The 115,343-nt window shown below is 55.2% G+C and carries 76 protein-coding genes; 23 read left to right on the forward strand and 53 right to left on the reverse strand.

Translation table 11 applies throughout. The annotated features are described in order from the left end of the window. Positions 1–500: 500 nt before the first annotated feature. Positions 501–1,868 (reverse strand): S41 family peptidase, encoded by a 1,368-nt coding sequence (locus ABDW36_RS14945; protein WP_343702720.1) that lies wholly within the window; start codon positions 1,866–1,868, stop codon positions 501–503. 49 nt (positions 1,869–1,917) lie between these two features. Between ABDW36_RS14945 and ABDW36_RS14950 the strand changes: the two genes are divergently transcribed. From ABDW36_RS14950 to ABDW36_RS14980, 7 genes are all read left to right on the forward strand, one after another. Then, entirely contained in the window at positions 1,918–2,088 is a 171-nt protein-coding gene (locus ABDW36_RS14950; RefSeq protein WP_343702721.1) for a hypothetical protein, read from the forward strand. Between the two features lie 33 nt (positions 2,089–2,121). Then, the gene (locus tag ABDW36_RS14955) at positions 2,122–2,370 is read left to right on the forward strand and encodes a hypothetical protein (protein ID WP_343702722.1); all 249 of its coding nucleotides are present in this window, start codon (positions 2,122–2,124) and stop codon (positions 2,368–2,370) included. A 36-nt stretch (positions 2,371–2,406) separates the two neighbouring features. Then, the gene (locus ABDW36_RS14960; protein WP_343702723.1) at positions 2,407–3,003 is read left to right on the forward strand and encodes an RNA polymerase sigma-70 factor; all 597 of its coding nucleotides are present in this window, start codon (positions 2,407–2,409) and stop codon (positions 3,001–3,003) included. A gap of 59 nt (positions 3,004–3,062) precedes the next feature. Continuing rightward, on the forward strand, positions 3,063–4,187 hold the full coding sequence (locus ABDW36_RS14965; RefSeq protein ID WP_343702724.1) for a FecR domain-containing protein: 1,125 nt from the start codon (positions 3,063–3,065) through the stop codon (positions 4,185–4,187). Between the two features lie 232 nt (positions 4,188–4,419). Beyond that, positions 4,420–7,737: a TonB-dependent receptor gene (locus ABDW36_RS14970; RefSeq protein ID WP_343702725.1), complete on the forward strand. Its 3,318-nt coding sequence runs from the start codon at positions 4,420–4,422 to the stop codon at positions 7,735–7,737. Between the two features lie 4 nt (positions 7,738–7,741). Beyond that, positions 7,742–9,199 (forward strand): RagB/SusD family nutrient uptake outer membrane protein, encoded by a 1,458-nt coding sequence (locus ABDW36_RS14975; RefSeq protein ID WP_343702726.1) that lies wholly within the window; start codon positions 7,742–7,744, stop codon positions 9,197–9,199. A gap of 24 nt (positions 9,200–9,223) precedes the next feature. Beyond that, positions 9,224–10,498, forward strand: a complete 1,275-nt coding sequence (locus ABDW36_RS14980) for a polysaccharide pyruvyl transferase family protein (RefSeq protein ID WP_343702727.1) — start codon at positions 9,224–9,226, stop codon at positions 10,496–10,498. Positions 10,499–10,567: 69 nt separating this feature from the next. Here the strand turns inward: ABDW36_RS14980 and ABDW36_RS14985 are convergent, their stop codons facing one another. Continuing rightward, entirely contained in the window at positions 10,568–11,818 is a 1,251-nt protein-coding gene (locus ABDW36_RS14985; protein ID WP_343702728.1) for a sigma-70 family RNA polymerase sigma factor, read from the reverse strand. Between the two features lie 2 nt (positions 11,819–11,820). After that, positions 11,821–12,159 (reverse strand): YciI family protein, encoded by a 339-nt coding sequence (locus ABDW36_RS14990; protein WP_343702729.1) that lies wholly within the window; start codon positions 12,157–12,159, stop codon positions 11,821–11,823. 164 nt (positions 12,160–12,323) lie between these two features. Between ABDW36_RS14990 and ABDW36_RS14995 the strand changes: the two genes are divergently transcribed. From ABDW36_RS14995 to ABDW36_RS15005, 3 genes are all read left to right on the forward strand, one after another. Continuing rightward, a complete protein-coding gene (locus tag ABDW36_RS14995; protein ID WP_343702730.1) occupies positions 12,324–13,076 on the forward strand; it encodes a sterol desaturase family protein in 753 nt (250 codons plus the stop codon). Between the two features lie 18 nt (positions 13,077–13,094). Then, on the forward strand, positions 13,095–14,534 hold the full coding sequence (locus ABDW36_RS15000; protein WP_343702731.1) for a hypothetical protein: 1,440 nt from the start codon (positions 13,095–13,097) through the stop codon (positions 14,532–14,534). 78 nt (positions 14,535–14,612) lie between these two features. Further along, positions 14,613–17,204, forward strand: coding sequence for a phosphoenolpyruvate carboxylase (locus tag ABDW36_RS15005; protein ID WP_343702732.1), 2,592 nt, complete (start codon positions 14,613–14,615; stop codon positions 17,202–17,204). An 80-nt stretch (positions 17,205–17,284) separates the two neighbouring features. On the opposite strand, the gene ABDW36_RS15010 is transcribed toward ABDW36_RS15005, so the two are convergent. The 3 genes from ABDW36_RS15010 to ABDW36_RS15020 all read right to left on the reverse strand — a co-directional run bounded on the left by ABDW36_RS15010 (position 17,285) and on the right by ABDW36_RS15020 (position 19,670). Next, positions 17,285–17,575 (reverse strand): hypothetical protein, encoded by a 291-nt coding sequence (locus tag ABDW36_RS15010; protein ID WP_343702733.1) that lies wholly within the window; start codon positions 17,573–17,575, stop codon positions 17,285–17,287. 610 nt (positions 17,576–18,185) lie between these two features. Beyond that, complete coding sequence (locus ABDW36_RS15015) at positions 18,186–18,581, reverse strand: hypothetical protein (protein ID WP_343702734.1); 396 nt, start codon at positions 18,579–18,581, stop codon at positions 18,186–18,188. Between the two features lie 66 nt (positions 18,582–18,647). Beyond that, the gene (locus ABDW36_RS15020) at positions 18,648–19,670 is read right to left on the reverse strand and encodes an LD-carboxypeptidase (RefSeq protein WP_343702735.1); all 1,023 of its coding nucleotides are present in this window, start codon (positions 19,668–19,670) and stop codon (positions 18,648–18,650) included. A gap of 192 nt (positions 19,671–19,862) precedes the next feature. Between ABDW36_RS15020 and ABDW36_RS15025 the strand changes: the two genes are divergently transcribed. Next, on the forward strand, positions 19,863–20,807 hold the full coding sequence (locus ABDW36_RS15025; RefSeq protein ID WP_343702736.1) for a DUF1080 domain-containing protein: 945 nt from the start codon (positions 19,863–19,865) through the stop codon (positions 20,805–20,807). Positions 20,808–20,857: 50 nt separating this feature from the next. On the opposite strand, the gene ABDW36_RS15030 is transcribed toward ABDW36_RS15025, so the two are convergent. The 6 genes from ABDW36_RS15030 to ABDW36_RS15055 form a co-directional block, all read right to left on the reverse strand. Beyond that, on the reverse strand, positions 20,858–21,268 hold the full coding sequence (locus tag ABDW36_RS15030; protein ID WP_343702737.1) for a VOC family protein: 411 nt from the start codon (positions 21,266–21,268) through the stop codon (positions 20,858–20,860). A gap of 80 nt (positions 21,269–21,348) precedes the next feature. Next, a complete protein-coding gene (locus tag ABDW36_RS15035) occupies positions 21,349–21,927 on the reverse strand; it encodes a PhnA domain-containing protein (RefSeq protein WP_343702738.1) in 579 nt (192 codons plus the stop codon). A 101-nt stretch (positions 21,928–22,028) separates the two neighbouring features. After that, positions 22,029–23,228, reverse strand: a complete 1,200-nt coding sequence (locus ABDW36_RS15040; RefSeq protein ID WP_343702739.1) for a thioredoxin fold domain-containing protein — start codon at positions 23,226–23,228, stop codon at positions 22,029–22,031. Between the two features lie 6 nt (positions 23,229–23,234). Continuing rightward, entirely contained in the window at positions 23,235–24,629 is a 1,395-nt protein-coding gene (locus tag ABDW36_RS15045) for a RagB/SusD family nutrient uptake outer membrane protein (protein ID WP_343702740.1), read from the reverse strand. A 19-nt stretch (positions 24,630–24,648) separates the two neighbouring features. Then, complete coding sequence (locus ABDW36_RS15050) at positions 24,649–28,182, reverse strand: SusC/RagA family TonB-linked outer membrane protein (protein ID WP_343702741.1); 3,534 nt, start codon at positions 28,180–28,182, stop codon at positions 24,649–24,651. 24 nt (positions 28,183–28,206) lie between these two features. Further along, positions 28,207–29,205: a FecR domain-containing protein gene (locus ABDW36_RS15055; RefSeq protein WP_343702742.1), complete on the reverse strand. Its 999-nt coding sequence runs from the start codon at positions 29,203–29,205 to the stop codon at positions 28,207–28,209. Between the two features lie 208 nt (positions 29,206–29,413). Here ABDW36_RS15055 and ABDW36_RS15060 point away from each other — a divergent pair, with 208 nt between their 5' ends. Genes ABDW36_RS15060 through ABDW36_RS15070 form a run of 3 tightly spaced genes read left to right on the forward strand, consistent with a single transcriptional unit; the run spans position 29,414 to position 31,990 of the window. Beyond that, complete coding sequence (locus tag ABDW36_RS15060) at positions 29,414–30,022, forward strand: sigma-70 family RNA polymerase sigma factor (protein ID WP_343702743.1); 609 nt, start codon at positions 29,414–29,416, stop codon at positions 30,020–30,022. Positions 30,023–30,078: 56 nt separating this feature from the next. Further along, positions 30,079–31,851, forward strand: a complete 1,773-nt coding sequence (locus ABDW36_RS15065) for an ABC transporter ATP-binding protein (RefSeq protein WP_343702744.1) — start codon at positions 30,079–30,081, stop codon at positions 31,849–31,851. After that, positions 31,784–31,990 carry a hypothetical protein gene (locus ABDW36_RS15070; protein ID WP_343702745.1) on the forward strand — a complete coding sequence of 69 codons (207 nt, stop codon included), beginning with the start codon at positions 31,784–31,786 and terminating at the stop codon, positions 31,988–31,990. Before ABDW36_RS15065 ends, ABDW36_RS15070 begins: the two co-directional genes overlap by 68 nt. A gap of 67 nt (positions 31,991–32,057) precedes the next feature. Here the strand turns inward: ABDW36_RS15070 and ABDW36_RS15075 are convergent, their stop codons facing one another. From ABDW36_RS15075 to ABDW36_RS15115, 9 genes are all read right to left on the reverse strand, one after another. Continuing rightward, complete coding sequence (locus ABDW36_RS15075; protein WP_343702746.1) at positions 32,058–33,062, reverse strand: DUF6528 family protein; 1,005 nt, start codon at positions 33,060–33,062, stop codon at positions 32,058–32,060. Positions 33,063–33,073: 11 nt separating this feature from the next. Then, positions 33,074–33,430 (reverse strand): nuclear transport factor 2 family protein, encoded by a 357-nt coding sequence (locus tag ABDW36_RS15080; RefSeq protein ID WP_343702747.1) that lies wholly within the window; start codon positions 33,428–33,430, stop codon positions 33,074–33,076. 75 nt (positions 33,431–33,505) lie between these two features. Then, on the reverse strand, positions 33,506–34,105 hold the full coding sequence (locus ABDW36_RS15085; RefSeq protein ID WP_343702748.1) for an AraC family transcriptional regulator: 600 nt from the start codon (positions 34,103–34,105) through the stop codon (positions 33,506–33,508). After that, the gene (locus ABDW36_RS15090) at positions 34,106–35,041 is read right to left on the reverse strand and encodes a glycoside hydrolase family 43 protein (protein WP_343702749.1); all 936 of its coding nucleotides are present in this window, start codon (positions 35,039–35,041) and stop codon (positions 34,106–34,108) included. A 357-nt stretch (positions 35,042–35,398) separates the two neighbouring features. Continuing rightward, entirely contained in the window at positions 35,399–36,532 is a 1,134-nt protein-coding gene (locus ABDW36_RS15095) for a cellulase family glycosylhydrolase (RefSeq protein WP_343702750.1), read from the reverse strand. Between the two features lie 136 nt (positions 36,533–36,668). After that, positions 36,669–37,904, reverse strand: a complete 1,236-nt coding sequence (locus tag ABDW36_RS15100; RefSeq protein WP_343702751.1) for a glycoside hydrolase family 88 protein — start codon at positions 37,902–37,904, stop codon at positions 36,669–36,671. Between the two features lie 2 nt (positions 37,905–37,906). Then, positions 37,907–38,827, reverse strand: coding sequence for a DUF5017 domain-containing protein (locus ABDW36_RS15105; RefSeq protein WP_343702752.1), 921 nt, complete (start codon positions 38,825–38,827; stop codon positions 37,907–37,909). Positions 38,828–38,850: 23 nt separating this feature from the next. Continuing rightward, positions 38,851–40,881 (reverse strand): RagB/SusD family nutrient uptake outer membrane protein, encoded by a 2,031-nt coding sequence (locus ABDW36_RS15110; protein ID WP_343702753.1) that lies wholly within the window; start codon positions 40,879–40,881, stop codon positions 38,851–38,853. 20 nt (positions 40,882–40,901) lie between these two features. Then, positions 40,902–44,090 carry a TonB-dependent receptor gene (locus tag ABDW36_RS15115; protein ID WP_343702754.1) on the reverse strand — a complete coding sequence of 1,063 codons (3,189 nt, stop codon included), beginning with the start codon at positions 44,088–44,090 and terminating at the stop codon, positions 40,902–40,904. Positions 44,091–44,321: 231 nt separating this feature from the next. Between ABDW36_RS15115 and ABDW36_RS15120 the strand changes: the two genes are divergently transcribed. Together ABDW36_RS15120 and ABDW36_RS15125 are read left to right on the forward strand one after the other, a co-directional pair. Further along, positions 44,322–48,386 (forward strand): two-component regulator propeller domain-containing protein, encoded by a 4,065-nt coding sequence (locus ABDW36_RS15120; protein WP_343702755.1) that lies wholly within the window; start codon positions 44,322–44,324, stop codon positions 48,384–48,386. Between the two features lie 115 nt (positions 48,387–48,501). After that, positions 48,502–51,402 (forward strand): polysaccharide lyase family 8 super-sandwich domain-containing protein, encoded by a 2,901-nt coding sequence (locus ABDW36_RS15125; RefSeq protein ID WP_343702756.1) that lies wholly within the window; start codon positions 48,502–48,504, stop codon positions 51,400–51,402. 78 nt (positions 51,403–51,480) lie between these two features. Here the strand turns inward: ABDW36_RS15125 and ABDW36_RS15130 are convergent, their stop codons facing one another. The 10 genes from ABDW36_RS15130 to ABDW36_RS15175 form a co-directional block, all read right to left on the reverse strand. Further along, positions 51,481–52,752: an acetyl-CoA hydrolase/transferase C-terminal domain-containing protein gene (locus ABDW36_RS15130; protein ID WP_343702757.1), complete on the reverse strand. Its 1,272-nt coding sequence runs from the start codon at positions 52,750–52,752 to the stop codon at positions 51,481–51,483. 159 nt (positions 52,753–52,911) lie between these two features. Further along, positions 52,912–55,188: an FAD-dependent oxidoreductase gene (locus ABDW36_RS15135; protein ID WP_343702758.1), complete on the reverse strand. Its 2,277-nt coding sequence runs from the start codon at positions 55,186–55,188 to the stop codon at positions 52,912–52,914. A 20-nt stretch (positions 55,189–55,208) separates the two neighbouring features. Beyond that, positions 55,209–58,049, reverse strand: coding sequence for a hypothetical protein (locus ABDW36_RS15140; RefSeq protein WP_343702759.1), 2,841 nt, complete (start codon positions 58,047–58,049; stop codon positions 55,209–55,211). 139 nt (positions 58,050–58,188) lie between these two features. Continuing rightward, on the reverse strand, positions 58,189–59,607 hold the full coding sequence (locus ABDW36_RS15145; protein WP_343702760.1) for an SGNH/GDSL hydrolase family protein: 1,419 nt from the start codon (positions 59,605–59,607) through the stop codon (positions 58,189–58,191). Then, a complete protein-coding gene (locus tag ABDW36_RS15150) occupies positions 59,604–62,999 on the reverse strand; it encodes a hypothetical protein (protein ID WP_343702761.1) in 3,396 nt (1,131 codons plus the stop codon). Before ABDW36_RS15150 ends, ABDW36_RS15145 begins: the two co-directional genes overlap by 4 nt. A 3-nt stretch (positions 63,000–63,002) precedes the next feature. Beyond that, positions 63,003–65,552 carry a glycerophosphoryl diester phosphodiesterase gene (locus ABDW36_RS15155; protein ID WP_343702762.1) on the reverse strand — a complete coding sequence of 850 codons (2,550 nt, stop codon included), beginning with the start codon at positions 65,550–65,552 and terminating at the stop codon, positions 63,003–63,005. 19 nt (positions 65,553–65,571) lie between these two features. After that, on the reverse strand, positions 65,572–67,263 hold the full coding sequence (locus ABDW36_RS15160; RefSeq protein WP_343702763.1) for a sodium:solute symporter family protein: 1,692 nt from the start codon (positions 67,261–67,263) through the stop codon (positions 65,572–65,574). Between the two features lie 10 nt (positions 67,264–67,273). Further along, a complete protein-coding gene (locus tag ABDW36_RS15165; RefSeq protein WP_343702764.1) occupies positions 67,274–68,164 on the reverse strand; it encodes a DUF5017 domain-containing protein in 891 nt (296 codons plus the stop codon). 2 nt (positions 68,165–68,166) lie between these two features. Beyond that, a complete protein-coding gene (locus tag ABDW36_RS15170) occupies positions 68,167–69,735 on the reverse strand; it encodes a RagB/SusD family nutrient uptake outer membrane protein (RefSeq protein ID WP_343702765.1) in 1,569 nt (522 codons plus the stop codon). 18 nt (positions 69,736–69,753) lie between these two features. After that, positions 69,754–72,918, reverse strand: a complete 3,165-nt coding sequence (locus ABDW36_RS15175) for a TonB-dependent receptor (protein ID WP_343702766.1) — start codon at positions 72,916–72,918, stop codon at positions 69,754–69,756. A 255-nt stretch (positions 72,919–73,173) separates the two neighbouring features. Between ABDW36_RS15175 and ABDW36_RS15180 the strand changes: the two genes are divergently transcribed. Next, positions 73,174–74,187 (forward strand): LacI family DNA-binding transcriptional regulator, encoded by a 1,014-nt coding sequence (locus ABDW36_RS15180; protein WP_343702767.1) that lies wholly within the window; start codon positions 73,174–73,176, stop codon positions 74,185–74,187. Here the strand turns inward: ABDW36_RS15180 and ABDW36_RS15185 are convergent, their stop codons facing one another. Next, positions 74,188–74,763, reverse strand: coding sequence for a Crp/Fnr family transcriptional regulator (locus ABDW36_RS15185; protein ID WP_343702768.1), 576 nt, complete (start codon positions 74,761–74,763; stop codon positions 74,188–74,190). Between the two features lie 344 nt (positions 74,764–75,107). On the opposite strand from ABDW36_RS15185, the gene ABDW36_RS15190 reads away from it, so the two are divergent. Next, positions 75,108–75,959, forward strand: coding sequence for an SDR family oxidoreductase (locus tag ABDW36_RS15190; RefSeq protein WP_343702769.1), 852 nt, complete (start codon positions 75,108–75,110; stop codon positions 75,957–75,959). 57 nt (positions 75,960–76,016) lie between these two features. On the opposite strand, the gene ABDW36_RS15195 is transcribed toward ABDW36_RS15190, so the two are convergent. The 10 genes from ABDW36_RS15195 to ABDW36_RS15240 all read right to left on the reverse strand — a co-directional run bounded on the left by ABDW36_RS15195 (position 76,017) and on the right by ABDW36_RS15240 (position 95,239). Next, the gene (locus tag ABDW36_RS15195; protein ID WP_343702770.1) at positions 76,017–76,508 is read right to left on the reverse strand and encodes an anthrone oxygenase family protein; all 492 of its coding nucleotides are present in this window, start codon (positions 76,506–76,508) and stop codon (positions 76,017–76,019) included. Positions 76,509–76,588: 80 nt separating this feature from the next. Beyond that, positions 76,589–77,401 carry a helix-turn-helix domain-containing protein gene (locus ABDW36_RS15200; protein WP_343702771.1) on the reverse strand — a complete coding sequence of 271 codons (813 nt, stop codon included), beginning with the start codon at positions 77,399–77,401 and terminating at the stop codon, positions 76,589–76,591. Between the two features lie 63 nt (positions 77,402–77,464). Beyond that, positions 77,465–79,339 (reverse strand): hypothetical protein, encoded by a 1,875-nt coding sequence (locus tag ABDW36_RS15205; protein WP_343702772.1) that lies wholly within the window; start codon positions 79,337–79,339, stop codon positions 77,465–77,467. Next, complete coding sequence (locus tag ABDW36_RS15210; protein WP_343702773.1) at positions 79,336–84,918, reverse strand: hypothetical protein; 5,583 nt, start codon at positions 84,916–84,918, stop codon at positions 79,336–79,338. The genes ABDW36_RS15205 and ABDW36_RS15210 overlap by 4 nt, the downstream gene beginning before the upstream one ends. Positions 84,919–84,940: 22 nt before the next feature. After that, positions 84,941–88,309, reverse strand: coding sequence for a hypothetical protein (locus ABDW36_RS15215; RefSeq protein ID WP_343702774.1), 3,369 nt, complete (start codon positions 88,307–88,309; stop codon positions 84,941–84,943). Continuing rightward, a complete protein-coding gene (locus tag ABDW36_RS15220) occupies positions 88,306–91,734 on the reverse strand; it encodes a DUF6603 domain-containing protein (protein ID WP_343702775.1) in 3,429 nt (1,142 codons plus the stop codon). Before ABDW36_RS15220 ends, ABDW36_RS15215 begins: the two co-directional genes overlap by 4 nt. A gap of 9 nt (positions 91,735–91,743) precedes the next feature. Continuing rightward, positions 91,744–92,919, reverse strand: a complete 1,176-nt coding sequence (locus ABDW36_RS15225) for a hypothetical protein (protein ID WP_343702776.1) — start codon at positions 92,917–92,919, stop codon at positions 91,744–91,746. A gap of 351 nt (positions 92,920–93,270) precedes the next feature. Beyond that, on the reverse strand, positions 93,271–93,696 hold the full coding sequence (locus ABDW36_RS15230; RefSeq protein ID WP_343702777.1) for an SRPBCC domain-containing protein: 426 nt from the start codon (positions 93,694–93,696) through the stop codon (positions 93,271–93,273). 73 nt (positions 93,697–93,769) lie between these two features. After that, positions 93,770–94,501 (reverse strand): GNAT family N-acetyltransferase, encoded by a 732-nt coding sequence (locus tag ABDW36_RS15235; protein ID WP_343702778.1) that lies wholly within the window; start codon positions 94,499–94,501, stop codon positions 93,770–93,772. A 108-nt stretch (positions 94,502–94,609) separates the two neighbouring features. Further along, a complete protein-coding gene (locus tag ABDW36_RS15240; RefSeq protein WP_343702779.1) occupies positions 94,610–95,239 on the reverse strand; it encodes a class I SAM-dependent methyltransferase in 630 nt (209 codons plus the stop codon). 125 nt (positions 95,240–95,364) lie between these two features. On the opposite strand from ABDW36_RS15240, the gene ABDW36_RS15245 reads away from it, so the two are divergent. After that, positions 95,365–95,958, forward strand: a complete 594-nt coding sequence (locus ABDW36_RS15245) for a GNAT family protein (RefSeq protein ID WP_343702780.1) — start codon at positions 95,365–95,367, stop codon at positions 95,956–95,958. On the opposite strand, the gene ABDW36_RS15250 is transcribed toward ABDW36_RS15245, so the two are convergent. The 8 genes from ABDW36_RS15250 to ABDW36_RS15285 all read right to left on the reverse strand — a co-directional run bounded on the left by ABDW36_RS15250 (position 95,959) and on the right by ABDW36_RS15285 (position 106,631). Then, on the reverse strand, positions 95,959–97,002 hold the full coding sequence (locus ABDW36_RS15250) for a TlpA disulfide reductase family protein (RefSeq protein WP_343702781.1): 1,044 nt from the start codon (positions 97,000–97,002) through the stop codon (positions 95,959–95,961). A 94-nt stretch (positions 97,003–97,096) separates the two neighbouring features. Next, a complete protein-coding gene (locus ABDW36_RS15255) occupies positions 97,097–97,504 on the reverse strand; it encodes a hypothetical protein (protein WP_343702782.1) in 408 nt (135 codons plus the stop codon). Between the two features lie 16 nt (positions 97,505–97,520). Then, positions 97,521–97,958 carry a helix-turn-helix transcriptional regulator gene (locus ABDW36_RS15260; protein WP_343702783.1) on the reverse strand — a complete coding sequence of 146 codons (438 nt, stop codon included), beginning with the start codon at positions 97,956–97,958 and terminating at the stop codon, positions 97,521–97,523. Positions 97,959–97,968: 10 nt separating this feature from the next. Continuing rightward, positions 97,969–98,454, reverse strand: coding sequence for a hypothetical protein (locus ABDW36_RS15265; RefSeq protein ID WP_343702784.1), 486 nt, complete (start codon positions 98,452–98,454; stop codon positions 97,969–97,971). Positions 98,455–98,980: 526 nt separating this feature from the next. Then, positions 98,981–100,969 carry a RagB/SusD family nutrient uptake outer membrane protein gene (locus tag ABDW36_RS15270; RefSeq protein ID WP_343702785.1) on the reverse strand — a complete coding sequence of 663 codons (1,989 nt, stop codon included), beginning with the start codon at positions 100,967–100,969 and terminating at the stop codon, positions 98,981–98,983. A 17-nt stretch (positions 100,970–100,986) separates the two neighbouring features. Continuing rightward, entirely contained in the window at positions 100,987–104,229 is a 3,243-nt protein-coding gene (locus ABDW36_RS15275) for a TonB-dependent receptor (RefSeq protein WP_343702786.1), read from the reverse strand. A gap of 264 nt (positions 104,230–104,493) precedes the next feature. Continuing rightward, positions 104,494–105,423 (reverse strand): dihydrodipicolinate synthase family protein, encoded by a 930-nt coding sequence (locus tag ABDW36_RS15280; protein WP_343702787.1) that lies wholly within the window; start codon positions 105,421–105,423, stop codon positions 104,494–104,496. Continuing rightward, positions 105,420–106,631 carry a sialidase family protein gene (locus tag ABDW36_RS15285; protein ID WP_343702788.1) on the reverse strand — a complete coding sequence of 404 codons (1,212 nt, stop codon included), beginning with the start codon at positions 106,629–106,631 and terminating at the stop codon, positions 105,420–105,422. Before ABDW36_RS15285 ends, ABDW36_RS15280 begins: the two co-directional genes overlap by 4 nt. A 117-nt stretch (positions 106,632–106,748) precedes the next feature. Here ABDW36_RS15285 and ABDW36_RS15290 point away from each other — a divergent pair, with 117 nt between their 5' ends. Together ABDW36_RS15290 and ABDW36_RS15295 are read left to right on the forward strand one after the other, a co-directional pair. Then, on the forward strand, positions 106,749–108,527 hold the full coding sequence (locus ABDW36_RS15290; protein ID WP_343702789.1) for a 7TM diverse intracellular signaling domain-containing protein: 1,779 nt from the start codon (positions 106,749–106,751) through the stop codon (positions 108,525–108,527). A 1-nt stretch (position 108,528) separates the two neighbouring features. After that, on the forward strand, positions 108,529–109,161 hold the full coding sequence (locus ABDW36_RS15295; protein ID WP_343702790.1) for a response regulator transcription factor: 633 nt from the start codon (positions 108,529–108,531) through the stop codon (positions 109,159–109,161). Position 109,162: 1 nt separating this feature from the next. On the opposite strand, the gene ABDW36_RS15300 is transcribed toward ABDW36_RS15295, so the two are convergent. From ABDW36_RS15300 to ABDW36_RS15310, 3 genes are all read right to left on the reverse strand, one after another. Continuing rightward, positions 109,163–110,338, reverse strand: coding sequence for an AGE family epimerase/isomerase (locus tag ABDW36_RS15300; protein WP_343702791.1), 1,176 nt, complete (start codon positions 110,336–110,338; stop codon positions 109,163–109,165). A 32-nt stretch (positions 110,339–110,370) separates the two neighbouring features. Next, positions 110,371–111,672 carry a DUF6242 domain-containing protein gene (locus ABDW36_RS15305; protein WP_343702792.1) on the reverse strand — a complete coding sequence of 434 codons (1,302 nt, stop codon included), beginning with the start codon at positions 111,670–111,672 and terminating at the stop codon, positions 110,371–110,373. Positions 111,673–111,794: 122 nt separating this feature from the next. Further along, positions 111,795–112,325, reverse strand: coding sequence for a hypothetical protein (locus tag ABDW36_RS15310; RefSeq protein ID WP_343702793.1), 531 nt, complete (start codon positions 112,323–112,325; stop codon positions 111,795–111,797). A gap of 206 nt (positions 112,326–112,531) precedes the next feature. Here ABDW36_RS15310 and ABDW36_RS15315 point away from each other — a divergent pair, with 206 nt between their 5' ends. Continuing rightward, positions 112,532–113,572, forward strand: coding sequence for an AAA family ATPase (locus ABDW36_RS15315; protein WP_343702794.1), 1,041 nt, complete (start codon positions 112,532–112,534; stop codon positions 113,570–113,572). 170 nt (positions 113,573–113,742) lie between these two features. Then, positions 113,743–115,329 carry an FMN-binding glutamate synthase family protein gene (locus ABDW36_RS15320; protein ID WP_343702795.1) on the forward strand — a complete coding sequence of 529 codons (1,587 nt, stop codon included), beginning with the start codon at positions 113,743–113,745 and terminating at the stop codon, positions 115,327–115,329. Positions 115,330–115,343 lie beyond the last annotated feature (14 nt).

Here is a 115,343-nt window from a genome sequence, read left to right on the forward strand (position 1 = left end):
CAAAAATTCACCCTGTAAGCCGGAATCAGGATTAGTTTTGAGCATTGTAAACCAATATCAGTATTTTCTAAACCAAGGTGTAAACCTATATCAGGACAAGACCCAGTATTTTCCAGGTAACGGCGTAAACCTATTTCAGGACAAGACCCAGGTATTCCAAGTACGTTTCAAGTACCTTTCAAGTACGTTCCAAGTACCTTTCAAGTACCCCCTTATATAGGGGTACTTCATACGTACTTCATACGTACTTGGAACCTGCCTCGTACCTGGTTGGTACCAACTGCCGCTACCTTACAAGGCAACTGTTACCCCGAGTCTGCCCCGTGGTTACTTCCAGTCTCCGGCATAGTAACCCCCAGTATACCCCCAGTATACTCCCAGGATGGTGCATAGGGAATGTATGTTTTAGCCATTTTCAGGGGTAAGGTACATTTGGGACAGTCCCGGTTCCGGCAGGCTGGTAAACACTGTCTATTCTGCCGTTTTCAGGACTGGATGGCTTATTGTATAAGGCGCAACAAATACGCCAATGCGGGGTCTTCTTCCAGCACGTCATCCTTTAACGAGTTGCGGATAACAACATCTGGCAGCACAGGGCCGTTTTTGGTTTTGCCGCAGCTGGCGCCGTGGCTGAACGAGGTGGTAGACTGTATTTTCAGCTGGCTGTTGGGCAAGTCAATCGTAAACGCTTCTCCGAAATCCTGCGTGTTCTCTCCCGTTGGTTCCCCAATGAGGGTGGCTATCTTATATTCCTTCACTACATCTGCCACCGCCATGGCGCTGGAGAAAGTGAACGGGCCGGTGATGAAGTATACCTTGCCTTCAAATACCCGTTCGTTGCGGAACCGGTTCTCTTCAGGGCGGCAACCATCGGCGCTTTCCCACACAGTACCATTGGGCCGCTGCATGTAGGCCGTAGTGGTATCTCCGTTTTTTCTCAGGTTGTCTTTATAAGCGTCGCTGATCTTCCAGCTTTTATTGCCCCATGAATATTTGTTTCGGGTGATATAGCTGAACAGCAGGTCTCCAAGATCTGTGTTGCCGCCGCTATTCTGGCGGAGGTCTATGGCCAGGTGGCGGATGCTGGCCTGTTTGAGCTGCGTAAAGCAGGAGTCCAGGAAGGCCCTGAACCCGTTGATGTCAACGCTCAGGCTGCGTACATCTATGTATCCCAGCTTGTTTTGTATGACCTCGCAGCGGTATGGCTGCACGATGTGCGGCAATGAAGCGGCGAGCGCATTTTTGAAAGTAACGCCGGTTTGAATGGTTGCCTTGCTTTGAATACCCTTAGCATCTTTACAGGTGAGCGCAAAAGGAGGCTGAACGCCCCGGAGGAAAAGGAAATAACTGAACAGTCTGCAGGCGGCGGCTTCGCTGAAAGAAGGGCGGCCGGCAAGGCGTTCTTTCACCTGTTTGAAAAGAGCGCTTACATCCACGCCGTTTATGTCCACTACTTCAACGCCGGCCGGCATGCCCAGCGCGGCTGCCAGTTGAAGCGGCGCATACATTTTGTTTTTCTTCTGCACCAGCTTGTACGGGAAGAACTGTTCTTTCCCGAACGCTTCCCTGAATACCGGCTGGCCCAGTTGTGGTGTGCTGTGCGCGTCTTTCAGCAGGGCGGTTACCTTGTAGAACAGGAAAACAAAATCCCGGATGCTGACCGAATCGCCTATCTCGTTTTTGATAGCCTGTAAACGGGTATTGTATTCGCCTTCCGGGATATACATGAAAGGATGGTAGTGAGACGATTTCATGATGCGGACATACGCATCTATATCTTCAACCGCCTGCCGGCGCGAAAGAGACGTTTGTGCCCATCCGTTGCTGCCTGCCAACAGGAAGGCAAAGAACCATGCTAACCTGACCATAAGATGAAATGACGCGAATATATCGCTATATTTATAAAAACGCGAAACGATGGGCCTCTTTGATTGCTTCAGGAAAAAGGCATCCCACACGCAGGCAACCCCTGAACACATCCTGCAGCAGGCGGATGCGCTGGTTAACCAGTTTGAAGACAATATTCCCTTCTTTTTTGAGGGATATGCGGAGGGCGTGGAGAACAGGCAATCAGCCATGATTGTGTAGGCTAACTTTGTACCTTTGTAAAAAACTCATGCCATGGACACACGTCAAACCCTCCCCCGCAACGGCAGTTTCTACACCATCATCCAAGACCTCTACGAGCAAAAACAGCCAGCCGGCGTATTGTATGAAGACAACGGCGTTACCCGCGCCAACGGCCTTGTTACATCCATGTATGAAAAAGAAGGCCGGCAGTGGATGGTGCTGAACGATTCGGTACACATCCCCATAGACAAGCTGTATGCCGTGAACGGTACTTTTTCTTCGGACTATTCCGAATGCTGAAAAGTTTTATATATTTTAGTACCTCCACGCAACGTTATGAAAATGGACCGCCACCACCACCCGGACTCATTGCCCGTACGCCTCGCCGAAGGCGATGAATCCGCGTTCCGCGAGTTCTTCCACCTGTACAGCCACCACATTTACAACGTTGCTTTTATCATGACCAAATCTGCCGGGCTGGCGGAAGACATGGTGCAGGAAGTGTTCCTCAGGATCTGGCTGGGCCGCGCCAACCTTGCCGGCGTGGAAAACCTGAAGGCCTACCTCTATACCAGCGCCCGCCATCATATCCTGAACGAGCTGCGCAAAAAATCCCACAACCTGCAGTTTACCGATGCTTTAATGGAATACTTCAGCGAGTCTGCGGACAACCCTGAGCAGGCCCTGCTGAAAAAGGAATCCCGCGGCTTTCTTCACCAGGCCATTGCCCATTTGCCCGACCGCCAGCGCCTTATCTACCAGCTGAGCAAGGAAAAAGGGCTGAAGCAGGAAGAGATAGCCGCCCGGCTCAACATCAGCCAGCATACCGTGCGCAACCACCTGGCCCAGGCGCTGGTGAACATCCGTCACTTCCTGGAACGCGCTACCACGGGCACTTTACTGCTTATCTGCCTCTTAGAGGCGGGCCTCTGAAAAAAATTTTACGGGAGACTAGTAATATTCTTGCCGGGATGTGTCTTTATACATAACACATGCCTACAAGATTCGACATATTGCTGCAAGGTTACCTGGCCGGTACGCTCACGCCGCCGGAGGTGGAAGAGTTCCTGCAACTGGTCAGAGACCGAGACCTTCGCCTCCCCGATGCGGTGCAGCACCTGCTGGAAACGGCTGATCACCCGCCGCTGCCGCCTGAAAAAGAAGCGGAGCTGGCCAGCGCCATTCTCCGGAGAGCGCGCCGCGCGGAACGCAACCGCCGCCCCGTATACTGGCTGGCAGCTGCTGTTACGCTGGCCATAGCGGGCGCCGGGTTATTGTATATACTGCGGCAGGAACGGCCTGTGACGCCAGTGCAGGCCGCAAGTATGAACGGCGCGGTGCAACCCGGTTACAACCAGGCCACGCTGGTGCTGGCAGACGGTACCACCGTGCCGCTAGACAGTGCGGGCAACCAGCAGATACGCAGGAACATCCGTCAAAGCAACGGCCAGTTGCATTATACGCCCGGCAGCCAGGCTTCGCAGATTAATACGCTCGTAACGCCCAAAGGCGGCCGCTTCGGCATCACCCTGCCAGACGGCAGCAAGGTATGGCTCAACTCCGCCTCCTCTCTCCGCTACCCCACCGCCTTCACCGGGCAGCAAAGAGTGGTGGAACTGAAAGGCCAGGGCTACTTTGAAATAGCGCACGCATCCTCCCAACCCTTTGTGGTAAAGGTGAACGACATGGAGGTGCAAGTGCTGGGCACCCGCTTTGACGTGATGGCTTATGAAGATGAAAAGGCCGTTAACACCACGCTGCTGAGCGGCGCCGTAAGGATAAAGAACGCAGCAGCGGTGCAAACGCTGCGGCCGGGGCAGCAGGCGGTATTGGAAGGCGGCGGCACGCACATTGCCGTGCAGCAGGCTGATACGGCCAAGGCCATTGCCTGGAAGAACGGCCTTTTCCTGTTTGACAACATGGACCTTGAAACGATATTGAGAGAAGTATCCCGCTGGTACAACGTAGAAGTAGTGTACGATGTAAAACCCAGCGCGGAGCTGTACGGCGGGGCCATCAGCCGCAGCATGAGCCTGGAGGCCGTACTGCACATGCTGGAAGGCAGCGGGTTCAACCACCTGAAGCTGGAAGGGAGGAAAATAACCGTATTACCATAATCATACAACAACACAGCCACGTAATTATTCAACCAAATAAAAACAGGTAAATAAAGCTTTTACGGGAATACGCAAAAAAACCGGAAGTGGTTGCAACACTCCCGGCTGTATCTGGTATTCCCGATAATCTGAGAAGGACTATTGTTAGACTACCAAACACCGCTAAAGTATGTATTTTAATGCGAATGAAAAAGCCCTGCGCCGGCGCAGGCTTTTAACCACGTTGTGCAAAATGATCAAGATCACTGCATTTATCCTCTTTGTAACATGCATGCATGTGAGTGCAACCGGTCTTTCACAGCAGGTAACGCTGTCGGTCAAAAACGTACCGCTGCAAAAACTGTTCAAGGAAATCACCGCGCGCACCGGCGTGTCTGTGATCTATGGCGAAACGGTGCTGCGCAACACAGCGCCGGTTACGCTGGCTGTCAGGAACGCCTCCCTGAAGCAGGTGCTGGACCTTTGCATAAAAGACCAGCCGCTCACCTACACCCTTGAAGGCAACAGCATCATCATCAAACGCCGGCCGGCCGGCAACCCGCCCGAAGCGCCGCCGGCGCAGGCGGCAGACTCGCTGATCACGGCCAGCGGCAGGGTTACAGATTCCAAAGGCGGGCCGGTACCGGGCGCTACCGTACTGGTGAAAGGTACCATGCACGGCACCAACACAGACGGTAACGGCCACTTCTCCCTCAAAGGCGTGCGGCCGGGTGCGGTGCTGCAGGTCAGCTCTCTCGGTTTTGAGCCGCAGGAGCTGGCGGCGCGCAGCGGCGGGGTGAATATTACGCTCAGGGAATCTGCCAGCAGCCTCAATGAAACGGTGGTAGTGGGGTACGGCACGGTGAAGAAAAGCGACCTCACCGGCGCAGTAGCCAAAGTGGGAGAAGCTGCTATCAAATCAACCCCTATCCCCTCTTTAGACAGGGCCATGCAGGGGCGCGCCGCGGGCGTGCAGGTAACCACCAACTCTGCGCGGCCGGGCGGGGCCGCCACCATCCGCATTCGCGGCTCCGGCTCGGTGAACGCCGGCAATGACCCTTTGTACGTGATAGACGGCTTCCCCGTATCCGGCGGGCTTAATTCTATTAACGCAGATGATGTAGAATCTATCGAAATATTGAAAGATGCTTCCGCTACGGCCATCTATGGCTCCAGGGGCTCTAACGGCGTGGTGATGGTCACCACCAAACAAGGCAGGCCGGGCAAAGCCGTGGTCAGCTACAACGGCTACTACGGTTCCCAATCCGCCCGCAGGACCATTCCGCTGCTGAACGCGCAGCAGTTTGCATTGTTCGTGAACGAAGCGCTGACCAACAACGGCGCGGCGCCTTACTTCAATGGCAGCACGCCGGAAAGGGCGCTGCCGGAAACTTTCGGTGAAGGCACCAACTGGCAGGATGTTGTTTTGCGCAACGCGCCCATCCAGAACCACCAGCTGGGCGTAAGCGGCGGCTCGGAGAAATCCCGCTACTCCATTTCAGCCGGGTATTATGACCAGCAGGGCATCATCAAAAACTCCGGCTTCAAACGGTATACCCTGCGCGCCAACTTGACTAACGACATCAGCTCCCGCGTGAAGACCGGCCTTTCCATGCAGGGCGCCTACACGCAAAGCAACAGCGCCAGAACGGACGTAGACGGTACGGAAGGCGGCGGTGTTACCAGCTCCGCCCTGAGCTATTCCCCTACCTTCCCCGTGTTCAATGAAGACGGCAGCTATTATAAGAACCAGGGCTCGCTGAACGGGTACGGCGTAGATAATCCGCTGGCCGTTGCCAACGAGATCATCAATAAGAATTCCGTGCTGCGCCTGCTGGCCAACACTTACCTGGACTACGAGATCATTGACGGGCTGCACTTCCGCACCAGCCTTGGCGCAGACCTGCAAGCCTCCAAAACCAACAACTACACCACGCGCAAAGCCCTGGCCGGCGCTTCCGTGGGCGGTTCCGCCGCTGTAGCCAACTCGCAGAGCATCAACTGGCTCAATGAGAACACACTTCACTACACCCGCCAGCTGGGCCACTATCATTCTCTCAATGCTTTGCTGGGTTACACCATCCAGGGCCTGAGCACAGAAAACGCCACGGCAAGGGCCAATACTTTTTCTGACGACTTTGCCCGGTACAACAACCTGGAAGCGGGCTCCACACTGGTAGCTCCCAGTTCGGACGCCAGCAACTGGAAACTCATTTCCTACATTGCCCGCGTCAACTACGGGTTTGACGACCGTTTCCTGCTCACCCTCACTGCCCGCCGTGACGGTTCCAGCCGCTTCGGCCCGAGGCGCAAGTTCGGCATCTTCCCCTCCGGCGCCCTGGCCTGGAAGCTGATGAACGAGAGCTTCATGCAGAAGCAGTCCATTTTCTCCGATGCCAAAGTGCGCGTCAGCTACGGCCTTTCCGGCAACCAGGAAATCGGGGATTATCAATACCTGGCCAACATCTCCATTTCCCAATACGTACTGGGCGGCACCTTACAGTCTTCCGCCCACACCGCCGGCATTGCCAACCCCGACCTGCGCTGGGAAAAGAACGCGCAGTTCGATGCGGGCATAGACCTGGCCTTCTTCAACAACCGCCTGCAGCTCACGGCGGACTACTACAACAAAAAAACCGCTGATCTGCTGTTTTCCGTCAGCGTGCCCACATCTTCCGGCTTCACCACCACGCTCAAGAACATTGGCAGCGTGCGCAACCGGGGCGTGGAGCTGGCGCTGGCCAGCGTGAACATAGACCGGCATGATTTCCGGTGGACCACCGATTTCAACATCACCTTCAACCGCAACAAAGTACTGCGGCTGGATGGCCGGGAAAGCTTTACCGCCGGCGCGGATGCCCGCCTTTTCAACACCAGCATCAATCCCATCCTGCTGCAGGTAGGCAGCTCCCTGGGCAATTTTTACGGGCTGGTGATGGACGGCATCTTCCAGAGCAAGGAAGAGATAGACGCCTCCGCCCAGAAAACCGCCAAACCCGGAGACATCCGGTACAAAGACCGCAACAATGACGGTGTGATCAATGACAACGACAGGGACATCATCGGCAATTCCAACCCTGACCTCTTCGGCGGTCTTAACAATACTTTCACCTACAAGGGCATAGAACTGAACGTGTTCATACAGGGCAACTATGGTAACGAGATACTGAACTATGGCAACTTTGACCTGCTGAACCTCACCGGCGGCAACAACCAGAGCGCCCGTGTGCTGGACCGCTGGACGCCGCAGCACCCCAGCAACAGCATGCCCCGCGCCAACGCGGCAGGCGGCTCCCGCGTGCTCAGCAGCTTCCAGGTGGAAGACGGGTCTTACCTGCGCTTCAAGAATATTTCATTAGGCTATAACCTGCCGCAAAGCTGGCTCAGCCGCCTGCAGGTCAACTCCCTGAAGGTGTACATTGCCGCGCAGAACCTGTTCACCATTACCCGGTACAATGGCTACGACCCGGAAGTGAACCGCTTCGGCAGCTCCTCTCTCAGCCAGGGGCTTGACTATGGTACCTATCCGGCTGCCAAAACCATCCTGGCAGGCATTAACCTGAAATTTTAATTGTATGAAGACGATCAAACAAACCATATATATTTTGATGGCGGGCATGCTGTTAACGGGCACCGCCTGCGAAAAGCAGCTGGACATTGCCTCTGTTACCAATCTCACCAACGCCACCTACTATAAAACAGCGGAAGACGCCAAGGCCGCGCTGGGCGCTTGTTACAAGAACATGGGCGTGCTGGACCCTTTTCCTGACCTGGTGACCACAGATGACGCCGTGCCTTTCCTGTCCGGCGCTGCAGACAGGGTGCTGCTATGGCGGTACAACCTCACCCCCTCCAACTCTTTCATCAACGTTTACAGCGGCGCCTATGCCGCCATCAACCGGTCTAACACGGTAATAGCCCGGCTGCCCGGCATTCCCATGAACGAAGACCTGAAGAACAGGTACGTAGCCGAGGCCAAGGTGCTGCGCGCCCTGCATTATTTCAACCTGGTACGCCTCTATGGCGGCGTACCCGTCACTATCACGGAAACGGCTACACTGGAAGGGCTTGACATGCCGCGCAATAGTGTTGACGAAGTATACGCGCAGATAGAAAAAGACCTCACGGAAGCGGAAAACGTGCTGCCCCCCAGCTACCCCCCTGCAGAAGCCGGCAGGGTAACTTCCGGGGCCGCCAAAGGCTTGCTGGCCAAGGTATACCTTACCCGCGCCGGTACAGACAAAAGCTCCCCCTTCTGGGCACAGGCAGCCGCCAAAGCCAAAGAAGTGATAGACCAGGGCGTGTATGACCTCCATGCCAGTTTTGCGGATGCCTTTGCCCTCACCGCCCGCGGCGGCAAGGAAAACATGCTGGAAGTACAATACCTCACAGACGTGTACGGCCACGGCATAGGGCGGGGCTACGGCCCCCGCGCGGCGCCTATTTTCCCCGGCGGCGGCTCCGCTATTGCACGGCCTACGGAAAGCCTCTACAATTCCTACGCGGCTAACGACAAGCGGAAACCCGTTACCTTCATGACGGCCTATACTTACAACGGTGTTACCACCAACCTTTCCATCACAGACCCTGATCCCAGCAAAGCCGTATCTTTCCAGAAGCTGTGGGACAGAACGGCCAAAACCAACGGCGGCGAAGGCACCAGCCGGCCGGTGCTGCGGTATGCGGACGTGTTGCTGATGTATGCCGAAGCCGCCAATGAAGCCAACGGCGCCCCTACCGTTGAAGCCTATACGGCGTTGAACAAGGTGCGCAAGCGCGCCGGGCTGGCAGATCTGAGCGGCCTGAGCTACCAGGCGTTCAAGGAGGCCGTTTGGCTGGAAAGAAGGCTGGAGCTGGCTTTCGAGAACCACCGCCGCTTTGACCTGGTACGCACCGGCAGGCTCATAGACGCAGTAAAGGCAGAGAACAGCTATAACCGGAATGCCGTGATACAACCCTTCCATGTACTGTTCCCCATCCCCCTGTCCGTGATGGACGCCAGTCCCACGCTGGAACAAAACCAAGGCTATTGATCCATTAAAAACCATAAAAACATCATGTATACACGCAGAAACTTTCTGACCCAAACGCCGGCCATGCTGGCATTGCTGGCGGGCCTGCCCTCACTGGCCAGCTCCTGCAACAGCAAAAAGAAAACCATCTTGCTCCGCTCCTCCTGGCAAACCGTCAACATCGGGGATATTGGCCATACGCCCGGCGTGCTCACGCTGCTGGAAAAACATATTCCCGATGCGGACGTCATACTCTGGCCTTCCAGTGTAGACAACGGCGTGAAGGAAATGCTGCAGCGGCGTTTTCCGAAAGTGAAAATTGTGCAGGGCAAGGAAGAAGTAGACGCCGCCATTGCACAGTCTGACTTCCTGCTGCATGGCTCCGGCCCTTCCCTGGTAGCGCGTAAAGACGTAGAGCGCTGGGCCGCTACCGGCAAGCCTTACGGCATTTACGGCATCACCTTCCCCGGCTATTACGGAGAGCCCTCTGCCGCCACTAAAGCCGCCTTCCCTACAGAAGTGGAGCTGCTCACCAAAGCGCAGTTCGCCTATTTCCGGGATTCCATTTCCCTGCAGTTTGCGAAAGACCATGGCGTGAAATGCCCCATTATGGGCTTTGCGCCGGACGGCGCCTTTGCCGTAGACCTGCAGAACGATGCGGCGGCGGAAGCTTTTATGAAAGAGCACGGGCTGGAAGCCGGTAAATTCCTCTGCGTAATACCCCGGCAACGTTTTACGCCTTACTGGGAAATACCCTCCAAAAAAAGACCCTTGGACGAGAAAAAAAATGCACGCAACCAGGAAATGCGGGAGCATGACAACGCCCCCATCCGCGAAGCCATTGTGGAGGTAGTACGGCAAACGCCCATGAAAATACTCATCTGCCCGGAAGATGAAACACAGGTAAAGCTGGGTAAAGAGATTTTGTACGATAAACTGCCGGAAGATGTGAAAACGAAAGTGGTTTGGCGGGACCGCTACTGGCTGACAGACGAAGCGGTCAGCACCTACCGCCGCTCCGCAGGCATGTTCGGGCTGGAAATGCATTCTCCCATTATGTGCATCGGCCACGGTATTCCGGCCATGGTGGGCCGCTTCCATGAACAAACCAGCAAAGGCGTGATGTGGCGGGATATTGGCCTGGGCGAGTGGTTGTTTGATATGGACAATGAAGCAGACGTTCAGAAAATACTGCCCGCCGCGCTGGCCATGGCCAAAGACCCTGCCGCAGCAAAACAGCTGGCCAAGAAAGGGCAGCAGTTTGTAGAAGAGAAACAACGGGAAACAATGGGCGTGCTGAAGAGCAAGCTGAATGCATAAGTGAGGCACTTATAAAAAAGGCCGGCCTGTTTTCATTGCAGGCCGGCCTTTGCATTTTAAAACACTTTTTTATGCAGTTCCCTTCTCCAGCCGTTCCACTTCTTTTTGCAATGTTCTTTTTTCCGCCATTGACTTTGTAAGCGCTATTGCTTTGTTGTAATGCATCACCGCTTTTTGCGCATCCCCATCCGCATACAGGTACCCCAGCAGGGAATGGTAGTAGCTGACATCTTCCAGCCCCAGTTTCTCCGCTTCCACAATGCCTGCCTTGTTGCCGTACACTTTGGCAAAAGCGAAAGTTCTGTTCAGGGCCGTTACCGCTGAATATTCCAGCAAGATGAGCTGGTTGTAGAGCTGCAGGATGTGCTCCCATTTGCTGTTACCGGCGGGCGTGGTATGCCAGTAAGCAATACCGGCCTCCAGGTGGTATTTGGAAACCGCTTCGCCGGAGCAGGCGTTCACCAGGTAATGGTTGCCCTGGTCAATCAGCTCCCGGCTCCACAAACTTTGGTCTTGCCGTTCAAACAGCACCACTTCCCCCTCTTCATCTTCCCTGGCTTCCAGCCGCGAGCTTTGATAGCACATGAGCGCCAGCAGGGCGTTGGCCTGCGTGGTATTGGTAAGCGGATTTTCTGTGAGCAGCAGCGCCAGCCGCATGGCTTCGGAACAAAGGTCTTTCCGCATCAGCCGGTTGGCGGATTTGGAGAAATACCCTTCGTTAAAAAGCAGGTACAATGTTCTTAGCACGGCATCCAGCCGCGCCTGTATGGTAGCTTCCTGCAAGGGGCCCAGCTGGAAATTATTGTCGCGCAGGCTGGTGCGGGCGCGCTGCAGCCGCTTCTTGATGGTTTCCCGGCTGGTCAGGAAAGCATCAGCGATCTCTTCCACGCTGAACCCGCAAAGCACCTGCAAGGCCAGGCATATCTGTGATTCCGTGGCGTTGGCCGGGTCACAAACGGCAAAGATCATGGCCAGCAGGCTGTCTGTGATGGTTTGGCCGGAGAAGTCGAAATCAGGCGTTTCCTCCTGCTCCTGCTGCTGTATGGCGCCCTTCACGCGGGTCTCAAATAATGAAGTGCGTTTGAGATAGTCTTTGGTTTTGTTTTTGGCCACCGTGTACAGCCAGGCGGCAGGGTTATCCGGCATGCCCTGTGCGCCCCATGCCTCCGTGGCTTTCAGGAAGGTTTCACTCACAATGTCTTCCGCAATGGCCATATGCCGGAGGCCAAAATGACGGCACAGTACGGCCGTCATCCTGGAATACTCCAGCCTGAATAAATGTGGTAAAAGCTCCTGGTATGAGGCAGGCTGCTGGTCCATCGTTATTTTTCTTCCGGTGTCAGAACGGCCCTTATTTCCACGCTGCCGCCCATTTTAAGGATGGGGTTGCCGCTGGCTATCTCCGTAGCTTCGTCTATGCTGGCAGCTTTCAGCACCATATAGCCGGTCACGAATTCCTTGATCTCGGTGAAAGGCCCGTCGCTCACCACGTTGCCGGCCTTTACCGTTCTGGCGTTGGCGGGAGACAAACGGTTACCCTTGTCTACCAGCTTGTTCTGGGCCGCTATACCGGCCAGCCAGTTCATTCTTTCCTGCATCTGCTCAGGCGAAGGAGGAGCGGGTTTTTCGCTCAGCCTGAAAATTAACATGAACTCTTTCATGACGTTTACATTTTTTTGGTCCGTTTATATGACGACCGGGTACGCGGAACGGGGACAAATCAACTGGAAAAAATTATCCGGCGTTAAAGATACGGATAACAGCGGTGGCAGGAAATATGGATGAAGGCCGAACAGCCAGCCTGTTTTTTTGTTAATTTGCTGGTATGCCCTGGTTCGAAAAATGGTTGTCCACCCTCACCCTGATATCTCTCCGGTATTTTCTGCTGGCCGGCATTGCCTTCCTGCTTTGTTATGTGATACTCCGCAGGCGCATCCTGGCTAAAAAGATACAGCAACGCTTCCCGAAGGGAAAAGACTATGCCCGGGAAATCCTTTACTCCTGCCTCACCATTATGATATTTACACTGGTGGCCATGCTGATATTGCGGCCGCCGGTGGTGGATCATACTTTTCACTACAGGGACATTTCCAGATACGGCATGGCCTGGTTCATCGCCGCCTTTCCCCTGATGTTCATTGTGCATGATGCATACTTTTACTGGACGCACCGCTTCATGCACTGGCGGCCCGTTTTCCCCTGGTTTCACAAGGTGCATCACCTTTCCGTCAACCCTTCGCCCTGGGCCGCCTTCGCCTTTCACCCGCTGGAGGCCCTGGTGGAAATAGGTATTCTTCCCCTGCTGGTATTCACCGTGCCCCTCACTACCACCCACCTGCTCACTTTCTTCGGCGTGCAGATGGCCTACAATGTATACGGCCACCTGGGCTGGGAGCTTTACCCCCGCTGGTTTGCACGGCACCCGTTCGGAAAATGGATCAATACATCGTTTAACCATAATCAGCATCACCGGTACTTCAAGGGCAACTACGGTTTGTATTTCCTTTGGTGGGACCGGTGGATGGGCACCATCCGCAAAGACTATGAAGACCAGTACGAGCGGCTGGCCGCCCGCTGACTATTGCTGTACAAGCCTATGAGGATTCTTTACCTATTGCTGCCGGTATGGCTGCTGGCCTGCCCCGCGCGCCTCCACGCACAAGACGCTAACTACTGGACTGCCGGCTACGGCCCGGCAGGATTTTTTATGCCCGGCGCCGTCATAGCGCAGAACCGTGACAGCGGGGTGCTGTTCTATAACCCGGCGCTGCTGGTGAACACCCATGGCTCCACCTCTTCCCTGAGCGGCACCATTTACCAGTGGCAGTCTATTTTCATGAAAGACGGCGTAGGCGCCGGCCTTCCGCTCCGCTCCAACGGCACCAGCATTGTACCCATGGTGGCCTCTCATGCCGTTCCTTACATTAAAAAGAAGCTGCCCTTCACGCTGGCCTACGCCATAGTGCATACACCTGTGATAGACTATAATGTTTCCCAGCAGAGAGACGTGGTGCAGGACGTGCTGGACAATTCCTACAGCCCCGGTGCGGAAACCTATATTGGCCAGTACAAGGCATCTAACCGGGTAGACCAGACCTCCCTGCAGCTGGCCGCCGGCATGCGGCTTACACCCGGGTTATCAGCCGGCGTTACGCTGGAGGGCATTGTTCACCGGCAGAACTTTACGGTAGATTTCATTTCCCGCGCCATGATGAACCCCGCCGGGCCAGACACCGTTTTTGCGCCCATCACCACGGTGTCTGAAAACTATACCGCCTCCTACCGGCAGATCGGTGTCCGTACGCGGCTGGGCCTGGCCTGGGAAATTTCCGCCAGCCACCATGCCGGCCTGCTGGTCACCACGCCGGTATGGAAAGTGACCGGCAGGGGCACGGTGGTCTCCAACCTGGAAGTAAACAACCTCATTGTAGCACAGGTGCCCATCCACCTGCTGGCCAGCGGGCGCCAGACACGCCTCAAAACCAACTGGAAAAACCCGCTCAGCATAGCCGCAGGGTATACCTACCTGCACAAAAAAGGGCAACTGTATGCCTGCATCGAATACTTTGCCCCGGTAAAGCCTTACCAGGTCATCAACCCGCGGCCGGCAGCCTTTATCAGGCCGGATACGGGCAGCAGCAACACTACTTACCTGCAGCTGAACGACGCCCGCAAGGGCATACTGAACGTGGGCATCGGCGCCAGCTACGAAGTGGCCCCGGCATTCATGGCCTTTCTATCGCTCCGCACAGACTTTTCTTATGACGATAATAACCTGACCGCGCTTACAGACGGCTACAATGCCAATGTGACCAACTGGGACCTCTACCATGTTCAGCTGGGCGTTAACATGCGGCGCAAGCAGTACTACCTGCGCACCGGGCTGCTGCTGTCTTACGGCCGCAACAAGGCCTATCCGCAAACCTTTAATTTCGACCACCCTGACGAGCGCAATTTCCTCATCGGCAATCCCCGGCCCATCACCGCCAGTACGGTGCAGGCGGGCCTGCTGGTATCATACATTCACAATTTTTAACATACGGCTTTATCGCCCAACTTTTCCCCTTTTTTATATTAATATTTATAATTTTGCCGGTGCTTAACGAATAATTCAATGTTGAAACAGTCCGGCAACCAGAAAGATATATACACCCGCGAAGTGATTACCCGCTTTGAGCTGTACAATAGCCTGTTTTTAACCCTCCCGTTCTACCAGGTGAAAGACACCGGCATATTGCTGCCGTTTTTTACAGCCCATTGCGAGAAAGGGGTAGCCAAACTGACGTCGCCCACCGAGATCATAGAGACCTTTTTCAAGGAGCGTGCCCCGGAAATTGACGAGCGCGAGCAGATCAACCGCCTTTTCCGCTTTATACAATATATAGAAAGGCAGGTGGTGCTGTTTGACGCCATTGAAGACTCTTCTTTCAGCAAACTGAGCCGTACGGACGGCAGCGGCACCCTGCAGGGCCTGGTACAGCAAATTGCGCAAGACGATGAGCTGCGCGAGAAGATCAGCGAAAAACTGCGCCACTTCTCCCTCCGGCTGGTGCTCACCGCCCACCCCACCCAGTTTTACCCGGGTACGGTGCTCACCATCATGACAGACCTCATTGAGGCCCTGAAGGTGAACGATATCAACACCATCAACTTATTATTGCAGCAGCTGGGCAAAACGCCCTTCTTCAATAAAACACGCCCCACGCCGGTAGATGAAGCCGTGAGCCTCATCTGGTTTGTGGAGCATGTGTTCTACAACGCGCTGGCAGACATTCAGACCCGCCTCGGAGAAGAATTTGATCTCAGCAACCTGCCCGATGGCATTTTTGAGCTGGGCTTCTGGCCCGGCGGCGACCGTGACGGCAACCCGAACGTAACCACGGAAAGCACCCGCACCGTGGCCGCCACGCTGCGCCAGACCATTTTCCGCTGCTATTACCGCGACTACCGGGCGCTGAAACGCCGCATCACCTTCCGCGGCATAGAAGAGCCCATGAACGTGCTGGGCCGCCTGATGTACGACAACGCCTTCAATCCCCAGCCCAACGCCACCAACCTGCAACAGGAAATGACAGACCTGCTGCAGCGCATCAAAGACACGCTCATCAAAGACCATGACAGCCTGTTCGTGAACCTGGTGGATGACCTGGCCCTGAAGATCAGGCTCTTCGGCTGCTACTTTGCAAGGCTAGACATCCGGCAGGACAGTCGCGTGCTGCGCAAGGTCTTCAACTACGGCCTTTCCCAGCCCGAGCTCAACAACGGCCTGCCCGCAGATAAATACAGCAGCCTTTCTGAAGAAGAAAAGCTCCGCCTCATCAGCTTCAACGAAGCAGACTTCCCCTGCCAGGAAACGCCGGAAGAAGGCATTGACCCGCTGATCAATGATACGCTCTGCACCATCCGCCTCATGCGCAGCATACAGCAGCAGAACGGCGAAAATGCCAGCCACCGCTTTATTATCAGCAACTGCCAGCAGGCGTCAGACATCCTGCAGCTGATGAACCTCTTCCTCTGGTGCGGCTGGACGAAGGAAGACCTCACGGTAGACTTCCTCCCCCTCTTTGAGACCATCAATGACCTGAAACAGGCCGCCGGGGTGATGGAAAAACTGTACACCCACCCCATCTATAAAGAGCACCTGAAAAGGCGCGGCAACCGCCAGATGATCATGCTCGGCTTTTCAGACAGCACCAAAGACGGCGGCTACCTGATGGCCAACTGGTCTATTTACCAGGCCAAAGTGGAACTGACCGCCATTACCCGCAAATACGACATTGACCTGACGTTCTTTGACGGCCGCGGCGGCCCCCCCTCCCGCGGAGGCGGCAAAACACACCGCTTCTATGCCGCCATGGGCGAAGAAATTGCCAACAATCATATACAGCTCACCATACAAGGCCAAACCGTCAGCTCCCTGTACGGCTCCGTAGAAACCGCCAAGTTCAACATAGAGCAGCTGGTGAACGCCGGCGTAGCCTCCGTGCTGCACCCCGACCAGCGTGACCTGCTGGACTACAAGGAAAAAGAGCTGATCACCACCATGGCCGAAGAAAGCTACCAGCGCTTCACCGCCCTGCGCGAGCACCCGCTGTTCACAGAATACCTGGTAGACCTCAGCCCCCTGCAGCTGCTTTCCAACATCAACATCAGCAGCCGCCCCACGAAGCGCAACGCCGGCTCCGCCCTCAGGCTGGAAGACCTGCGCGCCATCAGCTTCGTAACTGCCTGGAGCCAGCTGAAACAAAGCGTGCCCGCCTCCTACGGCGTAGGCAGCGCCCTGCACGCCGTGAAAAAAGCCGGCAAATGGGACTGCGCCACGGAATTGTACAAAACCTCCGGCTTCTTCAAAACCATGATAGACAACTGCATCATGTCTATGTCCAAATCAGACTTCCGCATTACCGCCCATCTGCAAAACGATGAGCGCTACGGTGAGTTCTGGACCATGCTGAAAGAAGAATTCGACCTCACCCGCACCATGCTGCTGGAACTGACCGGCAACCGCGAGCTGATGCAGGAATACCCTGTGGAGAAGAACTCCATTGCCCTGCGCGAGCGGATCATGCTGCCGCTGGTGGTGACGCAGCATTATGCGTTGCAGAAAGCTAAAACTACCAAGGATGCGGAGATGAAAGGGGCGTATGAGAAGCTGGTGATACGGACGGTTTATGGGATTGTGAATGCGGGGAGGAATTTGGTGTAGAGGGGTGAACTTTTTACAATTTCGGAATTGGATTCCATTATTGTAAGATTTGTTAATTGTATTTATTATCCAAAATTCAATCATAAGTCAGAAGCATCCTGACTCAACTCTTCCAACAAATGAAAATTGGCCACTGGTAACCTACCTAAACTTTTTGCGTATTGTAATAGCTCTTCAGCGGGTTCTTTAATTATATAAAATAGAGCTGGCTGGCTGATTTCATAAGTTCGAAGTACTGAACATACGGTATCTAAAATCTCTCCTGGCATTAGACTAATTAGCCGGGCATTGTTAATCTGCCTCACAGCTAACATTTCATTTGCTTGAGTAAGAAGCGCAATAATCTCATCTGTTTTTTTATAATATTCCATGGCTTATTGTGATGTCATGTTAAGAATATCAAGTTTTGCTTTTGTGTATGTGAGTAGATAACATCCTCTTAGTACGAACTTCCTTATTGCCTCTCCCTTTATCCAGCCATTGATTAGGTTGTCCTTAGAAACATACAAAACCTTCGATAGTAGTCGGGCGATGCTATATCACTAGGGATAGCCGGCAGGCCTACCGGGAATGCTACAATCGGTATACCTAAGTACGACCGTACTTAACAAAAACTCAACCAGTAAATCAAAGCAATAGCATTTATAATTGTGGCAAGCATAACTAGTAGTCTCTCGGAACTTCTTTGTCGAAGTAAGAAAATCCAGCAAACAATCAACACAAGTAAGCTTACCACATTTAATGTAACAGCAACCACTACTACATCGCTATTAACCGCTGCTTCAACATCAAGAATAGTTAATTCTTTCGAATACGGGCTTAATACTGTATTTAATATTAACAAAAAGGTAATGACAATACAGCTGAGTAGTGCAGTTAGGGAACTCTTCATATTAAAATTGCTCTCAATCAAATAATAAAAGCGTGGCGCCTGACCTGGCATTAATCAAGTATTTTAAGCATTTCGCATCAATCCAATGTTTAGCCCAAACTGTTAACCCACCTAATCCTGTGTGCTTCCTGATCTTCTAAACTGCCTATGATATCTACATCATCTGTGGGATTCAATATATGCACAAGGTCTTCTTTGCTGGCAGGTCTACCAATAACGGTTTTGTAAGCCAAGAAGCTGGTAAAGGCCATACTGGACGGGAAAACATCAATTCTCGCACCTTCGCACAGCAGTAATAAGCCTCGCTTTTTTAACTGTTCCCTTATGTCCGCCAACGCCATAAATGGATAATCCCCAATCCCGGTGAGAAAGATGTCGTTACCTCTATACTCCAATACACTATCATTTGACCCTTTCTTGCTGACAATTATTGAATCATAAAAAGCCCTTGAATTGGTATCATATGTTTTAAGCATCTTTTCCATCCTGTTAATTGCTTTGCACTGATTTATCGATTTGAACAGTTCTATAATAAGTTCTCGCTATCCACGTCACCCCATCTCCCTCAACTCCACCCCATCCCCCGCCACCCTCAACCTATGCATCACCCCGCACTTCAACGCATAGTTATTCCGCTGATGCCCCACCGGAAAATTAAAACACACCGGGTACCGGAAGTCCTTCACCCGCTGCAGCACCATGTCATTCACCGTATGCCCGAACTCTTCTCCCGGATCATCCGGCTTGATGCGGTTAAATCCGCCGATGATCAGCCCCGCCAGGCTGTCAAACTTCCGGGAGCGCTGCAGGTTGCCCAGCATGCGGTCAAGGCTGTAGAGGTACTCACCGGCATCTTCGAGAAAGAGAATCTTGCCGATGGTATCTATTTCGGAATCCGTTCCGGATATGCTTTGTATCATGGCCAGGTTGCCGCCTATGAGCACGCCGCTGGCTGTACCAGCGCGGTTGCTGCTTTCCGGCGGCGCAGTGTACCGCATGGGCTTGCCGGTCAAGGCGTTCCGGATGGAGAGAATGGTATCCTGCACTTCAGGATCTGCCTGCGCGAGGTTGTCAGGAAAACTGTTGCACATTTTGGAGTGCAGGGTGGCAATGCTGAAATGCCGGTTAATGTGGCAATGTAGCACGGTAACGTCACTGAAGCCAATTACCCATTTGGGCCGCTCCCGGAACTTGCTGAAATCAAGCTGGTCTACGATGCGCGCGCAACCATAGCCGCCGCGGGCGCACATGATAGCATGTATGCCGGGATTGTCAAGCATGGCCTGCAGGTCTTGCAGGCGCTCTGCATCTGTGCCGCCAAAGGTGTAATCTCTCTTGCCCACGGTGTTGCCAACGGCTATCTTGAAACCCCAGCTTTCCATAATACGCACGGCGGGCTGTATTTCCTCCGCGGTGATGTAGCCCGCAGGACAGGTGATGCCGATGGTGTCTCCCGGTTTCAAATAGGGCGGTATGGAAAGCGTGGACGGGGTTGCGGCGCCGGCGAAGCGGTCCAGCAGCGGGATGCTCATACCTGCGCCTGCCAACGCAGACAGAAAATGCTTGCGATTCATAAGGTTAATGTAATCAATATTTGCAGAAAAAGTACACACCCGGAAGGCTCGGTTGCTCCGTATAAATTCGTACAAAACAGCTCCGGCACAGCCTGCATCACATTCTCCGTTTGCCCGAAACCTAAATAAACCTTATCTTGTCCCCTCAGCTACAATTGAATAACTATGCTTAAAAAATTTATCGTATTTGGCATGAGCTGCCTTTTAATATCCACCACCGCACTGCCCGTAGCCGCCGCAACGGGTGAACCTGCTGCACAGCAGGCGCAAGACCAGAAGGGCCTCATTGGCCGCTGGGACATTACCGTAGATGAGAACGGCAAACCGGCCCCCTCCTGGCTGGAGGTAAAACTTTCCGGCAACCGCACGCTGGTAGGCTACTTTGTAGGCACTTCCGGCAGCGCGCGGCCCGTGGCCAAGGTGAACTTCAACAACGGCAAGTTCAGCTTCACCATCCCCCCGCAGTGGGAAGGCGGCAACCAGGATTTTGTGATTGAAGGCGAACTGGCGGGCGAAGGGATACAAGGTACCATCACCACCAGCGAAGGCAAGAAGTTCAGCTACAAAGGCGTAAAAGCACCTTACCTGAAACGCACGGCAGCGCCTTCATGGGGCAAGCCCATCAACCTCTTCAACGGTAAAGACCTCAGCGGCTGGAAGGCAGTGGGCGCGGCTAACCAGTGGGAAGTGCGCAACGGCATACTCACCAGTCCCAAGTCTGGCGCTAACCTGATCTCCGAGCAGGAGTTCACCGACTTTAAGCTGACCGTGGAGTTCCGCTATAAAAAAGGCAGCAACAGCGGCGTGTACCTGAGAGGCCGCTATGAAGTGCAGATTGAAGACAGCCCGAAAGACGCGCATCCCAACAGCGTATTGTACAGCGGGGTGTACGGCTTCCTGGCGCCTTCAGAGATCAATGCGCTGGGGCCCGACCAGTGGCAGCGGTACGATATTACGCTGATAGGCCGCATGGTTACCATTGTAGCCAACGGCAAAACCGTCATCAGCAACCAGGAGATACCCGGCATTACCGGCGGCGCGCTGAACAGCAATGAAGGCGAGCCCGGCCCCATCTACATCCAGGGAGACCACGGGCCTATCGAGTTCCGGAAAATAGTGATCACACCGGCGAAATAAACGGTGATATATAAAGATCCTGACGGGGTGGCCTTGCGGCGCCCCGTTTTTTATTCGGGCACGTACTGCGCCTCCCACTGAAAACACAGCTGGTACCCATCGGGATCATAGCAATACATTTGTTTCATGCCGTAGGGCGCCACCTTGGGCGGTTGCAGCGAGAGCCCTTTGGCCGTCAGGTGGCGGTAGGCGCCGTCCACATCGGGGCAGCCGAAGTAGAGGGTTACGTCGCCATGCGTGCGGGAGCGGGCGGCATCGGGCTGCGGGGGGCGGCGGGCGGCTTCGTAGGCGGTATTCATCATCAGGTCAATATTGTTCCATTTCAGCCAAACCCAGTCAGGCGGCGCGCCTTCTTCCCCGGCGCTTTGATGCACTTTGAATTGCAGCGTTTCACAATAAAATTGCAGGGAGGTATTCATGTCAAATACCTGCAGCAGCGGGCACATACCTAGAACTTCCATATTGGGGCAATTTTTACCCAAGCTACAAAAAAAGCCCGCCTGTTGCAACAACGGCGGGCTACCAGGGAAAGCGGTTATAATCAGTTCTGTTTGCGCAGGTATTTGGTCAGGATGACGATCATCTGCCCTTCAATGCGGCCTTCTATCTGCTCGGTATTGTCCGGCACCAGCCTGATGTTTCTCACCACGGTGCCCAGCCTGGCGTTCAGCGTGGAGCCTTTAACGTCCAGCGACTTGATGAGCACTACCGTATCTCCGTTCTGCAGCAGGTTGCCGTTGCTGTCTTTATGCAGGTCTACAGCTCCGTCATTCTCATGGTCTCCGCTGGCTTTGGCCCAGGCCAGGGTATCATCTGCCAGGTACATCATGTCAAGGCTTTCCATGGCCCAGCTTTCGTTGCGCAGGCGGTTGAGCATGCGCCAGGCTACTACCTGTACGGCCGGCACTTCGCTCCACATGGCTTCGGTGAGGCAGCTCCAGTGCTGGCTGTCCAGCTCTTCTTTTTTATTGATCTGCGCCAGGCATTTCTCACAGAGGAAAATGTGGCTATCTGCATAGCCGTTAGACGGCGGTACGTCATACGCTTTCAATGCTCCGCCGGCCTTGCATAGTTCGCATTGGTTGCCGCTTCTTTGCTGCAGTTGCTCTTCCAGTTTCATACTATCTTTTTAGAACGCGGGCAAAGGTAAGCTTTTCCCCCGGTGGATCAAAAAGGGCCGCCGTAAACGGCAGCCCCTGGTCATGGTTGGTTACAACAATATTAGTCAGCCATCAAAGGCTGTGTAATAAAAACTTTTCCGGGAGAGAACGCGGTGTTGTGCTGCAGCGCGTCTTTGAGCGCGGCCACGTTCCTGGCGTACTGGCCGCTGGTATTCACTTTGGCAAGCGCATTGGTGGCCTCCGCCTTGTTGCCAAGGTAATACTGCAACACTGCTTTCACATACCAGAGGCCGGCCTGCTGGTAGTCTGCCGCCGCATCAATGCCGGCCAGCCAGCTGTCCATTTGCTGCAACAGCAGCGCCTGGCCTTCTACTTTGGGCGCCAGCTCAGCGGCCAGCATGGCCTTGTCTGCCAGGCTATAGCCTTCAAAGGCGCCGGCAAAGCGGATGTAGCCGCCAACATCTTCACTCTTTTCAAAATATCTGGTGGCAATGATCTTCCCGAAGGTTTTCCAGTCTTTGGCGGAATACAAGGGCTGCACGTATTGCATCATCTGTTCAAAGGCGGCCTTCTCTTTCTTTTCGCCATAAGCGCCCGCGCGGGCAGACAGCATGCGGTAGGCGGCTATGCTGGTAGATTTGCGGCCGTAGTCCCTCGCAAACTGCTCCATATGCTGGTAGTAGAACTCCTTGTACTTTTCCGGCAGGCGGCTCAGGTACACGTTCATGATGGCGTAATTCTCTTCCGTAGCAAGGTTTTGCTGCGTGTCAAGATAAGCGGCTACGGTGTCTGCACCGGCAAAGCGGGGCTTTTCCAGGTAGAAGTCTGAATAAAACGCGGGATAAGCGCCTTCCAGGCCGGGGCGGTACTTTTTAACATTGCCTGCTTTTGCGGCGGCTACGGAAGCCTGCAGCCAGGGCAGGAAGTGGGTGGCGCCCATAAAACCGGAACCGGCGTCTACCAGTACTCCCCTGGCGTTGAATATCAGGTAGTGCGGCGCACCGGTAACCCCAAATTTGCGGGCCAGCAGCTTGCCGGTGCGCTCCTTGTAGATATCTGACTGGTAGCTGATGAAATGCTCGTCAAGGTAAGGTTTCACCGAGGGGTCCGGGAATACTTTTACTTCCATTTGTTTGCAGGGCATGCAGCCTTCAAACATCATGTCTACGAACACCAGTTTGTTTTCTTTGATGGCCCGCGCTTTCACGGTCTCAAAATCTCCGGTCATGAAACCGGGCGCCTGCGCATGCAGCAGGGCGGGCAGCAGTACGGGCAGTATGGCTTTGATGAGCTTGTGCATGCCAGGTTATTTAGAGTTTTGAATAAGCCCGTCGCTGTACGCCACGGCGGTGGTGGAAAAGGGCATGATCCACAAATGCGAGTCAGGCGATATGGAATATTGATTGCCCCCCTCCTCCTTGGTGAGCGTGGTGCGGAACTGCGGGTCGTTGTTGAAACGGCGGAGGTCGAGGTAAACAAGGCCGGTGCCTTTGTATTCACAGTTCTTGTCGCGGCGGATGAGGGCCATGGCATCTTCCAGGTTACCTGCGGTGGCATCTGCATAGAAGGCAGGCAGTATACGGGTGCGGCGCACGGCGTTCAGCACTTCCATGGCTTCCGGAATTTTGCCGGCGCGGGCCAGGCACTCCGCCTTGATGTAGTACATTTCCGGTGTGCGGATGCCGCCGCAGTTGGGGAAGTCGATCCGGCGGTAGCCCCATATCTTGATAGTACCCAGGGTACGCACGGCATAGTTGATGATGAAACGGGTATCTCCCTTATCGAACTGCGCGGAATCCTTATGCTGGAGCATGGAGGCGTAAAAGCCCTGCGTCTGCGTGCTGGCGCTGCCGTAGTGGAAAATGTAGTTCTCCGGGTTATCGAAGTCCATTTTGGGCAGGCTGACAGAAGTAGTAGGGCGGTCAATTACGGCCTTGTTGGCGTTGTAGAAGGCGATGTAATCGAACAGCACCTTGCTGCGGTTCATGGCGGAGTCTGCATACTTTTCCGCGGCCTGGTAGTTTTTCATGAACAGGTGGATGCGGGAAAGGAAACCGAAACCGGCGGCCTTGTTGGCATAGAACGGGTCACGGGCGGTGGCGTGCAGATGCGGCAGGGCTTCTTCCGCTTCGCGGAGTATGAAGTCGTAAATGGTTTTTACAGACTCCTGTTTGAGCTTTGCCTCCATGTTGTCACTGGTGTTCAGCAGCACGCCGGGGTCTGTGGCAGACGTGGCCGGGTCATACATTTTGGCATAGCTGGTGATGAGGTAGAAATAATACATGCTGCGGGCCAGGCGCGCCTGGGAAACCAGTTCGGTTTTTTGCTGCGGCGTGCCGGTGGTGGCATCGGGTACGTTATTGATGAGCACGTTATAGACGAATATGCCGCTGTAAGCTGCATTGTAAGCATTGTCTGTATTCAGGAACGCCACCCTGTCCTTGTCTGCCATCCAGTTGTAATTGATGCCGGCCAGGGCGTTATTGGCCTGGTTGCCGTACAGGTAAAAATCGTTGGCCACCATGTTCTGGTTGGTGTAATCGAATATGTGCGCGGCAGTGCTTTCCATCAGCGCCGTATAATCTTCCAGGCTCTGCGGTATCTTCTGCCCTTTCGGCGCTATCTCCAGGTACTTTTTGCAGCCGGTTGCGCCTGCCAGGAGGCCGCTGCATGCTATCAGGAAAAGGAACCTTTTCATCATTTATATCTTTTTAAGCCTTTTAAAGGGCGATGTTAAAACCAATGTTATAAGAAGGCATGACGGGCGCCGTACGGCTGCCTGTTCTGATGGTAATGGCCTCCGGATCGATATCATGGCCGTTGAAGCCGATGTAGAACAGGTTATCTGCCTGCAGGCGCAAACGCACCCCTGACATTTTCACCCGCTTCATCCATGCCTGCGGCAGCGCATAAGTGAGCGCTATGTTGCGGGCCTTGATGAAGGACGCGTCTGTTACGTTCACGTCCGCATACCGGTAGTAGCCGCTCCTGTAGGCAGATTGATCTGTATCATACTCCCATGATACCCTGGGCACGCTGGTGATCAATTCGTCTCCCGGCTTCTTCCAGGCGTTGCCGATGCCTGCGGTAACATTGCCGCTGGAGGGATAGCTTCCTACCAGCAAGGGCACGTCTGTACGCATCACGTGACCGGCGTGGTACACGAACAGGATAGACAGCTCCAGGTTTCTCCAGCGCAGGTTGTTGATCAGCGAGCCGCTGTACACAGGCTGAAAAGTACCACTGTAAGTGGCCACTGCCGGGTCTGTTACATTGGTGCTGACAGCTTCTCCCTTGGCGTCATAGATCATGGGGGCGCCTTTGGCGCTGAGGCCCGCATAGCGGTAGCTGTACAGGCTGTACACCGGGTCTCCCGTCAGGTAGTAACCGCCGGTTTCCACCAGGTCTCCCACCGTGCGCGGCTGGTAATCTATACGCGTCACTTCGTTCTTGTTGTAAGCGCCGTTGAATACCACTTCCCATTCAAAGCGGCCGCGGCGCAGCACGTCGCTCTTCAGCATTAATTCTATACCCCGGTTGCGCATGGCGCCGTTGTTCACGTACGCTGAAAAGAAACCAAGGGCCGGGTTGATGGTGACGGTAGAGAGCAGGTCGTTGCTGTTCCTGTTATACAGGTCTACCGAGCCGGACAAGCGGTTCTTCAGCACGGCAAAGTCGATACCCAGGTTGGTGGTGGCCGTTTTTTCCCAACGGAGGTTGGGGTTGGGCGGCGTGCTGATGGAGGCGGAAGGATTGGACGTGAGGGAGCTGACGCCGTAAGCGGCCACCATGAAGGGGCCTGCATTGCGGGCTACGTTGCCGTTGATGCCATAGGAAGCGCGCAGCTTCAGATGGTCCAGCCAGTTGATATGACGGGTAAATTCTTCTTTGGTCAGTATCCAGCCCGCGCCGGCAGACCATAAAGGCCGGTACTGGTATTTGGCGTTGGTGCCGAAGAGGTTGGACAGATCGTAGCGGATGCTGCCGCTCACCATGTAACGGTCACGGAAAGTGTACCCGGCATTGCCGTAGAAAGAAAAGTAGCGGTTGGTCAGTTCCCTGAACCGGATCACGTCACTGGCAGACAGCACGGCCCTGCTGCGCATCAGGCCGGTGAAGCCCGTGGTCAGCTCCTGGATGTTCACCGGCAGGTGTTTCAGCGTAAGCGGGTCATAACCGAACACGGCGTTGTAATCTTCATTCACTTTCATTTCCCGTGTTTCAGAACCGGCAATGGCGGTTACATCATGCTCCCCGAATGTTTTGGAGAAGTTGAGCTGGTTCCGGAAAGTATAGGAGCGCTGGGTTTCGTGGGTGCTGCGCAGGGAGTTGCCTTGCGGCAGCTTGTACACCACGTTGCCGGCGGCGTTCAGCGTAGAGAAGGTGTTCAGGGTGCTGCGCATGTAGAAGGAATTGACGTCCATCAGCTGCTCCGTTTTATCGCCCGTTTTTTCATACTGGAACATCACATCATAGTTCAGCCAGGGCGTGATGCGTGCATTGAGCTTGCCGTAGGCGCGTGTTCTCAGGCCTTTGGTGCGTGACAGGTTATAGCCTGTTTCGTCTGCCAGCACTTCCCGCATGGAATAAAGGCCGTAGCGTTCAACAGTTTCCCGGTCTTCTTTTATCAGCGAAAAACGTTGCGGCAATGCATTGCCCTGCTCATCAAATATTGGTTCAAAGGGCATCTGGCCAAACAGGTTGTCAACAGCCCTGGTGTAGGGTGACGTGGCGTCCCCATACATCAGGAACACACCCGCTTCCGCGCGCAGCCATTTGTTGACGGCTATGGCATTGCGCAGGTTGAGCATGAGGGTCTTGGTGTTCTGGTGTTTCTCATACCCGTTCTGGTTGCGGAACGTGGCAGACATGTTGAAAGCGTTGCCGCCGGCGGATTTGCTGAGGCCGATGTTGTACTGCTGGTTGCTGGCCACCCGCATCAGCCGGTCACGCACCTGCTGGCTGTACAGGTCCATGCCTCTCATTTTATTCAGCTGCTCATCTGCCTGCGCACGGGTAATGGTACCTTCCGCGGCTTGCAGCAGCAGCTCCAGCGCGGGAGATACCAGCCCCTTCCCGTTACGGATGCGCTCGGCTTCCGCGCCCGGGTTTGTTTTCAGGTTAGGGTTGTTGTCTACATAGTGATAGGTAAGGTCGATCAGTTCGTTAGCGTTTGCTTTATTGTAATAAGAAAGGTCGTATTTCGGCGTTACGGAAAAGTCTCCGCTTACGGTAATGCCCGCGCCTTTCCGGCTCTTTTTGGTAGTGATCACTATTACGCCGTTGGCTGCCCGCGCACCGTAAATGGAGGCCGCGGCGGCGTCTTTCAGCACGGTGATGTTCTCAATATCTTCCGGGTTGATGTCTGGCAGGCTTTCTACCAGGTTGCCTGCGGAGTTGAAAGAGGTGTTTTCCACGGGGAAGCCGTCTATTACGTACAACGGCGCCCGCACGGCATTGAAGGTGCTGGTGCCGCGCACGCTGATGCTGCCGTTATAGCTCACCACGCCGGGGAGGGTGCCCTCCAGCACCTGGGAGAGGCTGGAAATACGGCGTTTCTCCAGGTCTGCGGCCTTTACGGTGGCAAAGGAGCCGGTAGCCCTTTCTTTCGGCAGCGTCTGGTAACCGGTTACCACCACTTCATTCAGCACCTTGCTATCCAGCACCACGTTGAGTATGGGGCTGACAGTGAGCGCCACCTGGCGGTGGGAAAGGCCGGCATAGGAAAACTCCAGTGCGCTGGTATGGGCCGGTATAGAAATAGCATAATTGCCGTAAGCATCCGTAACGGTGAGGTGCTGCCCTCTACCGGTGTGTATAGACACGCCGGGCAGCAAGGCGCCGTTCTGGTCTTTCACCGCACCGCGTACGGTGCGCATGCTGTCACGGCGGGCAGGTGTGTTGCCGGCATCTTCATCCGCCTGGCGCAGGCGCGGCACAATGGTGTAGTGCCCTTTGCGTACGTACAGGAATACCAGCTGGTTGGGATACAGGATGGTCTTCAGCACCTCTTCCACCGGCTTGTCCTGCACGGCGGCCACGTTCAGCGTGGTGCGCTTGCCTTTTAATATGCCGCTTTCATAGGCAAAGGTAACGCCGTACAGGCGGTTCACTTCGTTGAGCGCATGCTCCAAAGGCATTGGCAATGCATGGTCCCGGCGCGGCTCCTGCGCGGCGGCATCACCTGCGGTGAACAGCAGCAGGCACAGGTAAAGGGTAGCCCTCAGCAGGCTTTGGCTGTAACTTTTCCTCATGTTCGGATCTTGGTTTTTGTTTGTTTATTGCACACGCCGCCGTTCACTGCTATGGAAAATCAGCGTGTCGCGGTTGGTCTCAATTTTTGCGTTCAGGATAACAGAAAGCTCAAACAACAGGCTGTTCACGTCGTCCAGGTGGAGTGTGCCGTCAATACTGCGGTTGGCTATGGATGAATCTTCCAGGACCACGTGATACCCGTATATGTCCCGAAGCTGGTCGGTAATTTCCTTGATGGTGGCGTTAGACAGTTCCATGCGCTGCCTGGTCCAGGCCAGTACGGCCGCGCTGCTGGTGGTGGCGGTATGCGGTACGGCGCGGGCGCTGTCATACCGCCAGAGCGTACCCGGCTGCAATACCTGCGCACGGCCGTCTGCCGTCACTTTCACCTTGCCGCTCACCAGGTATACCTGCGTGGCGCCGCGGCGCTGTTTTACGTTGAACACGGTGCCCAATACGTCTACCCGCACTTCCCCCGCATGTACGGAAAAGGTGCCCGCAGCGGGCTTTACGGTAAACAGGGCTTCGCCTTTCAGCCATACTTCGCGGGCCTCGTTATTCCACTTCCCGTAAGTCAGTTCGGAATTGGCGTTCAGCACTACCTGTGAAGAATCCGGCAGGGTGAGCCGTACCGTTTCACCGTACCCGCTGGTTACCTGTTTTTCTCCCGCCGGTTTCAGCAGGTACCAGGCTGCGGCGGCCAGCAAAGGCAGCACCACCGCGGCGGCCAGCCAGCGCTTCCACGGGCGGCGGATGCGCACCACCGGTGTGGCGCTCATTGCCTCATGCACCCTTTCGAGCACGGCTTCTTTTGCTCCTGCGGGGGGAATGATCCGCTCCAGGCTCAGTATGGCCTGCATATGTATCACCGCCTCTTCCAGCGCCGGCAGGTTGGCGGGCGCAGACTGCCGGTAGGCCTCCCAGAAAGCCGTTGCCGCCGGAGTGCCGTACTTCACCCATTCCAGGAAAAACGCGTCTTCCAGGAAGTCTTCTTTCTCGAATAATCTATAATCTTTCTCCACAGTTTTAAGTCCACATTGCTGCCGCCACGGGTGCGGTTGCTTTCATACAGAACACAAAGGACCCGCAAAACACCCCACTTTTCTTCAATTATTTTATACTTTTTTAAAGTTTATCTATAGAACTGCTGATTCAACCATAGTTACATGCATCAAAAATTATCATATCTTATTTTGGGGAGGAAAAAGTATTTTTAGCGCGCAACCTGCCATGAATCTATCTACCACCACCGATACGGAGCTTTGGGAGGCGCTCAGGAACGGGAATGAAGCGGCCTTCAACGCAGTATACCACCGGTATTTTGACCGGTTGTACGAGTATGGCATGCGGCTGCACTACAATAATGACCTCATCCAGGAGGTGATACAGGAGCTTTTCATCAAACTATGGACTAACCGCGCTACGCTGAGCGCAGCGGTGAACATCCGGCCATACCTGCTGGTATCCCTCCGCGGCGCGGTGTACAACAAGCTGCGCACCGGCAAGGTGCAGGTAGTAGCCTTTGACCAGGAAACGCACGATTTCAGGGCCCATTTCTCCGCTGAATCTGCCTACATCAAACGGGAACAGCTGCACGAAAAGCAGCAGCAACTGCTTCGCGCCCTCCACCAGCTCAACGCGCGGCAGAAGGAAGTGATCTACCTCCGGTATTTTGAGGAGCTGGATTATGAAAGCATTGCAGACATCATGGGCATTACGGTGAAAGGCGTGTACAAGCTCAGCGCACGCGCCCTGCAAAGCCTGCGTGACATCATGCAGGTGTCTGCCGCCGTGCTGCTGTCTTTGCTGGGAAGCCTGCGGGCGCCGACCATGCATTGAACCGCCACACAAATCAGTATATTCGTAATACGGAAACAACCTCACATCAACACGGTATGAAGACACTATGGAAGTACCTGCGGCCGCACCGGCACCTTGTTATCTACGCCTTGCTGCTGGCCGGCGCCGCGCAACTGCTCAACCTGGTAGACCCGCTCATTTTCGGGAAAATTGTAGACGATTACGCCTCCAACCCGCAAGGCCTGTCTGAAAAAGAGCTGGTGCAAAGCGTGCTGTACTGGCTGGGCATTGCCGTGGGCGTAGCCCTCCTCTCCCGCGCCCTTAAAGCCTGGCAGGAATACATCACCCGCAAAACAGTTGCACGGTTCGGCATGCAGATATTTAACGACGGGCTGAAACAAACGCTGCGCCTCTCCTTCCAGGAGTTTGAAGAAAACCGCAGCGGCACCACCCTCTCCGTACTGCAAAAGGTAAAGACAGATGCGGAACGTTTTGTCAATTCCTTCATCAACGTACTGTTCTCTTCCCTGGTGGGCACCGGCTTTTTGCTGTGGTACAGCATCAACAAGAACTGGTTGCTGATACCGGTGTTCTTTGTGGGCGTGGTGGTGCTGGGCTCCCTCACCGGCCTGCTCTCACGCAGGATAAAAACGGTACAGCGCAGCATCAACCAGCAAACAAACGCGCAGGCCGGCGTGATCACGGAAAGCCTGCGCAATATTGAACTGGTGAAAAGCCTGGGCCTTACCTTCCCGGAAATAAGGCGGCTCAATAAACAAACGCAGGAAATATTCGAGCTGGAAATGTACAAGGCGAAAAAGGTAAGCACCTTGTCTTTCCTGCAGGGCGCCACCCTGAACCTGCTGAAGCAGTCCATTCTCTTCATCCTGCTCTGGCTCATTTTCAGGCAGGTGCTCAGCACGGGAGAGCTGATTGCCATGCAGTTCATATCCACCGCTATTTTTGTGCCGCTGCAAGACCTCGGCAACATGATATTGCAATACCGCGAAGTAGACGCCTCCATCAAGAACTTTGACCGGCTGATGCAGAAGCCCATCGAACAACGCCCTGAAAACCCGGTAGAAATAGGCCCGCTGGAAAGCCTGCGTTTTGAAGAAGTGGTGTTCCGCCACAAAACCGCCGGCTACAATGCCATAGACGGCATCTCTTTTTCCGTGGAAAAAGGGCAGACCATTGCTTTCGTAGGCCCCTCCGGCTCCGGCAAATCTACCCTGGTGAAATTGCTGGTGGGCTTGTACGAACCGGTAGAGGGCGCTATTTATTTTAACGACGCCAGCTCCACCACCATCCGCTACAACCCGCTGCGGCGGCAGATCGGTTTTGTAACGCAGGATACGCAGCTGTACGCCGGCACCATCAAACAGAACATGCTGTTCGTGAACCCGGCCGCCACGGACGCGGACATAGATGAAGCGCTGCGCAAAGCGTCCGCCTCCGCCCTCATTGCCCGTGCGCAGCATGGCGTTAACACCGTGCTGGGCGAAAGCGGCATGAAACTCTCCGGCGGGGAAAAACAAAGGATCTCCATTGCCCGCGCGCTGCTGCGCCAGCCGCGGCTGCTTATTTTCGATGAGGCCACCTCCGCGCTGGACTCCCTCACGGAAGAAGACATCACCCGCACCATCAGGGACATTTCCGCCGCCCGCGGGCAAATGACGATCCTGATTGCCCACCGCCTCTCCACCATCATGCATGCAGACGTGATATACGTGCTGGAGAAGGGGAAAATTGCGGAAACGGGCTCTCATGACGAGCTGCTGCAGCAGAAAGGCTTATACTATGCCATGTGGCGCCAGCAGGTGGGAGAACGGCGGGAGCATCTTCATCCTCAACGCCAAAACGCTTGACGAAGCCCGCGCCCTGCTACAGACAGACCCGGCGGTCCGAAGCGGCCTGCTGGATGCGGAAATGTACGAGTGGTACGGCTCTGCGGCCTTGCCTGTTTACCTGCCGTATGCGGACAAGGTGGGGAAACTGTCTTTCTGATACTGGCTGAAAAAATACCGGGAGAACAGCAAAGCCGCTCTCCCGGTGTCTATAAATCTCATCCCGCTCAGGGATGCGTACATTCATGAAAACTGTCCCCAGCCGGATAGCTGAACGTGTTCACCAGCTTCCAGCGCGCTTTGTACAGGCCCAGCGCCGTGTTCTTGTATACCAATGCCCCGTTGATATCTATGATCTGGTCTGTTCTCCACGTTTCGCCACCCGCTCCGGTAGCCCGCGCCAGTATGGTGGGGTAGCCTGAAGGGCCGGAGGTAACGGATTTTACGGCGCTCAGCGTTTTGACCAGCGTAAACGCGCCGGTGGCGACGTTAAACTTGTAGATATGCCCGGAATTGGTAAGCCAGAGGTCTGTAGTGCTGCCATAGACGGGAAACAGGTCATGCGCATTGCCCTGCGGCATGGTGTAGGTGCTTTTCAGCGTGAGCTTGGGCGAAGCGCAGCTGTTGTTGTACGTGAATACCTTCAGCTTGTCTTTGCCCGCGGCATACAACACCTTGCGGGCATTGTCCCACACCACGTTGTGCACATCCTCAAAAAGCACTTTGCCACCCTGGGCAGACTCGTCATTGATGTAAGAGTCTACGGTAAAAATGAGCAGGTAACCGCCGGTGGTGGAAGCCGTTACCACGTTGCCGTTGGGCAGCAGCTCCGCGGAGTGGGTGTTGCCGCCGGCATAATCATACCAGATGGCCTTTTTGGTAGATACGTTGATGAGCGCCACGCCCCCGCCGGATGCAGTGGCCAGTACGTACTTGCCGTTGTACACCAGCTTGGCCTCGCTCAGGTTGGAAAACCAGCCCTGCGCGCCGGAGCGTATCATGGCGTAAGAAGCGTTGGCCTTCCATTCCCAGGTAATGGCGTTGCCGTTGGCCACGTCTACCATAATAATGCGGGCATTCTTCTGATCGCAGATGATGATTTCCCGCGGGGTGGCTGCTTCCGCGGTTACGGCGGATTTGGTGTCAGGAACGGGGAGCCTTTCAGGGGCAGTGCTGTCTCGTTTGCAAGCGAGTGCCAGCAGTAAGGATGCTGCTACAAATAGTGGTTTCATATGTGGAGGTTTTAATCATAATGCCCCATGGCCTTATACACCTTCCCTTCCTCATTGAACACAAAAAACTCCGCCGCCTTTTTGCCCGCTATGCTGGTGTAATAAATGATAACGGTGTTCACGCAAGACAGCACTTCTATCAGCCCGAAAGAAAGATCGGGGTACTTTTCCATGGCCTTGCTCCAGTAGTCACGCACATTGTTCTTCCCCTTCAGCGTACCGGAAGGGTCAATGCCCATGGCTACAATAAAAGGGCTGCTCATTTCAAAATCATCTGTGTAATGAGACAGTACGCGCTCCAGGTTGTGGCTGTTCCAGGCGGCCACCCATTCATGCGCAAAATCTAAAGCCTGCTGACGTGTGATCATTGTCTTTTTTAATGACAAAATTAGCGGGTGATGCCGTTACGGGGATAGGACAAAAAGGTCATTTTCCGGACAGGGTCACTCACTCCCCGGCGTACGCCCAAACTGCCGCCGGTACCGGCGGATGAAATAAGACAGGTCTTCAAAACCGCTCTCGAAGCAGGCCGCCGTAACCGGCAACTGCTTATGTACCAGCAGGTAACGCGCGCGTTCCAGCCGCTTTTCTATGAGCCACTGCCCCGGGCTGGCGCCGGTATGCTGGCGGAAGCGGCGTTTGAAGGTGCTCAGGCTCATATGCTGCCCGCGGGCCAGCTCTTCCAGCGGTAAACGGTCTGTTACACGGCAGGCTACCGGCTGCAATATGCCGTCCGTTGCATTCCCGTCCTCAATGGTCATGTTCACGCTGATGAAATCTTCCTGCTTTACCAGTATGTCCGAATAAAGAATCGTGTTCCCCGGAATGAACAATGCATCCCCGGCTTTCATTTCGTGCTTGCAGCCGTTGAAGAACACCACCTTTCTGCCTTGTTTCACGTAGGTGAGGGCAGCATGCGGCATAAAGAACGCATCTTCAGACGGCCGCGGGTAGCGGCAATGCGCAATGTTCACCGCACCGTCTGCATACAGCAGCCGCACGGCCGCTTTTTCCCGGTTGAAGTTTTTGAATGGAACGATCATCTATTTTGACAGGAAATGAAAACTGCCGGCATCAAAGGTAAGTGTATTTCCCAATGAAGCCTTTATCACCGCCGTTCTCCGCGGGCCTGTTCTGGTGGGCGAAAAATGGGTGTGGAACACATACTGCAGCCCTTTGCGCGTATCCCTGAAAAAATCGCCATGGCCGGTGCCGTTATGCCCTACCATGGTTTTGTTGAGAATGGGGTTGCCGCTGTGTTTCTTCCAGGGGCCCAGGGGGCTTTTGCTGGTGGCGTACCCTACGGCATAGTCCGGGTTGCGGAAGTCGTTGGCGGTATACACCAGGTAATAGAGGCCCTTGTGTTTGAATACGGAGGGGCCTTCTGCCACCGGCCATTTGGCGTTCGCCGTATTTTCCCAGGGTTCTGTAGCGGCAATGCATTCCTGCAGGGTGGCGGGTTTGATGGCAGACATATCGTCCGTCATCTCCGCTACAAAGATCCGGTTGCCGTCCTTGACACGCACGTGGTACAGGTATTTCTTCCCGTCCGTATCTATGAACACAAAGGGGTCTATCTGCCTTACCGGCGCGGCCAGCGGCTGCTTCACCACCTGTTTGAAAGGCCCCAGCGGACTGGCGCTGGTGGCAATGGCGATCTTCTCATTGGCTACGTAAGCCATGTAGAACGTGTCTTTATACAAAAACACCTGGGGCGCCCAGAATCCGTCTGTGCCAAAGGCGTCGCCTTCATGGAGGGCGTAGCCGTTATTTTGTTCAGACAGCTGCCAGTGCCGCAGGTCTTTGGAGGTGTATACCTGGAAGCCGGTCTTCACGGTTTCCGTTCCATACAGGTAATACGTGCCTTTATGCTGGAAAATGGCAGGGTCTGCCTGGTATATGGCGCCGGAATCCTGCGCATGGGCCCCGGGCTGCATCAGCAGGCAAAAGAGGCCGCAAAAAAGAATGATCGTTTTCATGGTGCAAATCAATGCCGGCTGCCCGGCTTCAAATACTTTAAAATCTCTATATGACCCCCGTTTTTTGAAATTGCGGGGGCAAATGTGACACAACTAATATATAACTCCTTCAGGAAGAATCCTTCATACGGCCACCCTACTGACATCCTGCTGCCATCCTTCGGTGATCCTTCGGTGGTGTTCGGTGCTGGTACGGGTTTGAGGGTGTTTAACCGAAGGTTGACCGAAGGATCACCGAAGGATGACCGAAGGAAAAGGGTATTTCCGGCGGGCAAATCCCCCCCGGAACGGGCGTTTTCCGGCAGGCGGTCAATATGGCGTTAAAAAAGGGGCTGCTTCAGAAGCAGCCCCTCGTCACTATTGTTTCGTGATCTGTTTAATGAAATCTACTTCCTGCTGGCGGTAAGGTTCGCCGTTCTTGCGGAAAATATCATGGAACCATACATCCGGCTCTGCGGTGTATTGTTTGGTCCAGGTGTCCCAGGGGTAGTTGGTTTGAGACTTGCCTTCTATGAAGCCCCAGTTATAGGCGCCTACATGATGCTTTTTGAAGATGGGCATGATGCTTTCAAAGGTGCTGTTGCGCGGGCGGGCCATGTACTCTGTACAGATCAGCGGCTTGCCGTAGCGTTGCAGCTGCGCAATGCGTTTTTCTACATCGGTGCTGTCATCATAGGAGTGGAAAGAGATCACGTCAGATTCTTCTATCATCACCTTTTCAATAGGCTTGAGCGTAGAATCCGCGGCCCAGTTGCCGCTCCATACGCCGCTGGTAAGCGGTTGCTCAGGCGCTGCCGCGCGCGCCCATGCAAATGTCTTTTTGAGCAGGGGCAGCACGTAGTCTACCTTGTTTTTCAGCTCTACGGTACCGTAGGCGCTTACGTTCGGGTTGTCCGGCTCGTTCCATACGTCCCAGCAGATCACCCTTTTATCGTTGGCGAATTTCTTCACGGTTTCTGTTACGTACTTTTCCAGGCGGGGGTACTGCGTGCTGTCTTGCAACACTTTGATACCGGGGCTTTGCACCCAGCCGGAGTTGTGCACATGCGGTTTGGGATCGCGCTGTTTGCCCAGTGCGGGGAAGGGGTCCCATACGGAGTCAAAAAGCACGAACATGATGCGGACCTTGTGTTTGTCCGCAATCTGGAGGAACGTTTCCATGCGGTCAAACAAGCCCTGCGGATCTTGTTCATAGAGCAGGTCATGCAGGAACACGCGCATGGTGTTCATGCCAATGCCGGCGGCCAGGGCCAGCTCACGGTCAATGGAGGCGGTGTCGAAAGTTTCGGCCTGCCACATTTCCAGCTGGTTGATGGCGGAGCCGGTAATGTAGTTGGCGCCTACCAGCCAGCCTTGCTTGCCATACCATTCATTGGCTTTGGCTGCGTCCCAAACGCCGGTTGCTGCTGTTTCTTTTTCCTGTTTCTGTTGAGGTTGTCCGCAGCTCAGAACGGCCGCGGCAGAGAGTGCTACGAGGAATTTCCTGTACATAATTTCCTTTTAAATGATAAAAACGACGTGGACACGGTGCCCAAGATAGCAATATATCCCTGCTTATACAAGCCTCAAAGAAAAGGGGCGCTCCTGCCGGAACGCCCCTGTGTTTTTCTATGCCTGCTTAAAAATCTTATTTCAGGGAAGCGCCGTAACGCTGCAGCGCTTCTGCAAAATAGTAGTCTGCATATACCAGCGGCTTGTCTATTTCGCTCTTATGGGGAATGCTGCCTACACAATGCATGATCACAAAGTTGCCGTTACCGCCTTCCGGTGCGCGGTAGGCCGGGCTGGCCAGGCTCTTCAGCATTTGTACGGCGGCCTTGCGGTATTTGTCTTCCTTGCCTTTCACGTAGCCGCTCAGCTCAAACAGGGCGGATGCGGTGATGGCGGCGGCGGAAGCGTCCCGGTATTTGGTTTGCACATTGAGCGCGTTGGAGTTGACGCCGGGGGTATAACCGGCTTCTCCTGCGTTAAAATCCCAGTAAGGAATTTTATCTGCCGGCAGGTTCTTGTGGTTGAGGTAAAAGTCTGCCATACGCTCTGCGGTGGCCAGGAAACGCGGGTCTTTTGTTTCGCGGTAAACCATGGTGAAGCCATAAATGCCCCATGCCTGCCCGCGAGACCAGGTGGAGTTGTCTGCATAACCCTGCGCGGTTTCGCGGCCCTCTACCCTGCCGGTGGTGGAGTCGTAACACACTACGTGGTAAGAGCTGCCGTCCGGGCGTATCTGGTTCTTCATGGTATTTTCCGCATGGGTAACGGCAACGTGCCGGAAGCTGGTATCGCCGGTTTCACGGGCGGCGAAGAACAGCAGCTCCAGGTTCATCATATTGTCTATGATCACCGGGTAGTGGTAGGTTTTGTTGCCATGCCAGCTTTTGAACCCGTTCCATGACTTGATGCTGCCGGTAACGGGGCTGAAGCGGGTGCTGAGGGAGCGGGCAGACTGGATGAGGATGTCCCTGTAGGCCTTGTTGCCGGTGAGGCGGTAGGCGTTGCCGTAGCTGCAGTACACCATAAAACCCAGGTCGTGGTGCTTGGTGAAATCTTTCAGCGGCTCCAGCTTCTCCGTCCAGGCAATGGCCTGTTCCTTGATAGACTCGTCTTTGGTGTGTTCGAAGGTGTACCAGAGGCTGCCGGGGAAAAAACCGGGCGTCCAGTCGTACATGCTGGTGGTGGTCATTTTCCCGGAGGCGTCTGTAGTGCGGGGGAAAGCCAGGCTGTTGCGCGTTGCCGTTTCTTTCAGCATGTGTTTCAGCTGCTGCTGCACAAAGGAAAAATTGCTGTTGACAAAGCCGTTTTCCCTTTTGTCTGTAGTGAAAGCGAAAAGGCCGATCAGCACAATGGAATAAAGTACCGTTCTCATAACTATGGTATCACTTTAATGATTAATTCTTTTACAACGCTCTTCTCATCGTCAAGCGTGTGGTTGAAAGCTACAAAAGTTGCTTTATAAATCCCAGCGTTGGCGTAACTATATGCGTATTCTGTTTTAGCAGGGTCTACAATGCTCTTGACGGGTGTGCTCACAGCAGGCGGAATGCGGCCGGCGTAGATCGGTTTGCTTACCGCCCAACTGGTGTTGGCAGGAGCCGCCGCCGCGCCGCCTGTTATTTTCAGGTCTGAGGAAGTGGCAGCCCATATAGCGTTGGCGGGAGTTTTCACATTGCCCAGGCGTGTCCAGAAATTCACGTCCGTGGCCAGGGCTGCCGCCGTGTAGATATCGCCGTTCACTTCGTTATTCACAAAATAATTGGTGATAGTCCAGGTACGTTGGGTGCTGCCCGTTACACCGCTGTATTTGAAGGCAATAAAGAGGGAATCTCTTTCATTGCTCAGGAGGTCTGTAAGGTCTGCATTGCCGGAAGCTACTACGGTGGCGTTGGTAGCCAGTTTCAAGCGGGAGGTAATGTCTGTCCAGGCGGCATCCACAATAGAAGTGGAGTCAAACGCGGCCAGCTTGTTGGTGGCGAACACTGTGAGGGTGTTGGTCTGAGTACCGAATTCGGCCTTGGAAGAAAAAGAGAGCGTTACTTTCCCCAGCCGGTAATCAACCTGCCGGTTGGCATATTGTTTACCGGCTTCCCCGGAGTAAAAAGCAATATTGTCCGCATTGCCGGAGAAGATGAAGCGCGTGGTATCTCCTACCCTGTAGGTAAAAGTATCTGCCACCAGCCTTGAGGGGTCAATGTTGACGGAGAACGAAGGCGCCTCCACATTCATCTCTTTGTTGCAGGCGGCGGCCAAGAGGGAGAGGCCTGCGGATATGATGCATATTGAACGTTTCATGTGCATGTTTTTTTGGGAGTGCATTACCAGCCGGGGTTCTGCACCAGGTCGTGATTCAGGTTGAGTTCATATGTAGGTTTGGGCAGCAGCACGTGGCGGTCAGACACGTTGCGCAGGCCCTGCAGGCCGTTTACATTGCCGGTAGCGGTTACGCTGGCGCCGTTGGAGGTGGCCCAGGCGGCAAAGGTCTGCATGTCTCCCACAAAGTTGCCCCAGCGGATGAGGTCTGCTTTCCGCACTGCTTCAAAGCACAGCTCCCGCATCCGCTCGTCACGGAGGGCCAGCTGAAACTCCTCGCGGCCCAGGCCGGGCGTAAGGTCAGATTCTGTACCGTTGGTAATGGCAGCTGTGGCCGTAGCGGCAGTGCCGGCATAGGTAAACACTGCGCCCGTTACCGCGGCGTCAGAAGCGCCGGAAGTATGCGTGGGCGGCGTGTTGGTGGCCGTACCGGCGGCAGTAACGGTATACAGCCTGCCGCCGTTGGTGATCTGCACGCCGGCGGCGTAAGTAGCGCCGGGCACCCAGGCAGTGCCGATCACTACCACAGGGGCGGATGAATAATAGCTGCCCGTTGTTAAGGCGCCGGGGCTGCTCAGGTAGATACCGGTTACCTTGCCGCCAGATACCACTGCGGTGGCCGTGGCGCCATTGCCGCCCCCGCCGGAAATGGTAACGGCTGGCGCAACGGTATAACCGGAGCCGCCGTTGCTGACGGTAACGGATTTCACCACGTTGCCGGCCTGTATGCCGTATGCCCTTTTTCTAACCTGGTTAATGTACGTATAGGCGTTGCCGGGGCCGTTCACATGATTTTCCGCTTCCGCTCTCATCAGCAGCACGTCTGAATAGCGGATCACCGGCCAGTTGATGTTATAGGTGCCACCTACGCCGTTGGTGTTGCGGATAGCCGCGGGGCAATATTCTCTCCTGAATTTGCCGGCACACATCTGCCATACGTTGTTGCGGGCCACTTTCACGCGGGGCGTGCCGGAGTAGATGTAGTTGGCGCAGTTCCAGTCACGGCGCACGTCCAGCGAAGATTTGAAGGGCGTAGCAGTGCTGGCCGCATCTACCTCGTAAGCGTCAAACAATTTGCGGGTAACCCATACCCAGGCTGCGGAATTGTAGGAGCTGGTATCTGCCGCCGTCAGGTTGCTCTGTATGCCCACAAAGTTGCCGATGTCGTTCCCCGGTTTGTTCACTACGCCTGCCGCCGCCCCGGAAGAGCCCAGCTCCCAGATGATCTCTTTCACGTCGTACTGGTCTTTGCTGAGGTTGATGAACACCTGCCGGTAATCAGGGTTGAGCGCATGCAGGCCTGAATTGATCACTTTGTCCGTATAGGTGATCACGTCCGCATATTTGGACGCATCGTTCTGCGGATAACCGGCCCAGTACAGGTACACGCGCGCCAGCATGGCCTGCACGGCCGTGAGGGTCACCACATCGTTATACCCCAGTTTGTTGGAGGTATAACCGGCCAGCAGGGTTTCGGCTTCTTTCATGTCTTTTTCCACCTGCTCGTACACGCCCTTCTGGGAGGTGGCGGGCATATTCACTTCGCTGATGGCCAGGTTTCTCAGCACCAGCGGCACGTCTCCATAATTGCTGGCCAGCGTGAAGTACAGGAAACCACGGAGAAACAGCGCCTGGCCTTTGATGATGTTGCGGCGGCCTTCGTCCATTTCAGGCTTGTCAATATTGGCCAGCAGCTGGTTGAGGTTGGCAATGCCGATGTAGGCAAACTTCCAGATGTTGCCGATGTGCACCAGCGAGGCGTCGTAGTTGTAGCGCAGGCCGCGCGCGTCGCCGTCTGCCGTGCGGTTAGACATTACTTCGTCTGTGGTAGACACAAAGTTGAAGCCCATCACCTGTGCATACAGCTCAGGGCGCATCAGGTCTCCGTACACGCCGTTCAGCGCCTGCTGCAGCTGTGCTTCGGAGGTGTAATAATTATCCGGTGTATAGAAGTCTGTCGGTTTGGTGTCAAGGAATTTTTTACAGGAACTGAGCCCTGCTATAGCCACACATGCGATGATACAAATGCGTTTCATATGCAAAGATTTTTCGTTGATCAGAAGGTTACGTTCAGCCCTACTACATAGGTGAGTGAATGCGGGTATACGGCATAATCAAAGCCGGGCGTCAGGTTGCCGTTGCGGCCTGACACTTCGGGATCTTTGCCGGAATAGTTCGTCCACGTATACAGGTTCTGTGCAGACATGTACAACCGCATGTTGTCTATTTTTGCGCGCCGCAAGGCTGCCTTGGGTACATAATAGCCCAGGGACACCGTTCTCAGCTTCAGGTAAGAGCCGTCTTCCACCACCCGGGAAGAGTACGCCGCGTTGCCCATGCCGCCTGCGCGGAAGAGGGTGTTGCTGGGGTTCTCCGGCGTCCAGCGGTTGGCGTAGCTGGCAAACTGGTTGAGGTTCGGGTTGTTCACAATGCCGCCTTCAAATACATAACGGTTGGCATTGATGATGTCGTTACCATAAGACCATTGCAGCAATACGTTCAGGTCGAAATTACCATAGCGGAACTCGTTGCTGAAACCGCCGGTATGTTTGGGCAGGCCGCCGCCGATGATAGTGTAATCCTGGTTGTTCACCACCAGGTCACCGTTCAGGTCTTTGTACTTGATGTCTCCCGGGCGGATGGCGTTGCGGGCGGAACCGTTGGCGGTTATTTCCGGCTTCAGCTGGTAGGTGCCGTTGGGCATCAGGTCGAAGTCGGCGTACTGGTACACGCCGTCAAACACCAGCCCGTACATTTCACCAATGGGGCGTCCAATAACGGATATGTAGGGAGAAAGGCCGGAGAAGGTAGTATTAAAGAAGGTACCGGAGCCTGACAGAATGGACGTTTGCCCTTCTGTGAGCGAGAGTATCTTGTTTTTGTTGAAGCTGATGTTGAAGCTGCTGCGCCAGCCGAATTTTTTGGTATCTATCACATCACCGGAGAGCGCCAGCTCCAGGCCCCTGTTCTGCAGCTTGCCTACGTTCTTGTAGCCGATGGAGTTTTCCACCCCGTGCGCATATGGCAGGGAAGCACGCAGCAGCAGGTCTGTAGTAGTGCGCTGGTAAATATCCGCGGTAAAGTTGAGGCGGTTCTTGAGGAAGGCCAGGTCAATACCCAGGTTGGTCTGCTCATTGGTTTCCCAGCGCAGATCCGGGTTGGCGGAAGCAACGATCACGGAGCCGATGTTGAGCGGCCCGCCGCCCTGCGAATACCAGTACTGGTTGCTGGTGAGCTGCAGCTGTGCCAGGTAGTCAAAATCGCCCACGCGGTTATTGCCCGCTGCGCCATAACCCAGCCTGATCTTGGCGTCTGATACAAAAGTGAGCGGCTTCATGAAGTTTTCCGCGCTGAAGCGCCAGGCCACGGAAGCAGAGGGGAAATACCCCCACTTGTTGCCGGGGGCGAAGCGGGAAGAGCCGTCTGCCCGGAGGGAGGCGGTGACCAGGTACTTGCCGGCGTAATCATAGTTGATGCGGGCCAGCAGGGAGGCCATCGTCCACCGCGTACTGCGGGAAGTGAGGGTGGTGTTGGCCGCGGGCGCCAGGTCAATACCGTCCAGCCCCAGCGTTTCATTGGGTATCTGCGTGGCAGACAACCGCCGGTAAGAGAACTTGTAGCCTTGCGCTTCAAATACGCCCAGCGCCGTCAGGTTATGATCTTTGCCAAATTTTTTCCGGTACGTCAGCATGTTCTCGCTGCGCCAGGTGGAAGACGGCTCAAAGGTAATGCTGCCGTTCACCCCGGATGAGCTCCATTTGCTGCCGGACTGTGTGAGCGAGTTGTTGAAAATATCCGTTTCCCGCGTTACGCTGTTGATACCGCCAGACACGCGCAGCATCAGGTCTTTGGTAATGGCGTACTCCGCATAGGCGTTGGCAATGAGGGTATTTGTTTTGGCGGAGGTCAGCTGGTTTTTGATGTTCTGCAGCGGGTTCACCCGGTAGTCCTGGTTATTGGCCAGCTCATTGGTGGGGTCATAGAACTCGTCTACCAGGTTCACAGCGCTGTCCCTCCCGGAGAGGCTCACCGTAGGCCGGTAGCCCCATACGGAGTACAGGGTGGTAGCAGAGGCATAGAAGTTGGTGGCAGACACCGGTATGCCGTAAGATTCGGTAAAGGCGTAGTTGGCGTTGAGGCCTACCTTCAGCTTGCTGCTCACCGTCTGGTCAATAGCAAAACGGCCCTGGTAGCGTTTGAAGCCGCCGTTGATGATGATGCCTTTCTGGTTGTTGAAGTTGCCGGAAAGGGAATATCTTGTTTTGTCATTACCGCCGCGCACGGCAATATCGTGGTTCTGGTTCTGGCCGGTGCGGTAAATATGGTCTTGCATGTCTACCCCTTCCACACTTTTATAATCATCCAGCGTAATACCTTTTGCGAGGTACACGGAATCACGGATGCCGGCGTTGATCTCGCCCACGTACCGTACAAATTCATAAGGGCTCAGCAGCTCCTGCTTGGCGGGCACCTGCTGCCAGCCGTAATACCCGTTATAGGATACCCTGGGCGGGCCCTGCTTGCCTTTTTTGGTGGTGATGAGAATAACGCCGTTAGAGCCGCGGGCGCCGTAGGTGGCCGTGGCGGAGGCGTCTTTCAGCACGTCTATAGACTCAATGTCTGCCGGGCTGATGGAGTTGGCATTGGCATCGTCCATGGGAAAACCGTCTACCACGTACAGCGGTGAGTTATCTTGCGAGATAGAGCCCGCCCCGCGTATCACGATGTTGGCTACGGAGCCGGGCTGCCCGTCGTTGCTGGACACTACCACGCCGGCCACCCTGCCCGCCAGCGCTTCATCAAAACTTTTCACAGGCGCTTTTTCAAAGTCTTTCATATTTACGCTGCCCACGGCGCCGGTGAGGTCTTTCCGCTTCTGGGTGGCGTAACCTACCACCACCACATCGTTCAGCGAACCGGCCTTTTCTTTCAGCCGCACATTGTACACACTGCCGCTGTTTACCGCCGCCTCTGCCTTGTCAAAACCAATAAAGGAAAATACCAGCGTAGCACCGGGCGCGGCGGAAATGGCATAGTTGCCGTCCGGCCCCGTGGTAGTACCCGTCTTGTCGTTTTTGATCATCACGGTAACGCCCTGCAACGGCGCTCCGTTCTCATCTGTTACCCTGCCGGTAACCGGCTTTTTCTGGGCAGATAGCAGCAGCGGAAAGAGTAGCATCCATATCGTCCCCAATACATATTTCATATCATAACGGGACATCTCTGCATCATTTTTCATTTGCATATTGATGATTTTGGAAGAATGGTGGAATGAGAATAACGTGTCGGCAAATATGTGGTGACGCGCAGAAAACCAGGGGGGAGAATCGTAAATGAATAGGGCGGTTTTTCTAAATCCCCCATCAAACAGCTGATTATCAATAGCATGCAAGCTGCCGTTTTTATAAAATTCTACCCTGCCCGGCGGTTTGCATTGGCGCAATGTGTATATTGAGCCATGGTTTTTCCACGACGCATGCTATGGACATGGATGATGCTGCTGGCTTTTCAGCCAGGATGGGGGCAGAGCATTGCGTTCAACCACCTGATGATAGAAGACGGGCTCTCGCACAATTCTGTACTGGCCATCTCACAAGATAAGCAGGGCTTTATGTGGTACGGCACGCGGTATGGCCTGAACCGGTATGACGGGCAGCGCTTCAGGGTGTACCGGCGGGAGCCGGGAGACAGCACCAGTCTTCCGGAGAACCATGTGATGTACCTGCATGCAGACCGGGAGGGCACGCTTTGGGTGGGCACCGTGCACGGGCTGGCCCGCTACGTTCCCGAAACGGACGCCTTCGAGCATATACCGCTGCAGCCGCTTTACCCCGCAAGGCAACCCGCTATTATATATATTTATACAGACAGCAAAAAAAGGCTGTGGGTGGCCACCAGTTTTGGCCTGTACCTGCGCAGCGGCCGCAGCTTCCGCGTGCTGCGGCAAAAAGACGGGCTGGCGGGAGATATTGTACGCTGTATTTATGAAGATACGCGCGGCAATATCTGGGCAGGCACCACCAACGGCCTCAGCAAGCTCACGGAAAGCGGCGGGCAGTTCACCATCACCAGCTTCCGGCAAGAGCCGGGCAACGCCAACAGCCTGCCCGCCAACTATATCAACACCATTGCGGAAGACCGCAGCGGCCGCCTCTGGCTGGGCCTGCAGAACGCCGGCATCTGCCTCTACAATCCCGTTGCGCATACCTTTACCCCGCTGGCCCCTCCCGCTATAGTTAATAATTACGTGCGCCGCATTATGGCAGACAGGGCCGGGAAGATGTGGATAGGCACCCAGGAAGGCCTCAGCATCATGGACCCCGTTTCCATGAAAGGCGCCACCTACCAGCATGACCCCGGCAATAAAAAAAGCCTGAGCCAGAACTCCATTCACAGCCTGTTTGAAGACAACAACGGCTCCGTCTGGATAGGCACCTACTTTGGCGGCGTGAACATGATCAATTCTTACGGCACCGCCTTTACTACCCTCCAGCACGATCCCCTGCAGCCGGGCCTGAGCAACAACGTGGTGAGCGGCATGCTGGAAGACCGGCAGCATCATTTCTGGATAGGCACGGAAGGCGGCGGGCTGAACCACTACAACCGGCAAACCGGGCGTTTCACCTGGTACCGCCACCGCCCTGAAGATGCCGGCAGCATAGGCTCCAACCTGGTGAAAGTGATACTGCAAGACAAAGACGGCAACATCTGGGCAGGCACCCACGGCGGCGGGCTGAACCTGCTGGGCCCTAACGGCACTTTCAAACGCTTCCTGTACCAGCCGCAAGACGCATCCAGCTTTGTACTGGAGGTGACCTCCCTGCTGGAAGACACGCAGGGCCGGTTCTGGGTAGGCACCAATAAAGACATTTACCTCATGCTGCGCAAGGGCCGGGAGCTGCAGGAAATGGCCAAAGACAGCTCCGTGCGCAACGTGGCTGAAAGATCTGTCCGTTACCTGTATGAAGACACCCGGCGGCGGATACTGATCGGCACCACCTCCGGCCTTTATGCCTGTGAAAACGGCCGTTACCGGGAGATATTGAAAGGATACGTCAATTCCATGTTTGAAGACCACGCCGGCAACATCTGGGTGAGCATGTATTACGGCGGACTGGTGAAGCTGAACGCAGACCTGGCCGGCCCCGTGCTCTACGCGGAGAAAAACGGCCTGCCCAGCAGCAACATACTGGGCATGCTGGAAGACGATGACCAGCAGCTCTGGATCAGTACAGACAACGGGCTGGTGAAATTCAGCCCCGCGCAGCAAACGTTCCAGACGTACACCACGGCAGACGGCATTGCCGGCAACAACTTCAATTACAACTCCTTCCTGAAAGACAGCCGCGGCGAGTTTTTCTTCGGCGGCTTCAACGGCATTACCAGCTTCTTTCCCCGCAACATTGTCAACAACACCTATACGGCGCCCATGGTGTTCACCGGCCTGCGCCTCTTCAACCGGCCCGTGAGCATTCATGGTACAGACGGGCTGCTGCAGCAGGCCATCGGCCACAGCCGCCAACTGCGTTTCCGCCACAACCAGGAGGTGTTTACGCTTGAATTTGCCCTGCTGAACTACATTGGCAGCAACAAGAACCGCTACGCCTACCGGCTGGCAGGGCTTGACCGTGACTGGATAGAGACCCGCACGCCGGAAGTGACTTATACCAACCTGGCGCCCGGCAGCTATACCTTCCAGGTAAAAGGCGCCAATAACGACGGCATCTGGAGCCAGCCGGTCAGCCTGGACATCACCGTACTGCCGCCCTTCTGGCGCACCTGGTGGGCCTGGTGCGTGTATGCGCTGCTGGTGGCCGGCCTCATCTTTTTGGTGGCGCGGTACTTCTTTTTACAGGCCTTGCTGCGCAAGGAAGAAGACCTGCACCAGGTGAAGCTCAACTTCTTCACCAACGTGAGCCACGAAATACGCACCCACCTCACCCTGCTGATGGCGCCGGTAGAAAAAATGCTGACCGGCCTGCCCGCCAACGATCCGCAGCGCCAACCGCTGCAGCAGGTACGCAACAACGCAGAGCGGCTGCTGAAGCTGGTGAGCGAACTGATGGATTTCAGGAAGGCGGAAACCGACCACCTCACCCTGCATGTACAGCAGCAAGACCTCATCCCCTTCCTGCAGCATATTTATGACAGCTTCCGCGAGCAGGCGCTCAGCCGCAACATCAGCACCGTTTTCCGTTGTGATATGGAAGCGGCGCCGGCCTGGTTTGACCAGGCGCAGCTGGACAAGGTGTTTTTCAACCTGCTGAGCAACGCCTTCAAGTTCACGCCAGACGGCGGGCAGATATCCCTTCACCTGCAGCGCGGCCGCAGCGGGTACATCATCACCGTAACAGACAACGGGCGGGGCATTGCGCCGGAGTACCTGCACAAGCTGTTCACCAACTTCTTCCAGGTGGCAGACCATGGGCGGCAAAACACCGGGTACGGCATAGGCCTGGCGCTTTCCCGCCATATTGTGGAACTGCACCACGGCGCCGTAGCCGTGGAAAGCGAGCCCCCCGCGCCCGGCAAGGAGGGCCGTACCAGCTTCACCGTTACCCTGCCGGAAGGGAAGCAGCATTTTGCAGGCGGGCCGCATGTGGTGGAAGAAGGTGTGCCGGCGGCTGTGCGAAAGGAGGACGTTGGGCCTCTTACAGAAGAAGACATATCATTGCCCGGCGAGCCCGCTGCCAACGGCCAGGCAGCGATAACGCAGGAAACATTAACTGCCACCGGGGAACCGGCAGCCACCAACCATAACAGCCCCTCCCGCTTCACCCTCCATATTGTAGAAGACAACCCCGAGCTGCGCCAGCTCATCCGCGATACCTTTGGCGCTCAATACGAAGTGCTGGAAAGCCAAAACGGCGCGGAAGGCCTGGCAATGGCCAGGGAGCACATCCCTGACCTGGTGATCAGTGACGTGATGATGCCTGAAATGGACGGCCTCCAGTTCTGCCACGCCCTTAAAACAGACGAGCGCACCAGCCACATCCCCGTTATCCTGCTCACGGCCAAAAGCTCGCAGGCAGACCACGTGAGCGGCCTGGAAACCGGCGCAGACCTCTATCTCACCAAACCCTTCAGCACCCGCGTGCTGGAGCTGAACGTGCGCAACCTGCTGGCCCTGCGGGAACGGATGCGCGAACAATTCAGCCGCCAGTGGCAGACCGCCGGGCCGCCAGCCGCCCCGGACGCCATCCCCAACCGGGTAGACACCGCCTTCCTCGAAAAGGTGATGCAGCTGGTAGATGAGCACATGGACAACCCGGATTTTGGCGTGGACATGCTGGCCCGGAAGGTAGCCATGAGCCAGCCCGTGCTGTATAAAAAACTGAAGGCCGTAACCGGTATGTCTGTCAACGACTTTGTAAAATCCCTCCGCCTCAAAAAGGCCGCGGAGCTGATCCGTACCCGGCAGCACACCGTGTATGAAGTGGCGTATATGGTGGGGTATAACGACCGGAAGTACTTCAGCCGGGAGTTCAAAAAACAGTACGGCAAAACCCCTTCGGAATTTGCCGCCGCCCCGGAATTATAAAAATTCCCCCTATTTATTTACAAATTTCCCCCTGATCTCAACGGCGGTTTGGCTAGATTTGATACCGGCACGGTGATGTATGTTCCACGGTATTATTCCACCAAAATCAATTGCCATGAAAAACTGTTTACGCATTGTTTTTTTCCTGTTCCTTTGTTCCACCGCCGCACAGGCACAAACCGATTTCACCCTCATCATGGACCGCGTGAAGGCAGACCTGCTGGCTTCCGCCCCTGCTGTGGCCACCCTCAACAGCGAGGTCACCACCAATATGGGCACCCTGCAGGCAGACGGCTCCTGGCCAGACATCAGCTATGCCTACAGCTCCACCACCTACACGGCAGACCTGCACCTGCGCCGCATCAAGAACTTTGCGCTGGCCTACAACCAGCCCACCGGGGCCCATTACCACAGCAGCGCCCTTTTCGCCGCCATTACCAGCAGCCTCAGCTATTGGGACACGGCAGACCCGCAGAGCTGGAACTGGTACCACAACCAGATATCCAACCCGCAAATGCTGGGAGAAGTGCTCATCCTGCTCTATAATACACCGCAACTGCTGCCCGCTACCCTGCGCAGCAACATCCTGGCCCAGATGGACCGGGGCAACCCTGCTTCCCAAACCGGCGCCAACAAAATGGACGTGGCCATGCATTTTATTTACCGCGCCTGCATCACGGCAGACAGTACCCTGATGCAAACCGGGGTTACCCAGTTCTTCATGCCCATTGCCCTCACCACACAGGAAGGCATCCAGTACGATCTCTCCTACCAGCAGCACGGCCCGCAACTGTACGTGTTCGGGTACGGGTCTGTATTTGTAGGGGGCGAAATCAAAATAGCCCATTACCTCCGCGGCACCTCCTGGGCCCTTTCCGGTACCCAGCTATCCCTGTTCAGCAACTTTGTGCGGAACGGTTACCTCTTGTCCATGCGGGGCAAGTACATAGACTTCAGCGTGAACGGGCGCAGCATCAGTCGCGTGAACAACCTCTCCCAGGCCGGTGTAAACAGCCAGTTGGGCAAGCTCAAAGACCTTGACCCCGCAAATGCCACCGCGTATGATGAAGCCAGGGCCCGCATCCAGGGTACGCAGCCGCCCTCCTACATGGTGAGCCCCGTACACCGCCACTTCTGGCATTCAGATTACACGGTACACCACCGGCCGGGGTATTTCTTCGGGCTGCGGAACGTATCTCCCCGCACTTCCAAATCGGAGAACGGCAACGGGGAAAACCTGAAGGGTTATTACCTGTCTGAAGGCGCTACCAACATCTACGTGAGCGGCAACGAATATTACAACATCCAGCCCGTGTGGAACTGGAGCCGCATACCGGGCACCACCGTGCCTTACATCACCACCTTCCCGCTGCGGCCGGCCTGGGGCGGCAACTATGGCACCGCGGCTTTCTCCGGCGGGGTGTCTGACTCCCTGCATGGCGCTACGGCCCTGGCCTTTAATGATTACAACACGCAAGCCCGCAAAGCCTGGTTCTTTTTTGACAACGAAGTGGTATGCCTCGGCGCGGGCATCAGCTCTACCGCTACACAGGCTATCAACACCACCGTCAACCAGTGCCTGCTCAGCGGCAACGTAACCGTATCTGCCGGCGGCAGCCAGAGCACCGTGCCCGCGGGTACTTACAGCTACAACAACAACCTGCAATGGGTGCAGCATAACGGCGTGGGATACTACTTTCCCGCGGGCGGCAATGTACAGCTCAGCACCGTTGCCCAAAGCGGCACGTGGAGCAGCATCAACAACGGCGGCACTACCACTACCCAAACCATGAACGTGTTCGGGCTGTGGTTTGACCATGGCACGCAGCCCACCGGCGGCAGCTATGCGTATTACGTGGTACCCGGGCAGAACATGGCCAGCTACGATACCACGGCCGTGCGCATCCGGCAAAATGACGCCGATATACAAGCCGTTCGCCATACCGGCCTCAACGTATGGCAGATAGTGTTCTATAAAGCCGGCACCTTCAGCAGGGATTCCGTAACCGTTACGGTAGACCGCGCCTGCGTGGTGATGCTCAAACAGGTAGGCAGCACCAGCGTGAAGGTATCCGTTGCAGATCCGGCGCAATCTTCCGCGCCGGTGAACATGCTGCTTACGCTGCCCAATATTCCCCAAACCCGCCAGCTCACTGCCAGCCTGCCCTCCGGCAACTACGCCGGCTCCAGCGCAGCCTTCACAGTGAACCTCTCCACACCGGTATATGTTCCGTCAGAAACCACCACGGCCATTGCAGATGCGTACGTGCGCAACGGCACGTCTTATGCCGGCGTCAACTACGGCACGGCCGGCTCGCTGGTGGTAAAAAAAGACAACCCCGGCTATGCCCGCGAAGTGTTCCTGCAATTTAATGTGGCAGACCTGCCGGATGGCGCCAATTCCGTGAAGCTGCGGCTGTACGTGAACTACGCCAATACCGGCGTGGCCACCGTACCCTGGATAGCGCAATATGTCAGTAATGACAGCTGGACGGAAACAGGCATCAACTGGAATAACATGCCCATGGCCACTTCCAATATAGACACCACCACCGGCCGCGCCGCGGGTAACTACGTGGAATGGGACGTAACGGATATAGCGCTGGCGCAACAGGCGGCAGACGGGGTATTGTCTCTCAAGATAGTATCTGACGCTACCGGCAGCACTACAGACGCTTCCTTCGCCTCCAGGGAAACGGGTACCGCAGCGCAGCGGCCCATGCTGGTGAGCACCGCCGGGGCGCTGCTGGCGGCTAAAATGCCGGCCATGAAGGGAAACGATGCCTCCGGGGTGAGGATCTACCCCAACCCCGCCGCGGGTTTCATCAGGGTGGAAACATCCGCGCCTTACCAGCGCGCGGAGTTAAGGGATGCCGCCGGCAAGGTGATCAGGGTGGAGATGCTGAACGGGCAGCAGCAGTTCCGGATAGACCTGGAGCGCGTGCAAAGCGGGGTGTACTTCCTGCAGCTGAACGGGGAGAAAGGCAATACCGTGAAAAAAGTGGTAAAACTGTAAAGAAGCGCTCATACCATCCATGCAACATGGAGCAGGCCTTCGGCAGAAGGCTTGCTCCTTTGCTTTTTAAACGGGGCGTTATTTACCGAAGCGCTCCGCAATATGTTTGTCCAGCCACTCCCGGTGGTCAGGGTGGGCAATGTTCATCAGCGCATGGGCCCGCTGCCGCAGGTTTTTCCCGAACAGGTCTGCCACGCCAAATTCAGTGACCACATAACGTACATGCGCCCGCGTAGTCACCACGCCCGCGCCTTCTTTCAGGAAGGGCACTATTTTGGACGCGCCGCTTTTGGTGGTGGAGGGCAGTGCAATAATAGGCTTGCCGCCATCGGACAGCGCGGCCCCGCGCATAAAATCCATCTGGCCGCCTACGCCTGAGTACTGGTAGGTGCCAATGGAGTCTGCGCACACCTGCCCGGTAATGTCTATCTCTATGGCGGAGTTGATGGCCACGGCCCTGGGGTTGGTGCGTATCACCTTGGTATCGTTCACATAGTCTATTTCCAGGAAGGCCACCATGGGGTTATCATCCACAAAGTCATACAGCTTGCGGGTACCAATGGCAAAGCCGGTCACTATTTTGCCGCGGTGCTTGGTTTTGTACTTGTTGGTGATGATGCCTTTTTCCACCAGGGGGATCACACCGTCCGAGAACATTTCCGTGTGGATGCCGAGGTCTTTATGATTGTGCAGGCAGGAAAGCACCGCGTCCGGAATAGCGCCGATGCCCATTTGCAGGGTGGAGCGGTCTTCTATCAGCTCCGCGCAGTAGCGGCCGATGGTCAGCGCCGTTTCCGTTACCTGTTTGGCGTAGCTTACTTCCGGCAGCGGCTGGTCTACCTGCACCAGCGCATCGATATTGCTGATGTGGATAATACCGTCTCCATGCGTGCGGGGCATGTGCGGGTTTACCTGGGCTATCACGTAACGGGCATGTTTGACGGCGGAGCGGGCAATATCTACAGAGGTGCCGAAGGTGCAATACCCATGTTTGTCAGGCGGAGAAACATGCACCAGCGCTACATCCAGCGGCAGCACGCCCCTTTCGAACAGCTGGTTGATCTCGCTGAGGAACACGGGCACATAGTCTCCATGCTGGCTGTTCACCACCGAGCGCACGTTCTGCGAAACGAACAGGGAGTTCATAAAAAAGCTGCGCCCGAAGTCAGGGTTGTTGAAAGCCCCGTCTCCCAGGGTGGTGATGCTCACCAGTTCCACATTCTTCAATTCGGGGCCGCGTTTGAAAAGGGCGCTCAACAGGGCCATCGGCGTAGCCGCGCTGCCATGTACAAACACACGCTGGCCGCTTTGGATAATTTTCACAGCTTCTTCCGCTGATTGGTAATGCATGGGCTCAATGATTTCTTTAAAAGATACGAATTATTGAAATTACCACCGCGGCGCATAGCAGCAACTGATCCCGGTCAATGGAGGCGCTAATTGACGGCATACCGGCAAAAAAAATGTGCATCAGGGCTGATGCACATTCAGTGAAATTTGTTTGTTGCATTAATAACACCTTACCGCACAAACCGCGGCCGGTACGTCTGCGGAGGGATGCTCCACTTCTATCACCAGCTTGTCTGTATGTACCGGCTCCGGCAGCTGCAGCCGGTTAAAGGCCTGGTAGTTGTTCTTTTTCTCAAAGAGGATATTGCCTGCCCCGTCTTTCACGCGGTAAGCCTGCACGCAGAAAGGCATCACGGTTTCAGGGTGCGTCATCAGCACAGACTCCATGGGGTGGTCATAGTCCGTATCAAAGAAAAGTTCTATAGCGCTGATCTTTTTCGCTTCTTTCCATTGCAGGGTGATGGCGGGATTGGGGTCGTTCCAGTCGGCCACCCATGCGTTAGGCTGCGTAGTAGGCCTTTCCACGCCATTGCGGATGTTCTCTGCTGAAAAAGCATGCAGGCCTTCCGGCAGCCTGAAATCCAGGTTATGCCCTTCCGGCCGGCGCTGGGGGCACCAGAACTCGAAGGCGTCCATACCAATATCTTCCGGCGGCGTTTGTTTACCGAAGTTGGACACGGCTTTGTTCACCGTGTTGAAAACAGACAGCAGGCCGGTTACCCGTTTATTGGTGAAATGCAGCTTTACCTCAGGGTTTTTGAAGAAGGTGACGAAGGCGTACCCGGCCTCTTTCATATCTGCGTCAAACTGCAATTGCAGGCAGTTGCGCCCCGGCTGGATGGCCAGCGTTTGCCGGGCCAGCGTTTCATCAGGCGTGTGGTTGCCGTTTTTGCTGCTCACGCGCAGTTCTACTTCCAGCGTTCCGGGCGCTTCCGCTTCCGCATGAAAGGCCATAACCGGTACTTTGCCGGCGGGCAGCGGTATCATTTGCGCAGTGGAAACACTTAGCGGCTTCAGCAGCGGCTGGCCGGGGAACTCTTTCAGCACCAGCTCGCTGCTGGCGGTGATGCTGGCGGTAGCGGTATGGTCAAGCGGGGACTGGTACAACAGCCCCGGTATATATTGCCCGGTTTGCAGCAGGCGTTGCTGCAGCTCTTTCGTATGCCCGTTGGTGATAATATCCGCAGGCAGGATGCTTTTTTCCTTGCAGATCACCGCGGCCATGGCCGCGGCCTGCGTTACGTGGGCCGAAGTGGCCATTACGCGGGTGGAGCCGTAGGCCACGTGAGATGCGCTGATGGTACGGCCTCCCAGTAACAGGTTACGGATGTTGCGGCTGTACAGGCTGCGGTAAGGGATCTGGTAAATGCCTTTGCTATGCCACTGGTTACAGCCGGGCTTTTCGCTGAACACGCCGTCAGCAGGGTGCAGGTCAATAGACCAGCCGCCGAAGGCTACGGCATCTTCATGCGTACGCTGCTCCACCACATCCTGCTGGCGCATCATATAGTCTCCTTCAAACCGGCGGCTCTCGCGTTTGCCGGGTATCATGCCCACCCACTCCAGCGTGAGATTTTCCGCTTCCGGGAACTCCCCGGAGTTTTTAATGTGGTCCCATACGCCGTATACCACCTTCCACAGCTCCCACTTGATGGTTTCCGTGTCATGCACGGTATCCAGCCGGCCGCCGTATTCTATCCACCACAGCTTGCAGCCGTATTCACGCGCGTTGAAGCTGCGGTAACGGGGCACTTTCGTAATGTCGTCCAGCGCAAAGGCGGGCGGGGTGAACTTTACGGGGCGGCCCGTGTCTTTGCTGTAAAAGTAAAGGCTGTGGCCCAGCAGCTCACCGTATTCCGCAGAGGGAGCAAACAGCTCTCCGAACTCTTCCCTCTTTTCCGCTCCCATCCTGAAAGCGGCGCCTGATAAAAAGCCTACCACACCGTCTCCTGAAGCATCAATGAACAGGGGGGCTTTGAGCAGGTACTCCGTCTGGTTCTGGCTGCAATAGGCGCGCAGCGCGCTGATCTCTTCATCGTTCTTCTTTTCCACCTCATACACCGTTGTGTTCAGCAGCAGGGTAATATTGGGCTCCTGCGTTACCTTGTCCAGCAGTATCATGTCAAATATCACGGGGTTGCCTTCGGGGTTGCGGTACGTATTTTCCACCAGTATCTCATCTACCAGCCCGCCTTCTCTTGCCCAGCGGTTATTGTTGCCCATGTGGGAAGTAGCGCCCAGTATCCACAGCCTTACTTCGCTGCTGGCGTTACCGCCTAACACGGAACGGTCTTGCACCAGCGCCACTTTGAGCCCCTGGCGCGCTGCGGTTATGGCGGCGCATACGCCTGAAAGGCCGCCTCCGGTGATCACCAGGTCAACAACAATGTTCTTTTCCGGGAAAGTACGGTACCCGGTTGCATCCTGCTTTATCATATTGCTCTTTTATATCGGTTTTAATTGCCTAAGGTTATCTTTTCACTCGTTACCACCCTGCCGTTTGTGCCAGTGAGCGAAAGCCAGCATTGCACGGGGTAAGCCTGCCGCAGCGGTACGGTAAACTCGAAGGGATAGGCCGCATCGGTCACCTGCCGCTCCTTCCCTGCCGCATCCGTATAATGCAGCCGCACGCTGCGCCAAATGTTATCATCATCTTCAAGGTACAGGAACAGCCTGCGGCCATATGCGCCCAGCTTGAACAGCAGGGCTTTGGCGTTGCCGGCCTTTATTTCGCCGTAGTCCTTCCCCTCGTCTTCCACACGGGCCAGTATTTGCTGCTGGAAGTGCACCTGCGGCACGGCGTTTTCTACCGCTACTACGGCAATGCCGTTAGCGGGCACGGTTACGCTGAAAACGTTACCTTTCAACGGCGCAGCCTTTACCGCGCCCTGGCCAGGAAGCAGCTTATGGCTTTTGCCTGCGGCCCCGTTCAGCAACGTAATCCTGCTGCCTGCCGTAGTTTTCACCAGCGCGGGGTTCAGTGTAACCGTACTGGTTACCGGGGCAGCGCTTTGATTGGTAAACGCCAGCAACAGCCGGTTGCCTTTGCGGGCCGCTATGTAATTCAGCTCCGCGCTGCCGGTAGCCAGCAGGCGCGCAGGCATCCACAGCTGCACGTCTTTTACGCCGTACATGGTACCGGGGCGGCTGCCGTACATGTAGTTCTGCAGGTAGGCATAGCCTTCCATGTATTCTGCCGGGAAACTGATCTGCCCGCGGCTGCGCACAACCGCGTCTGTTACGAGGTAGTCTATCAGCATAGAGGCCATGGGCAGAATGTGGTTGTAGTGGAAAGAGTTCACGCTCTGCTCCTTGTGGGCATGCAGCGGGAAATCTGCCTTCTCGTATGCGGTGGTCCTTTCCGTATTGATATGATAACCGGGAAAGTTGCGGTAGCGGCCTATTACCGCCGCTTTGGCCACGTTCAGCAAAAAGGTGTCTTTGGCATAGTAGCCGATGCGCAGCATCCAGGGCGCAAAGTTGGTCATGAAAATACCGCGGTGGCCGGTGGAGGTGCCCGAAGACTCCGGCGTGAGCCCTGTTTCAGACAAGCGCCAGGCCGGCGCCTTTTCTTCCGGGTAATACATCTGCGCATGGCCTTTGGAGCGCAGGTACCAGTACATGGGCGCCTTGCCGCCTTTGTTGACGGTAACCATGCTGTCCGGTATGGCGGGGGCCATCCAGGTGAACATGGTATACTGGCGCGCACCCTGTACGGCGGCGTTGAGGTAAGCCGTATCTCCAGTAATTTCGTATAGCTGAGACAGTTCTATCCAGCGGTTGGTGAATGCCGGCCAGAAAAAGAAGCTGCCTGCAAAAGGATCATTAAAAGCGGTTTGCGGCTGGTGTACACGCCGGGCCAGGTATTCATTGGCCATCTTGCGCGCCGCGGCCAGATACGCTGTATCTCCCGTAGCCTTGTACAGGTGCATGGCATTGATCCAGTTATTGCCTTTCTCTTTTACGTCGAGGTTGCGAACACGGTTACCCCGGTACTCCCGCTCCATCATCTGCAGGTAAAAACGGTTTGTTCTGCCAAATACATTATATAGCGCAGCCAGCTCAGACAAGGGCGCCACGGGGCCTTTCAGCTTGCGGGAGGGGCTCTGTATCTTCTGCAGGCTGTCCAGGCTGAAAAGGAACTTCTCCCGGCTGAGCATGAACTCCGCCAGCGGGTAAGCGCGCTTTTCGAACATCACGGAATCGTCCCGCACCAGCGCCAGCTCCAGCGGGTTGAGGCTGGATACGTTCTTCACCGCGCCGGGCACGTCTGTAGAATAGGCAAAACCTTTCAGGCTGTCTATAAACCAGGCGTAATCCGTCATGGCATACGCCGTCATATTGTCCAGCACGGTATTGAGCGAAGCAATATCGTTGCGGCGGTAGTTGCGGAAGCCGAATATCTTTTCCGCAATATGCTGATAGGTATGGGTAATATCCTGCGGCTCCGTAACCAGCTGCAGGGAAAAATCAAATACATCTCCCTGCTTCATCTGCGAACCGTAGCCGCCTGGTATGGGCGCGTACAGCTGCGGCTGCACCTGCCCGCGTTCATTCACCAGGGCTATGCCGAACTGGCTGTTGGGCAGCATGGGCAGCGGCTGGAACGGCAGGTGCTGCGGGGAGGCCAGCACGCCAAGGGTATTGCGCCCGTCGTTCACCATGGTAGTGGGCAATGGCGCCATAAAGGCGGGCGTGAGGTATGCCGCGTCAGGCACCCGCTTCTCTTGCCAGATGAGGGGCTGCCAGATGGCCGCGGCCTGCGCAACGGGGAAGGCCGGCGCACCGGTGTAACCTATGCTGTAAAAGCCCGGCCTGGGAGCTTTGAAGCGGAAATGCAGTACGGGGTATGGTTTGGCACCGGCCAGCACATAAGCGCTCAATGAAAAACCGGCTGTTGCGGGAAAAGAAAAGAACACCGTGTCTTTATGCTGCCGGTAACCCTCGGCCTGCAGCGTTATGCTTTCCCCGGCCTGGTGGATGTTAGCCGTACGCCAGTCACTTTTAGCGCGCAGGATACGGTCGTCAAACCCGTCTCCCGCCATGGAAGCGTTTATTTTCTTCTGCACAAAATCCGCCTTGCTGCTGTCTTTCACTTTCCATGTGAGCACGTTGTACTCTACCTTTTTGATGCCGGCGGGTTTCAGCGCCATGCCGGGGTCTGTGGCATTGTATAATATCCTGAAAACGGGCGCAAAGCTGTACGTATGCCCGGCTGACGTGACCTGTATCCCTTCCCTGCCGGATGACACCTGCGCCTGCACTCCGGCGGCGAGCAACAAAAGACAGGCTGTCATACGTGGAGATGCGTTTTTCATAAAGTGCGTTTGCTACTATCAGTCAAATTTAATGCGGCACAGCACGTGCTGTGATACACTTTGTATCAAAAATCAGCTGGGAACATTCCCAATTCATGGGAGCATTCCCAAGTTATTCTCACTGCTTTCCGTTAAACACCGGCGTTCCTCTTACAAGAATGCGCCCCAGGTACAATACGCCCTGGTTATACTTTTCCGGATGCTGACGGATATCCTCCTGCTGGTTTGGCCCCAGTATGGCGGCTTTATCCGCCTTTTGGGACGAGAGCCGGATGGTGACCGTATACTTACCCTCCGGCAGCGTGAAAAACTGGTGCTGTCCGCGGTAGCGGTTGTTGCAATAACTGTTGAAGCGGTTAACGGGCATGCTGTCTCCCTCCACCAGCCGGTACACTTGCGTGCCCTGCACCAGCGGCGGCTGCACCTGCATGGTTTTCCCGTTGACCGTGATGGTGATCTGGCCGGCTTCGGGGCCGCCTACGTCAAAAATGCCGAAGCCGCTGCCCGTAAAGCGGAAGGTGCAGGAGGCGCCGGGCGCCGCGGCCTTTTCTATTTCCGGGAACCAGGGCGCAAACTGCGGCAGGGTAACCTGCTCCCAACGGCCGCCGAAGGTGGCAATGCTGCGCGGGGCATACATGCCGGCAGACTCCCAGTTGTCAGGGAACAGCGGTGTGGGCAGCGCTCTGTTAGTTGCGCCTCTGCGAGCACTCGCGTTCTTTACTCCAGCTACACTTTCCGCCTGCTTCCGCATTTTCTCCAGCCCCCTTGCAATAGCTGCCGCGTACACATTGCCTCCGGCCGTTAACGGATGAACACCGTCCCTGGAAAAGAGAATGTGGCCCACCGTATCTCCCGCTTCACCTTTCCACAACAGGCGGCCCTGCTGCTCCAGCGCTGCGGCTTCCATGCCTAAATGGATGGAGGGCACGCCATAATGCGCGGCTACTTTTTCGAGACCTTGAATATTTTCCGGCACCTGGCCGGCAACGTATATTTTTGTTTGCGGCCCGGTGATGGTATAGATCAGGCAAACTTCCGCCCCGCTCTTTATCACCTGCCGTATAATACCTTCCATACCCGGCGCATAAGCCCCGTTTACGGCAAACTCCACAAACACCAGGTCTGGCCCATGCTGCAGCAATTGCTCCCGTACACGGCTGGCGCCCAGGTCTGTGCCCGTGCCGGATACGCCGGCATTCAGCGCCTTGATATCTGCTGCCGGGAACATAGCCTGCAGGTAACGCAAGGTTTGCGGGCGGTACCCCCAGTTGCCCTGAGTGATGCTGCCGCCGATGAAGCCCACCAGCAACGGCTTTCCTGCAGCCGCCTTTTTAAAGAAAGCGGGCAGGCCGTTGCGCGGCGTACATTCCTGCGCGTTATAAAAAGTGCCGGGCGTTACCAGCGGCGTGCCGGCGCCAGGCTGAAAGTACAGCGGAGAAGCGCCCGCCTGGGACGCGGCGATCAGGTCGTTTTGCGCGGAGGCCTTGCCTGCCGCCATCAACAATACCAGGCTGCTCATGATCCATTTATTGCTCATAAAATCATGTTTCTTTCAAACGTGCGGCCGTCTTTTGTTCTGACCACTACTTTCACGTTGGCTTCCTCATCGAAAGGCAAGGGGTGAAAAGACCATTCAAAAGGATAGGCCGTTATTGTTTCTTCTTTATGGTTCATTGTTACGGTGACTGTAGTGCCTTCAGACAGGGTGGATTCCAGGTAGCCGTACACCGCGTCCCAGCCAAAGGGCGAGCGGATGCGGAACAAGGTGCATTTGCCGATGCCGGGGCCTAAGTTCACCTCCTGCATGCCGTTTTTCAGCGGCGGTATTTTTGCAGCGGGGCGTTTGCCGGCAAGGGGGAAAGACAAGGCGGCAAAACCTTTGGCGCCCACTTCCACGGTAAGGGTGCGGCCGTTCATGGCTGCTGCCACAGGCGCAGCGTTGCTTTTCGGCGCACCAGTAGCGAACGGTGCTGCCTTGTTCTTTCCCGCGGCGCCAGCTCCGGCATCTTCATACAGCAATGCAGCCGCATGATCTTTCACCGGCACTTCCTCTCCCAACGTAATATTGCAGGAAACAGGCGTGTTCTCCTCTCCTGCCAGCAGCACCCAGAAACGTTTGTCTGAAATGGCCGTGATGTAGTTCACGCCGGGGCTGTTGATGCTGACAAGGCCGCGCTTCAGCCAGAGGCTGACGCCTTCATCGTCCATCACCTTGCCTTTGCCTGCACCGAAAATGCGATTGTTGAACCATACAAAACCATCCTGCTTCACATAGGGAAAATTCACCTTGCCGCCGCTCCGCTGCATCACTTCCGTTACCAGGTAATCCATGGTAAAAGCGAGGTGCGGCGGTATATGATGATAGTAGATGGAACTCACGTCTGGCCCCTTGTACGGGAAATCAGGCTGCATGGTGATGTCTGTAAAACCGGTAGCGTAATAACCGGGATAGTTGGTGAACCGGCCTATGACCGCGTTGCGGGCATAGGTCTCGAATATCTTGCGGGGATTGGCGGCATACAGCCGCAGCAGGTGCGGCGCCCAGTTGCTCATGAACACGTGGCGCACCAGCTTGCCGGGGTCGAAGAAAGTAAAAGGCTGCTCAAAGCCCAGTCCCACGGGAGATACCAGCCATTCCGGCACCTGTTTCTCCTGCACGTCTCCGGCGCGGCGGGGAAAACCGAGGCGGTATTTCTCTCCGCCTTTCCACCACATGGTGGTATTGCCTTCGTACTGGCCGCGGGGATGAATGGTCTGCGGGGTGTCTTTCACGGCGGGGTAGCTGCGCACGCCGGCCAGCGTATGGAAGGCGGCCGCCTGCGCGGCCTGCAGGTACTGCTGGTTGCCGGTGGCATCAAAGAGGTCTGTCAGGTCCCACCAGTAAGCGTAAAACGATGTATTGTAAAAAGGCTGCTTGCTGAGGGGCGTGGTTTTGGTACCATACACCTCCTGTTGGATGAATGCGTCCGCATGTTTAACCGCCGCGTCCAGCCAGGAGCGCTGCCCGGTGAGGCGGTAAGCGGCCAGCTCCTGCGTCCATTCCGGGATGACCACGGAGTAACCTTTTGCATCACGCACTTTATTATCAGGCAGGGCTATTTTTTTCAGCCAGGGGTTGGCTTCTCCCAGCAGGCGGTGCAGGCCTTCAAAATAGGCCGTGGTAAACTGTGAACCATAAGGGCTGAGTGTGCCCGCCTTTTTGCTCATGCCCCGCTGTGCCCAGCGGAAGCCGCTGCGGGAAAGGGTATATTCAATAGCTGGCAGGGCGCGGCTGGTATAAAACGCTTCATCACGCGCCAGCATGGCGGTGGCAATAACGGCCAGGGGGGCAGACTGTACCACGGTAGGCGCTGCTTTAGGATCTCCTTCAATATCGTAATACCCTTTCATGGCAGGCGCCCAGCCGGCCGCTTCTTCGTTGCGCAGCAGGTCTGCAATGTTAAACATGGTTTCCGTCAACGAAAGCTGCTGCCGGCGGTAATCCCTGACGGCGTAAATGCTGTCTGAAATATATTCCAGCGCATCATTCCAGCCGGAAGGCAATGCGCCTATCATAAAGCTGCGCTGCAGCGTCTGGCCTGCTTTGAGCTGTGCGTCTTTCAAACCCGGTACGGGTGAAAACGCTACCGGCTGCACCTGGTTCTTTTCGTTCCTGATACCGAAGCCCATCACGGATGAAGTAGACATAGCCCAATCCAGCGGGAAACCGTCTTGCGTACCGGTAATAAAAGTGGTGATACCGTTTTCTTTCAGCTCTACCATGGCCAGCGGTTGCGGCATCATGGCGGAAGGCAATATCAGCGGCTGCTCCGGGATGCGCTGGTACTGGAACATGGGCGGCAGCTGCACATTGGACACCTTGCCTTGTTCCGCACCCTGGAAAGCCAGCACGGCCAGGCTGTAAAAAGCGTTCTCCGGGGCCTTGTATTGCAGGTTGAGCCGGAGGTGGCGCTGGCCCGGCAACAATTCCCAGCGGCCTGTGATGGTATCTCCCCGCTCCGACCGGTACACCACCTGCAAATGCTGCCCGTCAGCCGCTTTGGCGGCTACCGGTACAAATGCCGTCAGCTGCCCGGAGAGGAACGGGTTACGCAGGTTGTCAGGCTCCATAATGGTGTACGTTTTGCCTTTGCAGGTAAAAGTGCTGAAGCCGCGCGAGCCGTTCCAGCCGGGGAAAAAGCCGCCGAAGGTGATCTGCGGGTCTTCCCCGCTCAGCAGCAATATCCTGTTCTCTTCCATGCCGCCGCTGAAATATTCCCACTTCCCGTTGCGGCGTACGGCGGTGCGGGCCATGAGCCTTTCTCCCTGCAGCAGCTCCAGCCGGAGGTGCTCGTTCTCCAGCGTGGCCACCGGTTTGGCGCCTGCGCTGATGGCGGCTATGGCCGTGGAGGGCTGCTGTGCGGGCGTGGGCTGAATGGCAACATGATCTGTTTTATATTTCACAGGGTCTGCCTTGGCAGGGTCTATATTTTCCGCGGTGAAGAAAAGCGCGTCTACACGGGCAAAATTGCCGCGGGAGTCACGCAGCTGTATCACGTTCTCCCCGCTTTCCAGCTTCACGGTACCGGCTTGCTCCCAGTAGTAACCGTCTTTACCGTGGGCGCCTGATTCTTTCTGCAGCGGCACATCGTTCACCAATACCCTGAAAAGCCTTGTGCCGGGCCTGTTATCGGGATAGTCAACGGTGCGCGCCCAGACGGTGTATTCACCTGGCGCTTTGACATTGATCACGGTAAGGGCATCGGCCGCTTTCACTTTCCCAGACAGCACACGTAATATCTGGTGGCCGGAAACAGTTACCCCCGGCGGCCTTTCTGCTATCCAGCCGCCCCGGATGCGGAAATCTTCCGCTTCAATAAAATAGGACTTTTGTGCCTGCACGGACAGAAAGCCTGTACACCACACCAAACATATCAGCAGCGCTCTCATGCGTTAACGGTAGTTTATATCGATGACCTGTATGCCGTAAGGCGGTATCTCCACCCGGAAGGCGGTACCCGCATTGGCAGGCGTTACCGGTATGGCAGCGTAATTGGCCTGCATGGTGGTACGCAGCGGGGCGTCATCGTTATTCAGGAGTATAAAAAACAGTTTCTTCTTTTCGCGGTTAATAGCGCAGTAATAGTCGAGGTACGGGCTGGTGGTATGGATCAGGCCCTGCCGCAGCAGCAGCTCCGCGGGCGTTCCGTTCACCATGCCGGGCGCAAAGCCGTAAGACTGGTGGGGCCCTACCTTCGGCGTTATAAACCCGCGGGGGAACTTCACCTTGCCGCCGGAGCGCAGCTCCGCTTCCGCCAGCAGGTAATCCGTGATCCAGCCTATCTGCCACCAGGCATGATGCGGGTACGGGCCGGCGCCTTTGTTCATCACATCCCAATAATAAGAAGCTACGCCGGTGGCGGGATCAACAAATGCATCCCTCCCCAACGCCGCGGCACGCGCCATGTTCAGGAACAGGGAGTCTCTGGTGAGCGTGAACATGCGCACAAACATGCCCGCATGGCTGGCCAGCAGGATGGGGCCGCGGTAGTTGGCGCTGCCAAAGGTGCCGCCGTGCTCAAAGCTCAATCCGGCCTGGCTGATCTCCCAGTCTTTCCGTTCCACGCCGTTCACTTTTTTCACCGTATTGGAAGGAACAGGATGGGTGTACACGGAGGTGGTGTACAGCTGCGCCGCTTTCACCGCCGCCGTGCGGTAGCGTTGCAGGCCGGTTACTTCATACAGCTCCAGCAGCGCCTGCACGCTTTGGCCCGTAGCAAAGTCAGGCACAAAACGGGTATCTCCGCAAACGCCCAGGAAACGGCCTTTGTCAACCGCGTTGCGGACGTACCAGTCTGCCCCCTTTTTAGCGGCCTCCAGGTACTGCGGGCGTTTTAATATTTTGTAAGCGATCAGCAGCCCGTAAAAGGTGGGCCGCAGGTCTTCCACTTCGGTAAACATGGGCGCCCTGGTAGCATGGTCATACGCCACCTGCCACTTGCCATCCTTCCCCATCCAGGCCAGCAGGCGGTCTGCCGCATGGGTCAGCACACGTTTCATGGCCGTATCTGCGGGGTTGAAGAGCAAGATGTTGCCCGCGTCCATCAGCATATAATAAGTGGTGGCAACGGGCTCAACGTAAGGGCCCCACTCTTCGGTGAAACGTTTGCTTTTGGAAAGGTAATATTGCCCTGCCGCCGCGCCGTTGAAAAAGCCGGGCGCGGTTACCTGCTGCTGCAATTTGAAATTGCGGGCATAGGGCAGGCGGGTTTGCTGCAGCACGTCATCATTCATAATGCCGGCCAGCATCCACATGGCGCCATAGTCGGAATTTTTCATGGCGTCTTTCTCCGAGCCGTACACGCCACCCAGGTAGGCCTGCGCGCCTATTTTCATGCCGTTGAAGTCTTCAGTGCGCCAGAGGGAAGTAGAATCATTGGTCACATAGCGGTGCATGGCCAGTATGCGGTCTGTCAGCGAGCGGGCCGTGCTTTTCAACGGCAGGAAGTCGGCAAAGCGGTAAATGTCGTTAATGGCATGCTGGTACACACTGTACCAGTCTGCATGCTGCAGGGTGTAACGGAAAGAGAACTCCACCGTTTCCCCCTGCTTCAGCGCGGAACCCTGCTGCCCCAATACCGGGCGGTACAGCGTGGGCGTCAGTTCTCCTTTCCTGTTCATCAGGGAAAGGCCCAGCTTCCACACGGTTTGCGTTTTCACGCTATCTTCCCAGGGGTCTCTCGTCGTGCCGGGCTGCGGTATAACGGCCAGGGTTACACGGTTTTTGCCCTGTATGAACGGAGACAGCGTAGACGCCGCCCGGTCACGCACCAGGATGGGTTTATCAGGAATGCCCTGCATGTACACTGCTGCTTTTATAAAATCCTTTTCTATGGCGTTGCTCTGGAAATAACCGGGAATGCCGGCCCAGGTGAAGCCGTTACTGGCAAACGTAGCCAGCGTGGGAGTAGCCATGGAAAAATACCCGTCTGTTTTTGCCTTCAGCGTAACCGATACCGTTACATCCGCCGGGTAGGCCGGGTCTATGGCCCAGGTGGCGGTAACGGTTGCGCGGTTGTTCTCGGCGGTAAATACCTGTGCCCGCCCTTGCCCGCCGGTAGCGGCGGAGGGATAAAAGTGCAGCGCCTCCCCGGCAATGTTCAGCTGCACGGGGCTGGTCAGCTCTTTCCAGAGCGGTATAATGTAACGGTAAATACTTTCCGGGAAGTTGATCTTTGCTCCCTTTGCATTGTATACCGGCGCAGGCTCCCGGGAGGGCTGCGTGGCGGAATACAGGAGGGTGTATTCTCCACTGGGGCTGGCCTGGCTGGCCCAGCCGGCGCCCTGTTTTACAGACAATTGCTTCAGCTCGTAGCCCTTCGCCGTTTTCTCCCATTGCAGCCGCAGGGCGCTGCTTTCCAGCCTGACCCGGCTCTGCGCGGCGGCGGCCAGGTGCAGCAGGCTGCACAGGAGTGTTGGAATGATATATCTCTTCAGTTGCATGATGTCATTTTCTTTAGGTTCAACCATGCAGGCCCGCTCCTCTCCTGGCCGCCCGCAAGGGGATCAGCGCCAGCAAAAGAATGGCGGTGGCAATAACTGCCACCAGCGTAGCGCTGCCGGCCGCGAAGAAACACAGTACGTACAGCAGCACGGCAATAAAGGCCAGGGAAAAGGCAATCACCTTCAACCCGAAAACGTTCTGCTGCTGTATGGCCAGCGCTTCTTCCGGGTCAGGCGCCCGGTGCATGATTTTCCGTTCCGCCCTTACCTGCTGCAATTGCAGGTATTCTTCGCTCACCTTGTTCGTCATCCGGGCATACACTTCATACGCCAGCAGCAACAGGAAAGGCAAACCTACGCCTACCAGCATTTCATCTGCGCGGTTCAGCCGGATGTTGGAGGTAAAGGGCAGTATGATCTTGAACAGCAGGTTGGCGCCCAGGCTGATAACGGTGATGTACAGGGTGGCACGCCCGTTAAGCCGTCTGGAAAACAGCGCCCAGATGGGCGGCGCCAGCAAAGGCCCGCCGGTAATGGCCCCGATGCTCAGGGTAAACTCCACAATGCCGCCAATGTAGGGCACTATGAGGGCAATGCCGATCATGCCCAGCCCAATGATCCAGGAAGACAGTCGGGCTACCAGCATCAGCTTTTTGTCTGAAGCGGCGGGGTTGATGCGGCCTTTGTAAATATCGTTGGTAAACACGGCAGACACCACGTTCAGCGCCGTGTTGGCGGAAGCTGAGGTGGAGAAGTACATGCCGGTGAGGATGAGCCCCATCAGCCCTGCCGGCAGTACGTGCTTGCACACCATGAGGTACGCGTTTTCCGCGTCGAGCCCCTGCAGGGAAGGATTGATGAGCTTGTACAGCATGGGCGGCAGCATCCACAACACCGGGCTCACAATGTACAGCGCCGCAAACAGGTAAGCTACCTTGGAGGCTGATTTGGGTTTATCAACACTGGTATAGCGCTGTACAAACGTCCAGTTGCCGCCAATGTAAAAAACATGGTACAGCGCAAAGGCGAAAATAAAGCCCCAGGTATATTCCCCGTTCACCACGCTGAAAAAACCTTCCGGTGAAAAATGCAGGAACTGCTGCAGCCCTCCCGCCGCATCAAAGGCCAGCGGGATAATGATGAGCACAGCCGCCGTGAGTATCACAAACTGCAGAATATCCGTTACCATTACGGCCCAGAGGCCGCCCACCGCGGTGTAGGCTATCATGAACAACCCCAGCACCACAGTGCTGGGCATCAGCGGAAAACCCAGCGAGGAGCTTACCAGCCGCGCTACGGAATACAGCACGGAGCCCTTGATGAGCAGTGATACGAGCATGAAGATGTAAATGTAGGATTGCTGTACGCCGGCGCCCAGCCGCTCCCGGATGAACTCCGCCGCGGTGAGGTTGCCGGTGGCCTTCCATTTGGGCGCAATGTACAGGCCTGTTACCAGGCCGCCGATGCACATCGTCCACTGAATAGTAACGGCCACCCAGCCGTATTTATAGGCAATAGAGCCCCATGCCACAAAAGTACCGGCGGAAAAGAAGCTCATAAAAAGAGACAACCCGCCAATGAACCAGGGCACAGCCTCTCCCGCCGCAAAGAACGATTTCAGGTTCCTTCCCGTTCTCGAGAACGAAAAGCCCACCAGCATGATAAATACAGAAAATACAACTATTACCGACGTGTCAATCGCTACATTCATGTTCTTCTTCCTATGGTGTAATGGTTAAGTTAATTTCACGCAGCACGCGCTTTTCGCCTGTATAACGAACGGCAGAGGCGTCAAATACTACTTTGTAAGTGCCCGGTTTCGTATATACGTAAGTGTGCTCCGCCAGTACGGTGCTCACGTTCTTCAGCGCCGTTCCCACATCGGGTTTGATCTGCCAGGGGTTGAAGCCCTTGCTGATCACCCAGTCTTCATTATCATCCGCGGTTCCCGGAGCGTTGGCTATCAGCAGCTGCGCGGTGGTAATGGTCCATTTGAAGCCGGGGTTCTTCACGTCTACCTGCTGCCAGCCGCCGGTGCTCATCACGGCCAGGGGAGATATCACCCCGTCATCAGACACATTGTTGGCCTCGAAGGTACGGATCACCCACTGGTTTTGCCCCTGCGGTTTTTTATAGTCTGTGTAACGGAAGGCCACGTATATGAGCGCGGAATCTTGCAGCGGCCTGGCAAAGTCTTTCAGGCTCACTACGCCGGAGGGCGTACGGTCTGTACCGGTAGAAAATACGGCACGGTCTGAAACATCCGTCCAGGTAGCGGCTTGCACGTCCGCAACAGTGGCTTTACCGTTAAAGTTATTAGATACCATCAGCTGCAGGTTATCCCGTATCATGCCGTACCGCACCCAGGTGCTGAATTGCACCTGCAGGTCGTTGGCGGCGCTGGTACGTTTCCTGAACTCGTAGTGATGGCCCGGCTCACCGGAGAAAAAAGTAATGTTATCCGGGTTGCCGCTGAATACGAACCGTACGGTATCACCGGCTTTGTAGGTAAGGGAGCTGGTATGCACCTGGAAGTCAGGCATAGGCACCTTTTCTCTTTTACAGGCGGCCAGCGTGGTGGCGGCAGCCAGCATATATATGAGCTTTCGCATAATTACCAGTTGGGATTTTGAATGATCAATTGGTTTACCGTCACTTCAGAATTGGGAATGGGGAACACCAGGTTCCTGGCCGTTACGTTTTTGGCGGCATTGCCCGCATACTTGAAGCCTGAGGGAGCGGTAGCGTTAATTTCCGCCGCCAGCGTCTGCATGTTCTGCAGGTACAGTCCCCAGCGGATGAGATCATGTTTCCGCATGCCTTCAAAAGCCAGCTCACGGGCGCGCTCATCCTGCAAATACGCCAGGAAGGCGGCTTTGTCCATGCCTGCCGGCGCGTCTACAGCGGCATCAGGCGTACTTACCGGTTTGCCGTAGCCTCTTCTGCGCACCATGTTCAGGGCGTTGTATGCGTCTGCCGTCGGGCCGTTCACTTCGTTCTCCGCCTCCGCTTTCATCAGCAGCACGTCTGCATAGCGGATCACGGGGAAGTTGGTAGAGTTATACGTTCTGCTCTTGGGCGTGGCCGTTTCATACTCCCGGCGCCATTTACCTATGGTACGGTCGTATATCTGCGCAGCGGTGTAGTTGGTTTTGGTGGTTACGCCGTTGGCGGTGGTGTATTTATAGGGAGCAATAGCCCAGTCACGCCGCGGGTCTGCTGGTTCATACATCTCGAACATGCGGGCGGTGGGATGCATGCCGCCGCCGCTGTAGCCGATACTTTCATCCAGGCACTCCAGCCCGTTCTCGATGCCTACCGCGCCTGCCAGTTGTGCATTGCCCAGCTGGTTGCCGTACATGCCCACTTCCCAGATGCACTCCTGCAGATCATATTTATCCTGGGAGTGGTTGATGAATATCTGCTTGTAATCCGGGTTCAGGGAATGGCGGCCGGAGCTGATCACTTTATCTGCATAGGTCAGCGCGTCTTTATACCGCTCTGTTTGTTTCAGCGGTTCTCCCGCCATGGTCAGGAAAACCCTGGCCAGGATGGCCTGCACGGCGGTTTGCGTAACGGTCTCGTTGTAGTTGTACCCGTTAATGTCACTCACCAGCGTTTCGGCCTCCTGCATGTCTTTCACGATCTGCGCATATACTTCGGCCACGCTTGAGCGTGCAAGGTACTGGTCTGTAGGCGTCTTGGTGGAGCTGAGCTTCAGCGGCACGCCGCCAAAATGGTCTACCAGCAGGAAGTAATAATACGCACGCAGGAAAAGGGCTTCGCCTTTGATCACATTGCGCCTGGTTTCGTCCATGTCCGGCTTGTGGACGTTCTCCAGCAACAGGTTGGCCCGGTCTATACCCTGGTAGGCGGTTTCCCAGAAGCGGCCTATATCCAGCTGCCCGGCGTCGAACTCCATTACCTTCAGCTGGGCAATGGTGATGTTCTTGAAGAAAAACTCGTCGCTGATAGCCAGGTAGCTGAACAACCCGCGGGAGTACATACGCCCGAAATTGTCTATCAGCCGGTTGTACACGCCGTTCAGCGCACGGCGCAGGTCGGCTTCCGTATTGTAGTAGTTATCCGGCGTTACAAAATCTTCCGGTTCCGTTTCAAGAAACTTGCTGCAACTGCTGAATGTACCGGCTGCAAGCAATAAAAATATGAGGATGCGTTTCATCTGCATAATTTTTAAGCATTAAAAAGTAATGTCCAGCCCCAGTGTGAGCGTGCGCGATTTGGGGTAGGCAGACCAGTCGAAGCCCGGTGTGAGGGCGGTATGCCGTACGGATACCTCCGGATCAAGACCGGTGTAATTGGTCCAGGTGAGCAGGTTCTGCGCCGCCGCGTACACACGCAGTGTTTTGATATGCGCCCTGCGCAGCATGGCTGCCGGCAGCGAATAACCCAGCGCCACGGTTTTGAGGCGGAGGTAGGAACCGTCTTCTATAGTACGGGAAGAATACACCTGCGGGCCCTGGCCACCCAGGCGGTAAAGGGCGTTGGTCTGGTTCTCAGGCGTCCACCGGTTTTCGAAAGACTTGAACATGTTCAGGAAGTTACGCTGTACGTCCCCGTTCTCGAACTCGATACGGTTGGCATTCAGCAGATCGTTACCATAGCTCCACTGGAAAAACACGTTCAGGTCAAACCCGCCATAGGTGAAATTATTGGAAAAACCGCCTACATGTATCGGGTTCGGGTCACCGATAATGGTGAGGTCGTTATTGTCTACCTGCCCGTCTCCGTTAATATCCTTGTACTTGATATGGCCCGGCGTAATGTTAGCGCGCGGCATGGTATTGTTGGGCACTTCATCTTTCAGCACATAAGAGCCGTTAGCCAGCTTGTTGAAATCACTGTACTGGTACACCCCGTCAAACAAAAAGCCGTAAAACTGCGCAATGGGCTGGCCGGGAATGGCAATATAGGGGAACGCGTTGTTGAAGTTGCCCCAGGTAATGCGGGTTGCCATGCTGGGCTCCCCTTCGTTCAGCTGCAGCACTTTGTTGCGGTTGAACGAAATGTTGAAGCTGGATGACCAGGTGAATTTTTTGCCGGTGATGTTCTGCGTGTTGAGAGTAAGCTCCACCCCTTCATTGGATACGCGCCCTACGTTGCGGAAGCCGCTCAGGTAGCCGGTAGAGCCGGGCAAAGTAGCCAGCAGCAACAGGTCTCGCGTATTCTTTTTATAATAGTCTGCGGTAAATGCAATGCGGTTTTTGAGGAAACCTACATCCAGCCCTATATCTACCTGCTCTGTGGTTTCCCATTTCAGCTTCTGGTTGCCCAGGTTGTTGGGGATGATACCCGCCTCCTGGTTGTTGCCGAAAGAGTAGCCGGAGTACACGAACATTTGCATGGAAGAGAGATAGGCAAAGTCCAGCACGCGGTTGTTGCCCGTTAAGCCGTAGCCTGCACGCAGCTTGGCGTCAGACAACCAGTTGATGTTCTTCATGAAAGGCTCTTCTATCAGCCGCCAGGCAAAAGCGCCGGAGGGGAAGGTAGCCCATTTGTTGCCTTTTGCGAACTTGGAGGAACCGTCTGCGCGGAAAGACACGGTGAACAGGTAACGCGAATCATATCCATAGTTTACACGGCCCAGGAAAGACATCAGCGCGCTGCTTGATTTCTCGTTGGGCGCGGTGGTGATGGTACCTTCATCCAGCCCGCTCATGCCCAACGCTTCATTGGGTACCTGCGTAGCCGAAAAGCCGTGGCGGTACGTGGATATTTTCTGCATGGTAACCCCGGCCACCGCGTTGATGCTGTGTTTTTTATTGATGGTGCGGATGTAGCTGAGGGTGTTCTCGTTCAGCAGGTTGGTGGTTTCCCGGTTATCTACCGAACCGTTTACGCCCATGTTGCTGCTCCGCGGGTTGCCCATGCGTGTATTGGAGTTGTTGAACATTTCGCGCCGCCAGTTGATCTTGGTAAGACCGCCGGTAATGCGCAGCGTGAAATACTTCAGCGGTTTGAACTCCGCGTAAGCGTTGGCAATAAGGGTATTGTTGAAAGAAGGGTTGTATTCGTTTTTGGTGGAAATGATAGGATTGATGCGCCATTCCGCCATGGGGTCAACATTCGGGTCAAACGGCTCGTCTACCAAAGACAAATCGCTGAGCGAATCTCCCGTTACCGGCCTGAAGCCCCAAACGCTGTACATCAGGCTGGAAGTAGGGCCGGAAGCCTGGCCGCTGGAGGTGCTGTTGGCAAAGGTGCCGAAGGTTTTGGTGCCGGTATAGTTGGCGTTGAAACCGGCCTTCACCTTGCTGCTGATGGTCTGGTCTATAGAGGCGCGGCCCTGGTAACGCCGGAAGCCGCTGTTGATGATGATACCGTCTTGCGAAAAAACGGAGCCGGACAACGAGTACCGTGTTTTGTCACTCCCCCCGCGTACGGAGAGATTGTGGCTTTGGCCAAAACCGTTGCGGAACACCAGGTCTTGCCAGTTCACCCCTTTTTCGTTTTTATAATCTTCCAGCTTTTTACCGTTTTTCAGGTAAATAGGCTCGTAAAGGCCGGGATTCAGCTCCAGCTGGTACTTCACGAACTCGTAAGGGTCCATCATTTCCTGCTGGCGGATGTTCTGGTCCATGCCTACCCACATCTGGTAATTCACCACCGGCGCGCCTATTTTGCCCTGCTTGGTGGTGATCATGATCACCCCGTTGGCGCCGCGCGCGCCGTAGATGGCGGTGGCGGAGGCGTCTTTCAGCACTTCTATGGAAGCAATATCTGCCGGGTTGATGATGTTGTTGTCCGGGCTTTCCATGGGGAAGCCGTCAATTACATAGAGCGGCGAGTTATCTTGCGTAACGGAGTTGTTGCCGCGGATGGCTATTTTCATGCCCTCCCCCGGCTGCCCGTCTGCAGCAGTTACCTGCACACCGGCTACCCTGCCGGCCAGGGCCTGCTCAAAGCTGGCCACCGGCGCCTTTTGCATCTCTTCCACCTTCACTTCTCCCACAGAGCCCGTCAGGTCTCTCCTTTTCACGGTACCGTAACCGATCACCACTACGTCATTCAGGCCTTTCACGGAAGGCTCCATTTTGGTGTTGTACACGGTGGCCGTGGGCGCCAGCTTCACTTCTTTGGTGTGGAAACCCACAAATGAAAATACCAGCACGGCCTCCGGCCCCTGCGGAATGCGGATGGTGTACACGCCCGCATCGTTGGTCATGGCCTGTGCTTTACCGCCTTTTAAAAGAATGGTGACACCAGGGAGCGGCTCCCCTTCCATATCAGTGATCTTCCCTGTAACAGTTCTTGACTGGCCGGGGGAAGCAGCCGGCGTTTGTGCATAGGCGGTTCGGATAAGCGCAATACACAACAGCAACATTGAAAAAATCTTAACCTTCATAACAAGCGACTTGTTTTAAAAATGAACTATGCGTGTAGTGCAGTAATACCGGGAACTAAAGTAAACGTGGCATAAACAGGCACCGGTAAGCCGATGAAGAGCAACAGCTTTTTCATACGTGTGAATTTAGTTGATTACCAAAGATGGGGACTAACAACTATACCACGAAGCAAAAAATGACACCCGGCGCCGTGGGAACATTCCCAATTTGCGGGAATGTTCCCATCAATTGCAAATAATTCGTTTCTTAGCGGCATGAAAAGGCACCAGGTAACCATTATTGACATTGCGAAAGAGCTGAACCTTTCCAAATCTACCGTATCCCGCGCGCTGACCGGGCATAAGAGCGTTAAGCCGGAAACCCGGCAGGCCGTGCTGGAGCTGGCGGAGAAGCTGGACTACCAGCGGAATATGCTGGCCATCAGCCTCATCACCAAAAAAACGAATACCATCGGCATTATTGTGCCGGAGTTCAAAAGCTCCTACTTCCCCACTGCCATCATAGGCGCGCAGGAAGTAGCCAGCAAGGCCGGTTACACCACGGTGATCTGCCAGTCTGACGAAAGCTATGAAACCGAAGTGGCCAATACCAGGGTGATGCTGGCCAACCAGGTAGACGGCATACTGGTGTCTATCACCCGGGAAACGCGCAACTACGACCACCTGAAGATCTTCCAGCGCAAAGGCATTCCCATTGTTTTTTTCAACCGGGTGTGTGATGAAATGGACGTGCCGAAAGTGATCGTGGATGATTATGATGGTTCTTTCCGCGCCGTGAGCTACCTTATAGAGTCCGGCCGCAAACGCATTGCGCACCTGGCCGGCCCCGCTTCCCTGAAGATCAGCGAAAAGAGGCTCAACGGCTACAAGGCCGCCTTGCGGAAATATAATGTGCCGCTTGATGAGGAGTTGATGATCTCTTACGATCTGAATATAGACAAGGTGAAAATATACGTGAACCACCTGCTGAACCTGGAGAACCGGCCGGATGCCATTTTTGCGGTAAACGACCCTACGGCCATAGAAACCATCCAGGTGATCAGGAAAAGAGGGTTGCGGGTGCCGGAAGACATTGCCGTGGTAGGGTTCAGCAACGATTTTGTATCCGGCCTGATAGACCCGCCGCTCACCACCGTATCCCAGCCGGTGCGTGACATCGGGCGTACAGCCGCGCAGCTGCTGATAGACCAGATCAGCCGGGAAGTGGCAGACTGGAAGTCTATCATCAAAGTATTGAAAACGGAACTGGTGGTGCGCAAGTCTACCTGATCAGTAGCTGCCGTTCTTTCTCAGCCGGCTCAGGGACACGGGAGAGATGCCCAGGTAAGAAGCCAGCAGTTGCTGCGACACGCGTTTTTCAAGCCCCGGAAATTCTTCCCTGAAAACGTTGTACCGCTGACCGGCATCCAGCAATAATAAATCCCGCTCCCTGTTTTCGATGAAAACAAAAGCTTTTTGTAGTAGAATAATTACAAACTGGCTCCAGCAGGCGTGGCCCTTCTTTACCTCCTGCCACCGGCTGTAGTCAATTTCCATTATTTCGCTGTTCTCCAATGCTTCAATAAACATGCGGGAAGGCTTTTGCTGTACCATGGCCGCATACGCGGAAATAAAGCTCCGCTCCGGCATGAAGTTGCGGGTGTATTCCCTTCCATCCGCATCAATGTACAAATAGCGGAAAAGGCCTTTGCCTACAAAAGCGAACTTGCGGGGTATCTGCCCTTCCTGCAGAAAATAATCTCCTTTCCGGATGGTGACGTGTTTACCGATATCCAGCAATTTCTCCACTTCGGCGGGTGGTACCTGTACAATAGAACGGATGTATTGAAGCAGCATGTTTTCCATAACGTATGGTTGGAGGATGGGCTCACAAGGTAAAAAAATAAAGGCGGTAAGAATACCGCCCTTCAATATTTTTAACCATATCCTATGAAAAACCGATGTAAAAGTATACCGAAAACGCCATGCCGTCAAGCGCCTTTTGGTAAACGCCATAATTTTTCCAGTAAACGTACCGGAAAGCGCCCCGATTAACGAGCAGTTAACAAAACACGGCATAGCACTGCATTTCAGCCGCATGCAAATACCACCCGCAGCATGTCAATTGCGACAGCCTTGTATTTCCGGCCTTGTCGGTTTTGTTCTATTTTACCGGTGATGCCGCTCCTAATTTTGTCAAAAAAAGAAATATGACAATAGCAATTACAGGCGCCAGCGGCCAGCTTGGCAAAGCCACCACCGGATTTTTAATGCAGCAAGTAAATCCCGGCAATATCATAGCGGTTGTACGTGACCCTGAAAAAATGAAAGACCTCAGCGGCATACAGGTGCGCCCGGGGGATTATGACGATCCCGCCTCCCTGCAGGCCGCGTTTGAAGGCGTTGAAAAACTGCTGCATATATCTTCCGCCAGCTACGGCGCGCATGCCACGCAGCAGGAAAGAAACGTGGTAGACGCCGCGAAAGCGGCAGGCGTAAAACACATCGTTTACATCAGCTCTGTAAAATTGGGAGAACAGCCTATCTTTCATGGCGCGCAAACCAATGTGCAAACAGAAAAAGCCATCCGTGACAACGGTTTTGCCTACACTTTTTTCCGTGACAGCATGTATATGGAAACCATTCCCCTGTTCCTTGGCAGCGCCCTTGAAAACGGCCAGATCTACCACCCCGCCGGCAACGGCCGCGTGAGCTTCGTAGCCCGCACAGATATTGCGGAAGCCCTCGCCAACGTACTGGCCGCGCCCAAGGGCCATGTAAACACCGTGTATGACATTACCGGCAGCAATGCTTACTCTTTCCATGACATTGCTACGCTGCTGCAAACCACGAAGGGATTGCCGGCCACGTATACGGATATACCTGCGGACGCCTTCCGTGAAGAGCTGGTAAAACTGGAAATGCCGCCGGTAGCGGTAGACTTTTACCTCAGCATGGCAGATAGCGTGAAAGAAGGTGAGTTCGAACATGTAGACGGAGCGCTGGAGCACTTGCTGGGGAGGAAGCCGGTGAGGCTGGAAGACTACATGAGAAGCTTGTAAAATGTTGATAGCCCAAACAGGGAAGTTCCTGTTTGGGCTATTGATGGGTGCCCCTTGTCACCCTTCCTTATAAATGCACCCCACCGCCACCAACGCCGTGGCAACAACAGCAAATAATGTACGAAGGTTGTTAAACGTATTCCACCGCACTTCAAACCCTGCACGGCGCGCCGCTATCTCCGAAAGGGAGGCAGGCTCCGTGTTGAATGCATTCAGCGCTTCATTTAACGGCACGTTCACCGCCATGGTGATGCCGAAAACGCCGACGGCATATACGAGCGCTGCAGCGGCCAGGCACCAGAAACGCACGGAAAGCGGCTGGCCGTAATGAAGGTATGCGCTGAAAGGCAACAATAACAACGTGCCCATAAAACCCGCATAAAACACCGGGTTCAGGATGGCGCGGTTGATGTGCTGCATGGCGCGGATGTACTCCGCATCCGCCAGGCGCCCCAGGCCGGGACTTACAGAAAATGAATACGCGTAAAAAAGGCCGGCCATCAGGGCTGTGGTAACGGCTGTCAATGCCAGAACAATGTTTGCGAACATATAGCAAATGGTTTAATGGTCAATAACGACAAAACTATGGCGGGAGGGTGTGTTAAAATAGAACAAAACCGGCAGCGGGGTCAGCGCAGGCCGGAGAAGTTCTCCACCAGCTCTACGGCGTTCTTCTGGTACTGGTTGGGGGAAAGGCCTGCAAACTCGCGGAAGGAGCGGATGAAGTGAGACTGGTCTGCATAGTCATTCAGGTAGGCTACATCAGACAGCTTCAGGAAGTCGTTTTGCCGCAACTGGTGAAGGGAGGCCTGGAAGCGGTTGATGCGGGCAAACAGCTTGGGCGTAACGCCAACGTATTGTTTGAATTTCCGCTCAAAGCTCCTTTCAGACAATTGCAGCTGCTCCTGCAATTCTTTCAGGGACACGCTGCCTTTTGCCTGCACAATACGGTTAACGGCATGCTGCATGGCCGTGTTCTCGAAACAGCTGTTCTGCTGCAGCAGCAGGTATAAAAAATCACTGAGAATAGCAATGCGGCGGTGGGCAGACGGGGCTTCGGCCAGCTGCTCCACCAAAGGGTACTGCTGCCGGCGGGCAATCAGCTCAAGGTCCATGCAGGTGTCCGTCAGCTCGCCGGCGTTGATGCCGAATACGGCAGGAAGGGCCTGGGGGAAAAAGAACATGCCGATGGTGCTGAAGGCCCCTTCAAGACTGATCTCTGCATAACGGGTAGCAGTGCCATATACAAATGCGGGAGGCAGGCGCTTGCTGTTCTGGAACATCACACCCTTGTCAGGGTGCTGGAAGATGAGGCCGGGGCAGCCGTCTGCAATGGCTTTGAAAGAGCCGGCCGGGATGGCCTCTTCCGCTCCTTCAAACACCCAGAAATACCGGATATGGTTTTTCAATGCATCTGGCGGGGGTATTTGCCTCAGTTTCATTTTCCGAGATTAGTACAACAAATATACAGGGAAAATGCAAGTATGGAAAGGATTCAGGCCACCTTACTTCTTCACCGGGATGGCCTGGTCAAATGCCAGGTTGCTGGCCCCTTCTCCCCTGCCGGTTTGCTTCCGTATGCCCAGCCAGGTTACCACCTTGCCGTTGTACCACCGCGTACGCTGGTAAGATTCCAGCACAAAGGTGCCTGCCCGTGTCACTTCTTCTTCATTCACAAAATAAGTGGCGGCGGGTGTTGCGTCAAGGCCTTCACGCAACAGCGAAGTACGGGGCTCTGTTTTTTCCGGCTTCTCCGGGTCTCCATTGAGGATGCGCGGCATGGCCGCACGCTGCAGCCTGATGGCGCGGATGCTGTTTTCCACACGGGCGGGAATGAAAGGTATCCAGTTTTCAGGGACGGTGTTCATCACTTCATACCGGAGGTCTGCCTTGTACGCAGGCGGAGCGGGCGGTATCACGGCGCCGTTGCCTATCTTTTTGTCCAGTATCTGCTGGTAACGTGCTTTCAGCTCGCGCGCGGCCTCACTACCATGCTTGCCGCTGCCGGTAGCCAGCGGTATGATGCTTTCAATGCCCCACACCATGTTAGCCATTTCATCCCGGAGAAGGTGAATTTCTTCCAGCGGTTTGCCTTCCTGTATCTTGGACACGGTGGGCAGCACCAGCAGGCTGGTATCTGTCTGCTCGCCCATGTTGCCTTTGGTGTTGAGGGTGAACATGCTCCATTTGTTCCAGGCATCGTCCAGCCCTTTGCCCGCGGGCTCTACCCACAGCCTTTCCCCGAAAACATTGGTAACGGCCAGCCCTTTTACCGTGGCCACGCTACCTGCAGGCAGCGTGACGGGCACCAGGAACCAGTCATTTGCATACAGCAATGCAAACTCTATAAAAAGCAGCTTGCCGATGTCACGGGTGGTAGGCTTGATGTTGCCGAAGTTGGTGCGGCCGTCTTCAAACGTCCACCAGCGGGTATTAGGCATGCCGTCAAAGTTGACGGGCACGGGAATGAAGCTGAGCTTCAGCGGTTCTTCTATACCGGCGGGTGGCGGCGTGCCGGTATCCGGCAGGCTTTGGCGGGCGGGGTCTATGTCAAGGTTATACCAGTCAAGGTGGCCCTGGTAATACTCATCTGCCGTCATTACTTTTTCCTGGCCCTGCACGGGTGCGGAACAGGCAAACTGGTATTCCAGCCGCTGCGGTTTCCAGGCATCGTTTTCCGTGGCGCCGGGCTGGTAGAACAGTTTTTCGAACCATGCCACAAAACGCTCCCCTTTTGTATCTGCTTCCGCAGCCTGTGCAGGCGTTAAAACGGCCATGCCGTCTGACGCCTTGCCGCCGGGCGTTTTCAGGTGGGCGTACAGCGCGCCGCCGTCCATGCAGCGGCCGGCTACGGCGTTGAATTGCTGCCAGGCTTCTTTATGGGCGGTGATGTAGGCATCTTCTTTTTTGTCCGCATCCGGCAGCGCAATTTTGTATTGGGTGATGTAAGCATCGGCCACGGTGTTGCCCATTCCCTGTATCATTTTCAGCCAGTGGCGGCCCATCAGCAACCGCATGTCTAGCGATACGGCGGCGGTACCGATGTTGAAAGGGATATTGCGTTTTTCCACTTTGGCTTCCAGCGGTACGGTTTCGTCAAACACTTCTACAGAATGGCTGCCGGGCACGTACTTGGTCAGTTTTGTTTTGGCCATGTACATGCGGGAAAATACGGGCGATCCTGCATCGTCTCCCAGGAACTCTCCCATCTGCCACTGCTTGCTGAGCATCCAGAGCGCGTCACGCACTTCTGCCCGCAGCGCGCGGTCAAAATTGTTGGTGCGCGGGCGCGCCTCCAGGCGGTTCCACATGGTAATGCCCACCAGGCTTTTGGCGGTCAGTTCTGTGGCGATGTTCTCTATGGCTACGTATTTGTTCATTGCCCCTGGTTTAATAAGATCTCGTGAATGTTGTTGTTGAAGGCCAGGTTGAGCGAAACGGAAAGCGGGTGTACCGTCATGGAAGACACGATAGCGGGCAGGAACCTGGCGTAGCTGGTAGTATCTACCTGCGCGGGCTCTACGGCGCGTTTCTTCGCTGCGTTCAGCGTTTCGTTGACGGTGTTCAGCAGATCGTTCCACTTCCACTCCCCGGTAAATTCCGTGGGCAAGGCCAGCAGTATGGCCTGCGGAGGCTCTGCATTCGGCCGGTCGTAATGGAAGGCTACACCTGCCGTTTCATTTCCTGATGGAATGATCTCCGTCCATTCATCCAGCAGCAGGCCGCATTGCCGTGCGTTGCGGTCAAAAGGCGTGGAATAGTGGGCGGTGTACAGCAGGCGGTCTGTGTTGATGCTATAGTTTGCCGGGTACTCCAGCGCCAGCCAGCTGTCATTGGCCTGGTAAGGCAACTGAACGGGATGCAGCTCAGGGGCCGTTTTCTGGAAAGCAGGGCTCAGCAGCACCAGGTTTTCCCAGTGGTGCAGCTTTTCCCGTACGCGCGCAATACCGTACAGCCAGTCGTCTTCCGGGAACTCGGACAGTACGTTACCGTCTCCGTCCGGGGTGGTCAGGTAACTGAATAGCTGGCTTCTGGCGGCCACGGCGTTGTTCCATTCCGCGCCGGCCGCCGCAGTGACGCCAAACTCCGGCACTACCTTGAAATCTTCATGGAAGAGGTGCACGGCCGCATCCATCACCAGCTTCACTTTCTTTTTGTTATCCGTAACAGCCGGCACTTCCGCCAGCAACGCATCTGCTGCGGCAATGCGTTTAACAAGGCTTGCTGCCAGCGCTTTGGCAGCGGCGAGTATTTCTCCTGCCAGCACAACAAACTGGTTCTCTACGTCTTTCAGGTCAAACGCTTCCGCATCAAACTGGTCAACAGGCAGCTTGCCTTTTACTTCATTGAGCAGCGCCAGCAAGGTAGTGGCGGCAGTGGCCTGTACGGTTTTCAAATCATTCAGTTTGGCTTCAAAAGCCGGCCTGATGGTGGTTTGCAGGGCGTTCAGGTAATCTGCCGGCGTAGCGGGCAGCGTAGTGCGCACAATGGTAGACAGCTGCAGCTCGGCGTCTTGCAGGAAGCGCATTTTTTCTTCGGCTGTAGCAGTTCCCGGCAGCGCCGCATAATCTGTTATCAGCGCATCGTAAGCGGCCAGCTTGCCGTCCCATTTGGTGGTGAGCGCGGCGGTTTTATTGAGCAACTGGAGGAATATCTCTTTCCGGCGGGTGTACATGAACCCGTAGCCCGCTTCAATAAGGCCGGCTTTAGCCAGCGCGGAAAAGACGGGCAGCGCGGGTTGTATGAAAGATGCGTCCAGCGCATTGATCACGGCGGTTACATTGGCAGGCACGGAAAGATCTGCCGTCAGCAACGGCTCTATGGTATTGATGTAAGGCGTGAGGTCATTGTTCAACTGCTGCTGCAGTTCATTGCGGGCGGCTTGCAGGCGGGCGAGGTTATTGTCTGCAAATACGGCGTTGTCTTCTTCCGCTTTGGCATCAATGGCTATACTCACGTCATTGGGCGTGAGGGGGCGGGAGCGCAGCAGCAGGGTACGCAGGCTGTTGAATAGCGGCGCCAGCTCAAAAAAGCTGTATTTGCCGGCTGCCTGCTTCATGTAGTTGATGCTGACGGCCACATCCGGCCGCACGCCGCCCTTGTCCATCACAAACTTCAGCAGCCGGTCGTCAATTTCACGCAGGGCCTGGTCACTGTCTGTATTGATCATGTACAGCAGGTCAAGCGGCTGCAGGCCTAACGTGGCGGCAGATACTTCTTCGTCTGTTACGGCGCCGTAGCTTACAAAACAAACAATGTCTGCCGGGGCAGGCAGCACTGTTTGCAGCCACTCGTTCATGGCAGGCTCTGCTTTTGCGCGGGGCGTATGGGCCGGGTTGGCGGCCAGGCCGGGTTTGAGATGCAGGCCTACGCGGTGGGTAAGATTGATGCCGCTGCGCGGGGTTTGCACTACTTCCGGTATGGGCGGAAAATTCGCATCACTGAACGTGTCCAGCGTAGCGTTGGAGCGTTCGTAATTAGCCAGCACGGCCTGGTACACGCTTTCGGAAATGGCCAGGTCACCCACGGCATCGTTGATGTCCATGATCTTGTTCACTTCTTTGGTGATGGCCGTGCCCTGCGCCGCATTTTCCAGCGGCGGCAATGTTTTGCCGAAGGGGTAAGCGGTGTTCCCGGTTTGCGTAACATGGTTCACCAGCGCCAGCCCGTCTATCACGTTGCGGGCCTCTATCACTTCCACCTCATCCCCATCCCCGTCATTCAGCTTCGTATCTTTCACTTTGTTCACCACCAGCGGAAAGGCTTTGCGCAGCTGGTAAATGAAGTAGTCCAGCTCCACGCCGGGGTAACCTTCATGCAGCCCGCGCTCCAGGTAGTACCCCAGCAATGCGCCCATAGACTGGCCGCCGCGGATGCCTTCTATCACAGACAGCGCTTTGCGTACTCTTTCAGAGGAAAGGTTCACACGCAGGGATTCCGGGTTTTTATTGGCGGTATACGCGTTGCGGAGCACGGAAGCGGCCACCGCATGGTCAAGAGACGGGGCGGTGATGTAGCCGCCGTTGGTACTGTCACGCTCCAGCGGAATGGTTTGCCCGTCTATGAACATCTTTTTCAGCGCAGGGTCTTCCAGCTGCACGGGCGTAAGCACTTTGTTCTCAGACTTCACTTCTTCCACCCAGCCGAAAGCCCCGATGTAGATGCCTTGTTTATATTCTTCTTCGCTATCGCTCATGCGCTGCCGCATCAGGGACAGCTGGTAATGCAGTATGCCTGACTGCCAGGCGTCCAGCCGGTAAGAGCAGCAGTCTATGTGCTCCGCAAATATCCTTTCCAGCCGCGCCGTGGGCAGGTCTTTCAGCTTTTCAAGCGCCTCCAGCTGTTCTTTCATGTATTGGCTGGCCACTTCCGTTTTGATGATCTTGGGAATGTAATCGCCAATGTACTGATCTGCATTGCCGGTAATAACAGGCTGACGGGAGTAGAGGTAATTCCAGCGGCTTTCGCTTGTTTGCGCCTTTTGGGAAATGTGCAGGAAAGCGGGTTCTATTTTGGCGGCCCTCACCTGCTCGCTGGTGAGCAGGGCGGCCTTCTGGTAAAGGCGCAGGCTTACTTCCACATAACTCAGGTCGAGCGCATGGTGCAGCATGAGGTACAGCAGGGCGTTGGGTATTTTGCCGTTGATGAAACCCTGCTGCTTGCGCAGCGTGTCATGAGACGTGTTGACGGCGTTGATCAGCCACTGTATGTAGTTTTTATTGTCTGTGGTGTAGTTGCGGATGAGGGCGGTTTCGGAAAGGGGGCGGTCATCAATCAACGGGCCTTTCAGCTGGTTCTGGCTTTGCAGGAAAAACTTGTCCAGTATTTCCGGCACTTCAGCTTCCGTATAACCGAACTTCTTCAGCAGGTCCATGCCGGTTTTTACATAGCCGCCGGTGAGGAACAGCGCCAGCAACGCGCCGCCCAGCCCCATCAGGTTGAAGCGGTTGAAAATATCCTGCTTGCTTTCCGCTGTACGCTGGTAATATTCAACAGACGCAGGGTTGAGCCCCAGCGCGTCCAGCAGTATCTGGTGGCCGTCTCCGGCTTTGCCTACGTGAGACACCTTGCTCACCAGCGCCTGCCATTCCTTGTCTGTTTCTTTCAGGATGTTGTAGAGCTTGAAAAGGTAGCTGGTGCCGGCGGCCACGTTCAGGTGTGTAGCAGCCGGCTGGCGGCTCAGCCATTTGATATTTGCGAAGCCGGTAGCGGGCAGAATGCCGTATGGCTGGCGGCCTATCTTCAATGCCGGTATTTGCCCGCGGCCGGACACGAACTGGTTGAAAAAGCTGCGGGTGGCGGCAATATCGTTATCACTGAACACCGGCTGCATGAGGGTTTCCATCATATACCCCATGGTGGCGGGCCAGAGGGCCGTGTTCATCATCCGCGCTTCTGCCGTGTCTGCCTGGTCTGCATTGGATATCCTGTTAACGGCGTCATAACTGAGGCCTAAACTTTCCGCCAGCCACTGGCCGTCTTTTTTGTCTATCCAGCTGGTGGCAGGCTCAAACAATCTGCCTTTTTTCAGGAGGTTGAAACTCTCGTCCGCATCGTCGAGACTTTGATGCCCGGCGCTGTCTGACTCGGTATTGTTAGTTGGCGTTCCCTGTGGAATGATGGCAATGCCCTTGCGGCTTCTGCGGTGGTGCTCCAGCAGGGTTTCCACCATTTCTTTCCCTTTATATTCATCCGCGCTTAGCCTTACGCCCAGCACTACTATGCGTGTAAAGCCCCGCGCCGCCTGCGTGGCGGAAATGGGTACCTTCAGCCCCAGCCCGTTCTGCACGGCCACGTTGAAGTCTACCATCCACTGCAGCTCTTCCGGCATAATGATCTCCCCGTTCCCGTCTTGTGAGAACTGCTCTTCTTCACTGGTACCGGGGTCTGGCGCTACATACAGCGGGGAAGGGATGTGGTTGCCCAGCCGCTCAAAAGCCACTTCCGTACCCTGGTAGCCCGTCACCACAAACCGCTCCGGCAGCATGTTCACAAACGGCGCCTCTGACCAGGATTGTGCCTTGGTGGGCACGCTCTCCGGCGCGGGCAATTGCAGGAACGCCAGGGACACCTGCACGTCTGCTTTTGTTTTAGGAACGGGCGGCAGCGCATCCATGTTGAAGGGGGTATATTTTTCACGGAGTGCCTGTGCACTGGCTTCCCCGCCGGCATCTGCTACCAGCGTGTTCCAGGCCTGCTGCTCTTTTGCTGCATCTCCCGTTACGCGCCACACTTCCGCCCAGTATTTCACCAGGGCGTCTCTTTCCGGCTGCGTGGGCAGGGCGGGACCGGTCACTACCAGCACCACATCTTCCGCATTGGCTTTGACCGGTGCGTCTGCCGGGTTTTGCGGCGCGTATCGTTCCAGTATATGAAAGGCGCGGCCGGAGCCGTGGTTGCTCACCAGTGTACGCCATGCGCCCCGCTCCTGCTCTTCGTTGCCTGCCGCTTCCCAGTGTTTTTGCCAATAGAACACGGCGTTTTTCACTTCTGTTTCAGAGAGCGTTTCCTCAAAGGTATCTACCAGCGCATCATCGGGGTAGATCCTGATCCATAGTTCATCCGTCACCTCGTTGTCTTGCCTCACTTTTTTGAAGCGGGTCTCTATCCGCACCGGGAACAGCAGCAGGGGAATGCCATCGTCCAGGTTATGCAGCTGCTGGCGCGGGTCAGACAGTTTGATAAAGTCTTTATACAGCCCGGCACTGATGCCTTTGGCGCCGGCCAGTTGTTCCTTCTGCTGGTTGAGCGCCGTAAGGGCTTCCTTCTCCGCGGCTTTCAGCTTGTTCAGCTCCGCTACATAATCGTCGCTGTTATCATTCACCTTTCTTTCCAGCGCTTCCCTTTGTTTCCTGATCCTGTTCAGGCGCTCACGGCTTTGCGAAAAACCGGCCTGGCTGGCAGACTGGCTGCTGCGGGCCTCTTCAAGCTGTTGTATGGTTTCTTTGAAACTGGGCATGTCCTTCAGTTAAAGATGAATATTAAGGTTGCTTGGGCAACATTTCACCGGCATGCACGGCCATGAGCACCGGCACCTGGTAAAGAATATAGGCTACGTCTGCCGCGTTCATGTTCTTTTTCCAGAACACCTGCAGATCGTCTTTCCGCTGGTCTACCTTTTCCGAATCATCGGTTTCCAGGCCGTTGGCGTTCAGGTCTTGTTCAATGGTGGCGTTACCTACCGGAATAAAGGCGCCGGCGGGAGCATTGGGGGGCATTACATCGTTCCAGGCCAGGTCATTCCATACTTCAGGCTTTTCTCCGTCCTGGTCAATATCAAGCCCGTAACGCGGCTCGCCGGGGCGCTCCTTGATGCAGAAGAACCAGCCGGGTTTGTCTATGTCTGACTGGGATTCTCCCGTTGCACCCAGCGCTTCGGTAATGTTGAGATCAAAGCCGAAGAAATATAGGTCTGGCTCCACCCTTGCTTCGTAGAGCGGAGATTTCACCTTATTGCGCGGCGGCTTTTCTTTTTCGCTCTCCGCCAGTTCCGCCAGCTTGCGTTCCACCTTGTTATTGATGTTGCCCTGCTCATCTGTTTCCCAGGCGGCCTTGTGGGCGTATATCACGGCGTTGGGGTATTTCTTCAGCAATTCTCCCCGTATCACCAGCACTACTTCTTCTTCCTTGTCTCCCGCCTCTTCGCGGTGGTCATGGTCTCCCAGCCCGGAGTTCTTAGACCAGCGGTGAATGGGCGGAATGTCTTTGAGGTCTTCCTTCAGCTGCTCTTCCGTTCTGTTCTTGTCATCAAAGTACCCTTCCACGTCCCAGAACTGGCGGAAGTAGCTGCCGCGCTGGTCTGTGGGATACTCCCGCCAGAGCAGCTCGCGGGAGAACTCGTGGTTCAGGCCTATCATGTATGACTCAATGAACCGCTGATTGGTTTCCATCAGCGAGATGGTGTTTTGGCCAATGAAGTTGAGGTTGGGCAAAAAGTTTTCCTTGCTCATCTTCTTCAGCGGCTCATACATGGGCAGGTCTATTTTGGGGTATTCCATCACTTCCACAAAATCTTCCACCAGCGCCAGCCTGATGCGTTCGGGAATATGCAAACCGGCAAATACATGTTTGGGAATGGTCAGTTTCGGATCAAGCGCCTTGAAGGTAGTATCTACCGTGGCGGCAATATTGATCTTCGGCCGCACCGGCACCACGCCCAGCTCTTTGGCGGTTTGCACCATGCCCAATGATTCTTTCAACGCCAGCTTGAACTTCACGGCCTCCACACTGTCTGTTGTACCTACGGTTGGGTTGAAGCCGCCGCCCGGCTCGCTCAGCACAAAATCAGGGCTCTTTGGCATATCATCTACCGCATCCGGCGTCTGGTTCTCTTCAGATATGGAATCTGCAAACTGCACGGCCTTGCTCCATTTGAGTATGTAAGCCAATAACAATATCAATCCCGCGGTAATAATGCCCAGCAAGGCTGTAATGCCCAGCGAGCCGGCCACCAGCATGAGCAGGATAAGGATGATAACGGCAATGATGAGCGCCCATTTGAGCCAGGGCCATTTGCGTATCAGGTCCAATATAAAAGATGGAACATTCTTCGGCATCATGTCATCCGCCACTTCATTCACAGTGGGCAATGTTTCAGGCGCCACTTTGGGCGGGGCTATCACTACCTGGCCCTCATTCACACGGGTAACCAGGTTATCAGGGCGGGCCTCCCCGGTGAACACAGATTTTTTCATGGCCCTGCCGCCGGGCCGTATCAGCTTGCGCATGGTGGGAGACGTGAGCGAGCGGGTGATGACGCTCTGGTCTACCTGGTGCTGCACGGTAACGCCGGCCACCGCATCCAGCACGCGGCGCTGCACCGGGGCCGTGAACAGCAACGCTTTTTCCGCGGAGAACTGCACCATGCTCTGCACGTGCTGCCGGTACCAGCTGGTAGAAATGAGGCGCGCAAAATGCATGTAACGCAGCTTGCGGTTGGCTTCCAGCACATCCCCCACCTGCTGCCAGGCGGCTTCCATATAGGCTTCCTGGTTTTCCTGCACTACCCTGGTGCCGTAACCGGCAGATACGCGCCAGCGCGGATCGAGGTTGAGCTGGTGCACCCAGTTTTTGTTCTGTGTAATATTGCTGCCGTCACGATTGGTGAGCAGGCGGTCTTGCAGCGCATGCCAGCGGCCATAGAGCGGCGGGGTGATGAGCGGGTCAGGATTGTTTTTGATCTCCGGGTCGAGGTCTGTGGCGGCGGCGTTGGCATCTTCCGATTTCTTTTCGTAATAATCATCCGCCAGGTTGATGAACGTGGCCAGGTCTTTCTGAAAAGGCTGTGGGTAGCCGTTCTGGTCCCAGTTGTCATACTTCAGCACGTCTGCCTGGTCTTCCGGCGTCATGGTGGCAAACGGCACCTTCAGGGCGCCGCCCAGCTTGAGCACACCGCCCAGTTCCGGGTTGGTGATGCCGCGCAGGTTGCTGCCGGGGTATTGTACATCTATATCTCTGCGGCCCACCCTTTTGTCTATGGGCTGCGGTTTGAGGAGGCGTACCAGGTATTCAAAATCGCCCACATCTCCCGTGCGGAAAAACCAGCGGTAGTATACGGGAAAGTTGTCTGGCTCCAGGCGGTTGTTGTAATTGCCCCAGGCGGAAAAGGTGGCGTGGGGCATGTTGGGATCTGCGGGGTTAAGCCCCAGCCCCGCCAGGCGGCCGGTCTCGAATGTGGGTATCAGAAAGGCGTGATAGGCCGCGTTGTTCTCCAGCTTCATGGGGCAGAGAATGCGGGAGCTGGCCAGGTCAGGGTTGCGGTTCATCACGGCCTGGAAGGCGGCGGCAATTTTACCGGTGTCTGCCTCTACGATTTTCTCCGGCTGGTCCATCAGGCTTTCGCTCACATGTACATGCGCCCAGGCCCACAGCTGGTCTGCCGGCGGAAATTTGGTAGCGGCGTTAGGCACCGTGATGTAAGACAGCGGTTTGCCCTGTATGTTCTTTGCTTCTTCAAACTCCCCTTCCTTGATCACCACCAGCGCCAGCCATGGCCGCAGCCGGTCATTGCCGGGGGCGGCAGGCGTATAGCGCCAGGGAAAACTTTCGTCATAAAATTCGATATAGGGCAGGTAGTTGGGCTCATAGTCGGTGATCCAGTTCATGGGGTCATGCTTGATCACCACCTTGGCGTCTATGCCAATGATGTCCCCGGGGCCGTACAACTCCACATCTTTCGAGAACGTTTCAGCCGCCGTGCCGCCGTCTGGCTTCTCAATGTCCAGCTTGAAATCCACCTTTATTTTGGCCCGCACTTTCACGCCAGCGTCATTGTCTGCAGCCGTTATTTTATTGGCAATGCCTTGCCGCAGCCAGGGAAGAAAAGTGTAATTGGCAATTGTATAACTCATGCTGCCGGGTTTAATTCATGATGGGAAATCACCTGCAGGGATTCTTTCAGGTTCGGGTCTTTCGCAATCTGCTCGTTCATGTACTCCCTGGCCTGCGCTTCGCTGGCAAAAGAAGTTACCGGCCCGTATGCCTTGTTGTTCACGGTGCTGGCTACAGCATACGCCGCCTGCCCGGCCACAATTTTATCTGTATACGGGTTGAGCTTTGATTTTGTATTGGCAGACAGCACAGAACGTGCGGCCGCGTTGCGTTTCAGGAAATGGGTAAAGAGCAGGGAGCTGAAGAAGGAGAAGAAACGGCGATTGAAACGTTTGAAGTTGTTGTCTACAATGATCAGCTCGTACCGTACTACCCTGCGCACCGCGCGGCCCGTGCGTACCTGCGCGCCGGAACCTGACAGTTCAAGGCCGCTCAGTTCTTTCTGGAAAGACGGGCGGGACAGTTTCTCTTCGTTCTTCATCTCCTGGAACTGCGCCATGGCAAAACTCTCCCGCAGGTCGTCCGTTTTGCTCAGCCCGCTGGCTGGTTCTTCAGATACTGTCAGCTTCTTAACGTCTGCCGTTTTCTGGGAACCTACCTTGCTGATGCTCACACCCAGCGGTACATAGCGCTGGCTTACCTGCAGCGTGCCGATGGGGTGCAGCACCAGCTCTTCCGCTTCGTCTATTTTGCGGAGAGATACCAGTATGTGGCTGCCCTCCGGCAAACGCGCCTTCCAGTTGGCCAGCTTGTTGAACTCTTCCCGCACCATGGGCATGATCTCGATGGGCGGCAGCGTAGTGTTGCGGGATTCTCCCCAGGTTTCATCAAAGTCTACATCAAAGTCGAAGAACAGGATGGAGATAGTACCCGTGCCTTTGGCGCGGTATGGTGTAGGCCCTTCGAGAGACATGCGGACGCTTACGCTGAACAGCCCGATGCCGAACACTTTTACGGACAGGGAAGCAGACAGCTGGATGATGAAGTAGAACGGCGAGAACTGGAACAGCGCGTCAAAGGCAATGTGCCCCTCAATTTTACAGGCATCGAAGCCGAACATCAGCTCCGCTTTCACGCCAAACTGCACCGTGTTGGAAGTAACCGCAAAATAACCCAGCACCCGTATTTTGGCCACCGGCGTGTTCACGATGTTGAAGGCCAGCCTGTCAGGACTGGGGAACGGCAGCGGCGGCGGGTTGAAGGCCGGGTGGAAACCACCGATGCTGACCACGAAATTGGAATCATTACCCCATGCAATGAGCAGGCCCATGCCGCCTTCAATGGTCATGAACAGCACTCTTGATTCATAAAGTGTAGCAAAGAACCACATGCGGCTCTTGTCGAACTCTATGGCGCCAATGAAGTTCACCTGCAATTGTATGAGCGCCGCTTCTTCCGTAGGCAGCGCAATTTTCAGGATGCCTACAATGGCAATGTTGCCGGGAATTTCTATGATGATACCGATAGATACGGAGATGAGGGCCGGCGTGCCCCAGCCCAGCTTGGCCATGGGGCCTATGAGGAACTTGCCTTCTTCTATGGGGAAAAACGCCCGCAGGTCACTGATAATGCGCGGCGCGTTCTCGATGATGTTGGAGGGGAACATTACGCTGTTGATGCCTCCGCTGCGGATGCCTTCTGCCAGCGCCTGCAGGTTCATGGTGCGGTTGAGGCCCAGCAGGCCGCCTACGCCCAGCAATACGAAGCCGAAGCCCAGCTGCAGGCCGGTGCCGAACTCTGCCGTGATGATGATGAGCAGCGAGAAACCGGCGGAGCCGTCAGGCATTTTGGTGTTGATGATGCCGATGGCCTTCAGGGAGATCACTTCGCTGAAGGTCAGCTCCAGTGCGCCGGCATATTCGCCTTTGTCAAAGTCCAGGAAGAGGTAGCCGCCGCCTTTGACAACGCCGGCGTCTACGGCCAGGCCTACCCCGTTGGGCGGCCTGAAGCCCATGGCCAGGTTTACGGGGCCCAGGTTGCCCTTGCCGTCTTTGGGGAAGGTGAAAATAGCTTTCAGCCCTATATTTTCTACCGTGGCTTTCAGCACGCCCAGGTCTCCCTTGATGGTGGCCGCCAGCTCCAGCGGCAGCTCGCCGTCTTTCGGCTTGAGCGCTATCATGGCGGAGTTGATCTCGATAGGCCCGAGCTGGATGTGGGCGGGCAGCTGTATTTCCAGTCCGCCGCTGCCGCCGAAGTAAAACCCTTTGGTGGAAGAAAAACCCACGGCCAGGTCAAAGTTCACGTTGATACCGTCTCCCGGCAGCAGCTGCGCCAGGAAGCCGTCTGCCCCGTCTGCCTTCACCACTATTTTTCCCTGTTGTATGCCGAACTCTGTGAATACTTCAAACTTGCCCTGGTTGTGAAAGCGGGTGCCTGCTTCCGCCGTTACCACGCCTATTTCGAGGCGGCTGGCATCCCGCTTGCCGATGAGGATGAACGGGTCTCGCTCGCCGTTGGCGGAAAACAGCATGCTGATGGTGCCGCTGATGCTGCCGGGCGTGCCGCTGTCCAGGCCGGCAAACGCCGTAATGTCTTTTCCCGGCCGTACCATGATGCCTATGCCGCCGGTGAGGTCAAGCGCGGCTTTGATGGCCAGGCTCAGCTTGTCTGTGATCACAATGGTCTCTTCCAGCTTGCCGCTGAGGAAGGGCATGATGGCAAAACCCGGTTTGTCTGCAGGCGTTTCCGGCAGCAGGAAAAGGCCGGCGCCGGCGCTGAGGTCTGCGGGGTTGTTGTCTGAACGCAGGAAATAGGCTTTTAAAGCCGTAATATGATCGTTGGCGGGGTTCGAGCTATTCTCTGTCAGCCTGGCCAATGCATTGGGCGAAATAGCCTCCATATCCGCATCAAAACCCCATGAACGGAGCAGCTCCATCAGCGCGGCGCTCCATTCTTCTCCCCGGAAATCGCTCTGGCCCCATTTGAAAGCATTCTTGAAAAAGACGAGGGGGTCTGAGAAGAGGCTGCCAAAGTCAGCAAAGGCGAATGTGCGGCGCAGGTACGCCACGCGCCCTGCCTGCGCAGGTATTTGCTCCAGCCTGATGATGCCCACCACTTTCAGCAGCTGGCCAAAGGAGGGCTGGTTCTTTAACAGGTACTCCACCAGCAGGTATTCCAGCAACTGCCCCGGCAGTTCGTTCTTCATGGCCGCCGCCAGGTCTCCTGCATTGCCGAGGTTGCCCAGCGCTTCAAATGCGGCCCTGATGGCGGTGATCATCTGTTGCACATCATCTGCCGCCACACCTTCATTTTCCGTGCCCTTGCGCACGGCCAGCTCGGCAGGCCCTTTCAGGGCGTTGATGGAAGCAGGCACGGCCGCCAGGTCCCAGCCCAGCTCTTCCAGGAAATCACGCAGGGCGCCGGGAGACGAGGAAGCGCTCACCAGCGGCTGCATGGCTTTGCCCAGCTCTTCCGCAATCACTACCAGGGTGTCTTTTGTTTCCATTGATTCCGTTTAAACCGTTGCAAAAAAGTTCGTGTCCGTTTCCACCAGTCCCGTAGTAATGGCGGCATGTGGAGAGCCGGCATTGGGATGGAAATTGAAAATGATATTGCCCAGGTTGGCGGGGTCACGGTCTGTAATGGGCACCAGCAGCGTGTAGGCGTGGAACCTGCCGCGGCAGATCAGCCTTGCCCCGCTTTTTTCGAAACGCCAGTCGTGCTCATCCAGGAAATCCTGCTTGCTGCCATACCCCCAGCGTTCATACTCCGGGTAAGGATGCGCCGGGTCAAAACCGCCTACCGTGTCTGAAGAGCGGTATTTGAAACTATCCAGCCCGTTCTCCAGCGCCGTCATGCGGTCTGCGGGCGTAGAGGGCACCTGTGAGGCGCTGGGGTAGTTGATGGTGAACGTATAGTCTTCGGGGCCTGGATAGCGGAACTGGCGCTCCGTTGCAATGGTAGTACGGCTGCCGATGGAAACGCCCAGCGGCAGGTTCAGCGGCGTGGTAGCCGCACGCGTGATGTTGCGCGGCACCCATGTTTCAATATCCGCTACCGGTACAGCATCCCCATTATAAAACGTAAGGCCCAGGTTGTCAAACGCAGTTACCAGCGCCGCGCGGTCTGTAAAGGCGGTTTTGCTGAGCAGCTTGAACTCGTAGGCCAGGAACTCCCACACCCCGTAAGCCGTATTCTGGTACAGCCCGAAAAAGTGAAGCGGCGCGGTGAGGTTCACATGGTCTCCCAGCGCCTCTTTCATTTTCTGCAAAAAAGCCGTGGCCCTGCCAACATTGCATCCCTTGATGTGGAAATTGTTGGCAATGGGCCCGGTAGTGTAACCTATCAGCGTATCGGGAATGGCGATGGAAGTAAGCGTGGTATCAGGCGTAGTGGTATCTGAAGTATGGCGGCCGGAAATAGCGTCTTCCATCACCTCATAGCCTGTACGCCCTATCTGGTTGTCAAACATGGTGGCGGCCAGGTAGCCCTGCGCATTGGCGTGCGTGCCCAGCAATATGTCTTGTATGGGCTTGGTAACTGTGGCGGAGCCGTCTATGTGGCTGATAAATTCCCGCAAGGTATTGCGGACGGCCGTGGCGCCAATTAACGTGGTGTTTCCGCGGCGGGTATAGAATGCTCTCAATAAACCGTCAAACGGAGTACCTCCTGGGGCAAACGAATAGTCCATGAATACGTTTTTTTACAACACAAGTATACCAGCCTCCTTTCGGCGGGCCGGCCATAGTTATACATTCAGCATAAAAAAATACGCACTTAACTTCGGGGCTGCACTGTTACAAACACTACCCGGTATACTGATCGGACCCGGTAAAAGATCATTGCTGCTTCGGGGCCACGCTTCAAATTTCTGGCTAAACTGACGGTCAATTTCAGGGCTTGTGAATCTCAGTCTTTCAATAAGGGGTAAAACAATATGCTGTTAAAAAAAGTATTGTCATCCCGGGTTGGTCACGAACGCACCCCTACGGACGACAATACATAATTACAAAAAAATTCCGAATTACACGAAAAAAACTGTTCAGGCCTTTTCCAGGTAAGCTTTGAGCGAAGTGCCGATGATCTGCGTCCAGCCCGCTGCAAAGCTCTCTCTTGCAAAGTCTTTTTTGGCAGGGAAGGTGTGCAACCCTTCATGCGTAAGCTTCAGCCGCGTTTGCTGCGCTTCGGGGAACAGCTCAAAGGTGACCACGGAATGGCCTTCATAGCCCTCATACTCCCAGCTGTAAGCCAGCTTTTTATTCTTTTCCGCCACCAGCACCTTGCACTTGTGCAGGTACTGCTCTTCCTCACTGCCGCCGTAAAATTCGAATTCAAAACCCGGCTCGGCCCTGAACTCTTTCAGGTCAAAATACCATTCGCGCATCTGGTCTTTGTCTGTAATTGCCTTCCAGACCTTCTCCACGGGCGCGTTAAATGTTCTTTCAATTGTGAATGGTGCAGTTTCCATGTTGACGCATTTAATATTTAAGTAACCGTTTGGTTACAAATATAAAAGAAACCATTCGGTTACACAAAACAATTTATCCGATGTCCCCCTTTAGCCGGTGGCCGCAAACAACCAGGCCTGCTTTTTCCAGCGTGCTTTGGGAAACGCGGTTCAGGATGTTGCACCGCGCCGCCGGTACCTTCCCTCTCCTGTAGGCCTCGCTTTTCAGCTGCTGCACAATATAACTGCCGTAGCCGCGGCCGCGGTGGGCTTCTTTGACGGCCATGTAGATGTCTGCATAAGGATGATTGTAATTCAGCATCAGCCCGCCGGTAGCCACTACCTGCCCGTTGTGCTCCAGCAGGTACTCATTGTCTTCCGCGCCCGCATCTTCAGCCGTTACTTCCCTGAACACGGCGCCGGGCATTTGCAACCGGGTAGTGATATGGTCTTCGAACAGGATGGCCTCTGCACGGATGTTGCGGGCATGGGCGTACAGCAGGGAGGCCAGCAACACGTCGTTACTTTGCACTTCCACGTAAATGGCCCCGCAAAGGGCATGGAACTGCCGGAAAATATCATCAGCGAAACGGCGGTGAGGCGGCAACAGGTAAAACTCGAAAATGGTATCCCTGTCCTGCCGCCGGTCTGTGCCCCATACAGCGCCATAACCGGCGGCTTCGCCGTTCAGTGTAAAAAGATAAGTATCCGCCCAGCCGTAGAGGTGACATTTGTTGCAGATGAACTGGTGGTTCAGTTCGTGGAGGAATAACGTGCGGAGATGACTGATATTATCCAGCGGTGCGCGGAGGATGCTGATATCCATATGCGGGGAATTATATCCGAAATTAACGATCCCCCGGCATAAAAAGAGCAGCAGCGCAAAGTGGTAACTGGCGGCATTACCACTTTCGCTGCCGTATATACAAATGGTTTATGACTGTTTTTGCAGCACTACAGACAAAATACGGGGTATTTCATCCCGGTTTTCTTCGTCAAAGAACTCGTCCACATCTTTCACCACCAGCCCGTACTGCAGCGGTAATTGCGTAAAGTCGGACACATGGTGGTTGAAGCATTCCAGCACCTGCCGCCCTTCCCCGGTATCAAAGCGGGCCTTGGTGCCCGTGTATTGTTTGAAGGGATGCAGTTCCCCGATGTATACATGACCGCCTGGCTGTAATACGCCGGCAATCTTGCTGAAAATACCGCGCAGGTTGGAGATATGCTCCAGCACCAGGCTGAAGCTCACCAGGTCATACCCGGCCTCCGCAAAATCCCAGGCTTGCGTAATGTCTGCCTGTTTAAACTGCACATGCGGGGCGGTCACTTTCCGCCGCGCCTTTTCCAGCATTTCTTCCGAAAGGTCTACCGCCGTTACCCGCTGTGCCCTTTCTGCCAGCCACACGGTGTTTTTGCCGGTGCCGCAGCCTATTTCAAGGCAGTTCGAAAAAGAAAGGGCGGCCAGCTTCCGCCGCAGGGCCAGGGCCTCCAGGTCTCTCGTTCTGTTTTTATTGGTATCATACTGTCCAGCCCAGTGATTGTAAGCATCTCTCGTATCCATGCCGCAAAGATATTTCCCCCTGCAATGCCGGCATGCGGCTAAATGATCAACCGTGTTCATCAAATGGCCAATGCGTGGCGGCCCCGGCATTTCATCGTATCTTGTGCGGGCAAACCGGTAATATCATGCAACAACTTTTAACAGATGTAGTGCTCGAGGATGAAGCGGTGCTGCTGCGCCCTTTGACTATGGAAGACCTTCCCCTGCTGCTGCCCTTTGCCCTCAACGAACCGGAGCTGTGGCAATATTCCATGTCTCCCGCCGCCGGCGAGGAAAACATGGCCTTGTACATTCAGCAGGCGGTAGATGCACGCCGCGCCGGCAAGGAGTACCCTTTCATTGTGTTCGACAAAAAACAGCAGGCGTATGCGGGCAGCACCCGCTACTATGATATCCAGCCCGTTCACGCCACCCTGCAGCTGGGCTACACCTGGTACGGTGAAAATTTCCAGGGCACAGGGCTCAACAAACACTGCAAGTTTTTGCTGCTGCAATATGCGTTTGAAACACTGGGTGCAGAACGGGTAGAGTTCCGGGCAGACCATACCAACGAAAAAAGCATTGCGGCCATGAAAAGCATAGGTTGTACGGTAGAAGGCATTTTACGCAGCAACCTGGTGAAACACAACGGCAAGCGCCGCAGCAGCATAGTGCTCAGCATACTGAAAGAGGAATGGCTGGGCGGGGTAAAGGAACGCCTGCGGGCAAAGCTGAGGTGATCATGTACCCAGCAATGCCTGCAGCTTTTGCGCCAGCGCATCACCGTGCAGGTCTTTGGCTATGATGCGGCCTTCCGGGTCTATGAGTATGTTATCAGGAATGTATTTTATTTTGAACAGTTTGGCCGCCTCATTCTGCCAGCCTCTCAGGTCAGACACCTGCAGCCAGGTAAGGCCATCGTCCGCAATGGCCTTCAGCCACGGCGCCTGCTGCGCATCCAGCGAAACGCCCAGTATCTCAAATCCTTTCTCTTTAAAACGCTGATAGGTTTTCAGCAGGGCCGGGTTCTCGCTGCGGCAGGGCCGGCACCAGGAAGCCCAGAAATCAACCAGCACGTACCTGCCCCTCAGGGAAGCCAGGGACAGCAATTTCCCGTTCACGTCAGGCTGGGAAAAGTTGCTGATGACCGTGCCTACCAGCGCCGCGGCGTTCTTGTCTACCAGTGCCTTGATGTTTTCTCCAAAAGCAGACTTCCGCAGGGTATCTCCTGCCAGCTGATACAGCTCGTGCAGTTCATCTGCGGTGAAGCTGGAAGCATGGTCGCTGACGAGAGACAGCAACACGATGCTGCCGGGTGTTTGTTGAAAGCGGCGGGTGAGCTCTTCTTTCATGATCCTTTTACGGATATAGGTATCCCTGATGCCCTGCATTTTTTCGTTGATCTCCCGGTCTTCCTTTTCCAGCGCCGCCTGTGAGCGGCTGCCTTCCGTTACCACCGCGGAGACGCCGAGATACATCTCCCCGCCAATCACCCTGGAGGCGGTATCTGCTTCCACCCGCTGCTCTCCGGGATCAATAAAGAACTCCGTGCGCGCCATAGGGCGCGGTACGTCCAACACTATACTGGCCTTCACAGGTTGCAGGATGCTGCCGGTAAACGTAAAGGCCCCGTTTTGCGCGGTACCGGGGTGGTTCTGCTTATTGTAACGCAGGTATATTTTGCCGGTATACGGCGTTTTGAAAGTGCCATGGAGGGTGAAGGGCCGCTGGGCGGCTGCCGGTTGAAGCGCGCTTATGAGCAATGCTAGTAGAACGGGTCTCATCTTTTTATTTTCATGCAAAACCAGGCGCAGGGAACAAATACCGCGCCGGAATGTGACAAAACGGGGCGTTTGCGTGACGGAGGCCGGCGGTGTATTATTCAACCGGCAGCAGCGGCAAAATGGAATGCTGCAAATAGGAGCCGCGCAACTGACTGTACAGCACACCTCTTGCTGTGGCCGCGGCAATACTGCTCATAGGACCGCTCAGCTCAAGAGGAATTGAATAGCCTTCGCCTTCTTTTTTGATCAGTTGCTCAAAATGAGGCACCTCAAAGCCGCTGGCAACCTGCAAGCGGGCCAACAGCGCTTCTTTTCCCGGCTCCCTGATGGTAACGGTGGTAAAAACGATGATCAGGCGCTTTCCCGCGTTCGTTTTCTGCTCCTGCTGCACGTTAAACTCAAACGCAGCCTCAGCCAGGGCATTGGCTGGCTGCGGCTGAACTGTGAAAGTGATCAATTCAATGCCATGTATCCTGAATGGTTTCTCTGATGTTGCTGACATACCTGGTCCAATATTTTTAACGGTCAGCAGCAAGCGCAGCGGCTTGCACGCCGCCAGTGCCGTTAATGACTTTCTGCAGCGGCCCGTACACTTCTTCCCGCAGCGATACCGGCGCCACGTCAACGGTAAAGTTCGTGTGAAGCCCACGCACCGGCATGGCGGGCTCAACGTCCAGCAACCGGATGCCCAGCAACCGCTGAATATCCACCAGTGTGTCTATGGTGAAATTATGCGTTCCGCTCAGCCACCGGGAAACGAGAGACGGGCTCTTTAAGTTGAGCGCCCGCGCCAGGTCAAGGCTTTTCCAGCCTTTTGCCTTGAGGCCCGCATAAATTTTTGCGGCCAGCTTCATCTTGTAATCGATGAGCTCCTGCTCTGCGGGTGTAATTTGATTCAGCAGCTCATCCAGCAGCGGGCTGGAGTAATTTTCGTTCATGTCTTCAAAGTTTACCATAAGCATTGGTTTATTTTGTAAGCATTAAATCTCCTTCAAACTTCAAACCGTCTGAAGCTATTCTTAAACGCCCGTTCCCCAGTTTGGTACGGACAATTTTGGAATAATGCATCATTTCCAGTACTTCCCTGCCCAGTTTGGGATCTTGCTGCCAGGCCCGCACATTTTTAGGCCCGCCGCCCCCCGCTATCACGATCTGGTCATTGAGGCGGATGCAATAAAGCCGCAGGTGCCTGTCTGGAACATCATAGAGGGCGCAAACCAGGTCATCCCATTCCAACCCCTCATCCATTTTAAAAAAAGGCAAGATGGCGCCCGCTGTATTCCCTATACTCCTGAGCCGCCCGGTAATACTCAGCAGGTCTTGCATGCTCTCCGCCTTGTTTTCCAAAATAAAGTTGTCTAACAACGACACTTTGCTTTCTTCACTGATGATGCTGTAGATGGAGGCCTTGCGCCCCGACAACCTGGGCAGGTAGATTAATCTGGACTTCACTTGCAATGAACATTTACGAAGTTAGGAATAAAAAATCACTTTTAAGTAATCTTTTTAAAAATTTCGAGATAACAAACAAAACAGGTTGGTTTTGAAAGCGATTTTCTTCCTTTAGTGATTGGTTTACAAACAATTAAAGTAAATCAGCTTTTAGATAGAATGCTGTTCTGTTTACTTGAAAGTGCAGATTAAGATAATTTTTCTAAAAAACAAAATTGACCTTCGGGTCAATTTTGTTTTTTACTTACGCCGGTGTGTACACCTTTCCCCATTTATGTCGCGATACAAGCCTTTTTCCCGCCTTTTACTTTGATTGATACTTGTGCATACTTCGGTACAACTATATACCCGTGCCGTATCCGTGCCGTGTCTGTAACGTATCCGTCCCGTACCCGTTCCGCGTCTATTTTAAGAGGCGGAACGGGTACGGGACGGAAAGGGGGTACATGGGGCTTGGATACAGAGGCCAATAATCAACTGCCCGAAATATTACCAGGGCTGCCTGCAGATAACCACGAAACAGGCCTCAATATCCCAACGGAGGCCTATTAGCTTCTACAGGCCAGCCGGGGTTCTGGTAAATAGGTGATGTGCTCACGTCATTGCCTTCAGACGTGATCAGGAAATGCTGCATGGCAATGGGGCTGTAATAATGCGCCATGGCCCAGCGGTAGCCATTATAGGCCAGCACGGACTTCGTTTTCTGGTAAATGCGCAGGTACGGGCTCAGGGCCGGGTCTGACACCGTGCTCTTGTCACCGATGTTATACGTGAGCGCAGACGCTTTGTACCAGCTCTTCATAGGACCCCACAGCCTGAAACCTTCTACGTGATAAGGCGTATTGATCAGCTGGTCAAGCGCGCGCCAGCGGCGGAGGTCCATGTACCGGAGGCCTTCCCCTATCAGCTCGCAGCCCCTTTCCCGGCGAATGTTGTACAATGTTCTGTCTACCATGGTACCGGCGGAATAGGCGGCCCAGTTGTTCAGCGCTTCCCTGGGCATTTCCGTGGCATCAATGGTTTTCTGGAAATCGGGGTCTACGCCGGCACGGCGCCTGATGGCCTGCCAGTAAGCCGTAGCCGTACCGTTTAACGCGCCGTTCTTTTCATAACAGGCTTCCATATAGTTGAAATAGGCTTCTACGGCCCTGTACACGATACTGCCCACATCTCCCTTGCCGTTGCCCAGCTGCGCACCGTCATACACATTGCCCTTGCGGCTCATGTAGCCGGTCACCTGGTCGTGGTTGCCGATGAGGTTCAGGATGTCAGGATAGCCTACTACCGGCGTGGCGTGCGTACCCAGGGAGGAAGGTTTCAGGATGTTGATCTGCCCGGGCTGCGCCAGGAAGAGCCAGAGGCGGCCGTCTCTTCCCCGCCTGGCCACATGAATGGAGTCATCTCCTTCATAGCCGGAACCTGGCGCGTAAATGGGCAGGCCGTTGGCCATCAGGAAATTGTCTACGTAGCCACGTGTAAAACCCCAGTTGTGGGCAGCCTGCACGTTGTTGGCAATACCGTTGCTGACACCAAGGCCCAGGTCATAATCACGCCAGAGCAACACCTCGCTGTATGGAGAGAGATCTGTGGCGCTGAACATCCTGCAGTAAGGATTGGCCTCACTGGCTTCGGCAAAGGCCTGGTTGGTGGTCTGCAGGCGCTCCGTCATGCTGTTGGTAACCAGCGGCACGGCATCCGCCACGGCTTTGGCCGCTTGCATGGCCTGGTCAAGAAAAAAGGATATCTCCCCTTCTATGCTGCCGGATTGAAATTGATAAGACGCGTTATAATCTTTCGTTTTTCCCGGCCAGTCCGGCCCGTTGGGCACATATGCCGTGCCTTTAAAGTATTTGAGGAAGGTGCCTTCGTATAATGCCACGCGCGACTTCAGCAACTGTGCGCATTTTTTTGACAGCCTGTTAGTACCGCCGCTGGGCGCATTGACGCCCATCAGCAGGATGGCGGAGTCCAGGTCTGACAGAATGAAACGGGCCACTTCTGTTTGCGGGGCGCGCTTGCTGACTTCAGTAAGCAGCTGCTTGTCTTCTTTCAGGGTATTTTTGATGATGGGAAAATCTCCAAGAGACTGCAGCTTGTCAAAGTACGCCCACGCGCGCAGGAAATACATTTCACCGATGTAGTGTTTGACACTGGCGTCCGTACCGGTGATCTTTCCCTCCGCCAGGCGCGGCAGCACTGTTTCAAGGAAATAATTGCACTGGAAGATGGTGGTGAAAGACCAGGCCCCACCGGTTTGCCCTACCCTCCATTGGCCCGGCGTGTATTTGCCGTCATACACACGGCGGGCCGCAAGGTCTGTATGGGCATCTCCATCAAAGTACCCGAATATGGGCAGGCCTTCATACAGCTTGATGGCATATGCGGCCAGCTGCGATTCTTCTACCAGGTAATTATCCGGCGTCACCTTGGAAGGCGGCGCTATTTCCAGCTTTTTGTTACATGCGCCCAGCAGCAGGGCTGCGCAGGCTATTATCAGGATGTATGTTGATCTCATTTGTTTGCATGTTTGTGTTAGAAAGTAAGGTTCAGGCCCACGGCGTATACCTTGAAAAGCGGGTACACGCTTCCGCCGTAACCACCGTCTACCGTTTCAGGATCGAACATGGTAGCCATTTTGGTAATGGTGAAAATGTTTTCACCTGATGCGTACACGCGCAGTTTCTGCACCCCTATTTTTCTTGTCAGCAAGGCCGGCAGCGTATAGCCCACCTGCAGGTTCTTCAGCCGCAGGTATGCTGCGTTCTGCAGGTAGCCGGACTGTACCACCTGGCTTTTGGTGCTGAACAGCGGGCGCGGGTAGTATGAGTCCAGGTTGAGGCCAAGGGGATGGTTGGGATCGTCCCGGAAATAGTCTGTATGCTCGGTTAAACCGGCGGAGGAATAAATGGTATTGGAAGCGCCCCAGAAGTAATAACTGTTCTGGAAATAATCCCGTTTCAGCACACCCTGGAACAAAGCCCTGAAGTCAATGCCTTTCCAGTCTGCGCCAATGTCGAAGCCAACCAGGTAGCGCGGCGAGTTGTTGCCGATCAGTATCAGGTCTCCATGGTCTCCGATGGTATTGGCGCCGTTGGAGATCCTGCCGTCTCCGTTCACATCGGCAAACATCAGGTCTCCCGCCCTCCAGTTATTACCGAGCGCATCCTGGCCGCCGTTGGGCAGCGCCTTCAGATGGTCGTCCATCTGCTGCTGGGTTTTGGCAATACCAATGGTCTGGTAGCCCCATATTTCACCCATCATGCGGCCCGCAATGAAAGTGCTCAGGCTGCCGGTGGGGTTGGGATACCGGGTGATCCTCGTTCTGCCGTCTGACAGGCTGAGGCGTACGTTATAGCCCAGGCCGTTGCGCAACTGGTCTTTCCAGTTCACTTCCAGCTCCCAGCCGGTGGTTTTAAGGTCTGTGTTATTAGCCCTGGGCACGTCTGTACCCAGTGCCACCGGCAGTTCCGGCGCGGGGCCTATCATGTTGAGGGTATAGCGGGTATAATATTCCAGGGTGGCGGTAAGCCTGTTCCGCAAAAAGGCGGCGTCTACACCAATGTTCCATGTTCTGACCTTTTCCCAGGAGAGGTTGGAACTGATGAGGCCGGGCGCGGAAGCCGTATTAGGCTTGGCGCCATTCACCAGCCATATGCCGTTTGAACTGCCTACGGGCATGGTCCTGTACGTGGGGTACCAGTCTTCAGTATTCTGGTTGCCCAGCTCACCGATGGAGCCCCTGATCTTGAACTGGTTGACATATTTTTCAAGCGGCTCCCAAAAGGCTTCCCTGTCCAGGTTCCAGCCGGCGGATGCGGAGGGCGAATACATCCAGCGCATATCTTCCCGGAAGCGGGAAGACCCGTCGTACCGCAGGTTCACTTCCAGCAGGTACTTGCTTTTGTAGTCGTAGTTCAGACGGCCGAAGAAGCCCTGGGTAGCCCATTTCTGGTTATTGCCGCCGGCAATGGGGGGCACCGGCTTGCCGTTGGCGTCGTTGCCGGAAGTAAGGTCAAGCACGGGCAGAAAAGGTACGATCAATCCATCTTTCTGCGCGGTGAACCAGCGCGTTTTGGTCTCCTCCGTTTGCATGCCGCCCAGCACTTTAAAATTGTGCTGGCCGAATGAGCGGGCGTACTCCGAATAAATATTGGCGTTCAGGTAATTGGTACGGCCGGCCTCTTCATGCACATGAGCAGCAGACTGGTACAGGTAAGGTTTTCCGGCAACATCGTGATTGAACAGCTGCTGAATGTCCCAGTGATAAAAATCGTTGTCTACGCTGTAGTTGAGGTCTGCAAATATTTTCCAGCCTGCCAGCGGTTCAATGGTGAGCTTCAGCTGCTGGGAGTTCACGTCGTACTGTTTGGCGCCGCGGCCGCCGTCACGCAGCCCCAGTGCGGGAGACGGCGAATCGTACAGGAAACCGTTATTATCATATAGCGGCAGCATGGGCCAGCCCTGCGTGCCTATCACCTGGTTGATGTTATTAGTCATTCTGCTGGGACGCTCAAACTCTTCGCGGCTGAAACGTTGAATGAAAGTAAGAGAGGCCCAGTCCGTCAGTTTTGCATTGATCCTGGCGGTGATGTTGTAGCGTTTGAACTTGTCTTCCCCAAAACGCATAAAACCTTTCTGGTCAAGAAAATTGCCGGAAAGAAAATAGGTGATGTTCTCCTTGCCCCCGCTGGCGCTGAGGGAATACTCCTGCGCGGGAGAATGCGGTTTATAGATCGCCTTGTACCAGTCTACGTTATCGTTCCCTTCGTAATATCCGTCTGCCCAGATGTTGGTCTGTCCGGGGCGGGGAATGATGGTGGTCTTTATTTTACCGTCCATAAAATCCCGGATGCGCTGCATTCTTTCCGGCGTGAAATAAACACCGCGCCCGGAGTTGACATTGGCATCATTAAAATAGTTGGCAAAGGTATACGAGTCCATGGTTTGCGGTATCTGCACCGGGCGGCTGGAGCGGTAGTTGGCGCTGGCGTTCACAATGGTTTTGCCTGCCCTGCCCTGTTTGGTGGTGATGAGGATAACGCCGAAAGGCGCCCTGGAACCGTAAATGGAAGAAGCCGCCGCGTCTTTCAGCACGGAAATGTTGTCGATGTCTTGCGGGCTGATGGAATTGATGTCTCCCTCCATGCCATCTATCAGGATGAGCGGCGCCGCGCTGGAGCCCTGGCCAATGGTGCCTACGCCGCGTATGTTGATGGAAGGCCGGTTTTCCATGCTGCCCGCCAGCGCTCCGCTCTGGGTGATGTTGAGGCCGGGAGAAACGCCCTGCAATGCCTGCGCCACGTTAGATACCGGGCGAGACTCCAGTGTTTTTGCGCTGATAGTAGATACCGCGCCGGTAAGGTTCGCCTTTTTCTGCGTGCCATACCCCACTACCACAGCAGCCTCCAGGTTTTGCACGGAGGCAGCCATCACCACATCTATCACTACCTTCTTCCCGATCTCAACTTCCTGCTCCTCCATGCCGATGAATTTAAAGATCAGCGCTTTGGCGCTTTCCGGCGCCTTTATTTCATAAATGCCCTGTGCATTGGTAACCGCGCCGGCGGTAGTGCCTTTCACCACCACGGTTACGCCGGGCAGGGGCTGCCCGTTCTGATCTGTCACCTTGCCTTTGATGGTCACATCAAAAGCCAGGACCGGAACGGCAAGAAGGCTAAACAATAACAAGATTGCCATGCACTTGACAGGCAATAGCAGCAGCATCCTGCGGCATATGCCGGGAGGAGCGCCCTGGGCGTTCATAACGAAGGTCATTGGATTTGTTTTTTATTACGTGGATAATGGAGATGCCAGGCATGCAACACTTGTTCCAGCTATGTTCAGGTAGTAACCAGGCGAAAGGTGTACGAAAAATGTTTTAGTTCTGAAAAAAAGGCAGACGGCTACGTAATCTCTAACGGGCGTAAATTTATCGTGCCGCCCTGCCTTTTGAAATGGAGAAAACCCTTATAAAAATGGAGAATATTCCGGTTTTACCATGCGGTAACACAAGGGTAACATGGGGTTAACAAAATTGCTTTATTTAAAAAATTCAGGCAGCAATTTCCGGCATGCCTGCTTCACTGCCGGCACTTCTTTTTCAGGCACCCAGCGGTAAGGCCAGCGCAGCCGCGTGCCCACATCGGCCCAGCCGCCTACTGCGGCCAGCAGCTTGTCTACCGCCTGGTTGGAGTAGCCCTGCTGCGTGATGTACGGCACAATATGCTCCGTCATGAACTGCTGTATGCGGCCTTCCAGCTCAAGCGCGGCCGGCATGTCAACCAGCATGGTGTTGTACCATTGCTGCGCCACACCGGGGTGCAGGCAGGCCACGTTGGAATACGCGCCGTGCGCACCACGCTGTACGCCGGTGGCCAGGTGATGCCCGGGAATGAAAACAGACAGCTCGGGGTTGAGGCCCAGCATTTCACGGTACCAGGCCTCATCGCCGCCAGGCAGCTTGCAGCCGGCCAGCGTAATGCCTGCTTCACGGATGGCCTTGAAATCTGCGGGCGTTAAACGTTTTTTGGCATGCGGCGGATTATACAGCACCAGCGGCACGGGCCCGGCAGCCTGTTGCATTACACGCAGGTAAGCCACTATCTCGTCCATGGAAGGAGGAAACCAGTCAGGCAATATCACCTGTACGGCGGAAGGCTCCCAGGCCAGGCTTCTCTTCAGCCGCTCCAGTGAAATTTGCGGGCTCATATGGCTGCAGCCCACCTGGAAAGGCATGCCGGCTTTGTTACATTTCTCCGCCAGCAGCGCGTTGACTGCGTCAAACTCCCGCTCCGTCTGGTTGTAAAACTCGCCGGCAGTGCCGTTGGAATAAATGCCGTCTACCTTCAGGGCAACCAGCAGGTCTATTTCCGCTGCCAGTCTTGCCAGGTCAATGCTTTCGTCTTCGTTTACGGGCAGTATCAATGTTGCCCAGTTGCCGCGTATCTCGCGGGCATGTAATGGAATCATGGTTCTGTTGTGCCGTTTAATATCCAGGGGAGGTTGAATTTGTGAAACTCTATGGATTTGTTGCTGGTGCTGCTGGCGTGTACGTCTTCATTGATCTCTATGAGCGCGCCCACGCAGTAGTCTGCCGTTTTGATCATGCTGGAATAGCCGCCTTTTGCAATGGTGATGGCAGCATAGTCGCAGGTATTCCAGTTATATATCTGCCTGCTTTTGGCCCAGGTGGCGCCATCGTCATAACTGATGCGCACGGTCATGTTGCAGCGTTTGTCTGTAGTGTTGGGGTTGAGGAAAATGATGCGGTGAGGCGTATCCGTATTGTAACGGATCATGGAACCTTCGCATTTCGGATCGTTCAGCGTATTGTCTACCGTCCATGCAGCAAAGCCGCCGGCTATGGTGCCAATGGATTTGCGGCGGCGTTTGGCCGCGTTCCAGAGCGTGGTACCGGGGCGGTCATTACGGAGCAGGGTGCCGTCCATCCGTTCTACGATAGTACCTTCATCCGTACCGCCGGGAATAAGCTGATAGTGCCAGGTAAGCCCATGATCGTCACTATAGATATTTCTGCCGTAGGCGGGTATGATGAGGCGGCCGGGCGTGTTCACTACGGTTTGTATGCCTATGCCGGGACCCATGGCATCCCAGGTGTAGGAAGGCGGCAACAGCGTGGCGCTCATGTCTTGCGGGGTTGACCAGGTAGCGCCATGATCGTCACTGTAAGCGGAAAACACCCTTCTGTCTCCCCAGGCCTGTATGTCTGACCAGGCCGCCTTGTTACCATCATTCCATGACATGAACAGCCATACCCTGCCGTTGGTGCCGTGGTGCCAGTCGTACACCGCCGTGGGGTTTCCCCAGGTGCCGTTGCCTGCGCCGGCAACTTCTCCCAGTGCAGACCAGGTAGCGCCATTGTTAGTGGAACGTTTGAACACCACGTTGATGTCTCCCCAGTCACTGGGGCTCCAGCGGCGGCCTTCGGCAAAAGCAATGAGGGTGCCGTTCTTGGTTTTGACAATGGAAGGGATGCGGAAAGAATGATAGATGCTTTCATTGCCGCCGTTGAACAGGAGGAGGCTTGTATGGACCGGGGTGGCTGCCTGTACAGTGGCGGTGGCCAGGGTGTTCGGCGCCGCAGTGGTTGCCTCCTGCGGGGACTTGCTGCAGGCCAGCTGTGCCATGCAGGCCAGTAATAAAACAATATTCTTCATAGCGCGTGGATTTAGTGTATGTAGATATGTTCTACATATTAAATGTACGGCGGGCAACTGATATTGCCAAATTTTGCGAGGATTCTTATCTTGCCTCCTGTCTTATCCCGTGCCCACATGCAGAGAGCGCTTTTATTAACCTGCCTGTTGCTGCTGCGCCTCGCTGCCGCGGCGCAGGCACCCGTGTTCGAGGTGTTTGAAGATACCAGCCGTCATATGCAGGCCGGGGCAGTGCATGCTGCTTACCAGGCCGGCCAGTTCAAACCGCTCTCTTCCGCTTATCTCAATCCCGGCTTTACAAAATCCATTTTCTGGGTGGCCCTTACGCAGCCGCCACAAACAGGGGAATGGTACCTGGTGGCAGATAATGCACATATTAACCACCTGGAGTTCTACGCGGTAACAGACAGCATCCGGCTGCTGCATGTTACGGGAGATTTCCATCCCTTTTTCCAGCGCCCGCTGGTTTACAATACGTTTGCCTTTCCGCTGGCGCCCCGCGCGCCGTTATACTTGCTGAAAACAGACAAGCACCATGAATCCCTGCAGGCCCCCCTTTTGCTCCGCACCCGCGAAGCGCTGCAGCGGCAGCAGGTAACAGAAACGCTGGTGAACGGCATTTTTACGGGCGTCATTGTGCTCATTATCCTCTTCGGTATTTTTCTTTATCTCACCACGCGTGATGCCGTGTACGGCTGGTACGCGCTGTCCGTTGCTGCTGCGCTGATGTGGATATGGAGCAACAAGGGCCTGGGCTTCCATTACCTCTGGCCTGATTCCGTCTTTTTTGCCAGCCGTTCCCGCCCGCTGTTTGTAGTACTCAACCTGACCTTCTCGCTGCAGTTCCTCACTGCCTACCTGGGCATAAAAAGGACCTGGCCCATCAGGGTTGCCCAGGCCGTCTGGCTGCTTTTTGCGGTGCTCATTCTCTGGCCGGTGCCTTATACCAACTTTGTACATTTAAGCATGCCCATCCAGCAGGCATTGCCCATTTTCTCCCTGCTGGTAGTGTGCTTTATGGGCTGGCTGCTGGTGAAGGAAGTGCGGCAAAAAAACAGCGCGGCGCTTATTTACATGCTGGCCACGCTGGTATTCATCATTTTTGTGGTGCTGGAAAACCTGTATCACCTGGGCCGGGTACAGCTGCCGGAATTTGTAGCTCACTATGGCATGTTCCTGGGCGTTGTGCTGGAAATGATCATTATCACCTTTGGCCTGGCCGCCCGCTTCAACAGCTACCGTAAAGAAAAAGAAACGGCGCTGCTGCAGCTGGCACGGCAGCAGAAAGAACTGACAGACACCATTGTAACGGTAGAAGAAAAAGAAAGAAAAGCGCTGGCAGACCGCCTGCATGATGAAATTGGCGCCATGCTGTCTCTCACCTCCCTGCAAGTGAACGCCGGCAATACGGCGCAGGCGGGCCTGCTGCTGAAAGACATCAGCAGCACCGTCCGCAACATCAGCCATCAGCTGACGCCGGTGGCCATGGAGAAATACGGGCTGCGGCACGCTATTGAGGACATGGTGCAGCTGGCCAATGGCTCCGGCAAAATTCACATAGAGCTGGTCATTATCGGCTTTTCGAAAGAGAAGGAGTTTCCGCCCAACTTTTTGCATACCCTGTACCGCATTGTGCAGGAGCTGCTGCAGAACATCCTGAAACACGCCGGCGCGGGCAACGTGCTGCTGCAGCTGGTAGAGCTGGAAGACAGCTGCACCCTGCTGGCGGAAGACAACGGCAAGGGCATGCACCTGCCGCCTGAAGGAGCGGGCTTCCTGCGCAGCATCAGCGCCAAGGTAGCATACCTGGAAGGCGCCATGAACATAGACAGCTCGCCGGGCAACGGCATGCTGGTGAATATTGAACTACCATTACCTGTAAAACCGAATACCTGATATGCTTATCCGCTTACTGATCGCTGATGACCACCAGCTGCTGACAGACGGCCTCATGGCCGTATTGCAGCAGAACCCGGCCTGGGAAATACTGGAACCCGTGAACAACGGCCGCGCCCTGCTGGCCCGGCTGGCGGAAACACGGGTAGACATGGTGTTGCTGGACCTCAACATGCCGCAGATAGACGGCATCCGGGCCCTCGGCATCATGAAAAAAGAATTCCCTCATCTGAAAATACTGGTGCTTACCAATTACAACCAGCCGCAGCTGCTGGCGGAAGTGAAGAAACTGGGCGCAGACGGGTATATGCTGAAAAATGCATCCTCCGCTGCATTGCGGGCGGCCATTCAGCAGATCCTTGACGGGCAGCCCTGCTTCGAAGAGCTGACGCCTTCCTCCGCGCCGCTACCAGCCTATTTCCTTGACGAGTTCATGAAAAAGTACCACCTTACGCGGCGGGAAGTGGAGATCATCAAAATGGTAGGCAGCGAACTGACCAGTAAAGAGATCGGCAACCAGCTGTCTATTTCGGAGCTGACGGTGAACACGCACCGCAAAAATATTCTACGCAAGCTGGAGGTGAAGAACACGGCGGGTTTGCTGAACTTTGCGAAGCAGCACGGCATATTGTGAATTACAAGCGCTTCATGGCTTCCAGGCAGGTGCGGCTGTGATGAAAAGGGCTTTTCCAGAGCCCTATCTTTTCTTCGTCCATCAGGGTATTGTCTTTGCGTACGCCCCAGAACCATTCTCCGCCTTTTTTATCTTGCAGGTAGCTGCATACAAACTGCCAGCAGTCCTGCGCATGCTGCAGCCAGGCCGGGTTGTTGCTCAGCTGCCAGGCATTGATGAAAGCAATGATGCCCTCCGCCTGCGGCCACCACAGTTTTTCCGTTACAAGTTGTTTCTGCTCAGGCGTAAACTCGTGCCAGAGGCCGCCGTCTGCATCCTGCCCTTCCCTGCCGGCCTCGGCCATCAGCAAGGCCAGCGAGCGCAGTTTCCCGAGCATGGCTTCATCTCCTGTAGCCTGCGCGGCAAAAGGCAGCAGCCAGCTGGCCGCCATGTCGTAACCATAGGAAATATGCGTGCTTTTCAGGCTCCAGTCGTTCTCGAAGAACAATTGAAGATGGGCCGTTTTTTTGTCGATGATCTTGTCGTGGAATACTGTCAGCAGATCGTGGATGTGCGTTTTGAGGCCCTCATCAGGCCATATGGAATAGAGGTTCACATAGGCTTCCAGCAGCTGCAGGTGCGTGCCGGCAGACTTCTTCTCATTGGCATCACGGGTGAACATGCGCAGGTCTTTGATGTCTTTCCAGTCGCGGCTGAAGGCCTGCACATAGCCGCCGTTCACGCAATCGTAACTGTAAAGCTGCACCAGGCTGTAGAGGCCAATAGCCCTGTCTAGCGCCACCTTGTGCTGCGTGATCTTGTAATATTCGGCAAAGGCGTCTATGACGCGGGCAATAGCGTATACCTGTTTTTTGGTTTCAACGGGATTGCCGGTGTAGTCTACGCTCCACACTACGCCGCCGTACTCTTTGTCCAGGAAATATTCTACCATGTAGGAAAAAGCGCGGTGGGCGGCCTGCAGGTAGGGCTCATGCCGGGTGGCGCTGTAGCCGGCGGAGAAGGCCCGCAAAATACCGGCGTTCAGCACTGCTCCTTTAATAGCGAAGGGATCAGGAGTGTTGTTGTTGAAGAGCTTTCCGTAAAAGCCCCCAAACTTTTCATCAATACTGTACCGCAGCCAGAAATCGAGTATGGCGTTGAGTTCCGCCTGCAGTTCCTGCTTCAGTTTTTCCTGCATGATTGTTTGGTTTTCCGGGAATAACATCCCGCCTAGTTCATTTGTCCTCTCCAGACCTCCTGTACGCCGGCGCCTTCATTTTGCCCACCCAGTATCCAGATCACCCGGTTGCTGGTAAAGGCGTCAAAGTACGCCCGCCTGGGAAAGTCTGCCGGCAGCGCGCGGGAGTCATCGGGATCAGTGATCTGCGCCCAGTTCAGCCCATCATCTGCAGATACCCAGAGGTCGTTGTACGTGGCGCCGTTGTCTGCGCCGCCAATGAGCAGCAGCTGTGTCTTGTTGACCAGTACTTTATGTCCGTTGCGCGCCGGTGGCGGAGTTTGGGCCGCTACTTTCGTCCACGTAACACCGTCTGCCGTATTCCATACATCGTTGAGGTATTGCTGGTTGTTATCAAGGCCGCCGGTGAGCCATATCTTGTCTTTATACACAAATACGGCGGGGTTGGAACGCGCTGGGAAGCTGGCGGCAGCGGTTACTTTCGTCCATGTAACACCGTCTGCAGTATTCCACACATCGTTCAGCGCCGTACCGTTCAGTGCCGGGTTGCCGCCGGCAGGAAAGAGGTTGCCCCCTATCACCCAAAGTTTGTCCTGGAACACTACCGTATTAAGGCGTTCCCTGGGGCTCCAGCGAGTGGCGGGGTCTGCCGCTTCAGACAGCGCCCAGCTGGTACCGTCTTCAGAGCTCCATATCTTGTTGATCACGGCATCTTTGGTTAGGCCGCCCAGCAGCCAGAGTTTGTCCCGGAAGGTGGCCATACGGCCGTGTGCGGCCAGGGGGAGGGAGTCTTTTTTATTATCTGCCGCTCTTACCCGCAACCAGGTTGTACCGTTATTGGTATAATATACGCCGAACCTGGCGGGCGTGGTGTTCACGGCGGGACTGAAAGCCGCGGTGTAAATGGCGGTGCCGAACACGGTGGCGGAAGCGTTCTGATAGAGGCCAAAACCAGGGCCCGTCATTTTCTGCCAGGCTACGGCTTTGGGGTCAAGCGTTTTAATAATGCTGACGGTGTAGGTTTCCATTGTTTTCCCGTCTTCCGCAACCACGGTATACGTAACTGGCTTGCGGAAATCATTCACAGTCACTTCACTGACCTGCACGGAATCCCCGATTTTCAGCACCGCGCCGGGCGTGAGTGCAAACCTGGCCTTCAACGCGCGAAGATCAGTGGTGTAATGTACACTGTCTGGCCTGTTGTAAATGGTATTTGCAAGCTGATTGACCACAAAAGGCACATCCAGCTGAGGAATATCAAACTCCAGGATGCCCGCCATTTTACTGGTCCTTTCCTCCTTTGCGCAGGAGGAGGTGATAAACAAACCGATCAAAAGAATACAGATAACGTTGATGTTCTTCCGGTGCATAATAGTTCTATCTTTCGTTTCCGCGTGGGAATGGCCGCGGGAGGCCCGTGCCTCCGGCAATAAAGATAGATCATTTTCCGGAGCGGTCAGTGAATATTCGCCCTGAGCCGCGTAACCGCCATTTTACGGTCAGATTCCAGTTCCTTTATAAACGGCAGATCATCCTGTAAATACAGGCGGGTACTAAGTTCCAGGTAATTGTCCAGCTGAAAGAACATGGCCGCGCGGTTGCCGCCCAGCAGCTTGATCATGCGGCGGTAAAAGCGGGTTTGCAGGGCCACAAATTCCTTGTCGTTCCGGATGATGTTTTTGGTGAGGGAGTTCATCATCGGTTCATCCAGCGAGGTATATTTTTCGTTATACACTTTCAGCAGGGCAATCCTTTCCTGGATGTACGGGTCTTTTTCCGCCTCATACTGGCTGAGGGCTTCCAGGAACAGGGCCCGTTCCCCGCGCGCTACTTTAAGGTAATTGCAGAAAAGATCTTCCCGGCTTCTGCCGAAGAGGTTCAGCACAATATCGCTATCAGGGGAAACAGTGGCGGTAGTGTCTTGTGCGGAAACGGGCATGCAGGTAACAATGGCTGCCAGCAAACATAACAGTTTAACATGTCTCATAACATCAGTTTTATGCGTACGCACGCAGTGAAGTGATATAAAAAGCGGGTGCTGTTGTTATGTTTAAGGTGCTGCTGCTTTAACTATCGACAGAATTTGCCGGGGTCAGTACTATGGATAACGCGGCGTTTGTGAAATTTGTTGTGCGGCCACCGGAAATTCAGCATGATTATTGGGCGAGCAAAGATGAACAATGCTTACCGGGAATGACATGGGCCATCGGCGAAAATAAAGACTGGGATGACCTGGAGCGGCGCTTTGACTGGGTGAACGCAATGCAGCACGTACCGCAGGACAAGATACATCATGCGGAAGGTAACGTGGCCATCCATACGAAAATGGTGCTGGAGGCGCTGACGCAGGACGAAGCCTGGCGGCGGCTGCCTGAGCAGGACAAAGAGACCCTCTGGGCCGCTGCCCTGCTGCACGACGTGGAGAAGGCCAGCACTACCGTACATGAGCCTGACGGCCGCATCAGCTCCAAAGGCCACTCCCGCAAAGGCGCGCAAACGGCAGGCCGCATCCTCTACCGCGATATACCGGCCCCATTTGCTGTCAGGGAACAGGTCTGCGGCCTGGTACGCCACCACAGCCTGCCCCTTTGGCTGCATGACAAGCGTGATGCGCTACGGGTGCTGGCGCGGGTCAGCCTGGAAGTGAACACCGCCTGGCTGGCCATGCTGGCGCGGGCGGACGTGCGCGGCCGCATTGCCGCAGATGTGAACGGCCTGTTGCAACGCGTGCAATACTTTGAAACGTTTTGCCGGGAGCACGGCTGCTGGGGGCGCCCCTACCCCTTTGCCACCGGCAATGCCATGCTGCAGTTCCTGGGCGCCCGCGGGCGGCTGGAGCCGCCCCAGACCGAAGTGGTGCTGATGAGCGGCCTGCCCGGCGCCGGCAAAGATGCCTTTATCAAAAAACATTATGACCTGCCCGTTATAGCGCCCGAAAGCCGGCGCGGCCTGGAAGCCGCCAAGGCACAGGCCCGCAGCTGCCTCCGCCGGCAGCAGCCTTTTGTATGGAACGCCCCCAACATTACCCGGCAGGTACGCAGCCAGCTGCTGCACCTGTTCTTCGGCTATGGGGCCTATGTAAAAGTCGTGTACGTGGAAGCCCCTTATCAGCTGGCGGCCGCACGCAGCAACCGGCCGGAAGCGGCGCTGCAAAAGCAGGTAAACCAGCTGGAAGTGCCCGCCCGCTGGGAAGCGCAGGAGGTATTGTATATAACGGAAAGCCCGGAACATTAGACATTTCCCATAAAAAGCCGCGTTTCCGTGGCTTTTGTTCATAAATACCCGGAAATACTGTTGCAATATTCAACTCTACCCGGCTCATAGCGGGTTTGGGCGGGCATTTCAGCCATTTCAGCAGTATTGGTTTATTCCCTAAATTTGCCGTTGATTTAAACGAGACCAACATGCGGAAAGGATTTATTATCAGTGGAATTATCGGCATCATCGGCAGTTTTTTACTGGGCTATTATGCAAGCCCCTGGTGGTATGTGTTACTGGCGGTAGTGCTGACCCTGTTTGTAATGGGTATTAATGACATGATGCAGACGCGCCACTCCATTATGCGCACCTACCCGGTTTTCGGGCGTATGCGTTACTGGATGGAAGCCCTGCGGCCCAAGATGTACCAGTATTTTGTGGAGTCTGACATAGACGGCCGGCCCATTAACCGGATAGACCGGTCTACCATCTACCAGCGCGCCAAACAGGAAATGGACACCATGCCCTTCGGCACCCAGCTGGATGTATATGAAGAAGGATATGAATGGATGAGCCATTCCATTTCCCCGAAAGATTTTCACAAACTGGACCATAACCCGCGCGTAACCATCGGCAACAAGGATTGCAAACAACCTTATTCCGCCAGCATTTTCAACGTATCTGCCATGAGCTTCGGCTCCCTGAGCAGCAACGCCATTGAAGCGCTGAACGCGGGCGCAAAGATCGGCAACTTTGCACACAATACAGGAGAGGGCGGCATCAGCCCCTATCACCTCAAACATAACGGGGACATCATCTGGCAGATAGGCACGGGCTACTTCGGCTGCCGCGACGACGACGGTAATTTTTCACCGGAGCTGTTCACGCAGACCTCCTCCGCCCCGCAAATCAAAATGATAGAGCTGAAGCTGTCACAAGGCGCCAAACCCGGCCACGGCGGTATATTGCCGGCCAAAAAGAACACGCCGGAAATTGCGGCCATCCGCCATGTGAAGCCCAATACCACCATTTATTCGCCACCCTACCACAGCGCCTTTAACACGCCCCGTGAACTGATACAGCTCCTGCAGCAGATGCGTGAGCTTTCCGGCGGCAAGCCGGTTGGCTTCAAGCTGTGCATTGGCCGCAAAAGCGAGTTCATAGGCATTTGCAAGGCCATGATAGACCTTGACGTGTACCCTGACTTCATTACCGTAGACGGTGGCGAAGGCGGCACCGGCGCCGCGCCGCAGGAGTTTTCCAACCATGTGGGCGCCCCGCTGCTTGACGGGCTGGCCTTTGTCCACAACATGCTGGTGGGCTTCAACATCCGCCATCATATCAAGATCATTGCATCCGGCAAGATACTCTCCGGCTTTCACCTGCTGCGCGCCATAGCGCTGGGAGCAGACGCCTGCAACAGCGCCCGCGCCATGATGATGGCCCTGGGTTGCATACAGGCCCTGCAGTGCAACTCCAACAAATGCCCTACCGGCGTTGCCACGCAAGACCCCGCCCTGGCCGTTGGCCTGGTGGTGCAAGACAAAAAGCAGCGTGTGGCCAACTACCACGAAGACACCGTGAAAACCTTTGTGGAGCTGATGGGCGCCGCGGGTATAGATGACTATAAAAAGCTCACCCGCTCCCATATTTACCGCCGCGTATTTATGAACGAGGTGAGAACACTGGAAGACATCTTCCCCAGCCTGGAACCCAGCTGCATGCTGGTAAACAAAATCCCCGAAAGGTATAAGCAGGATTATGAAATGGCCCATGCAGACCGGTGGTACTAACACCGTAGCATGCA

The sequence above is a fragment of the Chitinophaga sp. genome, assembly GCF_039596455.1.
Taxonomy (GTDB): domain Bacteria; phylum Bacteroidota; class Bacteroidia; order Chitinophagales; family Chitinophagaceae; genus Chitinophaga.

What these genes read in the sequence shown, in the direction of transcription:
- ABDW36_RS14945 (WP_343702720.1), bottom strand. Translation starts at nt 1,868, where the DNA reads ATGGTCAGGTTAGCATGGTTCTTTGCCTTCCTGTTGGCAGGCAGCAAC.
- ABDW36_RS14950 (WP_343702721.1), top strand. Translation starts at nt 1,918, where the DNA reads ATGGGCCTCTTTGATTGCTTCAGGAAAAAGGCATCCCACACGCAGGCA.
- ABDW36_RS14955 (WP_343702722.1), top strand. Translation starts at nt 2,122, where the DNA reads ATGGACACACGTCAAACCCTCCCCCGCAACGGCAGTTTCTACACCATC.
- ABDW36_RS14960 (WP_343702723.1), top strand. Translation starts at nt 2,407, where the DNA reads ATGAAAATGGACCGCCACCACCACCCGGACTCATTGCCCGTACGCCTC.
- ABDW36_RS14965 (WP_343702724.1), top strand. Translation starts at nt 3,063, where the DNA reads ATGCCTACAAGATTCGACATATTGCTGCAAGGTTACCTGGCCGGTACG.
- ABDW36_RS14970 (WP_343702725.1), top strand. Translation starts at nt 4,420, where the DNA reads ATGATCAAGATCACTGCATTTATCCTCTTTGTAACATGCATGCATGTG.
- ABDW36_RS14975 (WP_343702726.1), top strand. Translation starts at nt 7,742, where the DNA reads ATGAAGACGATCAAACAAACCATATATATTTTGATGGCGGGCATGCTG.
- ABDW36_RS14980 (WP_343702727.1), top strand. Translation starts at nt 9,224, where the DNA reads ATGTATACACGCAGAAACTTTCTGACCCAAACGCCGGCCATGCTGGCA.
- ABDW36_RS14985 (WP_343702728.1), bottom strand. Translation starts at nt 11,818, where the DNA reads ATGGACCAGCAGCCTGCCTCATACCAGGAGCTTTTACCACATTTATTC.
- ABDW36_RS14990 (WP_343702729.1), bottom strand. Translation starts at nt 12,159, where the DNA reads ATGAAAGAGTTCATGTTAATTTTCAGGCTGAGCGAAAAACCCGCTCCT.
- ABDW36_RS14995 (WP_343702730.1), top strand. Translation starts at nt 12,324, where the DNA reads ATGCCCTGGTTCGAAAAATGGTTGTCCACCCTCACCCTGATATCTCTC.
- ABDW36_RS15000 (WP_343702731.1), top strand. Translation starts at nt 13,095, where the DNA reads ATGAGGATTCTTTACCTATTGCTGCCGGTATGGCTGCTGGCCTGCCCC.
- ABDW36_RS15005 (WP_343702732.1), top strand. Translation starts at nt 14,613, where the DNA reads ATGTTGAAACAGTCCGGCAACCAGAAAGATATATACACCCGCGAAGTG.
- ABDW36_RS15010 (WP_343702733.1), bottom strand. Translation starts at nt 17,575, where the DNA reads ATGGAATATTATAAAAAAACAGATGAGATTATTGCGCTTCTTACTCAA.
- ABDW36_RS15015 (WP_343702734.1), bottom strand. Translation starts at nt 18,581, where the DNA reads ATGGAAAAGATGCTTAAAACATATGATACCAATTCAAGGGCTTTTTAT.
- ABDW36_RS15020 (WP_343702735.1), bottom strand. Translation starts at nt 19,670, where the DNA reads ATGAATCGCAAGCATTTTCTGTCTGCGTTGGCAGGCGCAGGTATGAGC.
- ABDW36_RS15025 (WP_343702736.1), top strand. Translation starts at nt 19,863, where the DNA reads ATGAGCTGCCTTTTAATATCCACCACCGCACTGCCCGTAGCCGCCGCA.
- ABDW36_RS15030 (WP_343702737.1), bottom strand. Translation starts at nt 21,268, where the DNA reads ATGGAAGTTCTAGGTATGTGCCCGCTGCTGCAGGTATTTGACATGAAT.
- ABDW36_RS15035 (WP_343702738.1), bottom strand. Translation starts at nt 21,927, where the DNA reads ATGAAACTGGAAGAGCAACTGCAGCAAAGAAGCGGCAACCAATGCGAA.
- ABDW36_RS15040 (WP_343702739.1), bottom strand. Translation starts at nt 23,228, where the DNA reads ATGCACAAGCTCATCAAAGCCATACTGCCCGTACTGCTGCCCGCCCTG.
- ABDW36_RS15045 (WP_343702740.1), bottom strand. Translation starts at nt 24,629, where the DNA reads ATGATGAAAAGGTTCCTTTTCCTGATAGCATGCAGCGGCCTCCTGGCA.
- ABDW36_RS15050 (WP_343702741.1), bottom strand. Translation starts at nt 28,182, where the DNA reads ATGAGGAAAAGTTACAGCCAAAGCCTGCTGAGGGCTACCCTTTACCTG.
- ABDW36_RS15060 (WP_343702743.1), top strand. Translation starts at nt 29,414, where the DNA reads ATGAATCTATCTACCACCACCGATACGGAGCTTTGGGAGGCGCTCAGG.
- ABDW36_RS15065 (WP_343702744.1), top strand. Translation starts at nt 30,079, where the DNA reads ATGAAGACACTATGGAAGTACCTGCGGCCGCACCGGCACCTTGTTATC.
- ABDW36_RS15070 (WP_343702745.1), top strand. Translation starts at nt 31,784, where the DNA reads ATGCCATGTGGCGCCAGCAGGTGGGAGAACGGCGGGAGCATCTTCATC.
- ABDW36_RS15075 (WP_343702746.1), bottom strand. Translation starts at nt 33,062, where the DNA reads ATGAAACCACTATTTGTAGCAGCATCCTTACTGCTGGCACTCGCTTGC.
- ABDW36_RS15080 (WP_343702747.1), bottom strand. Translation starts at nt 33,430, where the DNA reads ATGATCACACGTCAGCAGGCTTTAGATTTTGCGCATGAATGGGTGGCC.
- ABDW36_RS15085 (WP_343702748.1), bottom strand. Translation starts at nt 34,105, where the DNA reads ATGATCGTTCCATTCAAAAACTTCAACCGGGAAAAAGCGGCCGTGCGG.
- ABDW36_RS15090 (WP_343702749.1), bottom strand. Translation starts at nt 35,041, where the DNA reads ATGAAAACGATCATTCTTTTTTGCGGCCTCTTTTGCCTGCTGATGCAG.
- ABDW36_RS15095 (WP_343702750.1), bottom strand. Translation starts at nt 36,532, where the DNA reads ATGTACAGGAAATTCCTCGTAGCACTCTCTGCCGCGGCCGTTCTGAGC.
- ABDW36_RS15100 (WP_343702751.1), bottom strand. Translation starts at nt 37,904, where the DNA reads ATGAGAACGGTACTTTATTCCATTGTGCTGATCGGCCTTTTCGCTTTC.
- ABDW36_RS15105 (WP_343702752.1), bottom strand. Translation starts at nt 38,827, where the DNA reads ATGAAACGTTCAATATGCATCATATCCGCAGGCCTCTCCCTCTTGGCC.
- ABDW36_RS15110 (WP_343702753.1), bottom strand. Translation starts at nt 40,881, where the DNA reads ATGAAACGCATTTGTATCATCGCATGTGTGGCTATAGCAGGGCTCAGT.
- ABDW36_RS15115 (WP_343702754.1), bottom strand. Translation starts at nt 44,090, where the DNA reads ATGCAAATGAAAAATGATGCAGAGATGTCCCGTTATGATATGAAATAT.
- ABDW36_RS15120 (WP_343702755.1), top strand. Translation starts at nt 44,322, where the DNA reads ATGCTATGGACATGGATGATGCTGCTGGCTTTTCAGCCAGGATGGGGG.
- ABDW36_RS15125 (WP_343702756.1), top strand. Translation starts at nt 48,502, where the DNA reads ATGAAAAACTGTTTACGCATTGTTTTTTTCCTGTTCCTTTGTTCCACC.
- ABDW36_RS15130 (WP_343702757.1), bottom strand. Translation starts at nt 52,752, where the DNA reads ATGCATTACCAATCAGCGGAAGAAGCTGTGAAAATTATCCAAAGCGGC.
- ABDW36_RS15135 (WP_343702758.1), bottom strand. Translation starts at nt 55,188, where the DNA reads ATGATAAAGCAGGATGCAACCGGGTACCGTACTTTCCCGGAAAAGAAC.
- ABDW36_RS15140 (WP_343702759.1), bottom strand. Translation starts at nt 58,049, where the DNA reads ATGACAGCCTGTCTTTTGTTGCTCGCCGCCGGAGTGCAGGCGCAGGTG.
- ABDW36_RS15145 (WP_343702760.1), bottom strand. Translation starts at nt 59,607, where the DNA reads ATGAGCAATAAATGGATCATGAGCAGCCTGGTATTGTTGATGGCGGCA.
- ABDW36_RS15150 (WP_343702761.1), bottom strand. Translation starts at nt 62,999, where the DNA reads ATGAGAGCGCTGCTGATATGTTTGGTGTGGTGTACAGGCTTTCTGTCC.
- ABDW36_RS15155 (WP_343702762.1), bottom strand. Translation starts at nt 65,552, where the DNA reads ATGCAACTGAAGAGATATATCATTCCAACACTCCTGTGCAGCCTGCTG.
- ABDW36_RS15160 (WP_343702763.1), bottom strand. Translation starts at nt 67,263, where the DNA reads ATGAATGTAGCGATTGACACGTCGGTAATAGTTGTATTTTCTGTATTT.
- ABDW36_RS15165 (WP_343702764.1), bottom strand. Translation starts at nt 68,164, where the DNA reads ATGCGAAAGCTCATATATATGCTGGCTGCCGCCACCACGCTGGCCGCC.
- ABDW36_RS15170 (WP_343702765.1), bottom strand. Translation starts at nt 69,735, where the DNA reads ATGAAACGCATCCTCATATTTTTATTGCTTGCAGCCGGTACATTCAGC.
- ABDW36_RS15175 (WP_343702766.1), bottom strand. Translation starts at nt 72,918, where the DNA reads ATGAAGGTTAAGATTTTTTCAATGTTGCTGTTGTGTATTGCGCTTATC.
- ABDW36_RS15180 (WP_343702767.1), top strand. Translation starts at nt 73,174, where the DNA reads ATGAAAAGGCACCAGGTAACCATTATTGACATTGCGAAAGAGCTGAAC.
- ABDW36_RS15185 (WP_343702768.1), bottom strand. Translation starts at nt 74,763, where the DNA reads ATGGAAAACATGCTGCTTCAATACATCCGTTCTATTGTACAGGTACCA.
- ABDW36_RS15190 (WP_343702769.1), top strand. Translation starts at nt 75,108, where the DNA reads ATGACAATAGCAATTACAGGCGCCAGCGGCCAGCTTGGCAAAGCCACC.
- ABDW36_RS15195 (WP_343702770.1), bottom strand. Translation starts at nt 76,508, where the DNA reads ATGTTCGCAAACATTGTTCTGGCATTGACAGCCGTTACCACAGCCCTG.
- ABDW36_RS15200 (WP_343702771.1), bottom strand. Translation starts at nt 77,401, where the DNA reads ATGAAACTGAGGCAAATACCCCCGCCAGATGCATTGAAAAACCATATC.
- ABDW36_RS15205 (WP_343702772.1), bottom strand. Translation starts at nt 79,339, where the DNA reads ATGAACAAATACGTAGCCATAGAGAACATCGCCACAGAACTGACCGCC.
- ABDW36_RS15210 (WP_343702773.1), bottom strand. Translation starts at nt 84,918, where the DNA reads ATGCCCAGTTTCAAAGAAACCATACAACAGCTTGAAGAGGCCCGCAGC.
- ABDW36_RS15215 (WP_343702774.1), bottom strand. Translation starts at nt 88,309, where the DNA reads ATGAGTTATACAATTGCCAATTACACTTTTCTTCCCTGGCTGCGGCAA.
- ABDW36_RS15220 (WP_343702775.1), bottom strand. Translation starts at nt 91,734, where the DNA reads ATGGAAACAAAAGACACCCTGGTAGTGATTGCGGAAGAGCTGGGCAAA.
- ABDW36_RS15225 (WP_343702776.1), bottom strand. Translation starts at nt 92,919, where the DNA reads ATGGACTATTCGTTTGCCCCAGGAGGTACTCCGTTTGACGGTTTATTG.
- ABDW36_RS15230 (WP_343702777.1), bottom strand. Translation starts at nt 93,696, where the DNA reads ATGGAAACTGCACCATTCACAATTGAAAGAACATTTAACGCGCCCGTG.
- ABDW36_RS15235 (WP_343702778.1), bottom strand. Translation starts at nt 94,501, where the DNA reads ATGGATATCAGCATCCTCCGCGCACCGCTGGATAATATCAGTCATCTC.
- ABDW36_RS15240 (WP_343702779.1), bottom strand. Translation starts at nt 95,239, where the DNA reads ATGGATACGAGAGATGCTTACAATCACTGGGCTGGACAGTATGATACC.
- ABDW36_RS15245 (WP_343702780.1), top strand. Translation starts at nt 95,365, where the DNA reads ATGCAACAACTTTTAACAGATGTAGTGCTCGAGGATGAAGCGGTGCTG.
- ABDW36_RS15250 (WP_343702781.1), bottom strand. Translation starts at nt 97,002, where the DNA reads ATGAGACCCGTTCTACTAGCATTGCTCATAAGCGCGCTTCAACCGGCA.
- ABDW36_RS15255 (WP_343702782.1), bottom strand. Translation starts at nt 97,504, where the DNA reads ATGTCAGCAACATCAGAGAAACCATTCAGGATACATGGCATTGAATTG.
- ABDW36_RS15260 (WP_343702783.1), bottom strand. Translation starts at nt 97,958, where the DNA reads ATGGTAAACTTTGAAGACATGAACGAAAATTACTCCAGCCCGCTGCTG.
- ABDW36_RS15270 (WP_343702785.1), bottom strand. Translation starts at nt 100,969, where the DNA reads ATGAGATCAACATACATCCTGATAATAGCCTGCGCAGCCCTGCTGCTG.
- ABDW36_RS15275 (WP_343702786.1), bottom strand. Translation starts at nt 104,229, where the DNA reads ATGACCTTCGTTATGAACGCCCAGGGCGCTCCTCCCGGCATATGCCGC.
- ABDW36_RS15280 (WP_343702787.1), bottom strand. Translation starts at nt 105,423, where the DNA reads ATGATTCCATTACATGCCCGCGAGATACGCGGCAACTGGGCAACATTG.
- ABDW36_RS15285 (WP_343702788.1), bottom strand. Translation starts at nt 106,631, where the DNA reads ATGAAGAATATTGTTTTATTACTGGCCTGCATGGCACAGCTGGCCTGC.
- ABDW36_RS15290 (WP_343702789.1), top strand. Translation starts at nt 106,749, where the DNA reads ATGCAGAGAGCGCTTTTATTAACCTGCCTGTTGCTGCTGCGCCTCGCT.
- ABDW36_RS15295 (WP_343702790.1), top strand. Translation starts at nt 108,529, where the DNA reads ATGCTTATCCGCTTACTGATCGCTGATGACCACCAGCTGCTGACAGAC.
- ABDW36_RS15300 (WP_343702791.1), bottom strand. Translation starts at nt 110,338, where the DNA reads ATGCAGGAAAAACTGAAGCAGGAACTGCAGGCGGAACTCAACGCCATA.
- ABDW36_RS15310 (WP_343702793.1), bottom strand. Translation starts at nt 112,325, where the DNA reads ATGAGACATGTTAAACTGTTATGTTTGCTGGCAGCCATTGTTACCTGC.
- ABDW36_RS15315 (WP_343702794.1), top strand. Translation starts at nt 112,532, where the DNA reads ATGACATGGGCCATCGGCGAAAATAAAGACTGGGATGACCTGGAGCGG.
- ABDW36_RS15320 (WP_343702795.1), top strand. Translation starts at nt 113,743, where the DNA reads ATGCGGAAAGGATTTATTATCAGTGGAATTATCGGCATCATCGGCAGT.